The organism is Pseudomonas sp. ICMP 8385 (genome assembly GCF_002699915.1).
Lineage (GTDB): Bacteria > Pseudomonadota > Gammaproteobacteria > Pseudomonadales > Pseudomonadaceae > Aquipseudomonas > Aquipseudomonas gessardii.
In genome coordinates this window covers 1-112,726 of the sequence record NZ_LKBY01000024.1, presented here as the reverse complement: position 1 = coordinate 112,726, position 112,726 = coordinate 1, and the positions used below count along the sequence as shown (strand labels likewise).

106 protein-coding genes and 3 pseudogenes (1 of these 109 cut by a window edge) are annotated in these 112,726 nt (G+C 61.7%); 50 read left to right on the top strand and 59 right to left on the bottom strand.

Going from position 1 to position 112,726, the window contains the following annotated elements:
* On the bottom strand, positions 1-322 hold the 5' end (the start) of the coding sequence (locus tag AO268_RS05220) for an AI-2E family transporter (protein WP_076963012.1). 752 nt of this gene lie to the left of the window's left edge; 322 of the gene's 1,074 nt are visible here — the first part of the coding sequence; its start codon is at positions 320-322; its stop codon lies off the left edge, out of view.
* A gap of 43 nt (positions 323-365) precedes the next feature.
* The gene (locus tag AO268_RS05215; protein WP_099168067.1) at positions 366-1,424 is read right to left on the bottom strand and encodes a DUF2066 domain-containing protein; all 1,059 of its coding nucleotides are present in this window, start codon (positions 1,422-1,424) and stop codon (positions 366-368) included.
* 358 nt (positions 1,425-1,782) lie between these two features.
* Here AO268_RS05215 and purM point away from each other — a divergent pair, with 358 nt between their 5' ends.
* From purM to AO268_RS05195, 4 genes are all read left to right on the top strand, one after another.
* Positions 1,783-2,841 carry a phosphoribosylformylglycinamidine cyclo-ligase gene (gene purM, locus AO268_RS05210; RefSeq protein ID WP_032857036.1) on the top strand — a complete coding sequence of 353 codons (1,059 nt, stop codon included), beginning with the start codon at positions 1,783-1,785 and terminating at the stop codon, positions 2,839-2,841.
* A complete protein-coding gene (purN, locus tag AO268_RS05205) occupies positions 2,841-3,491 on the top strand; it encodes a phosphoribosylglycinamide formyltransferase (RefSeq protein WP_099168066.1) in 651 nt (216 codons plus the stop codon). The genes purM and purN overlap by 1 nt, the downstream gene beginning before the upstream one ends.
* Positions 3,492-3,499: 8 nt before the next feature.
* Positions 3,500-4,213, top strand: coding sequence for a DUF3108 domain-containing protein (locus tag AO268_RS05200; RefSeq protein ID WP_076963008.1), 714 nt, complete (start codon positions 3,500-3,502; stop codon positions 4,211-4,213).
* A 343-nt stretch (positions 4,214-4,556) separates the two neighbouring features.
* Positions 4,557-4,745, top strand: a complete 189-nt coding sequence (locus AO268_RS05195; protein ID WP_076963007.1) for a hypothetical protein — start codon at positions 4,557-4,559, stop codon at positions 4,743-4,745.
* A gap of 94 nt (positions 4,746-4,839) precedes the next feature.
* Here the strand turns inward: AO268_RS05195 and AO268_RS05190 are convergent, their stop codons facing one another.
* From AO268_RS05190 to AO268_RS05165, 6 genes are all read right to left on the bottom strand, one after another.
* Positions 4,840-5,385 (bottom strand): DUF2058 domain-containing protein, encoded by a 546-nt coding sequence (locus AO268_RS05190; RefSeq protein WP_076963006.1) that lies wholly within the window; start codon positions 5,383-5,385, stop codon positions 4,840-4,842.
* A gap of 25 nt (positions 5,386-5,410) precedes the next feature.
* Entirely contained in the window at positions 5,411-6,244 is an 834-nt protein-coding gene (gene mazG, locus AO268_RS05185) for a nucleoside triphosphate pyrophosphohydrolase (protein WP_076963005.1), read from the bottom strand.
* 166 nt (positions 6,245-6,410) lie between these two features.
* Positions 6,411-8,654 carry a GTP diphosphokinase gene (gene relA, locus AO268_RS05180; RefSeq protein ID WP_099168065.1) on the bottom strand — a complete coding sequence of 748 codons (2,244 nt, stop codon included), beginning with the start codon at positions 8,652-8,654 and terminating at the stop codon, positions 6,411-6,413.
* A gap of 120 nt (positions 8,655-8,774) precedes the next feature.
* Positions 8,775-10,127 carry a 23S rRNA (uracil(1939)-C(5))-methyltransferase RlmD gene (gene rlmD / locus AO268_RS05175; RefSeq protein WP_099168064.1) on the bottom strand — a complete coding sequence of 451 codons (1,353 nt, stop codon included), beginning with the start codon at positions 10,125-10,127 and terminating at the stop codon, positions 8,775-8,777.
* Positions 10,127-11,029, bottom strand: coding sequence for a cysteine synthase CysM (gene cysM / locus AO268_RS05170; protein ID WP_099168063.1), 903 nt, complete (start codon positions 11,027-11,029; stop codon positions 10,127-10,129). The genes rlmD and cysM overlap by 1 nt, the downstream gene beginning before the upstream one ends.
* Positions 11,030-11,184: 155 nt before the next feature.
* Positions 11,185-18,324 carry a retention module-containing protein gene (locus tag AO268_RS05165; RefSeq protein WP_099168062.1) on the bottom strand — a complete coding sequence of 2,380 codons (7,140 nt, stop codon included), beginning with the start codon at positions 18,322-18,324 and terminating at the stop codon, positions 11,185-11,187.
* Between the two features lie 477 nt (positions 18,325-18,801).
* On the opposite strand from AO268_RS05165, the gene AO268_RS05160 reads away from it, so the two are divergent.
* The 3 genes from AO268_RS05160 to AO268_RS05150 are packed head-to-tail and all read left to right on the top strand — an operon-like array spanning position 18,802 to position 23,708.
* Positions 18,802-20,160 carry a TolC family outer membrane protein gene (locus AO268_RS05160; RefSeq protein ID WP_099168061.1) on the top strand — a complete coding sequence of 453 codons (1,359 nt, stop codon included), beginning with the start codon at positions 18,802-18,804 and terminating at the stop codon, positions 20,158-20,160.
* Between the two features lie 22 nt (positions 20,161-20,182).
* Complete coding sequence (locus AO268_RS05155; RefSeq protein WP_099168060.1) at positions 20,183-22,342, top strand: type I secretion system permease/ATPase; 2,160 nt, start codon at positions 20,183-20,185, stop codon at positions 22,340-22,342.
* A gap of 10 nt (positions 22,343-22,352) precedes the next feature.
* On the top strand, positions 22,353-23,708 hold the full coding sequence (locus AO268_RS05150; protein WP_099168059.1) for an HlyD family type I secretion periplasmic adaptor subunit: 1,356 nt from the start codon (positions 22,353-22,355) through the stop codon (positions 23,706-23,708).
* A 102-nt stretch (positions 23,709-23,810) separates the two neighbouring features.
* Here AO268_RS05150 and AO268_RS05145 read toward each other — a convergent pair whose 3' ends face one another.
* Positions 23,811-24,407 (bottom strand): tRNA-uridine aminocarboxypropyltransferase, encoded by a 597-nt coding sequence (locus tag AO268_RS05145; protein WP_099168058.1) that lies wholly within the window; start codon positions 24,405-24,407, stop codon positions 23,811-23,813.
* 2 nt (positions 24,408-24,409) lie between these two features.
* On the bottom strand, positions 24,410-25,303 hold the full coding sequence (locus AO268_RS05140) for a LysR family transcriptional regulator (protein WP_076962997.1): 894 nt from the start codon (positions 25,301-25,303) through the stop codon (positions 24,410-24,412).
* Between the two features lie 161 nt (positions 25,304-25,464).
* Between AO268_RS05140 and speB the strand changes: the two genes are divergently transcribed.
* Positions 25,465-26,415 carry an agmatinase gene (gene speB / locus AO268_RS05135; protein WP_076962996.1) on the top strand — a complete coding sequence of 317 codons (951 nt, stop codon included), beginning with the start codon at positions 25,465-25,467 and terminating at the stop codon, positions 26,413-26,415.
* Positions 26,416-26,467: 52 nt separating this feature from the next.
* The gene (locus tag AO268_RS05130; protein ID WP_099168057.1) at positions 26,468-27,850 is read left to right on the top strand and encodes a sodium:solute symporter; all 1,383 of its coding nucleotides are present in this window, start codon (positions 26,468-26,470) and stop codon (positions 27,848-27,850) included.
* Between the two features lie 428 nt (positions 27,851-28,278).
* Here AO268_RS05130 and AO268_RS05120 read toward each other — a convergent pair whose 3' ends face one another.
* From AO268_RS05120 to AO268_RS05110, 4 genes and pseudogenes are all read right to left on the bottom strand, one after another.
* Positions 28,279-28,881, bottom strand: a complete 603-nt coding sequence (locus tag AO268_RS05120) for a peptidoglycan recognition protein family protein (RefSeq protein ID WP_099168055.1) — start codon at positions 28,879-28,881, stop codon at positions 28,279-28,281.
* Positions 28,882-29,135: 254 nt separating this feature from the next.
* A complete protein-coding gene (locus tag AO268_RS33055; RefSeq protein WP_003210728.1) occupies positions 29,136-29,258 on the bottom strand; it encodes a PA1414 family protein in 123 nt (40 codons plus the stop codon).
* A 139-nt stretch (positions 29,259-29,397) separates the two neighbouring features.
* A pseudogene (locus AO268_RS33510) lies at positions 29,398-29,505 on the bottom strand (LysR family transcriptional regulator); the annotation flags it as partial.
* Between the two features lie 60 nt (positions 29,506-29,565).
* Positions 29,566-30,402 (bottom strand): CvfB family protein, encoded by an 837-nt coding sequence (locus AO268_RS05110; RefSeq protein WP_076962992.1) that lies wholly within the window; start codon positions 30,400-30,402, stop codon positions 29,566-29,568.
* A 334-nt stretch (positions 30,403-30,736) separates the two neighbouring features.
* Here AO268_RS05110 and AO268_RS05105 point away from each other — a divergent pair, with 334 nt between their 5' ends.
* The 3 genes from AO268_RS05105 (at position 30,737) to AO268_RS05095 (ending at position 32,791) form a co-directional block, all read left to right on the top strand.
* Positions 30,737-30,916, top strand: a complete 180-nt coding sequence (locus AO268_RS05105) for a hypothetical protein (RefSeq protein ID WP_007946007.1) — start codon at positions 30,737-30,739, stop codon at positions 30,914-30,916.
* Positions 30,917-31,135: 219 nt separating this feature from the next.
* Positions 31,136-31,858, top strand: coding sequence for a TorF family putative porin (locus tag AO268_RS05100; RefSeq protein WP_076962991.1), 723 nt, complete (start codon positions 31,136-31,138; stop codon positions 31,856-31,858).
* Between the two features lie 66 nt (positions 31,859-31,924).
* Entirely contained in the window at positions 31,925-32,791 is an 867-nt protein-coding gene (locus tag AO268_RS05095; protein WP_099168054.1) for a DUF6279 family lipoprotein, read from the top strand.
* Here AO268_RS05095 and copD read toward each other — a convergent pair.
* The 5 genes and pseudogenes from copD to AO268_RS05070 form a co-directional block, all read right to left on the bottom strand.
* Entirely contained in the window at positions 32,788-33,714 is a 927-nt protein-coding gene (copD, locus tag AO268_RS05090) for a copper homeostasis membrane protein CopD (protein WP_099168053.1), read from the bottom strand. The genes AO268_RS05095 and copD overlap by 4 nt on opposite strands.
* Entirely contained in the window at positions 33,711-34,085 is a 375-nt protein-coding gene (copC, locus tag AO268_RS05085) for a copper homeostasis periplasmic binding protein CopC (protein ID WP_076962988.1), read from the bottom strand. Before copC ends, copD begins: the two co-directional genes overlap by 4 nt.
* Before the next feature lie 52 nt (positions 34,086-34,137).
* Positions 34,138-34,980, bottom strand: coding sequence for a copper resistance protein B (locus AO268_RS05080; RefSeq protein WP_099168052.1), 843 nt, complete (start codon positions 34,978-34,980; stop codon positions 34,138-34,140).
* A 10-nt stretch (positions 34,981-34,990) separates the two neighbouring features.
* Positions 34,991-36,807 (bottom strand): annotated as a pseudogene (locus tag AO268_RS05075) (copper resistance system multicopper oxidase).
* Positions 36,808-37,034: 227 nt separating this feature from the next.
* Positions 37,035-38,381, bottom strand: coding sequence for a DEAD/DEAH box helicase (locus AO268_RS05070; RefSeq protein ID WP_099168051.1), 1,347 nt, complete (start codon positions 38,379-38,381; stop codon positions 37,035-37,037).
* A 193-nt stretch (positions 38,382-38,574) separates the two neighbouring features.
* Here AO268_RS05070 and AO268_RS05060 point away from each other — a divergent pair, with 193 nt between their 5' ends.
* Positions 38,575-39,873 (top strand): mechanosensitive ion channel family protein, encoded by a 1,299-nt coding sequence (locus AO268_RS05060; RefSeq protein ID WP_099168050.1) that lies wholly within the window; start codon positions 38,575-38,577, stop codon positions 39,871-39,873.
* 148 nt (positions 39,874-40,021) lie between these two features.
* On the opposite strand, the gene AO268_RS05055 is transcribed toward AO268_RS05060, so the two are convergent.
* The 3 genes from AO268_RS05055 to AO268_RS05045 form a co-directional block, all read right to left on the bottom strand.
* On the bottom strand, positions 40,022-40,891 hold the full coding sequence (locus AO268_RS05055) for a carboxylate/amino acid/amine transporter (protein ID WP_076962983.1): 870 nt from the start codon (positions 40,889-40,891) through the stop codon (positions 40,022-40,024).
* 203 nt (positions 40,892-41,094) lie between these two features.
* Complete coding sequence (locus AO268_RS05050; protein ID WP_099168049.1) at positions 41,095-41,694, bottom strand: FMN-dependent NADH-azoreductase; 600 nt, start codon at positions 41,692-41,694, stop codon at positions 41,095-41,097.
* 147 nt (positions 41,695-41,841) lie between these two features.
* Complete coding sequence (locus AO268_RS05045; RefSeq protein ID WP_076962981.1) at positions 41,842-42,156, bottom strand: 3-phosphoglycerate kinase; 315 nt, start codon at positions 42,154-42,156, stop codon at positions 41,842-41,844.
* A 49-nt stretch (positions 42,157-42,205) separates the two neighbouring features.
* On the opposite strand from AO268_RS05045, the gene AO268_RS05040 reads away from it, so the two are divergent.
* The 5 genes from AO268_RS05040 (at position 42,206) to aqpZ (ending at position 47,293) form a co-directional block, all read left to right on the top strand.
* Positions 42,206-43,129 carry a LysR family transcriptional regulator gene (locus AO268_RS05040; RefSeq protein WP_099168048.1) on the top strand — a complete coding sequence of 308 codons (924 nt, stop codon included), beginning with the start codon at positions 42,206-42,208 and terminating at the stop codon, positions 43,127-43,129.
* Between the two features lie 14 nt (positions 43,130-43,143).
* Positions 43,144-43,947: an alpha/beta fold hydrolase gene (locus AO268_RS05035; protein ID WP_099168047.1), complete on the top strand. Its 804-nt coding sequence runs from the start codon at positions 43,144-43,146 to the stop codon at positions 43,945-43,947.
* Positions 43,948-43,950: 3 nt separating this feature from the next.
* A complete protein-coding gene (locus AO268_RS05030; RefSeq protein WP_099168046.1) occupies positions 43,951-44,511 on the top strand; it encodes a peptidylprolyl isomerase in 561 nt (186 codons plus the stop codon).
* 81 nt (positions 44,512-44,592) lie between these two features.
* Positions 44,593-46,425, top strand: a complete 1,833-nt coding sequence (locus tag AO268_RS05025; protein ID WP_076962977.1) for an ABC transporter ATP-binding protein — start codon at positions 44,593-44,595, stop codon at positions 46,423-46,425.
* Positions 46,426-46,591: 166 nt separating this feature from the next.
* Positions 46,592-47,293 (top strand): aquaporin Z, encoded by a 702-nt coding sequence (gene aqpZ / locus AO268_RS05020; RefSeq protein ID WP_076962976.1) that lies wholly within the window; start codon positions 46,592-46,594, stop codon positions 47,291-47,293.
* A 126-nt stretch (positions 47,294-47,419) separates the two neighbouring features.
* Here the strand turns inward: aqpZ and AO268_RS05015 are convergent, their stop codons facing one another.
* The 7 genes from AO268_RS05015 to aceK form a co-directional block, all read right to left on the bottom strand.
* Entirely contained in the window at positions 47,420-48,544 is a 1,125-nt protein-coding gene (locus AO268_RS05015; protein ID WP_099168045.1) for a GNAT family N-acetyltransferase, read from the bottom strand.
* Between the two features lie 163 nt (positions 48,545-48,707).
* Positions 48,708-50,042, bottom strand: a complete 1,335-nt coding sequence (locus tag AO268_RS05010) for an OprO/OprP family phosphate-selective porin (protein WP_076962437.1) — start codon at positions 50,040-50,042, stop codon at positions 48,708-48,710.
* 333 nt (positions 50,043-50,375) lie between these two features.
* Positions 50,376-50,609, bottom strand: coding sequence for an anti-sigma factor family protein (locus tag AO268_RS05005; protein WP_076962438.1), 234 nt, complete (start codon positions 50,607-50,609; stop codon positions 50,376-50,378).
* Positions 50,603-51,217 (bottom strand): RNA polymerase sigma factor, encoded by a 615-nt coding sequence (locus AO268_RS05000; RefSeq protein ID WP_076962439.1) that lies wholly within the window; start codon positions 51,215-51,217, stop codon positions 50,603-50,605. Before AO268_RS05000 ends, AO268_RS05005 begins: the two co-directional genes overlap by 7 nt.
* 40 nt (positions 51,218-51,257) lie before the next feature.
* A complete protein-coding gene (locus AO268_RS04995; RefSeq protein WP_076962440.1) occupies positions 51,258-52,379 on the bottom strand; it encodes a beta-ketoacyl-ACP synthase III in 1,122 nt (373 codons plus the stop codon).
* 228 nt (positions 52,380-52,607) lie between these two features.
* A complete protein-coding gene (gene hrpA, locus AO268_RS04990; protein WP_099168044.1) occupies positions 52,608-56,519 on the bottom strand; it encodes an ATP-dependent RNA helicase HrpA in 3,912 nt (1,303 codons plus the stop codon).
* A 218-nt stretch (positions 56,520-56,737) separates the two neighbouring features.
* Positions 56,738-58,471 (bottom strand): bifunctional isocitrate dehydrogenase kinase/phosphatase, encoded by a 1,734-nt coding sequence (gene aceK, locus AO268_RS04985; protein ID WP_099168104.1) that lies wholly within the window; start codon positions 58,469-58,471, stop codon positions 56,738-56,740.
* Positions 58,472-58,662: 191 nt separating this feature from the next.
* Between aceK and AO268_RS04980 the strand changes: the two genes are divergently transcribed.
* Positions 58,663-59,559, top strand: a complete 897-nt coding sequence (locus AO268_RS04980; RefSeq protein ID WP_076962442.1) for a DMT family transporter — start codon at positions 58,663-58,665, stop codon at positions 59,557-59,559.
* A 31-nt stretch (positions 59,560-59,590) separates the two neighbouring features.
* Here the strand turns inward: AO268_RS04980 and AO268_RS04975 are convergent, their stop codons facing one another.
* Positions 59,591-60,451 (bottom strand): DMT family transporter, encoded by an 861-nt coding sequence (locus tag AO268_RS04975; RefSeq protein ID WP_099168043.1) that lies wholly within the window; start codon positions 60,449-60,451, stop codon positions 59,591-59,593.
* Positions 60,452-60,896: 445 nt separating this feature from the next.
* Between AO268_RS04975 and AO268_RS04970 the strand changes: the two genes are divergently transcribed.
* Positions 60,897-61,445, top strand: coding sequence for a hypothetical protein (locus AO268_RS04970; protein ID WP_099168042.1), 549 nt, complete (start codon positions 60,897-60,899; stop codon positions 61,443-61,445).
* Positions 61,446-61,487: 42 nt separating this feature from the next.
* The gene (locus tag AO268_RS04965; RefSeq protein WP_242627624.1) at positions 61,488-61,652 is read left to right on the top strand and encodes a hypothetical protein; all 165 of its coding nucleotides are present in this window, start codon (positions 61,488-61,490) and stop codon (positions 61,650-61,652) included.
* A gap of 47 nt (positions 61,653-61,699) precedes the next feature.
* Here AO268_RS04965 and AO268_RS04960 read toward each other — a convergent pair whose 3' ends face one another.
* Both AO268_RS04960 and cysK read right to left on the bottom strand, forming a co-directional pair.
* Entirely contained in the window at positions 61,700-62,638 is a 939-nt protein-coding gene (locus AO268_RS04960) for an aspartyl/asparaginyl beta-hydroxylase domain-containing protein (RefSeq protein ID WP_099168041.1), read from the bottom strand.
* 200 nt (positions 62,639-62,838) lie between these two features.
* The gene (gene cysK, locus AO268_RS04955; protein WP_099168040.1) at positions 62,839-63,813 is read right to left on the bottom strand and encodes a cysteine synthase A; all 975 of its coding nucleotides are present in this window, start codon (positions 63,811-63,813) and stop codon (positions 62,839-62,841) included.
* A 125-nt stretch (positions 63,814-63,938) separates the two neighbouring features.
* On the opposite strand from cysK, the gene AO268_RS04950 reads away from it, so the two are divergent.
* The 3 genes from AO268_RS04950 (at position 63,939) to AO268_RS04940 (ending at position 67,168) form a co-directional block, all read left to right on the top strand.
* Complete coding sequence (locus tag AO268_RS04950) at positions 63,939-65,015, top strand: DUF748 domain-containing protein (protein WP_099168039.1); 1,077 nt, start codon at positions 63,939-63,941, stop codon at positions 65,013-65,015.
* 117 nt (positions 65,016-65,132) lie between these two features.
* Positions 65,133-65,978, top strand: coding sequence for an AAA family ATPase (locus AO268_RS04945; protein WP_029292347.1), 846 nt, complete (start codon positions 65,133-65,135; stop codon positions 65,976-65,978).
* Between the two features lie 11 nt (positions 65,979-65,989).
* On the top strand, positions 65,990-67,168 hold the full coding sequence (locus tag AO268_RS04940; protein WP_076962449.1) for a vWA domain-containing protein: 1,179 nt from the start codon (positions 65,990-65,992) through the stop codon (positions 67,166-67,168).
* 117 nt (positions 67,169-67,285) lie between these two features.
* On the opposite strand, the gene AO268_RS04935 is transcribed toward AO268_RS04940, so the two are convergent.
* Genes AO268_RS04935 through AO268_RS04925 form a run of 3 tightly spaced genes read right to left on the bottom strand, consistent with a single transcriptional unit; the run spans position 67,286 to position 69,641 of the window.
* The gene (locus AO268_RS04935) at positions 67,286-68,200 is read right to left on the bottom strand and encodes a biotin-dependent carboxyltransferase family protein (protein ID WP_099168038.1); all 915 of its coding nucleotides are present in this window, start codon (positions 68,198-68,200) and stop codon (positions 67,286-67,288) included.
* Positions 68,197-68,901 (bottom strand): 5-oxoprolinase subunit B family protein, encoded by a 705-nt coding sequence (locus AO268_RS04930; RefSeq protein ID WP_099168037.1) that lies wholly within the window; start codon positions 68,899-68,901, stop codon positions 68,197-68,199. Before AO268_RS04930 ends, AO268_RS04935 begins: the two co-directional genes overlap by 4 nt.
* Positions 68,898-69,641: a 5-oxoprolinase subunit PxpA gene (locus AO268_RS04925; protein ID WP_076962452.1), complete on the bottom strand. Its 744-nt coding sequence runs from the start codon at positions 69,639-69,641 to the stop codon at positions 68,898-68,900. Before AO268_RS04925 ends, AO268_RS04930 begins: the two co-directional genes overlap by 4 nt.
* A gap of 178 nt (positions 69,642-69,819) precedes the next feature.
* On the opposite strand from AO268_RS04925, the gene AO268_RS04920 reads away from it, so the two are divergent.
* On the top strand, positions 69,820-70,746 hold the full coding sequence (locus AO268_RS04920; RefSeq protein ID WP_099168036.1) for a LysR family transcriptional regulator: 927 nt from the start codon (positions 69,820-69,822) through the stop codon (positions 70,744-70,746).
* A gap of 141 nt (positions 70,747-70,887) precedes the next feature.
* Here AO268_RS04920 and AO268_RS04915 read toward each other — a convergent pair whose 3' ends face one another.
* The 3 genes from AO268_RS04915 to AO268_RS04905 are packed head-to-tail and all read right to left on the bottom strand — an operon-like array spanning position 70,888 to position 72,713.
* Complete coding sequence (locus AO268_RS04915) at positions 70,888-71,430, bottom strand: DUF2937 family protein (protein ID WP_099168035.1); 543 nt, start codon at positions 71,428-71,430, stop codon at positions 70,888-70,890.
* A gap of 11 nt (positions 71,431-71,441) precedes the next feature.
* Positions 71,442-72,218 carry a class II glutamine amidotransferase gene (locus AO268_RS04910; RefSeq protein WP_076962455.1) on the bottom strand — a complete coding sequence of 259 codons (777 nt, stop codon included), beginning with the start codon at positions 72,216-72,218 and terminating at the stop codon, positions 71,442-71,444.
* 30 nt (positions 72,219-72,248) lie between these two features.
* A complete protein-coding gene (locus AO268_RS04905) occupies positions 72,249-72,713 on the bottom strand; it encodes a hypothetical protein (protein WP_029292339.1) in 465 nt (154 codons plus the stop codon).
* Positions 72,714-72,803: 90 nt separating this feature from the next.
* Between AO268_RS04905 and AO268_RS04900 the strand changes: the two genes are divergently transcribed.
* Positions 72,804-74,858: a S9 family peptidase gene (locus AO268_RS04900; protein WP_099168034.1), complete on the top strand. Its 2,055-nt coding sequence runs from the start codon at positions 72,804-72,806 to the stop codon at positions 74,856-74,858.
* Here AO268_RS04900 and AO268_RS04895 read toward each other — a convergent pair.
* Positions 74,855-75,136, bottom strand: coding sequence for a hypothetical protein (locus tag AO268_RS04895; RefSeq protein ID WP_099168033.1), 282 nt, complete (start codon positions 75,134-75,136; stop codon positions 74,855-74,857). The genes AO268_RS04900 and AO268_RS04895 overlap by 4 nt on opposite strands.
* An 81-nt stretch (positions 75,137-75,217) precedes the next feature.
* On the opposite strand from AO268_RS04895, the gene AO268_RS04890 reads away from it, so the two are divergent.
* From AO268_RS04890 to AO268_RS04875, 4 genes are all read left to right on the top strand, one after another.
* A complete protein-coding gene (locus AO268_RS04890; protein WP_070995103.1) occupies positions 75,218-75,904 on the top strand; it encodes a spermidine synthase in 687 nt (228 codons plus the stop codon).
* 65 nt (positions 75,905-75,969) lie between these two features.
* Positions 75,970-76,344, top strand: coding sequence for a YajD family HNH nuclease (locus AO268_RS04885; protein WP_003210675.1), 375 nt, complete (start codon positions 75,970-75,972; stop codon positions 76,342-76,344).
* A gap of 126 nt (positions 76,345-76,470) precedes the next feature.
* The gene (locus AO268_RS04880; protein WP_032863501.1) at positions 76,471-76,938 is read left to right on the top strand and encodes an RNA methyltransferase; all 468 of its coding nucleotides are present in this window, start codon (positions 76,471-76,473) and stop codon (positions 76,936-76,938) included.
* A gap of 69 nt (positions 76,939-77,007) precedes the next feature.
* Positions 77,008-77,352 (top strand): YgaP family membrane protein, encoded by a 345-nt coding sequence (locus AO268_RS04875; RefSeq protein WP_099168032.1) that lies wholly within the window; start codon positions 77,008-77,010, stop codon positions 77,350-77,352.
* 93 nt (positions 77,353-77,445) lie between these two features.
* Here the strand turns inward: AO268_RS04875 and AO268_RS04870 are convergent, their stop codons facing one another.
* Together AO268_RS04870 and AO268_RS04865 are read right to left on the bottom strand one after the other, a co-directional pair.
* Positions 77,446-78,678, bottom strand: a complete 1,233-nt coding sequence (locus AO268_RS04870; protein WP_099168031.1) for a hypothetical protein — start codon at positions 78,676-78,678, stop codon at positions 77,446-77,448.
* A gap of 9 nt (positions 78,679-78,687) precedes the next feature.
* Positions 78,688-79,137, bottom strand: a complete 450-nt coding sequence (locus tag AO268_RS04865) for a YcgN family cysteine cluster protein (RefSeq protein WP_029292333.1) — start codon at positions 79,135-79,137, stop codon at positions 78,688-78,690.
* Between the two features lie 152 nt (positions 79,138-79,289).
* Between AO268_RS04865 and AO268_RS04860 the strand changes: the two genes are divergently transcribed.
* Positions 79,290-79,883, top strand: a complete 594-nt coding sequence (locus AO268_RS04860; protein ID WP_076962461.1) for a nitroreductase family protein — start codon at positions 79,290-79,292, stop codon at positions 79,881-79,883.
* 36 nt (positions 79,884-79,919) lie between these two features.
* Here AO268_RS04860 and AO268_RS04855 read toward each other — a convergent pair whose 3' ends face one another.
* The 6 genes from AO268_RS04855 to cynR form a co-directional block, all read right to left on the bottom strand.
* Positions 79,920-80,852 (bottom strand): D-2-hydroxyacid dehydrogenase, encoded by a 933-nt coding sequence (locus tag AO268_RS04855; protein ID WP_076962462.1) that lies wholly within the window; start codon positions 80,850-80,852, stop codon positions 79,920-79,922.
* 113 nt (positions 80,853-80,965) lie between these two features.
* Positions 80,966-81,259: a YcgL domain-containing protein gene (locus AO268_RS04850; RefSeq protein WP_032863507.1), complete on the bottom strand. Its 294-nt coding sequence runs from the start codon at positions 81,257-81,259 to the stop codon at positions 80,966-80,968.
* A complete protein-coding gene (gene rnd / locus AO268_RS04845; protein ID WP_099168030.1) occupies positions 81,256-82,389 on the bottom strand; it encodes a ribonuclease D in 1,134 nt (377 codons plus the stop codon). Before rnd ends, AO268_RS04850 begins: the two co-directional genes overlap by 4 nt.
* Before the next feature lie 122 nt (positions 82,390-82,511).
* On the bottom strand, positions 82,512-83,168 hold the full coding sequence (locus AO268_RS04840) for a class I SAM-dependent methyltransferase (RefSeq protein ID WP_099168029.1): 657 nt from the start codon (positions 83,166-83,168) through the stop codon (positions 82,512-82,514).
* 98 nt (positions 83,169-83,266) lie between these two features.
* Positions 83,267-84,640, bottom strand: a complete 1,374-nt coding sequence (locus tag AO268_RS04835) for a glutamine synthetase family protein (RefSeq protein ID WP_076962465.1) — start codon at positions 84,638-84,640, stop codon at positions 83,267-83,269.
* Between the two features lie 286 nt (positions 84,641-84,926).
* Positions 84,927-85,838, bottom strand: coding sequence for a transcriptional regulator CynR (cynR, locus tag AO268_RS04830; RefSeq protein ID WP_099168028.1), 912 nt, complete (start codon positions 85,836-85,838; stop codon positions 84,927-84,929).
* 113 nt (positions 85,839-85,951) lie between these two features.
* Here cynR and AO268_RS04825 point away from each other — a divergent pair, with 113 nt between their 5' ends.
* The 3 genes from AO268_RS04825 to AO268_RS04815 are packed head-to-tail and all read left to right on the top strand — an operon-like array spanning position 85,952 to position 87,990.
* Positions 85,952-86,593, top strand: a complete 642-nt coding sequence (locus tag AO268_RS04825) for a carbonic anhydrase (RefSeq protein ID WP_099168027.1) — start codon at positions 85,952-85,954, stop codon at positions 86,591-86,593.
* A gap of 28 nt (positions 86,594-86,621) precedes the next feature.
* A complete protein-coding gene (cynS, locus tag AO268_RS04820; RefSeq protein WP_099168026.1) occupies positions 86,622-87,092 on the top strand; it encodes a cyanase in 471 nt (156 codons plus the stop codon).
* Between the two features lie 55 nt (positions 87,093-87,147).
* On the top strand, positions 87,148-87,990 hold the full coding sequence (locus AO268_RS04815) for a cache domain-containing protein (protein ID WP_099168025.1): 843 nt from the start codon (positions 87,148-87,150) through the stop codon (positions 87,988-87,990).
* A 33-nt stretch (positions 87,991-88,023) separates the two neighbouring features.
* Here the strand turns inward: AO268_RS04815 and AO268_RS04810 are convergent, their stop codons facing one another.
* Positions 88,024-89,523 (bottom strand): MDR family MFS transporter, encoded by a 1,500-nt coding sequence (locus AO268_RS04810; protein WP_257154342.1) that lies wholly within the window; start codon positions 89,521-89,523, stop codon positions 88,024-88,026.
* Positions 89,524-89,595: 72 nt separating this feature from the next.
* The gene (gene pobA, locus AO268_RS04805) at positions 89,596-90,780 is read right to left on the bottom strand and encodes a 4-hydroxybenzoate 3-monooxygenase (RefSeq protein ID WP_169898398.1); all 1,185 of its coding nucleotides are present in this window, start codon (positions 90,778-90,780) and stop codon (positions 89,596-89,598) included.
* 189 nt (positions 90,781-90,969) lie between these two features.
* Between pobA and AO268_RS04800 the strand changes: the two genes are divergently transcribed.
* Positions 90,970-91,845, top strand: coding sequence for a helix-turn-helix domain-containing protein (locus tag AO268_RS04800; protein ID WP_076962472.1), 876 nt, complete (start codon positions 90,970-90,972; stop codon positions 91,843-91,845).
* A gap of 16 nt (positions 91,846-91,861) precedes the next feature.
* Here the strand turns inward: AO268_RS04800 and AO268_RS32650 are convergent, their stop codons facing one another.
* Positions 91,862-92,035, bottom strand: coding sequence for a hypothetical protein (locus AO268_RS32650; RefSeq protein WP_162843704.1), 174 nt, complete (start codon positions 92,033-92,035; stop codon positions 91,862-91,864).
* A 99-nt stretch (positions 92,036-92,134) separates the two neighbouring features.
* Positions 92,135-93,040 carry a LysR family transcriptional regulator gene (locus AO268_RS04795; RefSeq protein WP_099168022.1) on the bottom strand — a complete coding sequence of 302 codons (906 nt, stop codon included), beginning with the start codon at positions 93,038-93,040 and terminating at the stop codon, positions 92,135-92,137.
* 113 nt (positions 93,041-93,153) lie between these two features.
* Between AO268_RS04795 and AO268_RS04790 the strand changes: the two genes are divergently transcribed.
* The 4 genes from AO268_RS04790 (at position 93,154) to AO268_RS04775 (ending at position 97,050) form a co-directional block, all read left to right on the top strand.
* A complete protein-coding gene (locus AO268_RS04790) occupies positions 93,154-94,020 on the top strand; it encodes an MBL fold metallo-hydrolase (protein ID WP_099168021.1) in 867 nt (288 codons plus the stop codon).
* 33 nt (positions 94,021-94,053) lie between these two features.
* The gene (locus AO268_RS04785; RefSeq protein ID WP_099168020.1) at positions 94,054-94,668 is read left to right on the top strand and encodes an NAD(P)-dependent oxidoreductase; all 615 of its coding nucleotides are present in this window, start codon (positions 94,054-94,056) and stop codon (positions 94,666-94,668) included.
* A gap of 129 nt (positions 94,669-94,797) precedes the next feature.
* The gene (locus tag AO268_RS04780; protein WP_099168019.1) at positions 94,798-95,985 is read left to right on the top strand and encodes a cyanate transporter; all 1,188 of its coding nucleotides are present in this window, start codon (positions 94,798-94,800) and stop codon (positions 95,983-95,985) included.
* A 138-nt stretch (positions 95,986-96,123) separates the two neighbouring features.
* Entirely contained in the window at positions 96,124-97,050 is a 927-nt protein-coding gene (locus AO268_RS04775; RefSeq protein WP_076962477.1) for a LysR family transcriptional regulator, read from the top strand.
* A 20-nt stretch (positions 97,051-97,070) separates the two neighbouring features.
* Here the strand turns inward: AO268_RS04775 and AO268_RS04770 are convergent, their stop codons facing one another.
* Positions 97,071-97,985 (bottom strand): LysR substrate-binding domain-containing protein, encoded by a 915-nt coding sequence (locus tag AO268_RS04770; protein WP_076962478.1) that lies wholly within the window; start codon positions 97,983-97,985, stop codon positions 97,071-97,073.
* A gap of 130 nt (positions 97,986-98,115) precedes the next feature.
* Here AO268_RS04770 and AO268_RS04765 point away from each other — a divergent pair, with 130 nt between their 5' ends.
* Together AO268_RS04765 and AO268_RS04760 are read left to right on the top strand one after the other, a co-directional pair.
* Positions 98,116-98,301, top strand: coding sequence for a hypothetical protein (locus AO268_RS04765; RefSeq protein ID WP_032863543.1), 186 nt, complete (start codon positions 98,116-98,118; stop codon positions 98,299-98,301).
* Positions 98,302-98,357: 56 nt separating this feature from the next.
* Positions 98,358-98,750, top strand: coding sequence for a VOC family protein (locus tag AO268_RS04760; RefSeq protein WP_076962479.1), 393 nt, complete (start codon positions 98,358-98,360; stop codon positions 98,748-98,750).
* Positions 98,751-98,771: 21 nt separating this feature from the next.
* Here the strand turns inward: AO268_RS04760 and AO268_RS32645 are convergent, their stop codons facing one another.
* Positions 98,772-98,918 (bottom strand): hypothetical protein, encoded by a 147-nt coding sequence (locus tag AO268_RS32645; RefSeq protein WP_162843705.1) that lies wholly within the window; start codon positions 98,916-98,918, stop codon positions 98,772-98,774.
* 273 nt (positions 98,919-99,191) lie between these two features.
* Between AO268_RS32645 and AO268_RS04755 the strand changes: the two genes are divergently transcribed.
* Together AO268_RS04755 and AO268_RS04750 are read left to right on the top strand one after the other, a co-directional pair.
* Positions 99,192-99,431: a type II toxin-antitoxin system RelB/DinJ family antitoxin gene (locus tag AO268_RS04755; RefSeq protein ID WP_076962558.1), complete on the top strand. Its 240-nt coding sequence runs from the start codon at positions 99,192-99,194 to the stop codon at positions 99,429-99,431.
* Positions 99,421-99,708, top strand: coding sequence for a type II toxin-antitoxin system RelE family toxin (locus AO268_RS04750; RefSeq protein ID WP_076962480.1), 288 nt, complete (start codon positions 99,421-99,423; stop codon positions 99,706-99,708). The genes AO268_RS04755 and AO268_RS04750 overlap by 11 nt, the downstream gene beginning before the upstream one ends.
* 87 nt (positions 99,709-99,795) lie before the next feature.
* Here the strand turns inward: AO268_RS04750 and AO268_RS04745 are convergent, their stop codons facing one another.
* A complete protein-coding gene (locus tag AO268_RS04745) occupies positions 99,796-100,050 on the bottom strand; it encodes a hypothetical protein (RefSeq protein WP_076962481.1) in 255 nt (84 codons plus the stop codon).
* 312 nt (positions 100,051-100,362) lie between these two features.
* Here AO268_RS04745 and AO268_RS04740 point away from each other — a divergent pair, with 312 nt between their 5' ends.
* The gene (locus tag AO268_RS04740; RefSeq protein ID WP_076962482.1) at positions 100,363-101,322 is read left to right on the top strand and encodes an NAD(P)H-dependent flavin oxidoreductase; all 960 of its coding nucleotides are present in this window, start codon (positions 100,363-100,365) and stop codon (positions 101,320-101,322) included.
* A gap of 113 nt (positions 101,323-101,435) precedes the next feature.
* On the opposite strand, the gene AO268_RS04735 is transcribed toward AO268_RS04740, so the two are convergent.
* Both AO268_RS04735 and AO268_RS04730 read right to left on the bottom strand, forming a co-directional pair.
* The gene (locus AO268_RS04735) at positions 101,436-101,966 is read right to left on the bottom strand and encodes a PadR family transcriptional regulator (protein WP_076962483.1); all 531 of its coding nucleotides are present in this window, start codon (positions 101,964-101,966) and stop codon (positions 101,436-101,438) included.
* On the bottom strand, positions 101,942-102,871 hold the full coding sequence (locus AO268_RS04730) for a LysR family transcriptional regulator (protein ID WP_076962484.1): 930 nt from the start codon (positions 102,869-102,871) through the stop codon (positions 101,942-101,944). The genes AO268_RS04735 and AO268_RS04730 overlap by 25 nt, the downstream gene beginning before the upstream one ends.
* Before the next feature lie 118 nt (positions 102,872-102,989).
* Here AO268_RS04730 and AO268_RS04725 point away from each other — a divergent pair, with 118 nt between their 5' ends.
* The 3 genes from AO268_RS04725 to AO268_RS04715 all read left to right on the top strand — a co-directional run bounded on the left by AO268_RS04725 (position 102,990) and on the right by AO268_RS04715 (position 106,794).
* Entirely contained in the window at positions 102,990-103,790 is an 801-nt protein-coding gene (locus AO268_RS04725; RefSeq protein ID WP_099168018.1) for an oxepin-CoA hydrolase, alternative type, read from the top strand.
* 130 nt (positions 103,791-103,920) lie between these two features.
* A complete protein-coding gene (locus AO268_RS04720) occupies positions 103,921-105,606 on the top strand; it encodes a long-chain-fatty-acid--CoA ligase (RefSeq protein WP_099168017.1) in 1,686 nt (561 codons plus the stop codon).
* Positions 105,607-105,609: 3 nt separating this feature from the next.
* A complete protein-coding gene (locus AO268_RS04715; RefSeq protein WP_099168016.1) occupies positions 105,610-106,794 on the top strand; it encodes an acetyl-CoA C-acyltransferase in 1,185 nt (394 codons plus the stop codon).
* A 134-nt stretch (positions 106,795-106,928) separates the two neighbouring features.
* On the opposite strand, the gene AO268_RS04710 is transcribed toward AO268_RS04715, so the two are convergent.
* Positions 106,929-108,131: a 3-oxoadipyl-CoA thiolase gene (locus AO268_RS04710; protein WP_099168015.1), complete on the bottom strand. Its 1,203-nt coding sequence runs from the start codon at positions 108,129-108,131 to the stop codon at positions 106,929-106,931.
* Between the two features lie 2 nt (positions 108,132-108,133).
* Positions 108,134-109,666, bottom strand: coding sequence for a 3-hydroxyacyl-CoA dehydrogenase (locus tag AO268_RS04705; protein ID WP_099168014.1), 1,533 nt, complete (start codon positions 109,664-109,666; stop codon positions 108,134-108,136).
* Positions 109,667-109,839: 173 nt separating this feature from the next.
* On the opposite strand from AO268_RS04705, the gene AO268_RS04700 reads away from it, so the two are divergent.
* From AO268_RS04700 to AO268_RS04690, 3 genes are all read left to right on the top strand, one after another.
* Positions 109,840-110,271 (top strand): PaaI family thioesterase, encoded by a 432-nt coding sequence (locus AO268_RS04700; RefSeq protein WP_099168013.1) that lies wholly within the window; start codon positions 109,840-109,842, stop codon positions 110,269-110,271.
* Complete coding sequence (locus AO268_RS04695) at positions 110,268-111,599, top strand: hypothetical protein (RefSeq protein ID WP_257154341.1); 1,332 nt, start codon at positions 110,268-110,270, stop codon at positions 111,597-111,599. Before AO268_RS04700 ends, AO268_RS04695 begins: the two co-directional genes overlap by 4 nt.
* A 138-nt stretch (positions 111,600-111,737) precedes the next feature.
* A complete protein-coding gene (locus tag AO268_RS04690) occupies positions 111,738-112,526 on the top strand; it encodes an IclR family transcriptional regulator (protein ID WP_076962491.1) in 789 nt (262 codons plus the stop codon).
* 49 nt (positions 112,527-112,575) lie between these two features.
* On the opposite strand, the pseudogene AO268_RS04685 reads toward AO268_RS04690, so the two are convergent.
* Positions 112,576-112,726: pseudogene (locus tag AO268_RS04685) on the bottom strand (electron transfer flavoprotein subunit alpha/FixB family protein); the annotation flags it as partial.

Below are 112,726 nucleotides of genomic sequence, written 5' to 3'. Positions count from 1 at the left end.
ACTGTGCCCAGGGCATGGCCGTGTGTTGCAGCCAATCGAGCATCTGCGGCGCCAGTTCGTACAGGCGAAACATTTGCTTGGCCAGCATCGGCACCAGCACCAGCAACAGCGCCATGACGATCAGGGTAAACAGCGCAAACACCGCCACCACCCCCCAGGTGCGCGACAGCCCGGCCTTTTCCAGGCGATCGACCACCGGATCGAACAGATAGGCCAGCAGCAAGGCGACCAGGAACGGCGTCAGGATCGAATGCAGCAAGAACACAAAGACGCACAGCAGGACAATCCCGCCAAGCCACACCCAACGACGCGTATCCGCCATAAACCACTCCATCTGTTATTTGCTTCTATATAAGGAAGAACATTTACCAACGGAAACGCAGTTGCGGCTCGGGCTCAGCCGGCGGCACGGGCGCAGGTGATGCGCCTTCGGCCACGGGCGGCGGCACAGGTTGTGGCGCAAGCGCTTCACCGGCCGGCACTTCCTGCAACCTGGCCAGGCTCAACTGGCTGCGCAACTGCTCGCTGCTGCCGTTAACCCGATAGACGATCCGATCGCCATCCACCCGCTGCAACTGCGCGCCAAACGGCTCCAGCAAATGACCAAGGGCGGCGTAGCGCTCCAGGGTCATGCCCTGCACTTGCAGCAACTGCTCGCTGGACACCCCGGCTTTTACGGCAAAACGGGGCGCCAGACGCTCACTGACCGCCAGCAAGACGGCATCGGCCAACGCGGCGGGGTCGGCGCCCTGTGCGGTGCCCTGCTCGGCCTTGTCCCCCAGCCACAGGCGCCATTTGGCTTGCCATTGGCCCGCGTCTTCACGGGCATGCACCGCCAGCAGGGCATCGGCGCCATAACGCTCGGAGGCCGAACGCAGGGGCGCGGGATCTGCACTTTCAAGATTAGGGCCGGTGGCAACGATCTGTTCATCGAGGTCGCCCAGCGGCAGGCGCAACGGCAAGCCACGATGCTGGGCCGCACGGCGCAGCGGCTCGGCGGCGGCCTGGCCATCACCGATCAGGCTGCTGCCTTCGGTGGAATCGCTCAGCCACCAGCCAAGGATCGATGGCCGATTGCTGCCCCACAGCGCCAAGCCGGCATCGCGCAGGGCGCGGTCGGTGCTGACCGGGTCGAAATCCACTTGCAGGCTTTCCGGTGGGCCGGCGTCGTAGCCGTATTGGCTGATGATCTGTTGCGGATCCTTACGGATCGCCGCCAGGCCAGGGCCCTGGGCGGCCTTGGCATCGCCGGTGAGGCGGATCACCAGGGTTTCCAGGGCGCGCTGGGTGGCTTGCGCGCGCTCCTCCGGCGCCTGGTTGCTGACCGGCTCCAGCACTTGATAGAGACCATTGAGGGTTTCGGCATGACTCGCCAGGCTGATACACGACAAACAGCCGACCAAAAAGTATCTACTCAGACCCATGAAAAAAGATTCCCGAACGACAAAAAAGCGGCTGGAACAGACCGCGTGAAGAAGGTTAGGCAAGGCTGTGACCACAGCGACCGGCAAAACATTCACAAGGCCCCGGTAAGTTTTCGTACTGTCATAACGATAGCGGGTTAAAGGCTATACCTTAATACAGGCGATCGCGGCGCCGATTAAGGTTTTTTTAGCACCATATGCCCCTGCCCGTCGGCCCGAGGATGGCCGCTGCCCCTCAAGCCTGATAAAATCGCGCGCCTTCGCAGACCGTCAACGGCTGGGCGTCCTGAAGTATTCGACTTCCGTACCCCCACCGCATCGGTCGTTACCCCTGAATCCCCCCCTAAAGGCCTGGATCATGAGCAAGCAACCCTCCCTGAGCTACAAGGACGCCGGTGTAGACATCGACGCCGGTGAAGCATTGGTCGAACGCATCAAGAGCGTCGCCAAGCGCACTGCGCGCCCCGAAGTCATGGGCGGCCTGGGCGGTTTCGGCGCCCTCTGCGAGATCCCGGCCGGCTACAAGCAGCCTGTGCTGGTCTCCGGCACCGACGGTGTGGGCACCAAGCTGCGCCTGGCGCTGAACCTGAACAAGCACGACACCATCGGCATCGACCTGGTCGCCATGTGCGTCAACGACCTGGTGGTGTGCGGCGCCGAGCCGCTGTTCTTCCTCGACTACTACGCCACCGGCAAGCTCAACGTGGAGACCGCTGCACAAGTGGTCACCGGTATCGGCGCCGGCTGCGAGCTGTCGGGTTGCTCCCTGGTCGGCGGCGAAACCGCTGAAATGCCGGGCATGTACGAAGGCGAAGACTACGACCTGGCGGGCTTCTGCGTCGGCGTCGTGGAAAAAGCCGAGATCATCGACGGCTCCAAGGTAGCGGCCGGTGACGCCCTGCTGGCCCTGCCATCGTCCGGCCCGCATTCCAACGGCTACTCGCTGATCCGCAAGATTATCGAAGTGTCCGGTGCCGACATCGAGAACACCCAGCTCGACGGCAAGCCTTTGACCGACCTGCTGATGGCCCCGACCCGCATCTACGTCAAGCCGTTGCTCAAGCTGATCAAGGACACTGGCGCAGTCAAGGCCATGGCCCACATCACCGGTGGCGGCCTGCTGGACAATATCCCGCGCGTGCTGCCAAAAGGCGCCCAGGCCATCGTCGACGTGGCCAGCTGGCAGCGCCCGGCGGTCTTCGACTGGCTGCAAGAGAAAGGCAACGTCAACGAGACCGAAATGCACCGCGTGCTGAACTGCGGCGTGGGCATGGTCATCTGCGTGGCTCAAGAGCACGTGGAAACCGCGCTGAATGTACTGCGTGAAGCCGGCGAACAGCCCTGGGTGATCGGCCAGATCGCCACGGCTGCCGAAGGTGCGGCCCAGGTTGAACTGAAGAACCTCAAGGCTCACTGATGCCCGCAACCTGTGATGTGGTGGTGCTGCTCTCCGGCACCGGCAGTAACTTGCAGGCCCTGATCGACAGCACGCGCGCCGGCGACAGCCCGGTGCGCATCGCTGCGGTGATTTCCAACCGCAGCGACGCCTACGGCCTGCAACGTGCCCAGGACGCGGGTATCGATACCCGCGCCCTGGATCACCAGGCGTTCGACGGTCGCGAGGCCTTCGATGCCGCCTTGATCGAACTGATCGACGCCTTCAATCCCAAACTCGTGGTCCTCGCCGGTTTCATGCGCATTCTCAGCGCTGATTTCGTGCGCCATTACCAGGGGCGCCTGCTGAATATCCACCCTTCCCTACTGCCCAAATACAAAGGGTTACACACCCACCAGCGGGCCCTGGAGGCCGGCGATACGGAGCACGGCTGCAGCGTGCACTTTGTTACCGAGGAACTCGATGGCGGGCCTCTGGTCGTACAGGCAGTAGTTCCGGTAGAGTCTACGGACTCAGCGCAGAGCCTTGCGCAACGGGTTCACACCCAGGAACACAGGATTTACCCGCTGGCGGTTCGCTGGTTTGCCGAAGGACGCTTGGTTCTCGGTGACCAGGGTGCAGTGTTGGACGGCCAGTTACTTGCGGCCAGCGGCCACTTGATTCGTACCTAGGAGATTTTATGCGTCGCGCCCTGCTCTTCGCTTTTGCTCTGTTTGCCCTGCCTGCCGTGCACGCGGCAGACCTTCAGCCTTTCTCCGCCAGCTACACCGCCGACTGGAAGCAGTTGCCCATGAGCGGCACCGCGGAACGCAGTCTGGAAAAAAACGCCGACGGTACCTGGAAGCTCAGCTTCAAGGCCTCGATGATGATCGCCAGCCTGACCGAAACCAGCACCTTGACCCTGGACAAGGATACTTTGCTGCCACAGTCCTACCACTTTGAACGGGGTGGGCTGGGTAAAGCCAAGAAAGCCGACCTGGACTTCGATTGGACCGCCAAGATGGTCACCGGCACCGATCGCGGTGATGCGGTGAAGATCCCGCTGAACCGTGGCATGGTCGACAAATCCACCTACCAGTTGGCCCTGCAGCATGATGTGGCCGCCGGCAAGAAAACCATGAGCTACCAGGTGGTGGATGACGGTGAAGTCGACACCTATGACTTCCGCGTGCTGGGTGCCGAGAAAGTCGATACCAAGGCCGGCAAGATCGACGCGATCAAGGTTGAACGCGTGCGCGACCCGACACAAAGCAAACGTACCACCGTGATGTGGTTTGCCAAGGACTGGGACTACCTGCTGGTTCGCCTGCAGCAAGTCGAAACCGACGGCAAGGAATACAACATCATGCTGTTGGACGGCACGGTCAACGGCAAGGTTGTGAAAGGCAGCTGATCGTTAGCTGATTGAAAGAGCCTCGCTGAATGCGGGGCTTTTTTTCGCCTGAAGTTTGTGGTGAGACGACTGGCGCTATCGCAGGCAAGCCAGCTCCCACAAGTGAGCGCATTCCAAGGTGGGAGGCCCGGCACAAGGCCAAAGCCTTGCTCGAATATGAAACATTTTTCATAAAATCCCAGCCCCTGTGGCGCAATGTCGCGGCTTACGTGGCCTGGAGCATTGTTGCGTTTACTGCAATGAATTGTTGCACGCAAAGTCAGTTTACTTAGCAAGCTAACAAAATATATAACAAAGGCCTGCGACGCCTTGCCGCAGATCAACCAGAGACTGGAGCAAGCAGATGACTGTAAAAGTAACTGAACGCGACGATGCCCATATGTCCCACGAGGCCCTGGGCCATGGGATTCATATCTGGGATGTGCATCAGCAAGACCTACTGGTCGGCATGTTTCACAATGAATGCGACGCTCATAATTATAAAAACGAGCTCGAAACCCTTGAAACGAGACGCCAGGCATCAAGTTCCTGAACAGCTGAAATCCCATAGCCACCCGGCCCACGCAGCCGCAGTGTCTATAAACACAAACCCCGCCTTTTGAGCGGGGTTTGTTGTTTTTAACGCCTTACCACATCAGATCGTCAGGGATCTGATAAGCGGCGTACGGATCATCTTCATCCGGCACCTGGGCCTCGGTGAGGATGTTCATCTGCACGATACGCTCAGGCGCGCGCTCCTGGATTTTCAGCGCGGCCTCCCGTGGGATCACTTCGTAACCGCCGCCGTGATGGACAATCGCCAATGAGCCGTTGCTCAGCTTGTTGCGCATCAAGGTGTTGACCGACAGGCGCTTGACCTTCTTGTCGTCCACGAAGTTGTAGTAGTCCTCGGTGGTCAACTTGGGCAGGCGCGAGGTTTCGATCAATTGCTTGACCTGCGCGGCACGGGCCTTGGCCTCGACCTTTTCCTGCTGCTGGCGGTTGAGCTCCTGGTCGCGCTTGACCTTCTCGGCCTGTGCCTCCAGGGCCAGGCGCTGCTGGGTGTCATCGGCCTGGGCCTGGCCTTTGTGAACCAGGCGCTGCTGCTTCTGCTTGTCTTTGCCGACCTGCTTGGCCTGCTTCTGATTGACCAGGCCTGCTTTGAGCAACTGGTCGCGAAGGGAAATGCTCATGGTGCTTACTCACTTAGGCAACTGCTCAACCGCAGTTGGACACATTCTTTTCCTGGCGTTTGGCTTCGCCCCACAGGGCGTCCAACTCTTCGAGGGTGCAATCTTCCATGGGACGGTGGGTGTCGCGCAATGCCTGTTCGATAAATCGGAATCGCCTTTCGAATTTGGCATTGGCACCGCGCAGGGCGGTTTCCGGGTCCACCTTGAGGTGCCGGGCCAGGTTGACCGCTGCAAACAGCAGGTCACCGACCTCTTCAGCGATGGCCACCGAATCGTTATCGGCCATGGCTTCGAGCACCTCATCGAGCTCTTCACGCACGTTATCCACCACCGGCAACGCCGCTGGCCAGTCGAAACCGACCTGGCTCGCGCGTTTTTGCAACTTGGCGGCGCGGGACAGGGACGGCAAGGCGTTGGGTACATCATCGAGCAGGGACAGTTGCTGTGGGGCGTCGGATTTTTCTGCGCGCTCCTCTGCCTTGATGGCTTCCCAGCGTTCCTTGACCTGTTCTTCGCTCAGTTGCGGGATATCCAGCGGCGCATACAGGTCGCCAGTGGGAAACACATGGGGATGGCGGCGAATCAGCTTGCGGGTGATGCTGTCGACCACCCCGGCGAACTCGAAGCGCCCCTCTTCCCGGGCCAGTTGGCTGTAATACACCACTTGGAACAACAGGTCGCCCAACTCGCCTTGCAGATGGTCGAAATCCCCGCGCTCGATGGCGTCGGCGACTTCGTAGGCTTCTTCCAGGGTGTGGGGCACGATACTGGCGTAGGTTTGCTTGATGTCCCACGGGCAACCGTACTGCGGGTCACGCAGGCGGTTCATCAGGTGTAGCAGGTCTTCAAGTGAATACATCGGTCAATCTCTGTTCGCTGAAAGGGTCACGCTACAAATCAATGTGGGAGCCGGGCTTGCCCGCGATGCAGGCGCCTCGGTATGCCGGGTAGACCGAGTCGATGCAATCGCAGGCAAGCCAGCTCCCACACAAGCCCCACATTTCAGACTGCGCTCATCCAACGCTTCATGGCGTGCGGTTACGCCGGGTCTCGATGATGTTCGGCAACTGGGAGATACGCCCCAGCAACCGCCCCAATGCGTCCAGCCCCGGGATCTCGATGGTCAGGGACATCAGCGCCGTGTTGTCCTCCTTGTTCGAGCGGGTGTTGACCGCCAGGACGTTGATCCGCTCGTTGAGCAGCACCTGCGAGACATCCCGCAGCAACCCCGAGCGGTCGTAGGCGCGGATGATGATGTCCACCGGGTAGGTGAGCACCGGCACCGGGCCCCAACTGACCTGGATGATCCGCTCCGGCTCGCGCCCGCCCAGTTGCAACACCGAGGCACAATCCTGGCGGTGAATGCTCACCCCACGGCCCTGGGTGATGTAGCCGACAATGGCGTCGCCCGGCAACGGCTGGCAGCAGCCGGCCATCTGGGTCATCAGGTTGCCCACGCCCTGGATCTGGATATCGCCGCGCTTGCCCGGCTTGTAGCCGGTGGCCTTGCGCGGGATCAGCTCCAGTTGCTCGCTGCCGCGCTCCGGCTCCACCAACTGCTGGGCCAGGTTGACCAGTTGCGCCAGGCGCAGGTCGCCGGCACCGAGGGCGGCGAACATGTCTTCGGCAATCTTCATATTGGCTTTTTCGGCCAACTTGTCGAAGTCCACCTGGGGCAGGCCCAGGCGCCCCAGTTCGCGTTCGAGCAAGGTCTTGCCGGCGGCGACGTTCTGGTCCCGCGCCTGCAGCTTGAACCAGTGGACAATCTTCGCCCGCGCCCGCGACGTGGTGATATAGCCCAGGTTCGGGTTCAGCCAATCGCGGCTCGGCGTGCCGTGCTTGCTGGTGATGATCTCGACCTGTTCACCGGTCTGCAGGCTGTAGTTGAGCGGCACGATGCGCCCGTTGATCTTGGCGCCACGGCAGTTGTGGCCGATCTCGGTGTGCACGCGGTAGGCGAAGTCCAGCGGCGTCGCGCCCTTGGGCAAGTCGATGGCGTGGCCGTCGGGGGTGAAGATATAGACCCGGTCGGGCTCGATATCCACCCGCAACTGTTCGGCCAGGCCGCCGATATCGCCCAGTTCTTCGTGCCACTCCAATACCTGGCGCAGCCAGGAGATTTTCTCTTCGTACTGGTTGGAACCGGCCTTGACGTCGGTGCCCTTGTAGCGCCAGTGCGCGCAAACGCCCAGCTCGGCTTCCTCGTGCATGGCGTGGGTGCGGATCTGCACTTCCAGCACCTTGCCCTCGGGGCCGATCACCGCGGTGTGCAGCGAGCGGTAGCCGTTTTCCTTGGGGTTGGCGATGTAGTCGTCGAACTCCTTGGGAATATGCCGCCACAGGGTGTGGACGATGCCCAGCGCGGTGTAGCAATCGCGCATTTCCGGCACCAGCACACGCACGGCGCGCACGTCGTAGATCTGGCTAAAGGCCAGGCCCTTGCGCTGCATTTTGCGCCAGATCGAATAGATGTGCTTGGCCCGACCGCTGATATCGGCCTCGACACCGGTGGCCTGCAACTCCGAGCGCAACTGGCCCATCACATCGCTGATAAAGCGCTCACGGTCCAGCCGCCGCTCATGCAGCAGGGTGGCGATCTGTTTGTATTGATCGGGTTCCAGGTAGCGGAAGGACAGGTCCTCCAGCTCCCACTTGATATGGCCGATCCCCAGGCGATGGGCCAGGGGCGCGTAGATATCGAAGACCTCGCGGGCGACGCGGTTGCGCTTTTCGTCATCGGCGGTTTTCACCGCACGGATCGCACAGGTGCGTTCGGCCAGCTTGATCAACGCCACACGCACGTCGTCGACCATCGCCACCAGCATCTTGCGCAGGTTTTCCACCTGGCCCTGGGTGCCCAGCACCATCGACTGGCGCGGGCTGAGGCTGGCGCTGATGGCCGCCATGCGCAGCACGCCGTCGATCAGCTTGGCCACCACCGCGCCGAACCGCTGGCTGACCAGCGGCAACGCAATATGCCCTTCGCGCACGCCGCGATAGAGCACCGCGGCGATCAGCGAGTCCTGATCCAGCTTGAGGTCGGCGAGGATCTCGGCGATTTCAAGCCCGGTGCGAAAACTGGAGGTGCCTTCGGCCCACAGGTTCTTGGCCGCATTGTCTTGCTGTTCTGCCTCGCGAGCGAACTCGCAGGCGGTTTTCAAGGCTTCACGGTCCAGTGCCGGATCGACACTGACGGCATGATCCAGCCATGCCTCGAGATTGATACTGCCGTCGGTGTTGATCGGCTGGTGTGCTCTCACCTGTACCATCTTGCTTACCTTCCCTACGACGCGCCTGTAGCGCGTCAAAATCGCTGACCCTTGTAACGCGAACTCCCTGGCAGGTCACAGGCCCTGGAGAACGCAGGCCAGTCGGACTAAACGAGCATCCTAGCTCGCTTCAAATAACGCCATCGCCTCGACATGCGCGGTTTGCGGAAACATATCGAGGATCCCGGCACGTTTTAGCCGGTAGCCTTGCTTGACCAACTCGACAGTGTCCCGCGCCAGCGTGGCAGGGTTGCAGGACACATACACCAGGCGATCAGCCCCCAGAGTGGCCAGCTTGCGCACAACCTCCAGGGCACCGTCGCGGGGTGGGTCCAAGAGTACCGCACAAAAGCCTGCTTTGGCCCATGGCGCATCACTCAAAGGCTGGGACAAATCGGCCTGAAAAAACTGCACATTATGCAAATTATTGCTGTCAGCATTGAGAGCGGCGCGGTCCACCATAGCCTGCACGCCTTCTACCGCCACCACTTCACGCACCTGGCCCGCCAGGGGCAAGGCAAAGTTGCCCAGGCCGCAGAACAGGTCCAGCACCCGTTCGTCGGCGCGCGGTGCCAGCCAGTCCAGGGCCTGGGCCACCATCGCCTCGTTGACCCCGGCATTGACCTGCACAAAATCCCCTGGCCGGTAAGCCAGTTCCAGGTCCCACTGCTCAAGACGATAGCCCAAGGCCTGCCCGGCCGCGAACGGCTGCGGCTCGCCTTCGCCATGCAGCCACAGCTGGGCGTCATGGAATGCGCAGAATTCTTGCAGCACCACCAGGTCGGCGTCCGACAGCGGCGCCATATGCCGCAGCAACACGGCAATCGACGAGCCACTGAACAACTCGACATGCCCCAGGGCCTGAGGCTTGCTCAGGCGCCGCAGCATGTTGGGCAGGCGCTGCATGATCGGCTGCAAGGCCTGTACCAGCACCGGGCAATCGTCGATGGCCACGATGTCCTGGCTGGCCACGGCGCGAAAGCCCACGTCCAGGCGCTTGGCCTTGGCATCCCAGCGCACGGCGACCCGCGCCCGGCGGCGGTAGCCGAACTCGGGGCCGCTCAAAGGCGCCGCCCATTCCTGGGGCTCGACCCCGGCAACACGGGACAATTGCTCGGCGAGCATGCGCTGTTTCAGGGCAAGCTGTTCGGCATGGGGCAGGTGTTGCAGGCTGCAACCGCCACAACGGCCGGCATGGGCGCACGGCGCCAGGCGGCGCAGTTCGCTGGCCTGGAATACCCGTTCGGTGCGGGCCTCGACCACTTTGCCATGGGCCCCCAGCACCCGCGCCTCGACCTCTTCGCCGGCCAGGGCGCCCACCACAAACCAGGTGCGACCTTCAAAAAACACGATCCCCCGGCCATCGTTGGCCAGGCGCTCGATGGTCAGGCGTTGCTTCTTGCCGACCGGAACTTGGGGCGCCCGGCTGCCGCCCGTAGGCTGGAAACGCAGGCCTCGCTCTTGCTTGGCCATCAGTTGGGCGCGTCGAAAATGCCGGTCGACAGGTAGCGGTCGCCTCGGTCACAGATGATCGCGACGATCACCGCGTTTTCCAGTTCTGCAGACAGGCGCAACATGCCGGCCACGGCACCACCGGAGGACACGCCACAGAAGATGCCTTCTTCACGGGCCAGGCGGCGGGTGGTGTCTTCGGCTTCACGCTGGGCCATGTCAATGATGCGATCGACGCGGGCGGCGTTATAGATCTTGGGCAGGTACTCTTCGGGCCAGCGACGGATCCCCGGGATCGCCGCGCCTTCCACCGGTTGCAGGCCAACGATCTGGATCGCCGGGTTCTGCTCCTTGAGGTAGCGCGAGTTGCCCATGATGGTGCCGGTGGTGCCCATGGAGCTGACGAAATGGGTGATGGTGCCCTGGGTCTGGCGCCAGATCTCCGGGCCAGTGCTGGTGTAGTGCGACTCGGGGTTGTCCGCGTTGGCGAACTGGTCCAGGACCTGGCCACGGCCTTCGGCGGCCATGCGCTCGGCCAGATCGCGCGCGCCTTCCATGCCCTCTTGCTGGGTCACCAGCACCAGCTCGGCGCCATAGGCGGTCATCGCCGCCTTGCGCTCGGCGCTGCCGCTGTCGGGCATGATCAGGATCATTTTGTAGCCCTTGATCGCGGCAGCCATGGCCAGGGCAATCCCGGTATTGCCGGAAGTGGCTTCGATCAAGGTGTCACCCGGCTTGATCTGCCCACGCAGCTCGGCGCGGGCGATCATCGACAGCGCCGGGCGATCCTTGACCGAGCCTGCCGGGTTATTACCCTCAAGCTTGAGCAGCAAGGTATTGCTGGTGTTACCCGCCATGCGTTGCAAGCGGACCAGGGGGGTGTTGCCGACGCAATCGGCGATGGTGGGGTATTGCAAGGTCATGGCGTATTCGCAATCCAGGCTGCGGGGGCGCCTATCATACCGGCAAACGCTGGCGGGCCATATCACGCAATTCGCGGTGCTTATAGCTGCAAGTTATAAGATGCAAGCGGCAAGCTTGACGCTGACAACTTGCAGCTTGCAGCTTGCCGCTGTCATCAAACCGTATCCACCTTCAACGAATGGTCATTCAACATCCCATTGATGATCGTCGCCGTATCCGCCCCACCCGCAATCAACCCACCCACGCCCGGTGTCACACCGTAGTGGGTCGCCAGGTTGACCCCGGCCAGGTCGAGGGTCTGGGTCGGCGTGGCACCGGCCACGGCGCTGATGTCGATAGTGGTCATACCGCCCAGCACCTTGAAGTGCAGATAGTCATCCAGGGACGCCGATGTCGCGTTCTCCCCCAGCAGCAACTGCGAGAGGTCCAGCTTGTCGCTGCCCACCGTAAAGTCGGTAATGACGTCGTGCCCACTATTGCCGGCCAGGTACTGGAAGGTATCGGCGCCAGGGCCGCCAGTCAGGGTGTTGGTGCCCGGGCCTCCGACCAGGAGGTCATCGCCGCCCTCGCCCTTGAGGGTGTCATTGCCCAGCCCGCCGGAGATCAGGTTGTTATTGCCGTCGCCGGTGAGCACGTCATTGAAGTTGGAGCCGATCAGGTTTTCCAGGGCCTGCAAGGTATCGGTGCCGGCGCCGCCGGTGACTTGCGCGCCCCCCAGGCCAAGGTTGACGGTCACGCCTGCCGTGGCATGGGCATAGCTGAGGGTATCGATGCCCGCCCCGCCATCGAGCAGGTCGTTGCCGATCCCGCTGAACAGCAGGTCATTGCCATTGCCGCCGTGCATCTGGTTATTGCCGGTGCCGGCGCTCAGTACATCGTTGCCATCCCCGCCATTGAGGAGGTTGCTGCCCGGCCCGGCCATGAGGATGTCATCGCCATTGGTGCCGGTCAGGGTGCTGCCGGCCTGGTAGCGGATGTCCACGGCGGCGCTGTCACTGCCACCGTGGTTGTCGCTGACCGAATAATTGCCGTGGTATTGCGGCGTGTAGTCCTGGGCGCCGGCGTAGTTGAGGGTCATGGTCAACTGGTAGTTTTCGACGGCATTGGCATTCCCGGTGGGGTTGGGGACGTTGGTGAGATGGATCTGGTACTCGCCCGTCGCCCCTGCCGTAAAGGTGCCGTTATCGAGGATCGGGGTTTCGCTGCCACCATTGAAGGCGTACGCCATGACCATGCGCGTGTCCGTCAGGTTATGGTTCAGGTTCAGGGTTTCCCCCTGATGCAGAGTGACGATGATGCGGTCTTCATCGTTAGCATTGCTGCCACTGACCATGCCCAGATAGCCGGTGACCAGCAGCGTAGCGGTCATGCCCGTGGCGCCCATGAAGGCTGTGCGCACATCCGCCAGGTTCTGGTTGGCGAAATTATCCGGTTGGCCGTTGAACGTGCGGCTGCCCGTCCCGGTAAAGCTGCCCCCCTTGACCATCCAGCCTGTTGCAAAACTGGTGGGCACAGGCGTCAGGGTGTCATGGTTGGCATCGCTGTCATTGGCCAGCAACAACTCGGCAGGCACCACAATATTGCCCGCCAGGATATTGGTGATCACATGATCATCACCGGCCACCGGTGCCACGTTCGGGTTGACCTTGACCACCAGGCTGGAGGTGGCGAGATCGCCGTCGTTGTCGCTGACGGTCACGCCGAAGGTTTCGGTGATCAGCGACCCCGTCAGCGTCGGCGGGGTGTAGCGGAACTCGCCGTTGTCCATGTCCACCACCAGTGTGCCGCCCTGGTTGGTGGTGATGGTGACACTGTTGCTCAGCGTATCGAACGTACCGTGGCCGCCCGGCAGGTTGGCACTCATCGAGCCCCCCGCCGCCGGGTTGTAGGTGTAGACGATCCCATCCACCGCAAGGGATTTGACGAAGCCGCCATCGGCGCCAAACGTGCCGTCCGTCAGCAGGCTGCCGGTGACCGGCGCGCCCTGTACCGTGCCGGCCAGCACCGCGTCCAGGCCCGCCAGGTTGGCCACCACCACCGCGTTGGTGTTGGTGTGGGTGCTGCCGTCGTAGGCCACCGGGTCCAGGTAAATGCTGTTGACCCCCGCGCCCAGGCCAATGGCATAGGCCTTGATGCCGTTGGCGTCGAGGAAGGCCCGCCATACACCTTCTTCAGTGACGTCGATCCCGTCGCCGTATTCCGGGTTGACCACGTTGCCGGGGTTGTTTGGGTTATTGGTGTTGGACGTGGTGGGGTTACCGTCTGAGAAGAAATACGCCACGTTCTGCGCGCCCTCCAGCTTGCCGGCGGTGCCATAGGCGGTCTGCGCGGTGCCGAGGGCCGAATCGTAGTTGGTGCCGTTGAACGCGGTAAGGCCGTTGACCAGGGTCTTGGCCGTGGCGACGCTGACCCATTGGCTGCTCAATTGCTGGGAGCTGTCATTGAAGGTCACGATCTGCACCTTCACATCGCCCATGTCGTCATAACGGTTGAGCAACTCGGTGATGGAGGCTTTGGCCAGGTCGAGCCGCGTACCGCCGGCCCCTGACGCGTCGTTCATGCTGCCGGAGATATCGATGATCAGCAGCAGGTTGGAATCCACCTCCGTGGCCGTGACCTCACGCGCGCTGGACACTACGTTGGGCACGTCATCGACAATGCTCACCACGATGCTGCTGTTGGTGGTATTGCCCAACAGGTCCGTGACCTTGTAGGTGAAGGTCTCGGTCAGCACATTCGGCCCGTCGTTGCTATTGGGCAAGGTCTTGGGTGCCGAGGTCAGGGTGTAGGTGTAGGTGCCGTTGGGGTTGAGCAGGATCTGCCCGTAGGTGCCAGTAGCACTGCCCACCAGGCTGAAACTCAGCGGGCCACTGCCGCCGGTTACCGAATCGGCGAGGTTGCCGCTGGCGGTTTCCGTGGTGGCCGTCGGGTCGCTGCCGACCACCGTGCCAGGCGCCAGGTCCTGGCCGTCCAGGTTAAGGTCCAGGGCTTTTTCGTAGACCGTGACATCGCCATCGGTCAGCGCTTTCAGGCCACTGTCGGTCAGCGTAATGGTCAGGGTCGTGGTGCTGATATCTCCATCGGCATCGCGCACGGTATACACGAATGTATCCGTCGCGCCTGGTGGCGTCACCGAGTTGGGGTTGCTGTGGTACACGGCGTTGCCGTTCGCATCCAGGGTCAGGTAACCGAAGGCCCCGTTGATGTTGCTGCCCAGGCCACCACTGGCCGGGGTGCCGGTATTGCTCCCCGCCCGCACCCCGACCACCGCGCCGGCCAACGTGGGGCTATCGGCGCCGCCCACGTCATTGCCCAGCACATTGGCGCTGACCACACCGCCTTCTACCACCGAGCGCACGTCAGGGTTGGCGGTGGGCAGGTCATCGATGATGTTGATATCGATCGTGCCCGTGGCCGTATGGGTATCGTAATCGCTGGCCGTGACCGTAATGTGCTCGGACAGGCTGTTGTCGCCGTTGGCATTGGGGTGCGCTTCATTGTCGAGCAAGGTGTAGCGGTAACTGACCACCCCGGTGTTGGGGTCGTAGCCGGTAACAACAAAGTTATTGCCCAGCAGGGTGCCTTCCGACAACGGGAAGGTGGCAACCACGCCGTTGGTCACCACGTTCAAGCCGCCGACCGTGAGGTTTTTCAAACCGTCCAGGGCGGTGACCGTGAAGGTGCCGGTCTGGGTCAGTGCGGGGATATTCGGGTTGCTGCCGTCGAACAGGTTTTTTTCATAGACGGTCAACTCGCCGCCGGCGAGATCCAGGCCGGTCAGCACTACCGGGTCGTTGTTGTTGTGTACCTGTAGCACCAGCTTGGCGGTGCTGGTATCGCCGTCGCTGTCGTTCAACTGATAGGTGAAGGTCTCGGTACCGTTACCCCCGCCGTGAAGGGCGATAAATTGTGGATCAGTCTTGTCCAGGGTGTAGATGTAGCTGCCATCGGCAAACAGTTGCAGGGTGCCGTAGGTGCCGATGATGGTGTTCGGCGTGACCGGGCCTGTGGCGATGCGGTCGGCGCCTTGCACATCATTGCCCAGCACGCTGCCACTCAGGGTCAGCAAGCTTTCAGACGCCACTTGTCCATTGCTGTCATCGACTGCGGTCGGTACATCGTCGACCACATTCACGTCCAGCGAGCCATTGGCGCTGCTGTTGTCGTTGTCGGTAGCGACCACCGTGAACGACTCGCCGATGCTATTGGTGCCCGCGCCCGATGGATGGCTGTCAGTGCCATTGAGGGTATAGCTGTAGCTGATTACGCCGGTGCTGGCGTTGTAGCCGGTGATGGTCAGGGTGTTGCCCAAGCCAGTGGGTTCCGACTGCGGAAAAGTGGCGGCGACGCCGTTGCTGACGACGCTGATACCGCCCACAGTCAGGTTTTTCAGGCCGTCCAAGGCGGTCACAGTAAAGGTGCCGGATTGAGTTAATGCAGGCCCGTCGATAGCGCTGCCCAGCGGCAGGTTTTTCTCGTAGACCGTGACCTCACCGCCATTCACTTCAAGGCCCGTCAACACCACCTGATCGTCGTTGTTGTGCACCTGCAAGACGAGGTTGGCAGTGCTGGTATCGCCGTCGCTGTCGTTCAGTTGATAGGTGAAGGTTTCAGTCCCGCTGCCACCACCATTCAGGGCCATGAACTGCGGATCAGTCTTGTCCAGGGTGTAGATGTAGCTGCCATCGGCGAACAGTTGCAGGGTGCCGTAGGTGCCGACGAGGGTGTTCGGCGTGACCGGCCCGGATACCACCCGATCCGCGCCTTGCACATCATTGGCCAACACCGTGCCACTCAGGGTCAGCAAGCTTTCAGACGCCACTTGTCCATTGCTGTCATCGACTGCGGTCGGCACATCGTCGACCACATTCACGTCCAAAGAACCGCTGGCGGTGCTGTTGTCGTTGTCGGTGGCGACCACCGTGAACGACTCGCCGATGCTATTGGTGCCCGCGCCCGATGGATGGCTGTCGGTGCCATTGAGGGTATAGCTGTAGCTGATTACGCCGGTGCTGGCGTTGTAGCCGGTGATGGTCAGGGTGTTGCCCAAGCCAGTGGGTTCCGACTGCGGAAAAGTGACGGCGACGCCGTTGCTGACGACGCTGATACCGCCCACAGTCAGGTTTTTCAAGCCGTCCAAGGCCGTCACGGTGAAGGTGCCGGATTGGGTCAACGCAGGCCCGTCGATAGCACTGCCCAGCGGCAGGTTTTTCTCGTAGACCGTGACCTCGCCACCATTCACTTCAAGGCCCGTCAACACCACCGGGTCATCGTTGTTATGCACCTGCAAGACAAGGTTGGCGGTGCTGGTATCGCCGTCGCTGTCGTTCAGTTGATAGGTGAAGGTTTCAGTGCCGCTGCCACCGCCATTCAGGGCGACAAATTGTGGGTCGGTCTTGTCCAGGGTGTAGATGTAGCTACCATCGGCGAACAGTTGCAGGGTGCCGTAGGTGCCGACGAGGGTGTTCGGCGTGACCGACCCGGATACCACCCGATCCGCACCTTGCACATCATTGGCCAACACCGTGCCGCTCAGGGTCAGCAAGCTTTCAGACGCCACTTGCCCATTGCTGTCATCGGCGGCTGCCGGAACATCGTCCACCACGCTGATATGCAGCGTGCCAGTAGCCGTGCTGTTGTTGGTATCGCTGGCGATCACATTGAAGCTTTCGGTCAGCGCATTTACCCCGCCCGCCGCGGGATGCGCCTCGGTGCCGGTCAGAGTGTAGCTGTAGCTGACCACCCCGGTGGCCGGGTCAAAGCCGGTGATGGTCAGGGTATTGCCCAGGCCGGTGGCGATCGATTGCGGGAAGCCGACGACAACACCGCCGGACATCACGCTGATACCGCCCACGGACAGGTTCTGCAAACCGTCCACGGCCGACACGCTCAGGCTGCCGGTGCGAGTCAGTGCGCCAGCGTCGGGGCTGCTGCCGTCCACCAGGTTTTTTTCATAGAGGGTCAGGTCGGCACCATTCACGCTGATGCCACCGATCACCACCGGGTCGTCGTTGTTGTGCATGTGCAGCACCAGGTTGGCGGTGCTGCTGTCGCCATCGGCGTCGGTCAGGGTGTAGGTGAAGGTTTCGCTGCCATTGCCGCCGCCGTGCAGCGCGACAAAGTCAGGGTCGGCGGAATTCAGCGTGTAGGTGTAGCTGCCATCGGCCGCCAGCACCAGGGTGCCGTATTGGCCGGTGAACGTACCACCGGTGATCGGGCCACTGGCGACGCGGTCGGCGCCCTGGGTGTCGTTGTCCAGGACGTTGCCGACAAGGGTCAGCAGGTTTTCCGATGCGCTGCCTTCATGGCTGTCATCCACCGCCTTGGGGACATCGTCGATAACCGTGATATCCAGCGAACCCGTGGCGGTATCGTTGTCGCTATCGGTGGCAACCACCGCAAAGTTTTCGCCGAGGCTGTTGGTGCCGGCACCCGATGGATGGGCCTCATTGCCCGTCAATGTGTAGCTGTAGCTGATCACCCCGGTGGCCGCGTTATACCCGGTAATACTCAAGGTATTGCCCAACCCGGTGGTAATGCTTTGCGGGAAGCTGCTGGCCACCCCGCCGCTGACCACGTTGATGCCGCCCACCGTCAGGCTTTGCAGGCCATCGGGCGCCGAGACGTTGAAGGTGCCGCTTTGCAGCAGTGCCACCGGGTTGCTGGCCGAACCTTGGGCAAGATGGGCCTCGTTGAGCGTCAGTTCGCCGCCTTCGACCTCCAGCCCGCCCAGGCTCACCGGGTTGTCGGGGGGCACCACCACGGGCTGGTCGTTGCCGGTATCGGGCTGGCCGGCGACCTGGAACAACGGAAACTCAGGAATCGCGCCAAACCCTGCCGTGGGAAAGCCGATGACCGGCTCCACCCGCCCGGCGACTTCAGTCAGCAGCACAAAGGAGTGCCCACCGCCCAATTCACCCGCCGCCGTGCTGCCGGCCTGGCCGGCGGCCGTGGCTTCGGCGGTCTGGGTCGGGTCGGCCCCTGCGGCAATGGCTTTTTGCAGTTGCTGCACATCGGTCAACTGCGCCTGGCTCGCTGCGAGATCTTCCGAGGCATGAATCTGCGGCGCCTGGCCGGCCAGCAGTTGCGGGGAAAGACCCAGGCTGCTGTCGCGCCCCAAGGTCAGCTCCTGGCCGTTGGTCAATTGCACCGCCACCGCACCGGCTGCGCCGGTCTGCAGTTGCTCGCCGGCAAACAGTCGGTCGCCTTCGATCAGGCTACGGCGGCTGCCATCCCCGGCCACGGCAAAGACTTCCCCAACCACCTTGCTGACAACACCAACTAACTTGGCCATGTGCTTATCTCCCTGTCCGACCCCAGTAGTCGGCACCTCGGTTACGTGCACAAGTGCAGTGGATCAGATGCCCGGCCGGTCATTGAACGTGGCACAAAACCGATTCAAATCAGTTACCCATCCACGCCTCGACCCGGTTGCAGAGAGCCTCCCAAGGGGGCAAGCGACAAAAAACCGTCACCTGTAAATTCCCCTTTTTTCCGCTCCCCCTTCCTCCGCCTGCACTTGCGATTGAACTTTCCCCGAGCCGCAAAACGCGCCAAAGCGCACATAACTCAAGGCTTACGCTTTGAACAATGTATTGCTTCGCGCCGAACGCATAAGTTTTTTTGGACATAAATATTATGAGAAATCCTTCTTAGCTCCTCTCGCAAATGTTCTTAGCTCTGTTGTTACAAGCCTGAGACGGTTTGACCCCATAAATTCGTCAAATAAATGGCGACAGACCAGTAACACTGACTACAGGGAGAAGTACCCATGCGCGTCTTGACCCCCCTCTGCAGCGCGATTCTGATCGCCATGGCATGCGCCAATACCCAAGCGATGTCGTTGACCCAAGCGATCCAAAGCACGCTGGACACTCACCCGGAACTCAATGCCAGCCGTAACAGCCGGCTTTCGGCCGATGAAGAGGTGAAAGTCGCCAAGGGCGGCTTCTACCCCAGCCTCGATCTCAATGCCGCCTACGGCCGCGGCTACAGCGACAACAGCAGCACCCGCGCCCGGGGCGGCAACCACCACACCGAGACCGACAACTACACCCAGTCGGAACTGCGCCTGCGCCAGATGCTGTTCGACGGTTTCAACACCTCCAACGAAGTGCAGCGCACCGGGGCGGTGGTCAACTCCCGTGCCTACTACACCCGTGGCACCGCCGAAAGCCTGGCCCTGCGCACCGTCGAGGTGTACCTGGAAGTGCTCAAGCGCCGCGACCTGCTGACCCTGGCCAAGAACAACCTGCAGGCGCACCTGCGCGTCACCGACCAGATCGGCCTGCGCACCGAGCGCGGCATCGGCAGCACCGCCGACCGCGACCAGTCCACCGCCCGTCGGGCCCTGGCAGATAACAACTACCAGACCGCCATGGTCGACCTGCAAGACGCCGAATCGAACTTCTACAGCGTGGTCGGGCGCATGCCGGACGAACTGGAAAGCCCGGCCTCGATCAAGGGCGAGCTGCCCAGCGACCAACTCGGGGCCCGGCGCAGCATGCTGGAGAACAACCCCTATCTGAAGTCGGCCCAGTCCGATGTGATGGCCGCCGAGAGCCAATACGAAGTGGCCAAGTCGCCGTTCTATCCACGCTTCGATGCCGAGGCGGCGGTGGGTGCCAATAACAATGTGCAGGGCGACCTGGGCCACGACAACGAATGGCGGGTGGGTGTGGTAATGAACTACAACCTGTTCCGTGGCGGCAGCGACAAGGCCCGCCTGGCGTCGGACTCGCACAAGATCAACCAGGCCATGGACATCCGCAACAACGCCCTGCGCATGCTCAACGAGAACCTCAACCTGGCCTGGCACGCCATGGACAACGCGCGCATCCAGACCCCCACCGCCCGCGAATACGCCGAGACCACCCAACGCGTACGTGCGGCCTACCAGGACCAGTTCGGCCTGGGCCAACGCACCCTGCTGGACCTTTTGGACAGTGAAAACGAGCTGTACAACGCCAACCGCCGCTACACCGAAGTGCGCTACACCGAAGAGTTCTCCATGTACCGCGTGCTGGCCAACATGGGCGAGCTGCTGAACAAGGAGCGCGTGGTGGTGCCGGCCGAAGCCATTGCCCAGTCGGAAGTCAAAAGCGAAGCCCACCTGCCTGACCTGAAGTAGCCACGACCTGGAGCCGATCGCCGTGAGCCAGATGGAACCGCTGAACCCGGGTGTCGACCCGCGCCAGAGCTTTGATGACCCATTGCTCGACGGCCTGCTGATCCTGTGCAAGCTGCACGGCCGTACCGTCAGCCGTTCCAGCCTGAGCGCCGGCCTGCCCTTGGCAGAGCAACGCCTGGGCCTGGACTTACTGCCACGGGCGGCGGCCCGGGCCAGCTTGCAGGCGCGGGTGTTGCGCCGAGACTTAAAGGCCATCTCGGCGCTGAACCTGCCGGTACTGCTGCTGCTCAACGCCGGCCGCTGCGCGGTGCTGCGGCGCTGGGGCGAGGATGGCCAGGCGCTGATCCTGCCCAGCGAAGCCGAAGGCGGCGAACAGTGGGTCAGCCGCGAGGAGCTCGAAGCGGCCTACAGCGGCCAGGCCCTATTCGCCCGGCCCCGCCACGAGATCGAAGACCTGCGTGCGCCGCTGGTGCCGCGGGTCGAGGCGTGGTTTCGCGATACCCTGAAACTGTCGCGCTGGCTATACAGCGACGCGATTCTCGCCAGTTTGCTGATCAACCTGCTGGGCCTGATGGTGCCGCTGTTCGTCATGCAGACCTACGACCGCGTGGTGCCGAACCAGGCCACCTCGACCTTGTGGGTACTGGTGATCGGCCTGCTGATCGGCACGGGCTTCGAGCTGGTGCTGCGGGTGGTGCGCGCCCATCTGCTGGACACCGCCGGCAAGAAGACCGACGTGATCCTGTCAGCGACCCTGTTCGAGCGCATCACCGGTATGTCGATGAAGGCGCGCCCCGCGACCATCGGCGGTTTTGCCCAGAGCATCCATGACTTCCAGGGCCTGCGCGAATTCCTCACCGCCGTGACCCTCACCAGCCTGATCGACCTGCCCTTCGCCGTGCTGATGCTGGTGGTGATCGGCCTGCTCGGCGGCTGGCTGGTGATCATCCCTTTGTGTGCGTTCCCGCTGACCATCGGCTTTGCGATGCTGATCCAGGCGCGCCTGCGCGACACCGTGCAAAAAAGCCTGAGCCTGGGCGCCGAACGCCAGGCGCTATTGATCGAAACCCTCAGCGGCCTGGAAACCCTCAAGGCCTGCAGCGCCGAAAGCGAGCGCCAGCACCAGTGGGAAAGCACCCATGGCGCCCTCACCCGCCTCGACAGCCATGCGCGCAACCTCTCGGCGCTGGCCACCAATGGCACGCTGTTCATCCAGCAGTTTTCCGGGATGGCCACGATTGTCGCCGGGGTGTACAGCATCATCGCCGGCAGCCTCAGTGTCGGCGCGCTGGTGGCCACCTACATGCTCGGCAGCCGGGTGTTGGCGCCGCTGGGGCAGATCGCCGGGTTGATCACCCGCTACCAGCAGGCGCAATTGACCATGCGCAGCACCGATGCGCTGATGGCCCTGCCCCAGGAGCGCGACCCGCAGCAGCGCCCACTGGAACGCACACAACTGAGCGGCGCCCTGGAAGTCAGCCAGGTCACCTTCCGCTACGCCGGGCAAAACGCCCCAGCCCTGAGCCAGGTCAGTTTCCAGCTCAAGGCCGGCGAGCGCGTGGGGATTATCGGCCGCAGCGGCTCGGGCAAAAGCACCCTGGGCCGGCTGGTGATGGGCTTTTACGCGCCAGAAGAAGGCCAGCTGCTGCTCGATGGCCTCGACCTGCGCCAATTGGATGTGGCCGACCTGCGCCAGCAAGTGGGTTATGTGGCCCATGATCTGCCGCTGTTGGCCGGCAGCCTGCGCGATAACCTGACCCTGGGCGCGCGCTATATCAGCGATGCGCGGATGCTCGAAGTGGCCGAACTGACTGGCGTCAGCGAACTGGCCCGCCAGCACCCCCAAGGCTTCGACCGGCCGGTGGGCGAGCGCGGGCAGTTGCTGTCCGGCGGCCAGCGCCAGGCGGTGTTGCTGGCCCGCGCGCTGCTGCTCGACCCGACGATCCTGCTGCTGGACGAACCCACCAGCGCCATGGACAACAGCAGCGAAGAAACCCTGCGCCAGCGCCTGGAGCTATGGGTCAGGGGCAAGACATTACTGCTGGTCACGCACCGCACCTCGATGCTCAGCCTGGTCGACCGCCTGATCGTGCTGGACAACGGCCGCATCGTGGCCGACGGTCCCAAAGAAAGTGTGATCGATGCTCTGCGCAAGGGCCGTGTCGGCTCGGCCGCCGTCTAGGAGCCCCACCATGTCAGGCACTCCCGCGTCACCGGGCTATTTCAAGAGTTTTGGCAAAACCGCCGACAGCGAATTCATGCCCGAACTGGCGGGCGCTGCGCTGCAGGACTCGCCGCGCCGTTCACGGATTATCGTGTGGCTGACCGCCGGCCTGATCATCTGCGCCCTGCTGTGGGCCAACTTTGCCGTGCTCGATGAAGTGACCATGGGCGAAGGCAAGGCCATCCCGTCGAGCAAGGTGCAAGTGATCCAGAACCTGGAAGGCGGCATCGTCACCCAGATCTACGTGCGCGAAGGGCAGATGGTGGACAAGGGCGACAAACTGCTGCAACTGGACGACACACGGTTCCGCTCGAACAAGGGCGAAAGCGAAGTCGACCGGTATGCCCTCACCGCCCAGGTCGAACGCCTGTCGGCCGAGGCCGAGGGGCGGCCGTTCAAACTGTCCGATGAAGTGATCGCCAAGGCCCCGCAAGTGGCCGAGGACGAACGCTCGCTGTTTGAACAACGCCAGCGGCGCTTGAGCAGCGAGCAACGGACCTTGAGTGAACAATTGCGGCAGAAAACCCAGGAGCTGGCGGAGTTCCGTTCCAAGCAGGGCCAATTCAGCTCCAGCCTGGCGCTGCTGCAACAAGAGATGAACATGTCGGCGCCGCTGGTGGGCACCGGCGCGGTGTCGCCGGTGGAAATCCTGCGCCTCAAACGCAGCGCCGTGGAGATCCGTGGCTCGCTGAACGCCACCACCCTGGCGATCCCCCGGGCGGAATCGGCGATCAATGAGATCAAGAGCAAAATCGACGAGTCGGTGCAAAGCTTCCGCTCGGAAGCGGCCAAGGAACTCAACGAAAAACGCACCGACCTGTCAAAAATCACCGCCTCGAGCATCGCCATCGACGACCGCGTCAGCCGCACCACCGTGGTCTCGCCGGTGCACGGGGTGATCAAGCAATTGAAGGTCAACACCATCGGCGGCGTGGTCCAGCCGGGCAGCGACATGGTGGAAATCGTTCCGCTGGAAGACAACCTGCTGATCGAAGCCAAGGTGCGCCCCCAGGACGTGGCGTTCTTGCATCCGGGGCAAAAGGCGATGGTCAAGTTCAGTGCCTATGACTACACGATCTACGGCGGGCTGGCGGCGAAACTGGAGCTGATCGGCGCCGATACGATTACTGACGACAAGGGCAACAGCTTCTACCTGATCCAGGTGCGCACCGATAAGAACCATCTGGGCGGGGAGAAAAAACCGCTGCTGATCATCCCGGGGATGGTGGCGACGGTGGATATTATTACCGGGGAGAAAAGCGTGTTGGATTACTTGCTCAAACCGGTATTGAAGGCACGGACGGAGGCGATGCGTGAGCGTTAGCAGTGTTTGGGCGGGCGCCATCGCCGGCAAGCCGGCTCCCACATCGACCGCACATGTCTTGAGCGGCGCGGTCAATGGGGGAGCTGGACCTCGGTGAACCGGCTAATCACCCCCATGATTACGCTGAAAAACCGCCTCCCCCATCGCCGCAATCTGCCCCTCGATCAACGCCTCGAACGGCCGCAACAACGGCTCGAATGACTGCGGCGCCTCCAGCACCTGCAACGCCTGCACAATCGCCTCTACTGTCGATAAAGCCCCCGGCCCCGGCGCCTTGCGCAGCCGGTAGCGAGACACCGCGCCCGCCGCCAGCGTCACCCGGGGCAACGCCGCCAGCAGCGGGTTGAGGTGCAGCAGCTTGCGCGCCTTGCGCCAGGTGCCGTCGGGCACTACCAACAACAAGGGTTCGTCCGATGGGCTGTAGGCCTGCAGCGGTTGCGCATCTTCGGCGGGAAACAGCAGCCGCGCCTGATACCCCGGCGGGTTGAGCAAGGTGGGCAAGTCCTCGAAGACTTCACCTACCACCAGTTGCGCATTCATCAGGCCCAGCGCAGCCAGGCGCGCGGTATTGAGTGCATGGTTGACCTCGCTGGGATGCTGCAACAGCAACACCCGGGTGCGGCTGTCCAGGCGCGGGATCAGGGCACACAGGCAGTGGGTGGTTGGCCGCAGGCAGCGGGGGCATTGGGGTCTGGACATATTCAGGCCTGATTGAGCTGTGCTTTGAGTAAATCGCGGAAGGTCTGGATCAACGGCTCGCGGCTGCGCCCACGGCGCATGATCAGCGAAAACGGCGCCTGGTAGCCAAAGGTCGCCGGCAATAGCACCCGCAAGTCACCTTTGTCGACCCAGGCCTGGGCGTAGTGTTCGGGCAAGTAGCCGATGTAGGCGCCGGACAGCACCAGGATCAACTGCGCCTCCATGCTTTCCACGGTGGCGGCGCTGTGTTTGAAGCCGTGGCGCGCCAGTTCCGCCTGGCTCCAGTAACCGCGCCCGACCATGCGTTGCTGGGTAATCACCGGTTCCGGGATGCGCCGCTCGCTGAACAGCGGGTGGCGCGAGCTGCAATAGAGCCAGTGCTGTTCGCGGTACAGCGGCATGTAGAGCAAGCCGCTCATGCGGTTGGAGAAGGCACCGATGGCCAGGTCCAGGCGATTGTCCTGCACCCCCAGTTGCAGTTCGTAGGGGCTCATCACCGACAAGTGCAAATGCACCGCCGGGTGCTCAAGGCTATAGGCGCCGATGACTTCGGCGAATGGCAGGGCCTTGTCGCTGACAGTCGAATCAAGCACGCCCAGTTTGAGCGTGCCACGCAGTTCGCCCTTGAGCGCCGCCGCGTATTGCTCGAAGCCCTCCAGTTCGCCCAGCAGGCGCAAGGTTTCCTGGTGAAACAACTCACCCTTGCTGGTCAGGCTGAAGCCGCCACGCCCGCGATGGCACAGCACCAGGCCCAACGCGCCTTCCAATTGGCTCATATAAGTGCTGATGGCCGAGGTCGACAGGTTGAGCTCGTGCTGGGCACTGGCAAACCCTTGGTGGCGCACCACGCTTGCGAAGATGCGCAGCAGTTTCAGGTCGGGCAAGGCATTAGCCATGGGCGCTCCAGGCAAAAAATCAGCTGACAGGTCGTGTGGAGTCTACCCCAGGCATTAGTTCAGAAAAATCTGAACTAAGTATTTCCCCACAGCGATTCTTCCCTTGCCTGGCATTTCGCAGAATCGGCCTCTGATAACCACAACAACGATGAGGCACTGCCGTGGACAAGATTTTTCACCAACCACTGGGCGGCAACGAAATGCCGCGCTTTGCCGGCATCGCCACGATGATGCGCCTGCCCCACCTGCAAACCGCCGCCGGCCTGGATGCGGCCTTTGTCGGCGTGCCCCTGGATATCGGCACCTCGCTGCGCGCCGGCACCCGCTTCGGGCCGCGTGAAATCCGTGCCGAGTCGGTGATGATCCGCCCCTACAACATGGCCACCGGCGCCGCGCCGTTCGACTCGCTGTCGGTGGCCGATATCGGCGATGTGGCGATCAACACCTTCAACCTGCTGGACGCCGTGCGCATCATCGAAGAATCCTACGATGAAATCCTCAAGCACGATGTGATCCCGCTGACCCTGGGCGGCGACCACACCATCACCCTGCCGATCCTGCGGGCGATCCACAAGAAGCACGGTAAGGTCGGGCTGGTGCATATCGATGCCCATGCCGACGTCAACGACCATATGTTCGGCGAGAAAATCGCCCACGGCACCACCTTCCGCCGGGCCGTCGAAGAGGGCCTGCTCGATTGCGACCGCGTGGTGCAAATCGGCCTGCGCGCCCAGGGCTATACCGCCGAAGACTTCAACTGGAGCCGCAAACAGGGGTTCCGCGTGGTCCAGGCCGAAGAGTGCTGGCACCACTCCCTCGCGCCGTTGATGGCCGAAGTGCGGGAAAAGGTTGGCGGCGGCCCGGTGTACCTGAGTTTCGACATCGACGGCATCGACCCAGCCTGGGCGCCCGGCACCGGCACCCCGGAAATCGGCGGGCTGACCACCATCCAGGCGATCGAGATCATCCGTGGCTGCCAGGGCCTGGAGCTGATTGGTTGTGACCTGGTGGAAGTTTCGCCGCCCTACGACACCACCGGCAATACCTCGTTGCTGGGTGCCAACCTGCTGTACGAAATGCTCTGCGTGCTGCCTGGCGTCACGCACCGTTGATGTAGTGCGCCACCTGATCAGTCAATAAAAACAATAACTGGAGAGCGCCACCATGGCCCTGGATCTATTCATCGTATTTATCTACGCCGCCGGCATGCTCGTGCTCGGCTATTTCGGCATGCGCCGCGCCAAGACCCATGAAGACTATCTGGTCGCCGGGCGCAACCTGGGGCCGACCCTGTACATGGGCACCATGGCCGCGACGGTACTGGGCGGCGCGTCCACGGTGGGCAGCGTGCGCCTGGGTTATGTACATGGCATTTCCGGTTTCTGGCTCTGCGCAGCGCTGGGCACGGGGATCATTGCGCTGAACCTGTTTCTCGCCAAACCCTTGCTCAAGCTGAAAATTTTCACCGTGACCCAGGTCCTGGAGCAACGCTACAACCCCACGGCCCGCCAGGCCAGCGGGCTGATCATGCTGGCCTATGCGCTGATGCTGGCGGTGACCTCGATCCTGGGGATCGGCACCGTACTGCAAGTGATGTTCGACCTGCCGTTCTGGGCCGCCATCCTGCTGGGCGGTGGCGTGGTGCTGGTGTATTCGACCATCGGTGGCATGTGGTCGCTGACCTTGACCGATATCGTGCAGTTCGTGATCAAGACCGTCGGCCTGATGTTTATCCTGCTGCCGATCTGCCTGTACCGCGTGGGTGGCTGGGATGAACTGGTGGCCAAGCTGCCGGCAGCCAGTTTCAGCTTTACCAGCATCGGCTGGGACACCATCATCACCTACTTCATGATCTACTTTTTCGGCATCCTGATCGGCCAGGACATCTGGCAACGGGTGTTTACCGCCCGTGACGCAAAGGTCGCCCAGTATGCGGGGACCTTCGCCGGGTTCTACTGCATCCTCTACGGCCTGGCCTGTGCCCTGATCGGTATGGCCGCTCATGTGCTGATCCCGGACCTGGACAACGTCAACAACGCCTTCGCCGCCATCGTCAAACTGTCGTTGCCCGACGGCTTGCGTGGCCTGGTGATCGCGGCGGCGCTGGCGGCCATGATGTCCACCGCCAGCGCCGGCCTGCTCGCCGCCTCTACCGTGCTGACCGAAGACCTGCTGCCACGCCTGCGCGGCGGCAAGCAGTCGAGCCTGAACATCAACCGCCTGTTCACCCTGCTGACCGGCATCGCTGTACTGGGTATCGCCCTGGTGGTCACCGATGTGATCAGCGCCTTGACCCTGGCCTACAACCTGCTGGTCGGCGGCATGCTGATCCCATTGATCGGGGCGATCTACTGGAAACGCGCCACCACCTCGGGCGCGATCAGCGCCATGGCATTGGGGTTTGTCACGTCCCTGGTGTTTATGATCAAGGATGGTTTGGAGGCCAACACCCCGATCTACTACAGCCTGGGCGTGAGTGTGGTGAGTTTTGTGCTGGTGAGTGTGCTGTCGCGGCGGCCAGAGGCCACGGCGGCCGACGTGGCTTGAGTCAAGCTTGCTTGAGCGGGTGCGACGGGGGGCGTCGCATCCGTTTTTTGTTTAACTCCCAGGGCTTTCAAACAGGTCACCGCACTCGTCACAAGCAAAGTACTGCTCTGCCGCCGAACACCGGATGACCCCAGTGGCTCCCGCCCTCACCTGCCATGTACATATATGCCCGTTGTACTTCAGGTTGCCCTCCAGATAACAAGGCGCCCACTCGTAACGGTCATGCAGGGTGCGGCTATCAATCTTCGACGCCCGTTGGAAAAACGCCTGCACATGGCTTGGGTCGAGGGGCACGTCAGAAGACCGGCAACTCTCGGGCTCCTGGGATTGGAAGCTTGAGATAACAATATTTTCAAGGTTGGGGGCGTGCAGATCCGTACATCCCGCAAGAACCAGTAATGCACCTATCGGCCACGCTTTGATGGTTATCATTCCCACACCGCACTACTGGCTTCACCCGGGTTTTTATAGGATATCTGCGGGTGCCTGTAGACATCACCCGAGGACAGGTTGAAATGAACATATAACTCGTTGACGAGCCATTGAAGGGATTGGTTTTGCACGAGGGTAACGGTCTCATACCGAGAGGTATCCAAGTGTTTGCCCACCAATTCGATGCCAATAGAGTCGGAGTTCACAGGATAGCGTTCAGGGTAGCTTTTTGCTCGCTCATGTGCGTCCAACGCCTTGATCTGCGCAGTCCACGATAACGCTTGAATGCGGGCCATCTGAGCGCTGTCACATGATTTCTTATCAATTGCCAGACACTTCGAGCGAATGAGCTTTCCAACGTGGTAGCAGCGTTTCTTCAAGCTGGCCGTTTGGTAAATAAAGCCATTTTTATCAATCAGAAAGTGCGCACCGCTGCCTTTGGCGAGGTAGCCGTTGAACGTATGTTGCGCCGTAGGTGCATCCGTCTGGTGGACAACTAAAGCATGTACCGTCTGCAAATCCCCATGTTCAATCGCGTAAAACCGACGCAGTACCACTTTGTCGGAAACCAGCATTCCATCACTGTTAACAAACGACATAGCCCTGTCTTCCTTCCTTGAAGAGAGCAGGAATATAAAGCGTCCAAATACGAAAAAGGTCGGGGGAGCAGACAAAAGGAAACGTCCGACCAGAATACTTCCAGGGTCAGACAAAGCGAGCGCAACTTAATTTAGAAACCGGGTCTTCGACTGGTGCGCAGCCATCACATACAAGCGCGCCCACCTACCGTGTTCCCGGGACAGTATGACGAGCAATCGCGCCCAAACACCAATGCCTGAGCGCTTTTCCAGGCTTACCTGCGACGCGGGCGGCGCTGTTCGTCATCGGTGCGGATAGGCACCGGTTGCAGTGGTGGCTCGATCAAGCCGAGTGCGACGCCGAGGTCGTGCAGCCAGTTTTGCAGTTTCTCTTTCATGGTGCCCCCTTTGAGGGTAGTGCCGAGCAGCTGGAATTCTGTGGCTGCTTCCTACAGATAGTAGTACTAAGTCCCACGTAATGCTTGCCTGAAACCGCAACGAACCATTACTGAATTGATACAAATCCTGACGGGGCGGTCAGGCAAGCGCCCGGGCCTCTTGTACAGGCCGCGCCTTGCCCGCTTGCTGCCGCTCAATCCATGCATTGAGATTAGCCCCAAGCCTGCCTTTGCGCCACATCAGCCAGGGGGCATGGGCAACAATCGACATGCAGTCCGATAGTAGCGGGCTTACGGCAAGGGGCAATCAGCTCAGTTCAATGCGGTCGGCATGAATCACGATCTGACCCTGCTTGTACAGCGCACCAATAGCCTTCTTGAAGTTACCCTTGCTCACGCCAAACAAGTTGCTGATCACGCTCGGGTCGCTCTTGTCGCTGACCGGCAAGCTGCCGTTGTTTTCCCGCAACTTGGCGAGGATCTTCGAGTTCAGGCTGGACGCCGCTTGCTCGCCGACCGGTTGCAGGCTCAGGCTGATATTGCCGTCGGCGCGGATTTCCTTGATGAACCCCTTCTCTTCCTTGCCCGGACGCAGGAACTTGAACACTTCGTTCTTGTGGATCAGGCCCCAGTGCTTGTTATTGATGATTGCCTTGAACCCCATGTCGGTGGCTTCGGCAACCAGCAGGTCGACTTCCTGGCCCACGGTGTAGTTGGCTGGCGTCTTGTCCAGGTAACGGTCCAGGCGTGCCGTGGCGGTGATGCGTTTGGTGTGTTTGTCGAGGTAGACGTGCACCACACAGTACTCACCGGCGGTCAGTTGGCGCTTTTCCTCGGAGTAAGGCAGCAGCAGGTCCTTGGGCAGGCCCCAGTCGAGGAAGACCCCGATGCTGTTGACTTCAACCACTTTCAGGCTGGCAAACTCGCCCACCTGCACTTTTGGTTTTTCAGTGGTGGCGATAAGTTTGTCATCGCTGTCCAGATAAATAAAAACGTTAAGCCAGTCTTCATCTTCACTGGGAATATCTTTGGGAATATAACGATTGGGCAAAAGGATTTCGCCTTCTTGCTCACCGTCCAGATACAAACCAAAGTTAGTGTGTTTAACCACTTGCAAACTGTTGTAGCGCCCGACTAAAGCCATTTCCAATACCCTCATTGCGTGGGCGGCATTCTACCCGAGTTGAAGGCGGCGGTCCCGTGTCCGGGCGCGCAACCCTGAAAAAACGCGGGTTTGCCGGGCAGTGGTCGGCAATTGCTCCGCTCGTCAGGTCGAGCCCCTGCCGTGCCGCGATGGCCAGGGGCTATTTTTACCCATGGGTTTCTATTTAAAACAGCGAGTTAGGGGCTCGACCAAAGACCAACTTCGGGCGTTTATAATCGCGCCGCTTATTCCTGGGAGATATTTACCAAGCAATTGTCAAGCATTTCATGTACGATGCCTGGCCAAGTTAATTTTCTACAGGTTAGTGGCCGCCATGCGCGTAAAAGCATCCAACAGCAAAGCAAAGCCAGCTCCCGCCGTTGAAACCAGCGAATCGATCAACAACCAAATCGCCGCGTTCCTCAAGTCCGGCGGTGAAATCCAGCAGATCGCCAAGGGCGTGAGCGGCCAGACCTTCGGCCCGTCCAAGCAGATCACCCTGGGTAAGAAGTAAGCGCGCAAAGCCGCCTACGCACCCCACCTGGTCCCTAAGCGCCTTGCCTATCAAGGCGCTAGGACTAGAGCCAGCAACATCCCCCCGACACACATTCAACCACGCCAATCGACGAACGGGCCTCAATTCCTGGCTTTCGCCGGTATGCTTGCACACGTCTAGACCGGGCGTTTGCCCGATTCCTTCGGTTACTGCTCCTCGCTTTTCATGGAGTGATGCATGCTCAAAACCTGCATTTTCCTGGTCAGTGCCCTGCTCGCCAGCCCCCTCGCCCAAGCGCAGGTTTTCCAGCGTGAACTGGGCGATTTCGACTTGAAGCTGGGCACCACGCCCAGCCGCAGCATGGCCCAGGGCCTGGTCAAACCCACTGCCCCGGGCAGCAATGCATTCCACGGCGGGCTCGACCTCACCCACGCCAGCGGCCTGTATTTCGGCCAGTTTTCACCGAGCATGGGCCTGTCGCCTGCCAACAACCTGGAAGTCGACTCCTATATGGGGTTCAAGCGCCCGTTCGACCAGACCCTGGGCTATGAACTGGGGATGATCCACTACAGCTACCCCAAGCTGAGCCCCCTCGACAGCCAGGCGTTCTACGGCGGCTTGAACCTACTGGGCAATCGGTTTGGCGTGTCACTGGGCAACGACCCCGACCGCCGCGACAGCACCCTGTTTGCCGACCTGGGCGGCACCCAACCGTTTGGCATTGGCGTGAGCATGAAGTACACCACTCATCAGTTAGGCGCCCCGGCCTCGGTGGAGGGCGGCTCGATCCGTGGCTTCAGCGATTGGTCGGTGAAATTCTCCCGACCGTGGATGGGCATGGACCTGGACCTGATCTACAGCGACTCCAGCCTCAGCGGCAGCGACTGTTCGGCCTACTCTGGACACAATTCGCAATGCGATGGCCTGTTGACCCTGAAGGCCGAGCGGTCGTTTTATTGATGGGCTGAACTGTCACGCCCCCAACGGGTTCAGATAAACATCCCTGGTCTGCGCAAGGACTCGCCCATGCTGCGTCGGTTAAGAATCCTGGTGGCCTTGCTGGTCCTGAGCCTCCTGCTTGCCGGTTGCAACCGCGTGGGCCTGGCCTACCGCAACCTCGACGTGATCATCCCCTGGACCCTCAACGACTACCTGGACATGAATGCCGGGCAGAAAAGCTGGTTCAACGACACCCTCAAGGAACACCTCGCCTGGCACTGCACCACCCAGTTGCCCGGCTACCTGGACTGGCTCGACCGCCTGCAACAGATGGTCGTCCACCAGCAAGTCAGCGATGTCGCCCTGCAAACCCGCACCCTCGAAGCCAAGCAGGCAATCGCCGACGTCGCCCGGCAAATCACCCCATCGGCCATCGAACTGCTGCGCGGGCTGGATGAGCAGCAGGTGCGCGAGATGGAGGCAGCGCTGGCCAAGGACCTGCGCAAACGCCAGGACGAATACCTCAAGCCGCCCCTGGAGCAACAGATCAAGGACCGCAGCACGCGCATGAGCAAACGCCTGGATACCTGGTTGGGCCCGTTAAGCGCCAGCCAGCAAGCGCGGGTGCTGGCCTGGTCCACCGCCCTCGGCGCGCAGAACCAGCAATGGATCGGCAACCGCGCCCAGTGGCAGGCGCAGTTCATCGCGGCGGTCCAGCAACGGGCCAGCAACGATTTCCCACGCAAGATGGAGCAACTGCTGGTAGACCGTGAAAGCCTGTGGACCGCGGACTATCGCCAGGCCTATGCCCAGACCGAAGCCGCGGCCCGTAGCCTGCTGGTGGACGTGATGGCCCAAAGCACGGCGCAGCAACGCCAGAAGCTGGTGCAGAGAATCGATAAGGTGCGCAGCGATTTCCAGTCCCTCAAGTGCCTCAAGGGCCGCGCAGCCTAGTCGGACGACATCGGGCCCAATGTCCCCAGCCCTGCCACCAACCCCAGGATCAGCAGCACCGCGCCAAACTCCAGGCTCAAACTGCGGCGCAGGGCACGACAGGCCATTGCCTGCTCGCCGGTCTCCACCGCCCGCAGCAGAAGCGGGCTCAGATGGAAGCGGTTGAGTGCCGCCATGGCCAACATCACCCCAAACAACGCCAGTTTCAGGCTGAATAAAATGCCGTAGGTGCTCTGGGTAATCCCGTCCAGCGTCGCCCCGACCACCAACAGGTAATTCACCACGCCAGTGACTATCAACACCGCCACCAGCACCGCGCCGACCACCTCAAAACCGGTCAGCGCCCTGGCCAGGCTCCTCACTGGCGCAATGTCCTGCGTGTTCCCAGGCAGCAACAGCAACCCAAACGCCGCCAATGCCCCGAACCAGGCGCCGGCCGCCAACAGGTGTGCGCTGTCGGCCATCAAGTGCCAGACGCGCAGCGCCCCGTCACTCATCGCGCCGTGACCGGCCCAGGCCAGTGTCGCCAGGGCGACCCCGGCGGCCCAGGTCGCCAGCCATAGACTGCCGGTGGGCCATGCCGCACCGGTCATAACAGCCAGCACCGCGATCAACAACGCCCCGATACGCAGCATCCAGGTCAAGCCCAGCTCGGTCTGCCACAGCATCATCTGCACATGCGGCCCAAGGGCCTGCCACGCTTGCTCGCCGCTCATGGCCCGCGTCATCACCAGCAACGAAGCCATTGAAAGCAGCACACCCAGGATGGCCGTGCCGGCCAGCCAGCCCTTGATATTCAAGACCACACCGGACACTCGTTCCGACGCCTTCAAGCCATACAGAGCAAACAACCCCAAGCCAAACAGCAGCATCAGGTCCAGGTACAACGCAAACCGCAAGGCGATACCCAGTAAGTCACTCATGGCTGGACGCTGAACACCACATTACCGGTGATGGGATGGGTATCCGACGACACCGCACGCCAGTCCACCCTGTAGGTCCCGACCGGCAGCGGCGCCGTGGGCTTGATCAACATCACCTTGGGATCGCTGCCGCCCGACACGCTGGCCTTGACCGGCATGGGCGAATGGGCCATGCCGGGCATCGCGGTCATGATCAGTTTGGCCCCGGAGAACTGCGTTATCAGGTTCTCCGAAAAATGCAGCTCGATGGTTGCGGGGGCAGCGCCCTTGGCCCCGTCGGCTGGCGATGAAGACAACAACGTCGGATGTGCCAATACCGGCACGCTCATCAACAGTCCAGCACACAGCGCAACCGCTTTAAACACAGACATGCAAGGCTCCTGGCCGCTCATGACGGCAGGTTATTAGTAAAGTGGTGTTCCATCAGAACCACAGGCGTACACCCAGGACCCAGCGCACCTCGTTGCGGTCCTCGCCCTCATCCCTGGCGTATTCGGCCGTCTGGCCGTAGGCGCGATTCCAGGTCACGCCGACATAAGGCGCAAACTCGCGCCGGATTTCGTAGCGCAGCCGCACCCCGAGCTCGGTGTCTGCCAGGCCGGAACCGATCCCGCGCCCGGGGTCGTTTTTCCCATAGAAGTTGGCTTCGGCGGTGGGCTGCAAGACCAGCCGGTTGGTCAGCAAAATGTCGTAGTCACCTTCCAGGCGCGCGGCGCTCTGGCCGCCTTCACCGACAAACAGCGTGGCCTCGGCTTCAAAGTTGTACAGGGCCATGCCTTGCAGGCCGAAGGCCGCCCACGTCTGACTGTCGCCTGGCTTGAAGTCCTGGCGCATACCGGCCACCACATCCCACCAGGGGCTGATGGCATGCCCCCATAACGCCTGGACCTCGGCCTTTTCGGTCTTGCCCTTGGCGCGCTCGCCCTCGGTGCGCAACCACAGGCGATCAATATCGCCGCCCACCCAGCCGTTGACATCCCACCCCAGGGCATTGCCATCGTCGGAGCCCTGCCATTCCAACTGATTGATGACAAACAACGAGTTGAGACCGCTGTCATGCACCTTGTGCCCACCCGGTGCGTTGTAGACCGCTGCACGGTCTGCGTCGGTCAACACCGGGATCGGCGTGCGACTGTGGCTGATGGCCGCCGGCTTGGCGGGCGCCATGCCCTGCATCTGGCTGTGATCCATGGTTTGGGCAGTGGCCAGCGCCACCGGTGCACAGGTGGCGATCAGCAGTGCAACAGGTCGAAATAGATGGTTCATGGTCGGCTCCTCACTCTTGCACCCGGACTTCACGGAACATGCCCATTTCCATGTGGTACAGCAGATGGCAGTGGAAGGCCCATCGCCCCAGGGCATCGGCCGTCACCCGGTAGCTGCGACGCGAGCCCGGCGGCATGTCGATCGTGTGTTTGCGCACCATGAACTGGCCGTTTTCGTCTTCCAGGTCGCTCCACATGCCATGCAGGTGAATCGGGTGGGTCATCATGGTGTCGTTGACCAGCACCAGCCGCACCCGCTCGCCATACGTCAACCGCAGCGGCTCGGCATCGGAGAACTTCACCCCATCGAAGGACCAGGCGAACTTCTCCATATGGCCGGTCAGGTGCAACTCGATCGTACGGCCGGGCTCGCGGCCATCGGGGTCTTCAAAGGTGCTGCGCAAGTCGGCATAGGTCAGGACCTTGCGTCCGTTGTTTCGCAGGCCAATCCCCGGGTCGTCGAGCTTGGGCGAGGTGCTCATCGCCTGCATGTCCACCAGCGGGTTGTTGCTTTCGCTGGCCGGATGGCTTTGCATCGACATCCCCGCCATCGCGCTGTGGTCCATGCCGGGCATCGCACTGTGGTCCATGCCTGCCATGCTCTGGCCATCCATGCCGGACATGCCTTGCATCGCCCCGCCGTCCATCCCGGCCATCTGTCCATGGTCCATGCCCGGCATATCGCCCATGGCGCCGTGGTCCATGCCGCCCATCCCCATATCGTCCATGGTCAACCAGGGGCGCGGGTCCAGCGCTGGAACCGGCGCCAGCAATCCCGGCTGGCGGCTGAGGGTGCCGCGTGCATAGCCGGTACGGTCCATGGCTTGGGCAAACAGGGTGTAGGCCGCCTCGCTTGGCTCGACGATCACGTCATACGTCTCGGCCACGGCGATGCGTAACTCATCCACATTGACCGGTTTCACCGGCAGGCCATCAGCCGCCACCACCGTCATCTTCAAGCCTGGAATACGCACATCGAAGTAGCTCATGGCCGAGCCGTTGATAAAGCGCAGGCGGATTTTCTCACCGGCGCGAAACAGCCCGGTCCAGTTTTGCGCAGGGGCCTGGCCGTTCATCAAATAGGTGTAGGTGGTGCCGCTGACGTCCGCCAGATCCGTGGGGTTCATCTTCATTTGCGCCCACATCAGGCGGTCGGCAGCCGTGGCCGACCAGCCCTTGTCGGCCACATCCTTGATGAAGTCGCCCACGGTGGGTTTATGCAGGTTGTAGTAATCGGACTGTTTCTTCAGGGTTTTCATCAGGGCGGCGGGATCTTCGTCGGTCCAGTCGCTGAGCATCACCACGTAGTCACGCTGGTAAGTGAAGGGTTCGGGCTCCTTGGGGTCGATCACCAGCGGGCCGTAGACCCCTTGCTGCTCCTGGAGCCCGGAGTGGCTGTGATACCAGTAGGTGCCGTGCTGGTTGACCTTGAACTGGTAGACATACACCCCGCCCGGCTCGATCCCCTTGAAACTCAGCCCCGGCACACCGTCCATGTTCGCCGGCAGGATAATGCCGTGCCAGTGGATCGACGTCGGCTCCGCCAGGCGATTGCGTACGCGCAGGGTCACGGTATCGCCCTCACGCCAGCGCAGCAGCGGGCCTGGCAAACTGCCGTTGATCGTCAACGCGGTGCGCACGTTACCGGTGATATTGACCGGGGTCTGGCCGATAAACAGCTCAAACTCGCTGCCCGCCAGCACACCCGNCCCGGTGGCCCGGGGCTGGCCAGGGCCCAGCCCGGCGGCCGCCACAGGCCCGCGCCGCCCAGCAGGCTGGCCGCAGCCAGGCCTTTGACGAAGGTTCGTCGAGAAGTGTTGGAGTACATGCCGATTCCGTTCCCGTCAATTGAATGACCGCAGAGTAGGGATCGACGCCTGTCAGTTGGCTTAGTGCCAGATTACCGATTTGACAGTTTCAACGGGCCCGGAGGCGATTGAGCTGAACTCTCTGCTGGCCGGCACGGCTCAAGGAACTGAAGGAAACGGCGGCCAAGGCGAAAAACTGAGGGCATAAAAAAACCGGACATTGTCCGGTTTTTTATGGCGCCACTTTTTATTCAGCAGCCGGTGCTTCTGGCTTGCGGCGCTTGAGCGGCGCCATGCCGTCCTTGCTGACCAACGACAGGTTGTCGGTCTTCGGCCGGTTGGCGATCTTGCGCTTGGTCGGCGACTTGGCGCCGGTTTTCTTCTTGTCGCCCTTGGCGTCGACCTTTTTCTTCTTCACGCCCACAGCCTTGCCCGAGGCCTTGACCTTCTTCGGCCCGCTGTAGGTGCCTTTGACTTCCTTGATGGTGCGGCGCTCGAACGACTGCTTGAGGTAGCGCTCGATGCTCGACATCAGGTTCCAGTCGCCATGGCAGATCAGCGAGATGGCCAGGCCATCGTTGCCGGCACGCCCGGTACGGCCGATACGGTGCACATACTCGTCGCCGCTGCGCGGCATATCGAAGTTGATCACCATGTCCAGGCCTTCCACGTCCAGGCCGCGCGCGGCGACGTCGGTGGCCACCAGGATCTTCACGCCGCCCTGCTTGAGGCGGTCGATGGCCAGCTTGCGGTCCTTCTGGTCCTTCTCACCGTGCAACACAAACGCCTTGTACTCCTGAGCCACCAGGCGCCCGTAGATACGGTCGGCCATGGCCCGGGTGTTGGTGAACACAATGGCCTTCTGATAGGTCTCGTTGGCCAGCAGCCAGTTGAGGATCTGCTCTTTGTGCACATTGTGGTCAGCGGTGATGATCTGCTGGCGGGTGGTCGAGTTCAGGTCGCTGACATTATTGACCTGCAGGTGCTCAGGGTTGTTCAGGACCTTGGCGACCATCTCGCGCAGGGTCGAACCGCCGGTGGTAGCAGAGAACAGCATGGTCTGCTGGCGGTTGACGCACTCTTCGACCAGGCGCTGCACGTCGTCGGCAAAGCCCATGTCGAGCATGCGGTCGGCTTCGTCGAGCACCAGCACTTCGACTTCCTTGAGGTCCAGGTTGCCGGCGTTCAGTTGCTCGATCATCCGCCCCGGGGTGCCAATCAGGATATCCGGGACCTTGCGCAGCATGGCGGCCTGGACCTTGAAGTCTTCGCCACCGGTGATCAGGCCGGACTTGATGAAGGTGAACTGCGAGAAGCGCTCCACTTCCTTCAAGGTCTGCTGGGCCAGCTCACGGGTAGGCAGCAGGATCAGGGTCTTGATGCTGACGCGCACCTTGGCCGGGCCGATCAGACGGTTGAGGATCGGCAGGACGAAAGCGGCGGTCTTGCCACTCCCGGTTTGCGCCGTCACCCGCAGGTCACGCCCTTGGAGCGCGAGCGGGATGGCCGCAGCTTGCACAGGCGTAGGCTCGACAAATTTAAGCTCGGCCACGGCTTTGAGCAGGCGTTCGTGCAGGGCGAATTGGGAAAACACGGGTGCTACCTCGAAGAAATACAAAAAATCAGCTGCATAGGGTAACGGTTTCGGGCGCCCAGGCCGAGTTTCTTTACGCGAAGTGGGCCAAACAGATGGTTTTTTGTCAGGTGATTTGTCTGTCTGCACAACTTTGTAGCACTTAAATGCTCTAATCGCCCCGTCATGTCTTACAGAAGAATCGCGTTAAACCATGGATATCAAACAGCTCTGGCTCAACGTCCAAGACCTCTGGGGTGCCCTGGACCAACACCCGCTGCTGCATTCAAGCCTGGCTTTGCTGGTGCTGTTGGTGGTGGCCCTGCTGGTCGGACGGGTGGCACGCTACCTGATCCTGCATGCCGTCAAGTTGCTTGGCCGCCAACCCGCCCTGCATTGGCTCAATGATCTGCGCCACAACAAGGTCTTTCATCGCCTGGCACAGATGACGCCGTCGCTGGTGATCCAGTTCGGCCTGCACCTGGTGCCAGAGCTGAGCAAGACCAGTGCGCTGTTTATCGGCAACGTGGCGCTGGCGTTCACTATCCTGTTCCAGGTCTTGGCCATGAGCGCCCTGCTCAACGCCATGCTGGACATCTACGCGCGCACCGAACATGCCCGCACGCGCTCGATCAAGGGCTACGTGCAGTTGGCGAAAATGGTGTTGTTCGTGTTTGGCGCGATCATCATCGTCGCGACATTGATCGACCGCTCGCCGCTGTTGCTGCTGTCGGGCCTGGGTGCCATGTCGGCGGTGATCCTGTTGGTGTACAAGGACACGCTGCTGTCGTTTGTCGCCAGCGTGCAATTGACCAGCAACGACATGCTACGGGTCGGCGACTGGATCGAAATGCCCCAGGTCGGCGCCGATGGCGATGTGGTGGACATCACCCTGCACACGGTCAAGGTGCAGAATTTCGACAAGACCATCGTCTCGATCCCTACCTGGCGCCTGATGTCCGAATCGTTCAAGAACTGGCGCGGCATGCAGGCCTCGGGCGGGCGGCGGATCAAGCGCAGCCTGTTTATCGACGCGGCGGGCGTGCGCTTCCTGCGCGACGATGAAGAAGTGCGCATGACCCAGGTGCACCTGCTGACCGACTACATCAGCCGCAAGCAGGCGGAACTGAAGGCCTGGAACGAAGCCCAGGGCCACAGCGCGCAACTGTCGGCCAACCGCCGGCGCATGACCAACCTGGGTACCTTCCGCGCCTACGCCCTGGCGTACCTCAAAAGCCATCCGGATATCCAGCCGAACATGACCTGCATGGTGCGCCAGATGCAGACCACCTCCCAGGGCGTACCGCTGGAAATCTACTGTTTTACCCGCACCACGGCGTGGGCCGACTACGAGCGGATCCAGGGGGATATCTTTGATTACCTGCTGGCGGTGCTGCCGGAGTTTGGCTTGAGCCTGTACCAGCAACCCAGTGGCAATGACCTGCGGGCCGGGGTGCTGCCGGCGGTGTTGGGGGCCAGTCACCTGCCTGCCCCCGAAACAGCCGCACTGTAGATCGTTCCCACGCTCTGCGTGGGCACGCCTCCTGGGGCGCTCCGCGCCCCGCCATCTGGCCTGAGACGCGGAGCGTCACGGGCTGCATTCCCACGCAGAGCGTGGGAACGATCATCGCAGCAGCGCCCGCTCCCACCTTTGGGAACGATCATTGCCGGCAGAGTGGCGTAGGGCGAATCCCCAACCGGCTGATCCACACCGCCGCCACAATCACCGCCCCGCCCAGGAACAACCGTCCCAACGGCTCATGCTGGTTCCAGATCAGCAGGTTGAGCAACAGCCCCACCGGCACATGCAGGTTATTCATCACCGCCAGGGTGCCGCCGTTGACCAGGCAGGCGCCCTTGTTCCACCAGTACAAACCCAACGCGGTGCTGACCAGGCCCAGGAATACCAACACCCCCCATTGCAACGGCGCTTCAGGCAGGAAGTTGGCCTTGCCAAACAGCAGGAACGCCGGCAACACCACGGCCAATGCCCCCAGGTAGAAATAACCAAAACGCCGGTAGTGCGGCAGGTCGCTCGGGTGCCGCGCCACCAGGCGCCGGTACAGCACTTGCCCGGCGGCGTAGGTGAAGTTGGCCAGTTGCAGCAGCAGGAACCCCATGAAGAAGTCCGGGCTGATCTGGTCAAAGCGGATCACCGCCGCCCCCGCCACCGCCACCAGTGCGGCAATCAACGCCCAGGGGTTGAAACGCCGGTTCAGCGCATCTTCGATCAACGTCACATGCAACGGTGTGAGGATGGTGAACAGCAGCACCTCCGGCACCGTCAACACGCGGAAGCTCAAATACAGGCACACGTAGGTCACGCCGAACTGCAACGCGCCGATCAGCAGCATGCCGCGCATGAAAGCAGGCTCCACCGAGCGCCAGCGGGTCAGCGGGATAAACACCAGCCCGGCCAGCAGCACGCGCACCAGCACGGCGAAATAGCTGTCGACATGACCGGCCAGGTATTCGCCGATCAGGCTGAAGGAAAACGCCTGGATCAGCGTGACAATCAGTAAATAGCCCATGTGCGCCTCGTATTGGAATGGGCGCGACAGTAGCGTTTTTCGCGGCGGGACGAAACTCAAGGCAAAAAAAACCCGACTTCGCTAAAGCGGCAGTCGGGCAGGAGCACTCAGGAGCAACGAGCGCAAAGGGAGGTTCGATACGCGAACTTGAAGGGCTGCGTGGTGTTATAGAAACAGCACGCGATTATCTGGCGATTAACGCCTCAGGCCACCTGTGCCAGCAACGCCTTGGCGTGGTTCACGCCCTTTTCCTGGAAGTCGCCCCCCAGGTTCACCCCTTCGGCATGAATGAAGGTGACGTCATGGATGCCGACAAACCCCATGACCTGCCGCAGGTAAGGTTCCTGGTGATCACTGCTCGCGCCGGTGTGGAGGCCACCACGGGCGGTCAATACAAAGGCGCGCTTGCCGGTCAACAGGCCCTGGGAGCCGGTGGCGGTGTACTTGAAGGTCACGCCGGCCCGCAACACATGATCGAGCCAGGCCTTGAGGGTGCTGGGGATGGCAAAGTTGTACATCGGCGCAGCCATCACCAGCACGTCGGCAGCCAGCAGTTCGTCAGTCAGGTGGTTGGAGCGGTCCAGGGAAGCCTGCTCATCGGCGCTACGCCGTTCAACCGGCTTCATCCAGCCGCCCAACAGGTTGGCGTCCAGGTGCGGCACCGGGTTGACCGCCAAGTCCCGCACGCTGATCTGATCGGCCGGGTGGGCAGCCTGCCATTGGCTGATGAACTGCTGGGTCAGTTGACGGGAAACCGAATCCTGATGGCGGGCGCTGCTTTCGATGATCAGAACGTTGGACATGGCTTTGTAAGCTCCATCGGTAATTGCTGTAAGTCAATGAAGCGAAGATTAAACAGAGCCCGTTCGATAAAAAAGCGTAAAAAACTGCTATAAACCATCTATAAATTTGTTTATAAGCGGAGCACAGCCACAGGGCTGCGCAGCGCGTTACTTGGGTTCGCAGGTCAGCTTGATGCGCATCTTGATAATCGCGCGGCTGAACTTGACCGTGGTGTTGGTGCTTTTCCCGGCGGGCACGCTGACCTTGCGCACCCGCGCCGGCTCAGGGCCATTGGTAAACGCTACCGTACACGCGGCGTCGTTAGTCCCGTAGTTACTGAGCCGGATAGAGCTGATATCGCCGTCCACATCAGACGCGTTGTAATCGACGCTGACGCCTTTGATCGATTTCGACACATCGATCGGGTAGGCAAACGCGCTCAACGGCAACAGTGCCAGCAACACACAACAGAATTTTCTCATTCGCCAGTCTCCAGTAAGGACTGCCAGCTTAGGACAACAGGAGCTCATCTTGAAAGCGCCCCGCGTGACCCTTGATCAATGGCGCACATTGCAAGCCGTGGTCGACCATGGCGGCTTCGCCCAGGCGGCCGAAGTGCTGCACCGTTCGCAATCCTCGGTGAGCTACACCGTGGCCCGCATGCAAGACCAATTGGGCGTGCCCCTGTTGCGCATCGACGGGCGCAAGGCCGTGCTCACCGACGCCGGCGAAGTGCTGTTGCGCCGCTCCCGGCAACTGGTGAAAAACGCCAGCCAGCTGGAAGACCTGGCCCACCATATGGAACAAGGCTGGGAAGCCGAAGTGCGCCTGGTGGTCGATGCAGCCTACCCCAACGCCCGCCTGGTACGCGCCCTCACCGCCTTTATGCCGCAAAGCCGTGGCTGCCGTGTGCGCCTGCGCGAAGAAGTGCTGTCCGGGGTCGAAGAGCTGTTGATCGAAGGGGTGGCGGACCTGGCGATCTGCGGCTTCAATATTCCCGGCTACCTGGGCACGGAAATGAGCGACGTGGAATTTGTCGCCGTGGCCCATCCCGAACACCCACTGCACCGGCTTAACCGTGAGTTGAGCTTCCAGGACCTGGAAAGCCAGATGCAGGTGGTGATCCGCGATTCCGGTCGCCAGCAACCGCGGGACGTCGGCTGGCTCGGCGCCGAACAGCGCTGGACCGTGGGCAGCCTGGCCACCGCCGCCACCTTCGTCGGCAGCGGCCTGGGGTTTGCCTGGCTGCCCCGGCACCTGATCGAGCGCGAACTCAAGGAAGGCGTGCTCAAGCAACTGCCCCTGGAGCAAGGCGCCAGCCGCCACCCCACGTTCTACCTGTACTCGAACAAGGACAAGCCCCTGGGCCCGGCCACGCAGATTCTCGTCGAGCTGCTGCGCACCTTCGACACCGCACCGCTGGACGCCCCCTTTGCCGCACCCCGGCAAGCCTGACACGGAGTTCACCCATGGCCTATTTCGAGCATGAAGGTTGCACCCTGCATTACGAGGAATATGGCCACGGCGTACCGCTGATCCTGATCCACGGCCTGGGCTCCAGTTGCCAGGATTGGGAGTTGCAGATACCGGTGCTGGCCCGGCACTACCACCTGGTGCTGCTGGATGTGCGCGGTCACGGGCGCTCCGACAAGCCCCGGGAGCGCTACAGCATTGCCGGCTTTACCGCCGACCTGGTGGCGCTGATCGAACACCTGCAGCTGCCTGCCGCCCATGTGGTGGGCCTGTCGATGGGCGGGATGATCGCCTTTCAACTGGCGGTCGAGCAACCGCAGAGGCTCAAGAGCCTGTGTATCGTCAACAGCACGCCCGAGGTCAAGGTGCGCAGCGCCGATGACTATTGGCAATGGGCCAAGCGCTGGAGCCTGGCGCGTGTGCTCAGCCTGGATACCATCGGCAAGGCGCTCGGCGACCGGCTGTTCCCCAAGCCCGGGCAAGCCGACCTGCGACGTAAAATGCGCGAACGCTGGGCAAAAAACGACAAACGTGCTTACCTCGCCAGCTTCGATGCGATTGTGGGCTGGGGGGTGCAGGAACGACTTTCGAGGATCACCTGTCCAACCCTGGTCATCAGCGCCGACCATGACTACACCCCGGTGGCACAGAAACAAATCTATGTAAAACTGCTGCCCGATGCGCGCTTGGTGGTGATCGAAGATTCGCGCCACGCCACACCGCTGGACCAACCCGAAACCTTCAACACCACCCTGCTCGATTTTCTCATGACCGTTCAAACCACTACTCAGGATCACTGACCCATGCTGAAAAAAATCGCCCTCTTTGCCGGTTCTGTTCTGTTTGCTGCCAACCTGATGGCAGCTGACGCCAAGGCACCACATGTCTTGCTGGACACCAGCTTTGGCAAAATCGAAATCGAACTTGACCCGGTCAAGGCGCCGATTTCCAGCAAGAACTTCCTGGAGTACGTCAACAGTGGTTTCTATACCAACACCATCTTCCACCGTGTGATTCCAGGCTTCATGGTCCAGGGCGGTGGTTTCACCCCACAAATGGTCCAGAAAGACACCAAGGACCCGATCCGCAACGAAGCCAGCAACGGCCTGCATAACGTGCGCGGTACCTTGTCGATGGCACGCACCTCCAACCCCAACTCGGCGACCAGCCAGTTCTTCATCAACGTTGCCGACAATGCCTTCCTTGACCCGGGTCGCGATGCTGGCTACGCGGTCTTCGCCAAAGTTGTCAGTGGCATGGACGTGGTAGACCAGATCGTCAACTCGCAGACCACCACCACGAAAGGCATGCAAAACGTGCCCATCGACCCTGTGCTGATCAAGTCGGCCAAAGTCATCGACTGAACGACCGGGAGTCTCGCGCGCGGCCCACAAGGCTGCGCGCGCATTTAACAAGGAGAGCCCGCGCGGCGGGCGTCAGACCTAATGCTCTATCGTCGCTTTGAACAACTGATCGATATTTTCCGCGACGCTCCCAGCGCGGCCCCTCCCGATAAAGTCCTGCCCTTCTACCTTTATTACCTGCGCCAGGTGTGGCCGTGCTTCGCCGCGCTGCTGGTGGTGGGCCTGATCGGCGCGCTGATTGAAGTGGCGCTGTTCAGCTACCTGAGCCGCATCATCGACCTGGCCCAGGGCACGCCACCGGCCAATTTCTTCCAGCTCCACGCCACCGAGTTGATCTGGATGGCCGTGGTCGCCCTGCTGCTGCGCCCGATCTTCGGCGCCCTGCACGACCTGCTGGTGCACCAGACCATCAGCCCTGGCATGACCAGCCTGATCCGCTGGCAGAACCACAGCTATGTGCTCAAGCAGAGCCTGAATTTCTTCCAGAACGATTTTGCCGGGCGTATTGCCCAGCGCATCATGCAGACCGGCAACTCGCTGCGCGACTCGGCCGTCGCCGCCGTCGATGCCATCTGGCACGTGGCGATCTACGCCATCAGCTCCCTGGTGCTGTTCGCCGAAGCCGACTGGCGCCTGATGATCCCGCTGGTCACCTGGATCATCGCCTACAGCCTGGCCTTGCGTTACTTCGTGCCACGGGTCAAGGAACGCTCGGTGATCTCGTCCGAGGCGCGCTCCAAATTGATGGGGCGCATCGTCGATGGCTACACCAACATCACCACCTTGAAGCTGTTCGCCCACACCCAGTCCGAACAGGAGTACGCCAAGGAAGCGATCATCGAGCAGACCGAAAAAACCCAACTGGCCAGCCGCGTGGTCACCAGCATGGACGTGGTCATCACCAGCATGAACGGCCTGCTGATCGTCACCACCACCGGCCTGGCCCTGTGGCTGTGGACCCAGTCGCTGATCTCGGTCGGCGCCATTGCCCTGGCCACTGGCCTGGTGATCCGCATCGTCAACATGTCGGGCTGGATCATGTGGGTGGTCAACGGCATCTTCGAGAATATCGGCATGGTCCAGGACGGCCTGAAAACCATCGCCCAGCCGCTGGCGGTGATCGACCGCGAGAACGCCCCGCGCCTGAGCGTGCCCCAGGGCGAAGTGCGCTTTGAACAGGTGGATTTCCACTACGGCAAAAGCAGCGGCATCATCGGTGGCCTGAACCTGGTGATCGCGCCAGGGGAAAAGATCGGCCTGATCGGCCCATCCGGGGCTGGCAAGTCGACCCTGGTCAACCTGCTGCTGCGCCTCTACGACCTGCAAGGCGGGCGCATCCTGATCGACGGCCAGAACATCGCCGAAGTGGCCCAGGAAAGCCTGCGCGAACGCATCGGCATGATCACCCAGGACACCTCGTTGCTGCACCGCTCGATCCGCGACAACCTGCTGTATGGCAAGCCCGATGCCACCGACCAGGAACTCTGGGACGCGATCCGCAAGGCGCGCGCCGATGAGTTTATCCCGCTGCTGTCGGACGCCGAGGGCCGCACCGGCCTGGACGCCCACGTGGGTGAGCGCGGGGTGAAACTCTCCGGCGGGCAACGCCAGCGCATCGCCATCGCCCGGGTCCTGCTCAAGGACGCCCCTATCCTGATCATGGATGAAGCCACTTCGGCCCTGGACTCGGAAGTGGAAGCGGCGATTCAGGAGAGCCTGGAAACCCTGATGCAAGGCAAGACAGTGATTGCCATCGCCCACCGCCTGTCCACGATTGCGCGAATGGACAGGCTGGTGGTCCTGGAAAAAGGCCAGATCGCCGAAAGCGGCAGCCATGCCCAATTGCTGGCTCACGGCGGCCTCTACTCGCGACTGTGGCAACACCAGACGGGAGGGTTCGTGGGGATCGACTGATTCTGGACTACTAACGGCGTTATCAATTCCGAACAATTCTGACAGTTTTTTCTATCTCGCTGGCCGTCTATCACAATCCTGCTGTACTGCACTCAGGGTCCAGGAGGACCCTGATATCAGGCTGCAGGGAAGCATTACCGACCAGTTGATTTAGAAGGACGCATTCATGTCTCTGTTCAAACGTTCCGTTACAGAAGGGTTAGGTACGTTTTGGCTGGTGTTGGGTGGCTGCGGGAGTGCCGTTCTGGCCGCTGCGTTCCCCGATGTCGGAATCGGCCTGCTGGGGGTATCGCTGGCCTTCGGGCTTACCGTGTTGACCATGGCATTTGCCATTGGCCATATCAGCGGCTGTCACCTTAACCCGGCGGTCACCGTGGGGTTGGTGGTCGGCGGCAGGTTTCCAGCCAAGGAGATGCCTGCGTATATCGTCTCGCAAGTCATTGGCGGCGTGGTGGCAGCGGCCCTGCTGTACTTCATTGCCAGCGGCAAACCGGGTTTTGAACTGGCTTCGGGGCTGGCGTCCAATGGCTATGGTGAACACTCGCCAGGTGGCTATTCAATGGCGGCAGGGTTTGTCACTGAACTGGTGATGACCGCGATGTTCGTGCTGATCATCCTCGGCGCCACTGACCGTCGCGCACCGGCTGGCCTGGCGCCCATCGCCATTGGCCTGGGGCTGACGCTGATCCACCTGATCTCCATCCCGGTCACCAACACCTCGGTCAACCCGGCCCGCAGCACCGGACCTGCACTGATTGTCGGCGGTTGGGCGATCCAGCAACTGTGGCTATTCTGGCTGGCGCCGATCCTTGGCGCAGTGATCGGTGGCATCACCTACCGGTGGTTGGGCAAGGAAGAAAAGGCCTGATCCAACCGCATCAATCCACCCTGTAGGAGCGAGCTGGCTCGCGAAGAACTCACGTACACCGCGTTCATCCTGGATAAACGCGGCGCCCTCAGTTTTTTCGCGAGCAAGCTCGCTCCTACATGAGCGTTATTCCTGCCGATACGGCAACGCCGACCGCGCCTCTTCGGCATACGCCAGAATCCCCACCCGCTCGCGCTCCAGGAAATCCGCCACAGCGGTTTTCAAGCCCGGATGGCGCAAGTAGTGCCAGGAACGGGTAATCACCGGCTCAAACCCACGAATCAACTTGTGCTCGCCCTGGGCACCCGCGTCGAAACGTTGCAGGCCATTGGCGATCGCGTAATCCATGCCTTGATAGAAACAGGTTTCAAAATGCAGCCGGTCGAACTCGCCCAGGCAGCCCCAATAGCGGCCATATAGGCTGTCGCCACCGACCAGGCTGAACGCCATGGCCACCGGCCGCGTCCCTTGCTTGGCCAGCACCACCCGTATTGCCTGCGGCATGCGTTCGGCCAGCAGGCTGAAGAACTCGCGGGTCAGGTACGGCGACTGCCGGCGCACGGCGTAGGTGTTGGCGTAGCAGGCGTAGACAAAATCCCACTGGGCCTCGCTCAACTCATGGCCGTGCAGCCACTCGAACTCGATCCCCTGCCCCGCCACTTGCTCGCGCTCCTTGCGCATCTGCTTGCGTTTGCGCGAACTCAGGGCGTCGAGGAAGTCCTGGAAATCGCGATAACCACGATTCTGCCAATGAAACTGGCAACCCAGGCGCGCAAGCCAGCCGGGTTGCTGGCCCAGGGCGGCATCGGCCATGGCATCGGTGAAGTTGATATGGGCACTGGAAAGCCCTTCGATCTCCAGGTAACCGGGCAGGCTCTTGAGCAATTCAAGGCCGTCCGCGCCATTGGCCACCAGCAGGCGCGGCCCGCTGACCGGGCTGAAAGGCACCGCTGTCAGCAGCTTGGGGTAGTACTCGATGCCCGCACGCGCACACGCGTCAGCCCAGCCATGGTCGAACACATATTCGCCATAGGAGTGCCATTTGCGATAGCTGGGCAGCGCCGCCACCAGCTGCTCCCCCGCGTAATGCAGCAAGTGCTCCGGCTGCCAGCCAGCGTGCCGGACAAGGCTGGCACTGTCTTCCAGCGCACTGAGGAACGCATGGCGCAGAAACGGCTGATCCTCGGGGACCAACGTATTCCATTCATCAGGCGATATTTCGGACAGGCTATTCAAACGTTTCAACGGCATGCCATTCCCCGACGGTAAACGCTCGCTCACAATATTCGGGCCATTCTGACAGAACCCGCCGCCCGCGCGGGCAGCAAAAAAAAACCCCGCCAATGGCGGGGTGAAAAAGAGGATTGCGCTTTAACGGATGAAGAAAGAGCGCTTGGAGCGGTATTAACGTTGCTTAGAACACGTACTGCACACGGCCGACGATGGAATCACCGCTGTCATCGCCATTGGCGTTGGTGATCTTGTCAGTGCTGACCTTGCTGTAGTTCAGGGACAGCTTGACCGCTTCGTTGGCGTACCAGTTCACACCCAGGGTGTTGACGTTGGCCTTGGCGTCGCCGGTTTCGCGGGTAGCGCTGCTGACGACGATGTTTTTGTCGTCAACCTTGATGTTGTCGTAGCGGTAGAACACTTCCCAGGCGCCGTATTGCTTGTTCTCGGGCTTGATCGCGTCGAACTTGCCACCGTCGAGTTTGTAGGCACGGGACTCGCCGGTCAGGGTGTAGGCCAGTTGGCCGTAGAAACCGCTGGTTTTCACGTCCTGGTAGGCATTGCTGTCAGCTTTCATCTTGCGGCTCAGGGCTTCAGCCTGCACCGAGAATGGACCACTGGCGAAGGCAAATTCACCACCGAACACGGTGTCGGTGTCGTAGGCGCCGACTGCGGTCAGGTTGCTGGCGTTCAGGCCCACGCCACCACCGAAGGTTGCGCGGTTGCCGTTGGTGCCCGCATCGTTGCCACCGGTGGTCGCCACGCCACGAGCGCCGAGACGTGGACGGATTCGCGAGTCGAAAGCGGCATCGTTCAGGTCACGTACCGCCACGTTCAAGCCGAAGTGCAGGACGTCGCCGCCTTTGTTCATCGGAGCCAGTACGATACGGCCGTTGAATTGCTTCACGCCCTTGCCGTCTTCGTCGTTGATGTCCTTGGAAGCCAGGCTGGTCGAGCCGTAGAACATATCGGCGGCGGTGCCGCTGACCTGGATGCCCATGCCGTTTTCGTGAAGGTTGACCCAGTCTGCAACCTCGTAAGCCGAGTTACGCTCCATGGCCGTGATCCACTTGGAGCTGGTGGCTTTTTCCAGGCCGAAATCCGGGTCAAAACGACCGACGCGGATCGTGACCGGCTTGAAGCCCACATAAGACATGGACGCTTCGTCGAAGTAACCGTCGTCGGAGTTACCCGAGTTGTGGGAGAAGTCGTAGTTGAGCTGGTATTTGAAATCCTTGTAGACGGTGCCACCCAGTTCCAGGAAGGCGCGACGGAAGTAAGCGGCGTCGCCCGAATCACCGTTCTTGGTGTAGAAGCCGTCAAATGTGCCGTAATCGGCTTGCAGGCGACCACCCAGCTTGAAGCTGAAGTTCTGGTCGGTCGTAGCAACCTCAAGGCCGCCCTTGGTTTTGACAACGATATCGGCGCCATCAGTAGTGACAGTACCAGCGAAAGCCTGGGCGGTAACGGCCAGGGCCAGGGCGCTGGCCGCGAAACCGGCGAAGTGCTTACGGATCATCGAAGAATTCCCCTAATTGGTGGTCTTTTGCGTTGGAAAACACACGGGTCAGGCCCGCTGGTGTTGGGAGGGGATCTTGGCGAGGGGATATTTCAGACAAGTTGCCGCAAGATAAATATTTTATTACAGGGGAACTTTCTTACAACCACGGGGAATAAGCGCAAAGCTACAGACGGCGTGGGCTTGAGCGGAAAAAGTACGAGAAATGCCAAGTGAAAAAAAGGTGAAAAAAATTACAAATCTGCAATGTTTTCCAGCACATCGCTTTTCACCGACACCAAAAAGCCCACGACGGGGACGTCGCAGGCTTTGGCAACCGCAGGCAGCGCTGGGTCAGGAGTTGTGCTTGAGCTCCGAGGCCAGGCGCTCGGCCAACCCTTCGGCATCGGCCACTTCGGGTTCGGGCAGGATGCGCAAGGTGGCCTGCATCAGGCGCATCTGGCGCATGAAACGCCGGCAATGACCGCAAAACAGCAAGTGTTGGCGCATGAACAAACGCTCACGAAAGGTCAGTTGCCCATCGAGATAGTCGCTGGAGCGCGCCACTTGTTCCTTGCACGTCAACATTCACCGGTCTCCTCGAAATGCTCCACCGTGGCGAAGACTTTAAGCCGCGCCCGATGCAACAGCACACGAACATTGGAGAGCGATATCTCCAGAAGATTACAGATCTGCTCCAACTCCAGCCCCTGGCGCTCACGTAGCGTCAACACGCTGCTTTGCAATTCCGACAGGCTCAGCAACGTGTGCTCCAGGCACTCGCGCAGCTCGTTTTCGGTGAGCAGCGCTTCAGGGGTGTCTTCATGCCAGGCGAACGGTGCCACCAGCCAATGCCCGTCATCGGCGGCAAAGCGCTCATCGCCAATGGTCCCGTGGGGTGACGGCAGGTCATCAAGCAACACTTCGCGCCGGTTCAGCTTGTAGCGGCCCTTGGCCGAGTTGGCGGTGATGGTCAGCAGCCAGGTCTTGAGGCTGGAGCGCCCCTCGAACTTGGCAAGGTTGCGGACCACCGACAGCCAGGCATCCTGCACCACTTCGTCGGCATGGCGCTGGCCGACGATGGCGTAGGCCACGGCGCGCATTGCGCTCTGGTAAGTGGTGACCAACTCCTTGTAGGCACGCTGCTCCCCCTTGAGCAGGCGTTCAAGCAGATGCGCGTCGTCGGCGGCTGCCATTCAAAACCTCATTGTGTTGAAGCCAAGGAAGCCTGCTTACTCAGCGCTTGCGCAGGATCACACTACCAATCGAATACCCGGCGCCGAACGAGCTGAGTACCGCCAACGCGCCCTTGGGCAGGTCGTCCTGGTAGGTGTGGAACGCGATCACCGACCCCGCCGAACTGGTGTTGGCGTAGGTGTCGAGGATCACCGGTGCTTCTTCGATCTCGGCTTCACGGCCCAGCAGCTTCTTGACGATCAGGTGGTTCATGCTCAGGTTGGCCTGGTGCAGCCAGAAACGCTTCACGTCGGTAACGCTCAACTGGTTCTCAACCAGGTGCTGGCCGATCAACTCGGCAACCATCGGGCAGACATCACGGAAGACTTTGCGGCCTTCCTGCACGAAAAGCTTGTCCGGCGCGCCCACACCTTCTTCCGCCGCACGGTTGAGAAAACCGAAGTTGTTGCGGATGGTATTAGAGAACTTGGTCAGCAACTTGGTGCTGACCACCTCGAACTGGTGCTCGGAAGTGGCCAGGTCGGCACGCTCCAGAATCACTGCGGTCGCCGCATCACCGAAGATGAAGTGGCTGTCACGGTCACGGAAGTTCAGGTGGCCGGTGCAGATCTCCGGGTTGACCATCAGGATCGCCCGGGCCTGGCCCAGCTGGATGCTGTTGCAGGCGTTCTGGATACCGAAGGTCGCCGAGGAACACGCCACGTTCATGTCAAAACCAAACCCCTGGATGCCCAGGGCTTCCTGGACTTCGATGGCGATGGCCGGGTAGGCGCGCTGCAGGTTGGAGCAGGCGACGATCACCCCGTCGATATCGGCGGCGGTCTTGCCGGCGCGCTGCAGGGCCTGCTCGGCGGCGCCCACGGCCATCTGGCAGAGGATCGACCACTCGTCGTTGGAGCGCTCGGGCAGGCGCGGGGTCATGCGCTGGGGGTCGAGGATGCCGTCCTTGTCCATGACAAAGCGGCTCTTGATACCCGAGGCCTTTTCGATAAAGGCGGCGCTGGATTCGGTCAACGCCTGAACGTCGCCCTGCTCGATGGCCACGGCGTTGTCGGCATTGAACTGTTGAACGTAAGCATTGAAAGACTGCACCAGCTCTTCGTTGGAGATGCTGTTGGCCGGGGTGTACAGGCCTGTGCCGCTGATGACGACGTTATGCACGGTCGTTCCTCTAAATCTGTTCAGGCAGAAGGGATTGGTACCGTCGTACCAAACCGTAAGTCGCTCTAGTCCGCCGCGCGGACATCAAACGGGGAAACGCTTTGTCCCGGCGCGTCGAGGCTGATACAGCCAATCTAGACGATCCCGGCATTTATACCGGCGAAGTTTGCCATAAACCGGGGGGTTTGGCGCCTATTGCGCACGCCCTTCCCCCCAGGTTCTTGCAGGTCAAGGCTCGACCTGGCTCCACTGTTTGCTCAAGCGCTTGTCAGAAATCGGCACCTTGGTGCCCAACTGCTGGGCAAACAACGACACCCGGTATTCCTCCAGCCACCAGCGGTAAAGCGCCAGTTGCGGGTCGCGCTTGCCTTCCTGGGCGTGCTTGTTCAGGCGCGTCTGGTATTGGCTCCACAGGCCGCCCAGCTCGGCGCTCCAGACCCGGTCCTTCTGCACCTGGCTGGGCAGTTTCTCCAGGCGCAGTTCGATGGCCTTGAGATAGCGCGGCAGTTCCTTGAACCACTGCGCCGGGGTTTCGCGCACAAAGCCTGGGTACACCAGGTTGCTCAGTTGCTGCTTGATATCGTTGAGTGCCACGGCCTGGGCCAGGTCGATCTTGCCCTTGAAGCGTTTTTGCAGGCCATGCCACAGCTTCAATACCTCAAGGGTCAGGCGCGCCAGGCGTTCGGCGTGTTCGGTCCAACTGCTGCGCTTGCGCTCGGCCAAGGCTGCCAGGCCCGCGCCATCCCGTGGCAGGCTGGCCTCGCCTTCCAGCACGCAGCTGTCGAGGCTGGCCAGCAGTATGTCTTCGACCAGGGCGTCGATGCGCCCCAGCTCGCGGTACATCAGCCCCAGCTCTGTGAGGCCCGGCAATTTGCCGCGCAGGAATTTTGCCGGCTCGGCCAACTGCTGCATCAACAGGCGCTGCAAGGCACGGCGGTGCTGGAATTCGGCTTCGGCAGCCGTAGAGAAACGTCCTTCCTTGACCGTGCCGTTTTCTTCTACCAGCGCCGGATACACCGTCATCGACAGGCCAGCAATCTTCTGCTGGGTAGTCTCGGCAACCGCAGCGAAGACCTTGGCCTCCACCGGCTGCTGGCTTTTGGCAGTCTGCGGCACCGCCAGGGCGGCCTGGCTGGCTTCGACAAACCGTGCGGTCAGCGCTGCCAGGTCGCGGCCCTCACCGAGGAACTTGCCCTGGGCGTCGACCACTTCCAGGTTCATCTTCAGATGGTTTTCCACCTGCTGCGCGGCTTCGCTCCAGGCTTCGTCGCTGACCCGCGCGCCGGTCATGCGCAACAGTTCGCGCCCCAGCGCCTGGGGCAGCGAACCCTGGGCAAATTCGATACGTTGCAGCGCGGCCTTGACGAAGTCCGGCACCGGCACGAAGTTCTTGCGCAGGGCCTTAGGCAGGTTGCGCACCAGGGCAATGCACTTGGCTTCGATCAGCCCGGGCACCAGCCATTCCAGGCGCTCGGCGGGCAAGGCCGGCAACAGCGGTGCGGGCACGCGCAAGGTCACGCCGTCGCGCGGGTGGTTGGGTTCAAAGTGATAACTCAAGGCCAGGGCCAGGTCGCCCAGGTGCAAGGTGTCGGGGTAATGGGCGGCGGTGACTTCACTGGCCTCGCGAGCCAGCACGTCTTCTTCGCGCATGATCAGCAGTTGCGGGTCTTTCTGGCTGGTGATCTTGTACCAACTGTCGAAGGTCGCCGTCTGATGGATCTCTGCCGGCAGGCGCGCGTCGTAGAAGGCGTACAGGGTTTCTTCGTCGGCCAGGATATCGCGGCGCCGGGCCTTGGCTTCCAGTTCGTCCAATTGCTCCAGCAACTGTTGGTTGGCAGTCAGGCACTTGGCCCGGGACTGGATCTCGCCACGCACCAGGCCTTCGCGGATAAACAGCTCGCGGGACACTACCGGGTCCACCGGCCCGTAATGCACCGGCCGGCGCCCCACCACGATCAGGCCGAACAGGGTGATCTGCTCAAAGGCCACGACCTGGCCGCGCTTCTTCTCCCAATGGGGTTCAAAGTGGTTTTTCTTGATCAGGTGCCCGGCCAGGGGCTCGATCCAGTCGGCATCGATCTTGGCCACCATGCGCGCATACAGCTTGGTGGTTTCCACCAGTTCGGCGGTCATCAACCATTGCGGGCGCTTCTTGCCGATCCCCGAGGAGGGATGAATCCAGAAGCGCCGCTGACGGGCACCCAGGTAGTCACCGTCCTCGGTTTTCTGGCCGATCTGGCTCAACAGGCCGGACAGCACCGCCTTGTGCAGTTTCGGGAAATCCGCCGGCTCCTTGTTGACCGTCAACTGCATATCACGACAGATCAAGCTCAACTGTCGGTGGGAATCACGCCACTCGCGCAAGCGCAGGTAGTTGAGGAAATTCTTGCGACACCAGTTGCGCAAGGGGCTGGCGGTCAGTTCCTGGCGCTGCTCTTCAAAGCCGCGCCACAGGTTGACCAGCCCGGCGAAGTCCGAGTCCGGGTCCTTCCATTGCGCGTGGGCCTGGTCGGCCGCTTGCTGGCGCTCCGGTGGGCGCTCGCGCGGGTCCTGGATCGACATGGCGCTGGCGACGATCAGCACTTCCTGCAAACTGCCGAGCTTGGCCGCTTCCAGCAACATGCGGCCCATGCGCGGATCTACCGGCAAGCGCGCCAGTTGCCGGCCCAGGGGCGTCAGCTGGCTGTTGCGGTCCACCGCCGAAAGCTCCTGCAGCAGGTTGAAGCCATCGCTGATGGCCTTGCCATCCGGCGGTTCGATAAACGGGAAGTCGGTGATTTCGCCCAGGCGCAGGTGCAGCATCTGCAGGATCACGGCCGCCAGGTTGGTACGCAGGATCTCCGGGTCGGTAAATTCCGGGCGGCCGATAAAATCTTCTTCACTGAACAGGCGCACGCAGATGCCCGGCTCGACCCGGCCGCAGCGGCCTTTACGCTGGTTGGCACTGGCCTGGGAGATCGCCTCGATCGGCAGGCGCTGGACCTTGGCGCGGTAGCTGTAGCGGCTGATGCGTGCGGTGCCGCTGTCGATCACGTAGCGGATGCCCGGCACGGTCAGCGAGGTCTCCGCGACGTTGGTCGCCAGCACCACGCGCCGCCCCGGATGGGACTGGAAAATGCGCTGCTGTTCGGCCGGCGACAGGCGCGCGTACAACGGCAGGATTTCCGTGTGCTTGAGCTGGGCCTTGCGCAGCATATCGGCGGCATCGCGGATCTCGCGCTCACCGGGCAGGAACACCAGCACATCGCCCGGGCTCTTGCGCTCGCTGCGTTCAAAGGCGGCGATTTCATCGAGGGTGGCGAGGATCGCCTGGTCCACGGTCAAGTCGTCTTCGACGCGGTTGCCTTCCTCGTCCTGTTCCAGGGTCAGCGGGCGGTACCAGGTTTCCACCGGGAACGTCCGCCCCGAGACCTCGACAATCGGCGCATCGTCGAAGTGCTTGGAGAAGCGCTCCAGGTCGATGGTGGCCGAGGTGATGATGACTTTGAGGTCGGGGCGGCGTGGCAGCAGGGTCTTCAGGTAGCCGAGCAGGAAGTCGATATTCAGGCTGCGCTCGTGGGCTTCGTCGACGATGATCGTGTCGTAGCGTTCGAGGTAGCGGTCATTCTGGGTTTCGGCCAGCAGGATGCCGTCGGTCATCAGCTTGATCAGGGTATTGGCGTCGCTCTGGTCCTCGAAGCGCACCTGATAGCCCACCAGCGCGCCCAAAGGGGTCGCCAGTTCTTCGGCAACCCGGCTGGCCACACTGCGTGCCGCAATACGCCGGGGCTGGGTATGGCCGATCAAGCCGTACTGGCCGCGGCCGATTTCCAGGCAGATCTTCGGCAACTGCGTGGTTTTACCCGAGCCGGTCTCGCCGGCGATGATCAGCACCTGATGCTTGAGCAACGCCGCCTTGATCTCGTCGCGCTTGGCGGCGATGGGCAGGCTGTCGTCATAACGGACCTGCGGCACGCTGGCCGCCCGCGCCGTGACCTGGGCACACGACGCCTGCATACGCGCCACCCACTGCGCCAGCTTCTCCTCATCGGGCTTCTTGCGCAGCTCAAGCAACTGCCGACGCAAGCGGTGGCGGTCGGCGAGCATGGCGTGATCGAGGTTTTTCAGGAGTTGGTCGATAGCGGGCGCTTGGTCAGTCATCAGGTACTTTGAAGGTCGTCTATTTATGCACGGCCGGCAATTGTGGCAGAAAAGCGCACACAACGTTAAAGGCCGCGTAAATCACATGTGGGAGCTGTCGAGCCCCGGCGAGGCTGCGATGACGGCGGCACGGCCAACATCAATGCTGCCTGACCCACCGCTATCGCAGCCTCGCCGGGGCTCGACAGCTCCCACAGGGTCTGGCGGTGTTGATGCCCCTATTCGTTATCCAGGCCCTTGCGCCGATACGGGAACACATCAATCACCTTCCCCGCCCGAATCGCCTCCTGCAGGCCTTTCCAGTAGTCGGCGTTGTACAACTCGCCGTGCAACTCATCGAACAAGCGCCGTTGCCCGGCCTCGGCAAACAGGAACGGCGGGAATTCCTCAGGGAACACGTCCAGCGGGCCGATGGAGTACCAGGGCTCGGAGGCCATTTCATCCTCGGGGGTACGCGGTGCCGGGATATGGCGGAAGTTGGCTTCGGTGAGGAAGCAGATCTCGTCATAGTCATAGAACACCACGCGACCATGGCGGGTGACGCCAAAGTTTTTCAGCAGCATGTCGCCGGGAAAGATATTCGCCGCCGCCAGCTGTTTGATTGCCAGGCCGTAGTCTTCAAGGGCTTCGCGCACCTGGGCCTCGTTGGCGTTTTCCAGGTAGAGGTTGAGCGGGGTCATGCGCCGTTCGGTCCAGCAGTGGCGAATCAACACCGTGTCGCCTTCCACCTCGACCGTGCCCGCGGCCACTTCCAGCAATTCGGCCAGGCATTGCGGCTCGAACTTGCTCAAGGGGAAACGGAAGTCGGCAAACTCCTGGGTGTCGGCCATGCGCCCGACCCGGTCGACACTTTTGACCAGGCGGTACTTCTCGATCACCGTGGCGCGGTTGACGTTTTTCGACGGCGAGAAGCGGTCCTTGATGATTTTAAACACGGTGTTGAAACCCGGCAGGGTAAACACGCTCATGACCATCCCGCGCACGCCCGGGGCCATGATGAACTGGTCGTCGGTACTGGCCAGATGGTTGATCAGCGCCCGGTAGAACTCTGACTTGCCATGTTTGTAGAAGCCGATGGAGGTGTACAGCTCGGCGATGTGCTTGCCCGGCAGGATGCGCTTGAGAAAGCCGATGAACTCTGCCGGCACCGGCACATCCACCATGAAATAGGAGCGGGTGAACGAGAAGATGATCGACACATCGGCTTCGTCGGTGATCAGCGCGTCGATGCGGATGCCCTGCCCTTCGCGGTGCAGCAGCGGGATCACCAGCGGCCACTGTTCATCGCGGGTGTAGAGGCGGCCCACCAGGTACGCACCCTTGTTGCGGTAAAGCACCGAGGAAAACAGCTCGACATTGAGGTCCGGGTCCTTGCACACCCAGTCCGGCAGGTTCTCGCGCAGTTGTGCTTCGAGACGCTGCAGGTCGGCGGCCAGGTCGGCGTAGGGCTCGCTGAAGCGGTAGTCGCTGAAAATCTGTTCGAGCATGCCCGCCAGTTGGCCCTGGGGCTTGTAGGTGCGGGTCTGCGCGGCACGGGCACGGCGCAGGCTCGGGCGGGTGGTATGGATGAACATGCAGCCGTCGCTGATCAGGTCATGGCTGAACAACCCGCAAAAAATCGAGTTGTACCAGGTCTCGGACAGTTCATCGTCAAACCGCAGGTCGATCAGGCTGATATAGGCGCTCTTGACCAGGGGCCAGGCGTTGACATCCAGCAATGCCCCCGCGTCAAAAGCGGCCCGCAGGCGCGTGGTGACTTCGCCGACCTTCTCTTCATACAGGTTGATCCGCGCCGCCGAGGCGGTTTGCGCCTCTTGCCACAGGGCCTTCTCAAAACGCTCGCGGGCGCCGTCGGTGATCTGGCGAAAGTGCTCGCGGTAATCGTCGAAGCCATCGAGGATCATCTGGGCGATGGACTGCGCGGTGTCGATGGCAGGCGTTTGCTGCGGCATGTCGGAGACCTCTGCGGGCATTCGGAAGACCTGAGATTAGCCAGAGTCCGTAGGCAGGAGAAGTACAATTTTTGCCAGGCGCCGGGCCTCACTGGCAGGGGGATGCGCTTTCTGGTGTCGTTGACGCGTAAAAGATTGTGTCAGGCCGATCCCTGGGCAACACTCTCGCCCTTGTGAAAAAGGAGCTGTCCGTGAGACCTGTCGACACCCTGTACCTGCTGGTGCTGGCCGCCATCTGGGGCGCGAGCTTTCTGTTCATGCGGGTTATCGCGCCGGAAATCGGCACGATTCCCACGGCCTTCTTCCGAGTATCGATTGCCGCCGCCGGCTTGCTGGTGATCCTGGCCCTACTGCGGGTGCGCTGGGACTTCCAGGGCAAGTTCAAGACCGTGCTGTTGCTGGGGGTGATCAACTCGGGGATCCCCGCGACCATGTACTCGGTGGCGGCCCAGGTCTTGCCGGCGGGTTACTCGGCGATTTTCAACGCCACCACGCCGTTGATGGGGGTGCTGATTGGCGGGCTGTTTTTCCATGAACGGCTGACGCTGTCGAAGATTGTCGGGGTAGGCCTGGGCCTGTTTGGCGTAGGCATCCTGACCCGGGCCGGGCCGGTGGCGTTTGACCTGGAACTGCTGATGGGCGCCCTCGCCTGTCTGCTGGCCACTACCTGCTACGGCTTCGCCGGCTTCCTGGCGCGCCGCTGGCTGGACCAACAGGGTGGCCTGGATAGCCGCCTTTCAGCCTTGGGCAGCATGCTGGGCGCCACCTTGTTTCTCTTGCCCTGGTTTGGCTGGAGCGCCATCAGCCATCCGCCCGCCAGTTGGGGCGGCTGGCATGTGTGGTTGTCATTGCTGGGCCTGGGGCTGTTGTGTACGGCGTTCGCCTACATCTTGTACTTCCGTTTACTGACCTCCATCGGGCCGGTGAAGTCGATGACAGTCACCTTCATGATTCCGCCCTTCGGCGTGTTGTGGGGGGCATTGCTGCTGGATGAGCCATTGTCCATGGCGCACCTGTATGGCGGGATGTTGATCGCGGGGGCATTGTGGCTGGTGCTGCGACCAGGGAAATTGATCAAAGCTGTGTAGGAGCCGGCTTTTCGGCTCCTACACAGGGATATCAAGCCTTACGGAAGACAAACACCAACCCGATGATGATCAACCCCATCCCCAGCACACTCAGCAGCGCCAGGCGATTGCCGAAGATCAGGTAGTCCATCACCGCAGTGACTGCCGGCACCAGGTAGAACAGGCTGGTGACATTCACCAGGTTGCCCCGGGCAATCAGGCGGTACAGCAACAGCGTCGCCAACAGCGACACCACCAGCCCCATCCACAGCACTGGCAGGTAAAAGCCACGGGTGTGCTCGAACTCAAAGGGCTGGAACGGCACAAACACCGCGCACAGCAACAAGCCCGCCAGGTACTGCGCCGGCAAGGTGCCCAGTGGGTGCTCGGTGATGCGCTTTTGCATGATCGAGCCCAGGGTCATGCTCGCCAGCGCCAGCAAGCCGAACAGCATGCCGGCCAGGGACATCCCAGCCAGGCCGATGCCCTGGTACACCACCATGATCAGGCCCGCCAGCCCCAGTGCCAGGCCGAACAGCCGGCGCCAGGAGCGCTGGCGTTCCATCAGCACCACGGTGAGGATCGGTTGCACGCCCATGATGGTCGCCATCACGCCGGGGGTGACCTTCAGGTCCAGGGCCAGCAGATAAAAAATCTGATAGGCCCCCAGCAACACCAGCCCGGTGGCGACGGCATACCACAGCGGTTTACCCGGGCGCGGCAGCTTGAGCCTGAGAACCGGCACCAGCACCACCAGGCCCGCCAGGGCAATGGCAAAGCGGATCAACAGGAAGGCAAAGGGTGAGGCATGGGCCAGGCCCAGCTTGGAGAAAATCGCCCCGCTGCTCCACAGCAGGACAAACAGGCTCGTCGAGGCCGCCGCGGCCACGGATTGTTTTGAAAGCACAGACATGATGAACACCTGTAGTCAGGCAAAAAGCCAACTCAGCCAAGGCTGAAATTCAGTAGGTTCGGTACAGACGGGCAACGGGGAACAGCGGTCTGCTGATCAGCCCGAAATACCAACGCCCGGCGGTGATACGACTGCGTACACCGGCGTGCTACTGACAGGTGGGGGGTAATGACTGATCTGCACAGGCTGTTGATTCCCGCACGGCACGACCACAGCGTTGAGCGCTGAATCGACTACCGCTATGCGTGGGGAAGCAGGCATGGGCTGATCTTTTTGAAGGGATTGAAAAGTGCCGTGAAGCACCTAGGCTCGACTATAACCAGCCGGTGACACGCTTTGCAATGGCTTTGCCAAAAGGCCAGTAAGGACAAGTTGAAAAACCACCTCTAGCCTTGGGAAAAACCAACGTACTCCTCTTCAGGAGGCTTTCGACTCATGACCGCCAATGCCAAAAACCCGCGACTCCTTGCGATACCAGCTCTACCGCTCCAAAGCCTTGCGCCTTGCGAATGCATCGACTCAACAGGGGTACAAAAACCTGAAACACACCGACGCCCAGGGCACAGATATCGATTTAACCCATGTCCGTTTTGCATTGATCGACAGGCATGCATTGGCTGCCTATCAGGACTGGGCAGAAGACGCTCACTTCCCGTGGGACGAGGTTGCGACGTGGAAAGGCCGTGAACCGATGGCGTTCGATTTGTCTCTTTGGTACGACGAGGTGCTCTGTGGGCTGTGCTTTGCCAATCCCAATCAAAGCCGGTTGCGGATCAAGCTCATCCGCCTGGAGGGAAGACCTGGAAAGTCCCACCCTTTGAAAAGCCGCATAGCCTCACTGACGATGATTGCTATCGACCATTACGCGAGAATCATTGGCAGCCAATGGATAGAAATTCAGGAGCCCGCACCCGGGGCTATTCCCCTCTATCAGAACCTGGGCTTTGACTTCGATTCACGGGGCAGGCTTGTGATAGCGGTAGAGAACGAATAGCATCGCAAAAATGTTCAATTAATGATCAATCGTGGAGGCTGTATGGGAGAACTTATTAAAAAACCCGTCGCCCGAAAAGCGTCGTCCAAGGCAGGCCAGGAACCTAAAAGCACAGTGCTGACCGCCAATCAACGCCGTTTTCTAAATGCGGCTATGGCCGGCAACATTGACGAGCCAAGCCTATTGGCGGGTCGCCCGGAAAAGTAACAGACATAAAAAACCGCTCATAAGAGCGGTTTTCTGTTCTAAAACTATCAACCAAACAACCAATACACCAACGCCACCACCACCGCCGCCGCCAGCACTGGCCGCATGATGCGATAGGCTTTGGGGTGCTTGCGCTTCCACTGCTTGACCACGCCACTGAAACGGTCGCTGAAGCTCTTGCTCCAGGCATAGGCCTGGTTGATGCCGCCCACGCGCTCGTCATCCAGGTTCTGTGGCGCGGTCGCGCGGCCCAGTTGGGCACTGACCCAACGGTTGATGCGGGTCATCAGCCGGTTGCTCAGGGGCCGTTCGATGTCGCAGAACAGAATCACCCGGGTCTTCTCGGTTTCGTTCTTTACCCAGTGCACATAGGTTTCGTCAAACATCACGTCGTCGCCATCACGCCAGGCGTAGACCTGGCCATCGACAAAAATGCGGCAGTCGTCGGAGTTGGGCGTGGACAAGCCCAAGTGATAGCGCAGGGAGCCGGCAAACGGGTCGCGATGGGGGTTGAGGTGGCTACCGCCCGGCAGCAGCGCAAACATGGCGCCCTTGACGTTGGGGATGCTGCTGACCAGGGCCACGGTTTTCGGGCACAGCAACTCGGCCGACGGCAGCGGTTTGTCGTACCACTTGAGGTAGAAGCGCTTCCAGCCCTTCTTGAAGAACGAGCCAAAACCGGCATCGTTGTTCTTCTCCGCGGCGCGGATATAGCCTTCGTCGAACAAATGCATGGCCTCGTCGCGGATCACTTCCCAGTTGTCCTTGAGCACATCCAGTTCCGGGAACTTGCTACGGTCCAGGTAGGGCTTGGACGGTACACCCGAGAAGATGTACATCAAGGCGTTGTAGGGGGCGAACAGCGCCGAATGGTTGACGAACTGACGCAGCACCGGCAAACGCGCCTTGCCGCGCAAATGCACGTAAAGCGTACTGCCGATAAACAGCAACAGCACCGACAGCTTGGCGGCCAAAGAAAAGGTCATGCAGCAACTCCTGGAAAGAGCCTCCCGGCAGCGGGAAACCAGACATAGCAGCCGGCCATGATAAACACTCCGGGCCGGAGGAAAAACCCGCGTGATCCAACAATCCGTTTTAAGGAGCACGCGGCGGGCAATCAATTATGCATAAGAGGCATAAAACCGGGCTGATATGGATCAATCCGCTTTCGCTACACCGACAAGGGTCAGGCCTGGTTTTCCTGGTCGCTGAACAGATCGCTGAACAGCATGCTCGACAAGTAGCGCTCACCGGAGTCCGGCAGGATCACCACGATGGTCTTGCCCTGCATGTCCGGTTTCTCGGCCAGGCGCACCGCCACGGCCATCGCCGCGCCACAGGAAATCCCGCACAGGATGCCCTCTTCCCGCATCAACCGCAGGGCCATGGCCTTGGATTCGTCGTCACTGACCAACTCCACCCGATCCACCATCGACAGATCGAGGTTCTTTGGCACAAAACCCGCGCCAATCCCCTGGATCTTGTGGGGGCTGGGCTTGATCTCTTCGCCAGCCAACGCCTGGGTAATCACCGGCGAGTTGATGGGCTCCACGGCCACCGAGAGGATCGGCTTGCCCGCCGTGTTCTTGATATAACGCGATACGCCCGTGAGGGTTCCCCCGGTGCCGACCCCCGCCACCAACACATCCACCGCGCCATCGGTGTCGTTCCAGATTTCCGGGCCGGTGGTTTTTTCGTGGATGGCCGGGTTGGCCGGGTTATCGAACTGGGCCGGCATAAAGTAGGTGGCCGGGTCGCTGGCGAGGATTTCACCGGCCTTCTCGATGGCACCTTTCATGCCCTTGGCCGGCTCGGTCAGCACCAGCTCGGCGCCCAGGGCCTTGAGCACCTTGCGCCGCTCGATGCTCATGGACGCCGGCATGGTCAGCAGCAATTTGTAGCCGCGGGCGGCGGCAACAAAGGCCAGGCCGATCCCGGTATTGCCCGAGGTCGGCTCGACGATGGTCATGCCCGGCTTGAGTTTGCCGCTGCTTTCGGCATCCCAGATCATGCTCGCCCCAATCCGGCACTTCACCGAATACCCTGGGTTACGCCCTTCGGTCTTGGCCAGGATAGTCACACCACGGGGCGCGATACGGTTGATCTGCACCAGGGGCGTATTGCCGATGGAGTGCGCGTTGTCTGCAAAAATGCGGCTCATGGCGGAGTCCTTTAGGCGGTTTTCAAGAAGGCAACAAGGGTATGCCTCGTACTCCAAGGCGTCCAGTCGAGGAACGTTGCCGCTGCCCGCGTAGTCAACCGCCTATACACAGGGAGAAAAAACCTATGAAGCGTCGCTACAGTTGGCCGCTCTGGACGGTCGCCGGGCTGGTGATCGTACTGGTGGCACTGGATATCGCCCTGCCCTACCTGGTGCGTAACTACCTCAACGAAAAACTCGCCGACATGGGCGACTACCGTGGCCAGGTGACCGATGTCGACCTGGCCCTGTGGCGCGGCGCGTACCGGATCAATGGCCTGCAGATCGTCAAGGTGGATGGCAAGGTGCCCGTACCGTTCGTCAAGGCGCCGGTCATTGACCTGTCGGTCAGCTGGCACTCCTTATGGTACGACCGTGCGGTGGTGGCCCAAGTGCAATTCGTCAAGCCAGAGCTCAACTTCGTCGACGGCGGTGCCAACCAACAGGCGTCCCAGACCGGTCGCGGCACCGATTGGCGGGCGCAACTGGGCAAACTGCTGCCGATCACCCTCAACGAAGTGCGGATCGACGATGGCACGATTGCCTTTCACAACTTCAACTCCAAACCGCCGGTCAACCTCGGTGCCACCCAGGTCAACGCCAGTTTCTACAACCTGACCAATGTGGTGGACGTCGAAGGCAAGCGCGATGCGCGCTTTGATGGCAAGGCCCTGTTGCTGGGGCATGCGCCGCTGGAAGCCAGCGCAACCTTCGACCCGCTGAGCAATTTTGAAGACTTCGCGTTCCGCTTTCGCGCCCGCGACATCCAGCTCAAGCGCCTGAACGACTTCGCCTCGGCCTACGGCAAGTTCGACTTCAATGCCGGCACCGGCGACGTGGTGATCGAAGCCCAGGCCGAAAAAGCCCAACTGACCGGCTATATCAAGCCACTGTTGCGGGATGTGGAAGTGTTCAACTGGCAACAGGACGTGGAGAACAAAGACAAGGGGATTTTGCGCTCGATCTGGGAAGCCGTGGTGGGCGCCAGCGAAACCGTGCTGAAAAACCAGAGCAAAAACCAATTTGCCACCCGGGTCGAACTGAGCGGCAGCGTTCACCAGCAAGATATCAGCGCGTTCCAGGCGTTTTTGCAGATTTTGCGCAATGGTTTTGTCCATGCGTTCAATGCCCGCTATGAGCAACCCAAGCCCAGCGCGGATTGACTGTGGCGTGACCGGTCATTCAGAGACTGAATAACCCGTCTACGTTCACAGTCGCCAGGCCTGCGCGCTATAGTCGCAGGCATGCTGACTACCGGCGTCATGTTCGAGGATTGAGAAATGAAGTTTGAAGGCACCCAGGCCTATGTTGCCACCGATGACCTGAAACTGGCCGTCAACGCTGCCATCACGCTGGAGCGCCCGCTGCTGGTCAAGGGCGAGCCGGGCACCGGCAAGACCATGCTCGCCGAACAACTGGCCGAATCGTTCGGCGCACGGTTGATTACCTGGCACATCAAGTCCACCACCAAAGCGCACCAGGGCCTGTATGAATACGATGCGGTCAGCCGCCTGCGCGACTCACAGCTGGGCGTGGACAAGGTCCACGATGTGCGCAACTACCTGAAGAAAGGCAAGCTGTGGGAGGCTTTCGAGTCCGAAGAGCGGGTGATCCTGCTGATCGACGAGATCGACAAGGCCGATATCGAGTTCCCCAACGACCTGCTGCAAGAACTCGACAAGATGGAGTTCTACGTCTACGAGATCGACGAGACCATCAAGGCCAAGAAGCGCCCGATCATCATCATTACCTCCAACAACGAAAAAGAGCTGCCGGACGCGTTCCTGCGCCGTTGCTTCTTCCATTACATCGCCTTCCCCGACCGCACCACCCTGCAGAAAATCGTCGACGTGCACTACCCTGACATCAAGAAAGACCTGGTCAGCGAAGCCCTGGACGTGTTCTTCGACGTGCGCAAGGTGCCGGGTCTGAAGAAAAAACCCTCCACCTCCGAACTGGTGGACTGGCTCAAGCTGCTGATGGCCGACAATATTGGCGAGGCGGTGCTGCGCGAGCGTGATCCGACCAAGGCCATCCCGCCACTGGCCGGCGCCCTGGTGAAAAACGAGCAGGATGTGCAACTGCTTGAGCGCCTGGCGTTCATGAGCCGTCGCGGCACTCGATAAGGGCTTTTGCCATGCTGCTCAACCTGTTCAATGAAATGCGTGCAGCCAAGGTACCGGTCTCGGTGCGTGAACTGCTGGACCTGATCAACGCCCTGAAACAACGGGTGACCTTCGCCGACATGGATGAGTTTTACTACTTGTCCCGGGCGATTCTGGTGAAGGACGAGCGTCACTTCGACAAGTTCGACCGGGCTTTCGGCGCCTACTTCAATGGCCTGGAGAAACTCGACGACCACTTGCAGGCGCTGATTCCCGAAGACTGGCTGCGCAAGGAGTTCGAGCGCTCGCTGAGCGATGAAGAGCGCGCGCAGATCCAATCCCTGGGCGGCCTGGACAAGCTGATCGAGGAATTCAAGAAACGCCTGGAAGAACAGAAGGAGCGCCACGCCGGCGGCAATAAATGGATCGGCACCGGCGGCACCAGCCCGTTCGGTTCCGGCGGCTTCAACCCCGAGGGCATTCGCGTGGGCGATGCCGGCCAGCGCCAGGGCAAGGCGGTCAAGGTCTGGGACCAGCGCGAGTACAAGAACCTCGATGACTCGGTGGAACTGGGCACGCGCAATATCAAGGTGGCCCTGCGCCGCCTGCGCAAGTTTGCGCGCCAGGGTGCGGCCGAAGAGCTGGATATTGACGGCACCATCGACCACACCGCCCGCGATGCCGGCCTGCTGAATATCCAGATGCGCCCGGAGCGGCGCAACACGGTCAAGCTGCTGTTGCTGTTCGACATCGGCGGTTCGATGGATGCCCACGTCAAGACCTGCGAAGAGCTGTTCTCGGCCTGCAAGACCGAGTTCAAGCACCTGGAGTACTTCTACTTCCACAACTTCATTTATGAATCGGTGTGGAAGAACAATATGCGCCGCACCTCCGAGCGCACCTCGACCCAGGACCTGCTGCACAAGTACGGCGCCGACTACAAGGTGATCTTTATCGGTGACGCAGCCATGGCCCCGTATGAAATCACCCAGGCCGGCGGCAGCGTGGAGCACTGGAACGAAGAGCCGGGGTATGTGTGGATGCAGCGGTTCATGGAGAAGTACAAGAAGCTGATCTGGATTAATCCGTACCCGAAAGATACCTGGGGCTATACCTCGTCGACCAATATTGTGCGGGATTTGATTGAGGACCAGATGTATCCGTTGACCTTGCGCGGGCTGGAAGAGGGGATGCGGTTTCTCTCCAAGTAGGGGGTGGATTCACCGCCGCTATCGCAGGCAAGCCAGCTCCCACATTTGGAATGCATTCACATATTTTACTTTGTGAACGCAGTCACAAATGTGGGAGCTGGCTTGCCTGCGATGCTTTTAGCAATGAGCAAAACGCTGCAAATACTTGAGATGCTCGCGGTGCGCCGTCTCCTGCATCACTGGCGCCAGCCTTACCTTCTCCCCCGGCAGGCACTGCGCCAGGCGCGCCAACGACAATGGCGTCAACGCGCCCAGTCGTGGGTAGCCGCCAATGGTCTGGCGATCATTGAGCAATACAATCGGCTGCCCATCCGGTGGCACCTGGATCGCGCCCAAGGGGATGCCTTCGGAGATCAGCGACGGTCCCTGGTACTCCAGCGGCGTGCCCAGCAGGCGCATGCCCATGCGGTCGGCGCGGCTGTCCAGGGCCCATTCGCTATTGAACGCATCGAACAGGCTCTGGCCGCTGAACTGGCCGATCTGCGCGCCGAGGATCACGTCCAGGGGCGCCGTAGAGTGCAACCGCTCAGCCGGCAATTCACGCAAGTGGCTGCCCGAGCCGGAATACACCAGGGCTGCGCCTTCAGCCAGGGCCCGGCCAAAACCGTCCAGCCCGCCCAGGGCTTCGCGCCCGACACTGGCACAACTGCCCAGGACCTTGGGCGCGTCAAACCCGCCCGGCGCCGCCAGGTAAGCCCGCGCACCGCTGTGCGGCTGGGTGAAGCGCAAGCGCTGGCCTTTTTGCAGAATAAAACTGCGGCCCGGGCTGATGGCGCGCTCGTCGATGTACGCCCCCAGGTCCGCACCCGCCAGGGCCAGCACGCAAATCTCCTCGGCCTGTACGGTAAAACCGCCCAGGGTAATTTCCACCACCGGCGCATCCAGCGGGTTGTCCAGCAACCAGTTGGCCCAGGACATCGACACCCAATCCAGCGCGCCGCCCTGGGTTACGCCCAGGTGCCGCACACCAAAACGCCCGGCATCCTGCAACAGGCACAGTGGGGTGCTGGCCTCGATCGACAAACGGCTCATACCTGGGCCTCCAAGGGCGTGTCATCGCCACCCAGGTTGATAAATTCAGCACGCCCGATGGCTTCAAAACGCACACTGTCGCCCGGCTGCATCAGGCTGTAGCCGTCGCGCTCACGATCGAACAATTTGGCCGGGGTGCGGCCGATCAGGTTCCAGCCCCCCGGGGATTCCACCGGATAGGCGGCGGTCTGGCGCTCGGCGATGCCGACGCTACCCGGCGCCACCCGCTTGCGTGGGGTGCTCAGGCGGGGGGCGGCGAGTTGCTCTTCCACCAGGCCCATAAAGGCAAAACCGGGAGCAAAACCGAGGGCGAAGACCTGATATTGATGCTGGCTGTGGCGGCGAATCACCTCGTTGAGCGCAAGCCCACTGCGCTGGGCGAGCAAGGTCAGCTCAGGGCCGACGCTCAGGTCGTACCACACCGGCAATACATGACACTGCCCGCTGCCCTGGGCCTGGGGCTGCAAGCCCGTGAGGGCCTGATCGATCAGTTCCCGCGCCTGTGCCGGGCTCAGCGCCAGCAGGTCGTAATGCACCATCAGGGTCGTGTAGGAAGGCACCAAGTCCACCAGCGCCGCGCCAAACCCCTCGCGCAGCCGACGCGTGGCGGCGAGCATCCAGGGCATGTGGTCTTCGGCGATCACATCAAACAGGCGCACCATCAGGCAGTCGATGGCCACTACTTCGATCCGTGGCTTCATTGTGGCGTCAACGCTTGGCGAATACGCTGCACCGCCGCCACCGAGCTGGCGTTATCGCCATGCACACAGAGGGTGTTGGCCTGCAACAGCAAGGGGCTACCATCGCTGGCGACCAGGGTTTGGCCCCGGGCAATGGTCAGGGCCTGCTGGAGAATGACCTGCGCATCGTGATGCACCGCACCCGGCAACTGCCGCGAGACCAGGTGCCCGGCGTTGTCATAGGCGCGGTCGGCAAAGGCTTCAAACCACAGGGTCACGCCATATTCATCCCCCAGAGCCTGGGCGGCGCGGTTGTCACGGGTGGCCATCAGCATCAACGGCAGGCTGGCGTCATACGCCGCCACGGCCTGGATCACTGCGCGCAGTTGCGCAGGCTTGGCCATCATGTCGTTGTACATCGCACCATGGGGTTTGACGTAGCTGACCCGGCCACCCTGGGCCCGGCAAATACCGTCGAGGGCACCGATCTGGTAATGCAGCAGGTCCTGGAGTTCCTGGGGGGCGTACGCCATGGAGCGGCGGCCAAAGCCTGCCAGGTCCTGATACGCCGGGTGTGCACCGATTTGCACGCCATGCTGCAACGCCAGGGCGACGGTCTTGCGCATGATGCTCGGGTCGCCGGCATGGAAACCGCAGGCGATATTGGCGCAATCAATAAATGGCATGACCTCGGCATCCAGACCCATGGTCCAGGCGCCAAAACTTTCGCCGATGTCGCAGTTCAGTAGCAGGCGGCTCACGCTGAAGACTCCTGTAGGCTTTATTTTTTTATAGTGTGGGATCTTTTACCAAGATCTCGCAACGATGTTGTCCTGAGCCCCGACGACGCTTATCGTGAGACAGCTCGATTTTTGGCGCGCAGCCCCTGTTGCGTCCAACTAATAAAAACCGATCCATGCATAAGAAAAAGTTGATCCCATGAATTTGAAGTTCCTCGAAACCTTCGTCTGGGTAGCCCGGCTCAAGAGCTTCCGGCTCACGGCAGAGAAGCTGTTCACCACCCAGGCCTCGATCTCCAGCCGCATTGCAGTGCTGGAAAGCGAGCTGGGGGTGAAGCTATTCCTGCGTGACTCGCGTGGCGTGAGCCTGACCCCGGATGGGGTGAAGGTGCTCGATTATGCCGAGCAGATGATGATCACCATGCAGGGGCTCAAGCAGTCGCTGGAAACCACCAGCAGCAAGGTCGGACGCATCCGCATCGGCGCGATGGACACGGTGATCCACACCTGGCTCAGCCCCTTGGTGACCGAACTGATGGCGCATTTCCCCTTGGTGGAAATCGAATTGGTCGCCGATACCGCGCTGAACCTCTGCGATCAGCTGCAAAAAGGCTTTCTCGACCTGATCCTGCAAACCGACCTGCTGCGTCAGGAATCGGTGCGCAGCCTGGAGCTGGCCAGCCACCCCATGGACTGGATCGTCGCCAGCCATTCGATCTACAACCGCGACTACGCCTCCCTCGCCGAACTGGCCCAGGAACGGATCATCACCTACTCGAAAAACTCTCATCCGCACCAGGATGTGCTGAGCCTGATGCAAACCCACGGCGTGGCGGCGCCGCGCATGAACTGCGTGAACTCGGTGTCGGCCATCACCCGTTTACTGCGTGACGGCTTTGGCATTGGCGCGTTGCCGCCGGTGCTGGTCAGCGAGGAGCTGGCACGGGGTGAATTGGTGCTGCTGCCCATGGAACAGCGCTTGCCGAACCTGCAGGTGGTGGTGTCGTGGCGGGTGGGGGTGGAATTGGTAGAGGAAATCGTCGCGCTCTGCCAGAGCGTCGTGGCGCGGTATGCCGAGGAAGTGGGGGAAGAGCGCATGGTGCTCAACCAGAAGAAACCCGATTGAAACTAGCAGGCGCTGGCTTGTGTGGGAGCTGGCTTGCCTGCGATAGCATCACCGCGATGCAACTGATCTACCCAGGTGCATGCATCGCAGGCAAGCCAGCTCCCACACAAACCCGCTCCGACCTTGGGATTTATGGCGTATTTACAGGCCCTTGAGATCCCGCTCTTCAATCGGCCGGCTCTGGCGCAAACGCTTGCCGCCCAGCACCACCCAGTCGATCAGGCGGAACAAACACTCCAGGCCGAACGACAGCAGCATCGCCCCACCCAGGCCCCAGCCCATGGCTTCGGGGGTCAGGAGGATCTGGTAGCTGTAGCCATTCCAGGTTTCCCGGCGAATATCCGGGTCGGCCGCCACGGCCACCTGCAAGGCGCGGATGTACCACGGCCCCTGCATGGCCTGGAACTGCTTGTCCAACGCCACCTGGCGATCGAGCAAGGTGCCGAGGCTGTTGGCATCGCTGCGGAACACCGGGTCATCGCTGGCACGGTAATGCGCCACCAATGCTTGCAAATCGCCATTAAAGAACTGCTGCGCAGTGCGTTCAAAACCGCGCAAACCGGTCTGGGCCTCGATCAAATGGGCCTCGACGCGCTTGGCGTAGTCGTTGATAAACCCCGGGACTTGCACCCCGACCAACAAGCCGATGGCAAACAACACCAGGCGCAGATAGCTGAGCAACATAATCGACGTCCTTATGCGGTTGTGCCCTGGCGCACGCATTCGCCGCGCCGCCACAGGCTCCACTGGCCCGGTTCGTAGCGGGTCCAGGTCTCGTTTTCGGTCAAGGGTTCGGTGGCAATCACCGTCACCACATCATTAGGCGTGGTTTCGGCCTGAAAATCGACGATCACGTCGACATCTTTCAGGCGTGCAGGACCAAAAGGTGCGCGACGGGTAATCTGTGCCAGTTTGGTCGAGCAATAGCAAAACAGCCAATCACCATCACTGAGCAGGCAGTTGAACACGCCCTTGCTGCGGTATTCGGCGCAGGCGGCGATCAGGTCCGGCAGCACCTGCTCGATATCCACCGGCTCGGGAAACGCCTGGCGAATACGGTTGAGCAGGTCGCAGAAGGCCGCTTCGCTGTCGGTATCGCCCACCGGGCGGTAGAACGTGGCCTGGGGCGTGAAGTCCGCGAGTTGGCCGTTATGGGCGAAACACCAGTTACGCCCCCACAGCTCGCGCACGAACGGATGGGTATTGGACAGGCTCACCTTGCCGACATTGGCCTGGCGGATATGGCCAATCACCACTTCACTCTTGATCGGATAACGCTGCACCAGCAGCGCCACTTCCGACTCGCTGCTGGCCGCCGGGTCCTGGAACAGCCGCAGGCCACGGCCCTCGTAGAAGGCAATGCCCCAGCCATCGCGGTGCGGCCCGGTGCGCCCACCGCGCTGCATCAGCCCGGTGAAGCTGAACACGATATCGGTCGGTACGTTGGCACTCATGCCCAATAATTCACACATGCCAGGACTCTCGATGCAGGGCAAACAACGTTAAAGACGCGGTTCGACCCGCATGCCACTGACAGGGGCCGGCGGGCGGCCATAGGGTTCGTCGTCCTCAGGCTCGGCCGCGACCGCTGCCGCAGCGGCGGCCTTCTGCTCACGCCGGGCCTTGGCGGCACGTTCGATGGGCCAGCGGATCAGCACAAAGACCAGGTACAGGCCAAAGGCAATCATGGCGTACATCAGTAAGTCGGACACCGCCCGCCAGGCGTTATTGCCCACTTTGAGCAACAGATCCAGGGCGGTGATGGCCACGGCCGGGGCAAACTGCTCCTTGACCGGGTCGACAATGGTCGGGCTCAACAACAACACCGCCATCAGCAACCGCAGCGGTTCGCGCAGCCAGCGCCAGATCCAGCGGGTCAGGCGAAACCACACCAGCAGGCAGCCCAAAGCGGCGAAGGCGTAGAGGCCCCAAGCGGTCAGATAGTCGTTCTCGGTCATGGTGTCCATGGCAAGGTAGGCAAACAGGCCCGTATGATAACGGCTTTTGAGGGCCACGGCTGCAATGCCGTCGGCCCACCACCAGACAGAGAGTGATCCATGCCTCCATCGACCCACGCCGCTGCCGCCCCGATTGCCCGCCAGGACTCAGGCCAGGACCCGTATGCCTGGTTGCAAGAACGCGACAACAGCGAGGTGCTCGACTACCTCAAGGCCGAGAATGCCTGGCAAGAGGCGCAGCTTGAAGACCAGAAAGCGCTGCGCGAAACGCTGTTTCAAGAGATCAAGGGCCGTATCCTTGAGACCGACCTGTCACTGCCCTCGCCCTGGGGCCCGTACCTGTATTACACGCGCACCACCGCCGGTGACGAGTACGCACGCCACTACCGCTGCCCACGCCCGGCCGACGACAGCCAGCAGATCGACGAAAGCGCCGAAGAACTGCTGCTGGACCCAAATGTGCTGGCCAATGGCGGCTTTTTCTCCCTCGGTGCCTTCAGCATCAGCCCGGACCACAAGCGCCTGGCCTACAGCCTGGATACCAATGGCGAAGAGATCTACACCCTGTACGTAAAGGAATTGTCTTCGGGCAAGGTCAGCGAACTGGCGTTTGCCGACTGCGATGGCAGCATGACCTGGGCCAACGACAGCCTGACGCTGTTCTTCGGCGAACTGGACGACACCCACCGCCCGCACAAGCTGTATCGCTATCGCCTGGACGGCACCGCCGCCGAAGAGGTGTTCCACGAGCCCGACGGGCGCTTCTTCCTGCATTGCTACCGCTCCAGCTCCGAGCGTCAACTGCTGCTGTCCCTGGGTAGCAAGACCACCAGCGAAGTCTGGGCCCTGGATGCCGAGCAGCCGCAACAGGCGTTTGCCTGCCTGGCGCCACGGGTCGAAGGCCATGAGTACGATGTCGACCACGGCAAGCTGGACGACCAATGGACCTGGTTTATCCGCAGTAACCGCGACGGCATCAACTTTGCCCTGTTCCAGGCCGCCGACACCGGCAGCGTGCCCAGCGAAGACCAGTGGCACAACCTGATTGCCCACGATGACGCCGTAATGCTCGACGGCGTGACGCTCAATGCCCGGGCCATGACCCTAAGCCTGCGCATTGGCGGCCTGCCGGTGATCGACGTGCACCCACAGGGCCTGCCGACCTATCGCGTGGAGTTGCCAGACGCGGCCTACAGCCTATACGTGCAAAACAGCCTGGAGTTCCACAGCGACAAGATCCGCCTGCGCTATGAAGCCCTCAATCGCCCGGCCCAGGTCCGTCAACTGGAACTGGCCAGCGGCGCGCAACAAGTGCTCAAGCAAACCCCGGTACTGGGCGTGTTCAATGCCGACGACTACGTCAGCCAGCGGTTGTGGGCGACGTCTGCCGATGGCACCCAGGTGCCGATCAGCCTGGTGGTCAGGCGCGACCAGGTGGGCCAGCCGACGCCGCTGTACCTATACGGCTACGGCGCCTACGGCTCAAGCCTCGACCCCTGGTTTTCCCATGCGCGCCTGAGCCTGCTGGACCGCGGCGTGGCATTTGCCATTGCCCATGTACGCGGCGGTGGCGAACTGGGCGAGGCCTGGTACCGCGCCGGCAAGCAGGAGCACAAGCAAAACACCTTCAGCGACTTTATTGCCTGCGCCGAGCACTTGATCGCCGAGGGCCTGACCACCGCCAAGCAACTGGCTATCAGCGGTGGCAGCGCCGGCGGGCTGTTGATCGGTGCCGTGCTCAACCAGCGCCCGGAGCTGTTCCAGGCGGCGATTGCCGAGGTGCCCTTTGTCGACGTGCTCAACACCATGCTCGACCCGGACCTGCCCCTGACCGTCACCGAATATGACGAATGGGGCAACCCCCAGGAGCCCGAGGTGTATGAACGGATCAAGGCCTATGCGCCCTACGAAAATGTCAGCGCCCAGGCCTACCCGGCGATGCTGGTGATCGCCGGCTATAACGACAGCCGCGTGCAGTACTGGGAAGCCGCCAAGTGGGTGGCCAAGCTGCGCGCCACCAAGACCGACGACAACCTGTTGCTGCTCAAGACCGAACTGGGCGCCGGCCATGGCGGCATGAGCGGGCGCTACCAGGGCTTGCGTGACGTGGCCCTGGAATACGCCTTTGTGTTCAAGGCCCTGGGGCGGGCTTAAGAACCCGTCGCCTTCGGTTTGCTGTCGTTTTGCTGCAGGCCGGGCAAGGTCTGGTCCTTGGGCGGCTTGGGCATTTCAATCGGCGGCAACGGCGCCCCGGCCCCTTGTGGCTTGGGTGCCGTGGGCGGGGTAACTTGCGGATAGGGGGTCGGCGTTGCAGTGCCCGGTGCGCCCGTGGTGGTCGCCGGCGTGTTCGGCACGGCTTGCAACTGCTGGGCATGTGCGGCCCCCAATGTGAGCACACTCCCTACAATGACCGCTAGAATGCTGCACTTCATCGATGGCTCCATGGCCTGACTGTTAACCAGTCCCAAGGCTACTCCCAACCGCGCAAGAATGCCCTTCCCAATGAGATTTCCATGAAACGTTTCGTGCTGCTCGACACCACCCCCATCCCCGATAACGGCGGCGCCCTGTGCCTGTTCGAGTATGGCGAGGATTTTGTGATCAAGATCCAGGGCGGTGACGGCGGGCAATTGATGAACACGCGCATGCACGGTTCCGAAGATGCCCTGGCCGAGATCCCTTGCCGCAAGGTCGCCGGACGCCCCGGTTCACGGGTGTTGATTGGCGGCCTGGGCATGGGGTTCACCCTGGCCTCGGCGCTCAAGCACCTGGGCAAGACGGCACAAGTGGTGGTGGCTGAGCTGGTGCCGGGCGTCGTGGAATGGAATCGCGGCCCCCTGGGGGAAAAGTCCGGCAACCCGTTGCAGGACCCGCGCACCGTGATCCGCCTGGAAGACGTGGCCAAGGTGCTGCAAGCCGAGCCCCAGGGCTTTGATGCAATCATGCTCGATGTCGACAACGGCCCCGAAGGCCTGACGCAAAAAGCCAACAGCTGGCTGTACTCCGCCGGCGGCCTCAGCGCCTGCGCCAAGGCCCTGCGGCCCAAGGGCGTGCTGGCGGTGTGGTCGGCCAGCGCCGACAAGCAGTTCAGCGACAAACTGCGCAAGGCCGGCTTCAAGGCCGAGGAAGTGCAAGTGTTTGCCCATGGCAACAAGGGCACCCGGCATACCATCTGGATTGCCGAGAAGCTCAAGGGCTGAAGTAAATTGCCCCGCGAGCAGCTAGAATCAACGCTATCCGTGAGCCACTAAAAACAGGAGCCATGATGAGCTCGACCAACCCGCCCTCCCACACCGCCAAGCTGGACCGCATCCTCGCCGATGCCCAGCGCGACCGGGAAATGGGCTACCGCGACAAAGCCCTGAAAATGTACCCCCACGTGTGTGGTCGCTGTGCCCGTGAGTTCGCCGGCAAGCGCCTCAGCGAACTGACCGTGCACCACCGTAACCACAACCATGATGACAACCCCCAGGACGGCTCCAACTGGGAGTTGCTGTGCCTGTACTGCCACGACAACGAGCACTCGCGCTATACCGACCAACAGTACTTCGGCGAAGGCTCCACCAGCAGCCCGACCATTGCCAAGGCAACGCACAACCCGTTTGCGGCGTTGGCGGGGTTGATGAAGAAGGACGACTGACGGTCGTCGCTGAACGTTACGACGCCATCGCGGCGATGACAATCGCCCAGACACGCCATTTCTATACCGACCGCAGATCGAGCAATCCCCGTATAATCGCGGTTTTTCTCGAAGGCACCCTCTCCCGTGGGCAATAAACGCTACAGCTGCATCGGTCTGTATAACCCCAAATCCCCCGAAAACGTCGGTTCGGTCATGCGCGCCGCCGGCTGCTATGGCGTGGCTTCGGTGTTTTACACCGGTAAACGCTATGAGCGGGCCCGAGACTTTATTACCGACACCAAGAAGGTCCACCACGATATCCCGCTGATCGGTATCGACGACCTGAAAAAAATCCTGCCCCTGGGCTGTATCCCGGTCGCCGTGGAACTAGTGGATGGGGCCCGGCCGTTGCCGGAGTACACCCATCCTGATCGCGCGCTGTATATCTTCGGCCCCGAAGACGGCTCTCTCGACAAAGAGATCCGCGACTGGTGCGAAGACGTGATCTACATCCCGACCACCGGCTGCATGAACCTGGCGGCCACCGTCAATGTGGTGCTCTACGACCGCCTGGCCAAGGGCAATAACACCCGCTCGGGCCCCAAGTACTGATTTTTTGGGAACATCCACCGCCTGCCCGCAGTCAGCTGAATATCTATGGCCCTTTGTTGGAGACAGACCATGAGCGACAGCAAAACCCTCAACCCCGTGATTGAATCGACGCCGTTCCAGACCCAGCCAACCCAGAACGTCCAGGGCTGGGAGCGCATTGGCTCCCTGGCCGGTGGTGTGGTGATGATGGGCAAGGGCATTCGCCGGGGCGGTTTTTTCGGCCTGGTCCAGGTGGCGATTGGCGGCGTGGCGTTGGCGCGCGGGATCAGCGGGCATAGTTCGGCCAAGTCGCTGCTGGAAAAAAGCCGCCGGGATATGAACAGCGTGCGCACTAAAATCGAACGGGCCGGTGAGGAACTGAAAACCCTCAAGACCCGGGCGCAACAAGTGGCTGCCGAAAAAACCACCCACTGACACAACTTGTGTGGAAGCTGGGCCAGCTCCCACACAAATGCAGTTCCCACACAAGCCCAGTGCCTACACAAGCGGTGTTCCCACCGTTGAGGTTCAGCGCAGCAATTTGCTGTCGAGCACCACCGAGGATTCGCCGATCACACTGGCGGCCAACTGCACAAACGCCTGGGTGGTGATGCTGTCCAGGCGCATCAGCGCCTGGGTCAGGTCATCCAGGGAGCGTTTGTTGTGGGTTTTCAGGCGGATCTCGCGATCCAGCTCCTGCAACACCACCACCGCCCGCGCCACCGTGGCGCCGCTGACGTGCTCGCCGCGCAACGTCGTCACGCCCTTGCCGTCCTTGCTCAAGCGCGCCTGGATCGCCCCATAGCGCTCATCGCTGATACCGCCCGCGCGCCGCAGCAACTCGATGGCGTAATACTCCGCGAGGCCTTCGCTGATCCAGTCGCTGCCCTGCTGGTCGTTGAACCGGCCAATGGCCTGCACCACTTCGCGAATCAACGGGCTGCTGCCGTTTTCGCTGACCAACGGCGTACGGCTATTGAGGTACACCGAATCACGCCCGGCAAACGCGCCACGGCGCATCGGATCACTGGCGCCCACCACCAGCAGCTTGGCCGGATGCCGGGGAAACGCCGCTTGCACCTGGGGCCAGACAAACGTCAGCAAGGTCAGCACATCCATGCGGCGCATGGCCTGGCCCTTGGGCGAGGCCACGCTGATTTCGGTTTCGCCCAGGCGCACCCGGCGGCTGCCCAGGTTGCCGGCGAGCATCCAGCCGGTGGGCCGGTCGAACAGGCGGGAGACATTGTCGATGCGGAACTTATGCTTGCCGATGCGCGGCCAAGGGGTCTCGACGCTTTTCCACCCCGGCGGCAGCTCGAAGGTCAGCCGCGACACCAGCTCCACGCCGTCCTGCTGGTCCAGGCGTGCCGCTGGCACCAGCTCCTCCCCGCGAAACAGCGCCCAACTGGGGGTCATGCGCGATTCGTAGAGGCCGGCCTTGCGCGCATGGCTCAGGCGCACGCGGTAGGTCAGGCTGGCCTTGTCGGCGCCCGGCTGCCACAGGCCGCGACTGGCCCCCGCTGCTGGCGTGACCTGCCACTGGCCGTCGGCCTTGAAGTCGCTGTAGTCACCGTCGCGGCCCAGGTCGAAGTCCAGGCTGCGCACCGCCGAGCCCTGGGACAGGCTCAGGCGCACCTCGGCCTGATCGCTTTGGGGTAACAGCTTGACGTAATAATCGAGGTCGACCTTTTTCGCCGACCACGCCGACGCGCTCAACCCCAGCAACAGCAGGCTCGCCATCAGCCTGGCTTGGACCGTCATACGCTCTCCTCAGCCTGCGCGGAAAATCAGGTAATCCTCCCAATCGTCCTCGGGCACGCTGCCTTCGCTGAGCATGCGCCCGGATTGGGAAATGCGTTCGTGGTGCACCGCATCGCGGTCACCGCAGACCAGGTGGTGCCAGAGTGGCAAGTCCTTGCGCTCACTGACCAGGCGATAGCCACAGGTCGGTGGCAACCATTTGAACTGATCGGCCTGGCCCGGGGTGAGCTGGATGCAATCGGGCACCGAGTCCCGACGATTAGGATAGTCGGTGCACTGGCAGGTCTTCAGGTCCAGCAGTTTGCAGGCGATACGTGTGTAATAGACGCTGTTGTCGTCTTCATCTTCAAGCTTTTGCAGGCAGCACAGGCCACAGCCGTCGCACAGCGACTCCCATTCCTCCTGGTCGAGGTGCTCAAGGGTTTTGCGTATCCAGAAAGGTTCGACTTTGGCGGCCATGGCTCTGCATCAGTATCAATAGGTGAAAAGGCCGCCAGTCTAGTGCCCAAGCCCCCCGGGGCCAAGCGCTTACGACTGCCGGTAGGGCCAGGCTTGTCAGGTGCGCGGTGACGCAGTAGTTTTGAACACCGTTTTTTCATCAGGATGCGCTTATGAGTACTCAAGCCCGCGTTGCCGATTATCCGATCCACCCGCAATTCACCGAGCGCTGGTCGCCGCGTGCGTTTACCGGGGAAAGTATCCCCGAAGAAACCCTGCTGAGCTTCTTTGAGGCGGCGCGCTGGGCACCTTCGGCCTACAACTCGCAGCCTTGGCGGTTTCTCTACGCCCGTCGCGATACGCCGGATTGGCAGCGGTTCCTGGGCTTGCTGAACGAATTCAACCGGGGCTGGGCGCAACATGCGTCAGCGTTGGTGATCGTGGTCTCGAAAACCGACTTCACCGTGCCGGGCGCCACTGAAGAAACCCCGGCGCTGTGGCACACCTTTGACACCGGCTCAGCCTGGGGCCACCTGGCGCTGCAAGCCAGCATCAGCGGCTGGCACACCCATGGCATGGCTGGCTTCGATCAGGAACTGACCCGCCGGGAACTGAAAATCCCCGAGGGCTATGCCCTGCACGCGGCAGTCGCCGTGGGCAAGCTGGGCGACAAGTCGACCCTGGCCGACTACCTGCAAGCCCGGGAAGCCCCAAGCCCGCGCCGGCCGTTGAGCGAGTTGGTAGCGGCAGGTGATTTCAGCCTGTAACACATGGCAGGCGCTGGTTTGCCAGCGCCTGCCGGGTCAATAACCGCGCTCGAAGCTCACCTCGCCCCGCAGCGAATCCTTGGCCTGGTACGCCCGCAGGTTCTCGACAAACAGCGCCACCATGCGCCGCGGGCACGTCGGCGCCGAGCTATGGCCGGTCAACAGCAAGCCCCAGGCCGTCCAGAACGGATGACGCTGGGGCAGTGGCTCCTGGCGGCAAACGTCGATGACCGCACCGGCCAGGTGCCCTTCCTTCAGGGCCTCGACCAGATCGGCATCCACCACCGCCACGCCCCGACCGACGTTGATAAACAGGCCGGTGGGCTTGAACTGCTTGAACAGCGCCGCATCGTACAGATCGTGGGTGTTCGGCGTGTTGGGCAGCAGGTTGACCACATAGTCCACCTCGCCCACCAGGCGGCCCAGTTGATCCGGCCCGGCCACCTCGATAAACGGGGCCTGCTCCCGGGCCTCGCTGGCAATGCCGTACAACTCCACGCCAAAGGGCAGCAGGAACTGCGCCACGCTCTGGCCGATATCGCCGGTGCCGACGATCAGCACCTTGCGCCCCGCCAGGCTCTGGCCCATGCGGTTGTCCCACTTGCGCTCGACCTGGCTGACCAGGCGCGCCAGCACCTCACGCTCGTGACCAAGCAGGTAGGTGAGCACGTACTCGGCCATCACCTGGCCGAAAATGCCGACGGCACGGGTCAATCGATAATCCCGTGGCAAGCCATCGGCCAACAGCGGCGTGATGCCGGCCCAGGTCGATTGCAGCCATTGCGGGTGATGGCCCTGGCGCAGCAGGGTTGCCAGCAGGTCCGGCTGGCCCAGCCACACCGGGCAATCGGCGGCCAGGCGCGACAATTGGGCCGAGTCGCCACTGGTCAGGACTTCAAGATCCGGCGCTGCTTCGCGTAGCAGCCGGGCATACAGCGGGTGGTCCTGTTCTGCAATCAGAACGCGCATGGTTCAAACCTTTCAAAAACAGTGCAGGCAGCCACCGCCAGCACACTGACTGCAGGGCTCGGGGCTCGCCAGGTCATTCGATTCAAACGTGCCCCGAACGGGACACGGGTCGATCACATCGGGTCGTTACGGCGCAGCAGCTCTTCGGGCAAGTGTTCGATGTACTCGTCGTCCGGCGGTGGCATTTGCAGGTGGTAGCCCTGCTTTTGCAGGTTGGCCAGGACCGCCACGATATCTTCCTGCTGCAGCTTGCGCTCCGGCGTCAGCACCAGGTTGAACGCGTGCACTGGCTTGCCGAATACCGTCAGCAGGCCTTCGGGCACGCGCTCCAGGGCATCGCTCTTGAGCACGTAGAGGTACATGCCGGCGCGTTTCGGGCTGCGGTAGATGGAACAAATATGTTTCAAGGCTGTTCTCCGGCAGTGGCCAGGCTGTCCAGCAGCGCCTGGCCCATCAGCTCGCGGCGCCAGCCACGCAGCGAGTCAGGCAATTGGTAAGGCCCATCGGGGTAGCCACTCTTGACCAGCGCCTCGAGGGTTTTCTTGCGCAGCATCAGCTCCGGGGCCATGTCCAGGCGTTCGGCGAAGGTCTGGCCCAGGGCGCGCAGTTGCTTGATCAGCACCGCGGCATCCACCGGCAACGGCTCAGGCACGGCCGGTGGCCATTGGTCCATCGGCACGCTGGCGGCACGCTTGATCAGGCCCAGCAGGAACTCGCCATCCTGGCGCACGGTGCGTGGGTGCATGTCTTCGATCTTGCCCAGGGCCGCGAGGGTATCCGGCTGGGACTTGGCCAGGGGCCATAACGAGTGTTCACGCAGGATACGGTTGCGCGGCAGGTCGCGGGCGCGGGCCTGCTGTTCGCGCCAGGCGCACAGTTCACGCAACACGGCGAGCTGGGCACGGGACAGTTTCCAGGCCAGCTTGGCGTCGCGGTAGACCTCATAGGGGTCGATCTCGCGGCGCAGGTTGGCCACCAGTTCGGCGCCATCTTCCAGGACCCAGGCGTATTTTTCGTCGGACAGTCGCGGGCGCAGCCGTGTGTAGACCTGCGCCAGGTGCACCGCGTCTTCGGCGGCATAACTGACCTGGGTCTCGGACAATGGCCGCTGCAGCCAGTCCGAACGGGTCTCGCCCTTGGGCAGCTCGATGTCGAGCACCGCTTGCACCAGGCGCGAGTAGCCCATGGAGAAGCCGAGGTTCAGGTAGGCGGCCGCCAGTTGGGTGTCGAACAACGGCACCGGCAGGCTGCCGGTCAGGCGCAGCAACACTTCCAGGTCTTCGCTGCAGGCATGCACCACCTTGATCACCGCCGGGTTTTCCAGCAGGGCGGCCAGGGGTTGCCAGTTATCGATGGTCAGGGGATCGATCAGATAAGCGCGTACACCATCCCCGATCTGGATCAACCCGGCGATGGGATAGAAGGTATCGACCCGCATGAATTCGGTGTCGAGGGCGACGAATGGCAACTGCTGCCATTCGGCGCAATGCTGGCCGAGGCTATCGTTGTCGCAGATCCAGTGAATATCGATGGCCACACGGCTCTCCCTTGAAGAATGGCGCGCAGTATATATCGCCAGAGGGGCTTTCGAGCACCCGCAGTGTGCCAGCCATCATGAAAACTCTGACAGGAGACGAAGAAAAGCCCGACCGTTGAAGGTTATCCTCGTTTACGCAACACATAAACCCGCCACAAGGCCGAGCCGGGCATGAACTCTTGCTGGTTAAGCACCGTGAAGCCCGCCTGGCGGAACTCCGCTTCCACCTCGATGCGATGGGAGCGCAAGGGTTGCCCCGTGCCTGGCGGTTGGCATTCACGGTGGCGGCTGTCGTTGTTCACCGAGACAATCACGGTGTCGCGGCTGACCCGGTGAAACTCACGCAGCAGCGCCAACCGCGCGTCGGCCGTAGGCACGTGGCGATACAGCTCCAGGCAAAAAATGCAGTCCACCGCGTTGGCCGACAGGCCGATGGAAAAGGCCGAGCCCTGGAACGTCTTGATCCGCCGCAAAAATGCCGCACCATGGTGGCTCTGGGCATGGTCAAGCATGGCCTGGGACGGGTCCGAGGCCAGGATCACCCGGTTACTGTGCTCGGCCAGCACCGGCCAGAAACGCCCGGCCCCACAGGCCAGGTCCAGCACCAACCCAGGCTCCCCCGCCACTTTCAGGGCGTGGCGCACCAGACGCTCATCGCGCCATAACCATAAGCGGCGCAGCAACGTTGGCGGACGCGGATCGCCGCAGACCCGAGCGTGGTCACGATCACAGCACGCGGCGAATTCAGCCTCGATGGACGATGGGGGTTGTGACGACATCACGGGACTCATGTAGATGAACCGGTCTCTACGGACACTGGATCTTCAGCTTAACCACCCTCGCGTGAAAAAAAGGTTGAAAGCACCACGGCCCGTCATCACGCCTGGTGCAGGTACCAGCGCCAGTCCTGCTCGCCCACTTCGCCCATGAACTGCCGGTACTCGGCCCGCTTGACCGCCAGGTACACATCAAGGAACGCCTGGCCGAACGCCTCCCGCGCCCAGGCCGAAGCTTCCAATGCGCGCAAGGTGGTCAGCCAGTCGGTGGGCAGCAGTTCCTTGGCCTGGGCGTAACCGTTGCCCGTGACCGGCGCGCCGGGATCGCGCTGCTCGCGAATGCCGCGGTGAATCCCCGCCAGAATGGCTGCCGCCGCCAGGTAGGGGTTGGCATCGGCGCCGCAGATGCGGTGTTCGATGTGCCGCGAAAACGCCGGGCCGCCCGGCACACGCAGGCTCACCGTGCGGTTGTCGACCCCCCAGGTGGCCGCCAGCGGCGCATAGCTGTTGCTCTGGAAGCGGCGGTAGGAGTTGGCATTGGGACAGAACAGCAGCAAGGAGTCGAGCAAGGTGCTGAGCATGCCGCCGACCGCCTGGCGCAGCAGCGGCGTACCGTCGGCCGCCTCACTGGCAAACAGGTTGTTGCCGTCTGCGTCCGCCAGGCTGACGTGCATATGCATGCCGGTGCCAGCCAGGTCATCGAACGGCTTGGCCATGAAACAGGCCGTCATCCCGTGTTTATGGGCCACGCCCTTGACCAGGCGCTTGTAGCGCACCGCCTCGTCCATCGCCTGCAAGGCATCGCTGCGATGCTCCAGGGTGATCTCGACCTGGCCCGGGGCGTATTCGGAAATCGCCGTGCGGGCGGGGATGCCTTGCAGTTTGCAGGCGCTGTACAGGTCGGCCAAAAACGGTTCGATCTGCTCCAACTCCCGCAGGCCATAGACCTGGGTCGAGCGCGGGCGACCGCCATCTATATCCCGCGCCGGTTGTGGGCGGCCATTGCTGTCGGGTTTCTGGTCCAGCAGGTAGAACTCCAGTTCCGCCGCCATCACCGGGTAATAACCGTCGGCCTTGAGCCCGTCGATGACCTTGGCCAGCAAGTGCCGGGGGTCGGCCACCGTCGCCGGCAGGCCTTCCTCGGGGTGCATGCTGACCTGCACCGCCGCCGTCGGGATCAACCGCCACGGCATGCGCTGCAAACTGCCGCTGATCGGGTAGGCGCGGCAGTCGATATCCCCCACCTCCCACACCAGGCCGGAGTTTTCCACATCGTCGCCATTGAGGGTCAGGCCCAGGATGGTACTGGGCAGCGGCCGGCCGCTTTCGTAGACCGCCAGCAGTTCATCACGGTGCAGCAGCTTGCCGCGGGGCACGCCGTTGCTGTCGAGGATAAACAGCTCGAACATCTCGATATCGGGGTTGTGCTCAAGAAAGGACTGGGCTTCGTGCAGGCTGGCAAATACATGACTCATGGCAACTCTCTTACGTTTGCGTCAGGCAGGCGCGCGCGACGGCGCACCCGTAATGGGGGCAATCAGCGTAAGGGAGAGGTATCCGGCGGGCGCGCATGGCGGCAGTGCCACAGCGCCCAAAAGGCTAGTTCCGAAGGCAGCGCATCAACACCCAGCCGACACACCGGGCGGCTGGGCACGATGGCGCCAGGCAAGGCCTCGGGGTGAGTGTCGGGGGAACCGTCCATGCAGGGATCACAGTCAAGAGATGCGCGCCAGCGTCACACGGCGGGTCAAGCCATTAAATTCAGTCTTGATGGAGTGCAGTTTCAGGATGACTAAACATTCGCCACCCATTCGCCAGCTCGACAAACGCCCGGCATGCCGCGCTGCGATAAGCCCCCTTGCGACTGAGCAAAGCCACCGTGCGCTGCGGCAATGGCGGACGCAATTGCACCGCGTGCAAGCCCTGCTGGGCCATGGCCACTTCACGGGGCAGGATCGTCGCCAGTTGGGTATGGCGAATAATCTCGATTACCGCACTGATCGAATTGGCCTCCATGGCAATCTGCGGCTTCATCTCCACCATGCGGCAATAGTCATCGATGTAACGACGTGTCACAAATCCGCTGTTCAACAGCACCAGGGGTTGCTGCTTGAAGTCCGCCAGCGTGAGCCACTGTTTGCGGTGCAAGGTGGCATGACTGGCGCTGGCCACCAGGCTCAACTCCTCGACAAACACCTCTTGGCATTCGATATCTGGCACGTGTTCGCCGCTAAAGCCAATACCGATATCCACCAGGTCCTCGGTCAGCGCGCACTCAAGACGATCCTGGGTCATCTCCTCGACGCTGACGCTAATCCCCGGATACAGGCCATAGAACTGTGCCAGCAGCGGCCCGATCAGGTACGCGGTGAAGGTCGGGGTCATGGCCAGGCGCAAATTGCCGCGGCTCAGGTCTTGTACGTCATGCATGGCCCGGGTGCCCGCCTGCAAATCCTGCAAGGCCAGGCGCGCGAAGCGCACATAGGCCTGGCCCGCGTCGGTCAGGTTGACGCTACGCCCGGAACGATCCAGCAACGGTGCCCCCAGGCGCTCTTCCAGTTGCTTGATCTGTTGCGACAATGTCGGCTGCGATACATGCAACGCCTCGGCGGCCCGCGTGAAGTTACGGTGCTCGGCAACGGCCAGCAGGTAACGGATATGACGTAGCAGCATGTAAAACGCTCCAGCTATAGGCACTACTTATAGAAACCATAATAAGCCGGTCTTGGACGCTATAGCCAAACACTTCCATCCTTGCCCCCATCAGCGACGCAAGGAGAAACACCATGCAGCATCTCATCGACGGCTTTCGCAAGTTCCAGGGCGAAGCCTTCAGCCAGCGCAGTGACCTGTTCAAGCAACTGGCGACCACGCAAAACCCCGGCACGCTGTTTGTTTCCTGTTCCGACAGCCGTGTAGTCCCGGAACTGTTGACCCAGCAGGAACCTGGCGATCTGTTTGTGATCCGCAACGCCGGCAATATCGTGCCCTCCTACGGCCCGGAGCCGGGTGGGGTCTCGGCCACGGTCGAATATGCCGTAGCGGTACTGGGTGTACGCGATATTGTGATTTGCGGCCACTCCGACTGCGGCGCCATGACCGCTATCGCCACCTGCAAATGCCTGGATCACTTGCCCGCCGTGGCCAACTGGCTGCGTCATGCCGAGTCGGCCAAGGTGATCAACGCCGCCCGCACCCATGTCTCGGATGCGAAGCGCCTGGACGACCTGGTACGGGAAAACGTGGTCGCACAATTGGCCAACCTCAAGACCCACCCCAGCGTCGCCCTGGCGCTGGAACAGGGCCGGCTGAACCTGCATGGCTGGGTCTACGATATCGAAAGTGGTTGTATCAACGCCCTGGATGGTCGCACCGCTCGCTTTATATCCCTGCTGGACAACCCACAGACCCGCGCGCACGCCGCCTGAAGCTTATTTAACCGAAGAGGAAATCATCATGCTGCAATCCCAATTGAGCCAAACCCCACGCCTGGCCCTGGCCGACACCGTGATTGATCTCAAGGCCCGCAAGGACCTGTCCTGGCAGGATCTTGCCGACGGCACCGGCCTGAGCCTGGCGTTCGTCACTGCCGCCCTGCTTGGGCAACACCCGCTGCCCAAGGAGGCCGCCGATGTGGTGTGCAACAAACTGGGCCTGGACGCGGACGCCAGCCGCCTGCTGCAAAGCGTGCCTCTGCGTGGCAGCATCCCCGGTGGCATTCCGACGGACCCGACCGTGTACCGGTTCTATGAAATGCTGCAGGTCTATGGTTCAACCCTCAAAGCCCTGGTCCATGAGCAGTTCGGCGATGGCATCATCAGTGCCATCAACTTCAAGCTGGACATCAAGAAGGTCGAAGACCCGGACGGCGGTTCCCGTGCAGTGATTACCCTGGACGGTAAATACCTGCCAACCAAGCCGTTCTAACCCGCCGACAACCGTCTACGCTCTTGGGACTTGCACAAGAACGAGGAACGGGTCAATGAAGGCAATGCTCCAAGCCACCTGGCTGCTGCTGATATTGGGTTTCAGCCAGGTGCACGCTGCACCCTCCCAGGAACAGGACGCCAAAGCGGCCGTGGCCTTGCTGGAAAAGGCCCTGGCTTATTACCACGACAACGGTGACAAAGCCTTCGCCGCCTTCAGCCGCCAGGGCGAGTTTGTCGACAAGGACCGCTATGTGTTCGTGGTCGATACCAAGGGCGTGCTGCTGGCCAGTGGCGGTCCTTCATCAGCGCTGATCGGGCGCGATGTGTCCGAAGTGCTCGGGCCGGACCTGCGCCAGTCCTTCAAGGATGCGCTGAAGATCCCGGAGGGCAATGGCATCCAGCAGGCCGAATACCACTGGCAGAACTGGAACGACGGCAAGGTGGAACGCAAGCATGTGTTCTACCAGCGTATCGGCCAGCGCATCCTGGCCGTGGGCTATTACCTGCCCCGGGCCACGCCCGAACAGGCCAAGGCCCTGCGCGACAAAGCGGTCAAGGCACTGGAGAAAAACGCAGCCGCCACCTTGAAGGCAATCAATGCGTTGCAAGGCGGATTTTTGCAGGACGACCTGTATGTGTTTGTGGTCGACCTGGAGACCGGGCGCTATGTGGCCCACGGCACCAACCTGCGCCTGGTCAACACCGATTTCGCCAAGGTCAAGGACCCGGACGGCAAGCCTGTGGGTGAGCCGATCCTGGCACTGATGAAGGAGCAGGGTCAGGGGGAATATGAATACCGCTGGAAAAACCCGGTGACCGACAAGGTGGAAAACAAGCATGCCTATCTGCGTAAGAGCGGGCATTTTCTGGTGGCGGTGGGTTACTACAGCCCTTGAGCCACTTGGCTGATGCCGGGCACTATCGCCCGGCTATCGCGCCCGGTCCTCACGCCCCCGCAACAGCTGATTGGGCATGACAATCGCCGCCGCCAGCCCCAGCAACGACACTGCCGCGCTGACCATCAATAAATGCTGGAAGGTGCTCAGCAACGCTGCGCGCAAGGCATCCTGCGCCGGGCCCGGGGCGGCGTTGAGGCCATCGAGCAGGACGTTGCCGGAGCTGCCTTCAGCCATCATCGAGCCGCTGGCCAGATGGGCAACGCTCGAATCCTGCAACAACGCCAGCAGCAAGGCCGACATACAGGCCACGCCAACCGCGCCCCCCAGTGAACGGAACAGGTTGGTGGTGCTGGTGGCGACGCCGATATCGTGTTGCGCCACCGAGTTTTGCGTGCCCACCAGGGATGTCGGGAACTGCATGCCAGACGCAATGCCACTGAGCACCATGAACAGGCTGCTGAGGATCAGCGACTGGGGTGCACTGAAGGCCATGCCGAGGATCGCTATCGGCATAAGCAGCGCCCCGGTCAGGATCATCGGTTTATAGCGGCCGGTGACTGAGGTCATGCGTCCGGCAAAGAACGCACCCATGGGCAAGCCTATCGCCAGCGGCAGCAGGTGCAGGGCGGCGCTGTCGGCACCGGCGCCGGTGACGCTCTGGTAACGCAGGGGCATCAGCACGACCAGCGAGATGGCCTGGAAACTGGTAAAGAAAATCGTGCACCAGCACAGCACCGCATTGCGGTTGGCGAACAGGTGCATGGGCAACAACGGCTCCCGCGCCCGACGCTCGTGCCAGACAAACACCGTCAATGCCAGCAGGGCACATGCCAACAGGCCCAGGACTGGCTTATCGCGCCAATGATGGCCCTGGCCGATTTCAGTGATGCCCAGCAATAGCGCGGTCAGGCCAATGATCATCAGCACTGTGCCCAAGTAATCGATGATCGGCTTGCGCTGCGGCACCGGCAGCCCCACCAGCGTGCGATGGGCCACCCACCAGGCGCCCGCGCCCAAGGGCAGGTTGATCAGAAAGACCCAGCGCCACGACAGGTATTGGGTCATATAGCCGCCCAACACCGGCCCGGCCACACTGGCGACCGCGTACATGCTGCTGAAGTAACCCTGGTAACGCCCACGCTCGCGGGGCGGGATAATGTCGCCGATGATCGCCTGGCTCACGGAAATCATCCCGCCTGCGCCGATGCCCTGGAGGATGCGCGCCAGCACCAGGTGTTCCATGCTTTGCGCCAGGCCACAAAACAGCGAGGCGACGGTGAACAGGCCCATGCCGATCAACATCATGGGCCGGCGCCCATACAGGTCGCCAAGCTTGCCGTAGATCGGCACCGCCACGGTCATCGCCACCATGTAGCCGGAGATAACCCAGGCCAGTAGGTTGACGTCGTTGAACTGCGCGGAAATGGCCGGCATCGACACGGCCACAATGGTCTGGTCCAGCGCGCCGAGGAAAATCGCCAGCATCAGCGCGGCCAGGATACTGCGTACGGCAGGAGTGGTCTGGGTCACAACAGAACCTGTAGGCAAGGCCCACGGGAAAAGAGCCCCGTGGCAATGCCCGACAGCTTACTCGATAGCCCGCTATTGGATAGCCTCGTAAGGAAGTCCGACGTAATTTTCTGCAATAGTTTTGCGCCCCGCCTCAGACTCGACAAAATACTCCAGCTCGCTCTGGGCAATGCGCTGGCTGAAGCCATCGGCCTCGGGAAACGGGTGCAACATCGAGGTCATCCACCAGGAAAACCGCTCGGCCTTCCAGACCCTCCGCAGGCAGATCTGTGAGTATTGCTCCAGCAACTCCACGCGCCCTTCCCGGTACACCTTGCGCAAGATAGTGAACAAGGTGCTGACATCGCTGGCCGCCAGGTTCAGGCCCTTGGCACCGGTAGGTGGCACGATATGGGCGGCGTCCCCCAGCAGGAACAGGCGCCCGTACTGCATCGGCTCCACCACAAAACTGCGCAGCGGGGCGATGCTCTTTTCAATCGACGGCCCGGTCACCAATTGCGCCGCCAACTCATCGGGCAGGCGCGCCTTGAGTTCATCCCAGAAGCGCTGGTCGGACCACGCATCAAGCGACTCCTCGGCCGGCACCTGCAGGTAATAACGGCTGCGGCTGGGCGAACGCATGCTGCACAGGGCGAAGCCGCGCGGGTGCTTGGCGTATACCAGCTCCCCGTGGACCGGCGGGGTGTCGGCGAGGAGGCCCAGCCAGCCGAACGGGTAGACCCGCTCGAAGGTCTGGAGCACCCCGGCGGGAATCGACTGGCGCGCCACGCCATGGAAACCGTCGCACCCGGCGATATAGTCGCAGTCCAGGCGCACCGGCTGCCCCTGGTGCTCGAAGGTCAGCCAGGGCCGCTCGCCCTTGAGGTCGTGGGGCTGAACATTGCGCGCTTCATACAGGGTGATCGCGCCGGCCTGCGCGCGGGCGGCCATCAGGTCGCGGGTGACTTCGGTCTGGCCGTAGATCATCACGGTCTGGCCGCCGGTCAGGGCTTTCAGGTCGATATGTTGCAAGCGTCCATTCAGGGCCAGCTCGAAGCCTTCATGCACCAGGCCCTCGGCGTCCATGCGCTGGCTGACGCCCGCCTGGCGCAACAGGTCGACCATGCCCTGCTCCAGCACCCCGGCACGAATGCGCCCAAGGACATAGTCCGGGGCCTGGCGCTCAAGGATCAGGGTTTCAATCCCCGCGTTGTGCAGCAATTGACCGAGCAACAGCCCCGCAGGACCGGCGCCGATGATGGCGACTTGGGTTTTCAGGGTTTTCATTATTTTTATGGCCCGCCTGCTTCCCCCGAACGTTATCGGTGAAAGCGTTGTCATTGGATTTGGTGCTGGCATTTTTCCCTTGAGCGGCCATTACCAGAAGGTGAAAACTGAGCCAAAACCTGCGCTTTTCGCCAATTGGGGCGATTACCGAACCACTGTCCTGAGTATCGGATTGAAACCATGACCAAAAATGCCAGTCCCGCGATTCCAGTGTTCAAACTCTACGGAGAAAGCCAACAGTGGCCGACCCCGGATTTGTTGCATTGCGAGACCATCTCCCGGCGCAGCCGCGAGTACCAGTGGGAAATCCAACCCCACCGGCATGCCGACCTGTGCCAATTGCTCTATGTGTACAAGGGCCAGGCGCAACTGGAGATCGAAGGCCAGCGCACGACGCTGACCGAATCGACCCTGCAAGTGCTGCCGCCGTTATGCGTGCATGGGTTTCGGTTTGCCGAGGATGTGCAAGGGTTTGTGGTGACACTGGCCGCGCCGCTGGTGGCACATCTACAAGGTCAACTGGGCTCGGCGGTAGACGGCTTGAGCACCCTGGGCAGTTACCCGGCGGGCGAGGACAGTGACTACCTCAACAGCCTGTTCGCACGGCTGCAGGACGAATACAACGACGACCTCCCGGCCCGGGACATGATGCTGCACGCCCTGGTCAGCGTGCTGCTGGTGTGGATCAGCCGCCAGGCCATCCAGCGCCGCCATCCACGGGCGCCACGCAGCCTTGAGTATTTTCGGCGCTTCACCCAGTTGGTGGAGCAGCACTACCGTGAACACCCAAAGATCGAAGACCTGGCGCACACGCTGGGGATCTCGGTGTCGCACCTCAACGGCACCTGCCGCGAACTGGGCGGGCAGCCGGCCTTGCAGATCATGCACGACCGCCAATTGCTGGAGGCCAAGCGCCTTTTGACCTACACCAGCATGACCATCAATGAGATGTCGGACGTGTTGGGGTTCTCTGATCCGACGAACTTTTCGCGGCTGTTTCGCCGGCGCGTGGGGTTTTCACCCAAGGCGTTTCGCGAACAGCTGAATGCGGGGTGACCCCACACCCGCCTAGTCAGCGCAAGTCGCTCAGGGTCGCCGAGTAGGTGCATTGCCCATGGTTGCAGGCAGCGGCCATGCCGGGTTGCAGGCGGGCCTGTTCGGCGCGGTAGACGGCGGTGCCGTAGAGGGCCGTGGCCAAGGCACAGAGGGTGAAAATCTTCAGGTACTTTCTGGTTTTGATCGTCATGGCGGTGACCTCCGGACAGATCAAGAAGGTGCTGTCTTAAGCATAGGCCAGCCAGGAAGAGTTGCCAGTTTTGACAGGTATTCAGGCACCTTATCGGGCCTATAACCCTGCATCCCATTGTGGCTCTGGCGGGAACCACACGACCAAAAAATCCAAGAGGCTGCGCAACGCCTGGGGCATGTGCTTGCGCGAGGCATACACCGCGTACATGTTCATCTGCCGGGGCTCGGCCTGGGGCAGCAGGCGGATCAACTGGCCGCTGCGGATGTAGTCGCCGGCCTGATAGGTGGGCAACATCGCCACCCCGGCCCCGGCCAGGGTCACGCGCAGCAAGGTGCTGGCCTCATTGGCGCTGATATTGCCGTGCACCGGCACCGACACGGGTTCGCCGTTCTCCTCGAAATGCCACAGGCTTTTGCCAAAGTAGGAATGGGTCAGGCAGTTGTGCCCCGCCAGCTCTTCTACCCGCCGGGGTTGCGGGTGTTGCAGCAGATAGCCGGGCGATGCGCAGATCACCGAGCGGCATACGGTCAGGTGCCGCGCTATCAGGTTGGGGTCCAGGTCGTTGCTGGTGCGGATCGCCAGGTCAATGCGCTCATCCACCAGGTTCACCGTGCGGTCGAGCATTTGCAGGTCAATGGACACCAGCGGGTAGCGCTTGACGTACTCGGCCATCGCTTCGGCCAGTTGCGCCTGGCCAAACGAAGTGCTGACGCTCAGGCGCACCAGGCCCCGGGGCGCGTCGTCCGGTTCGCTGACGGCGGCCTGCATGTCGCAGGACAATTCCAGCATCTGCCGGCAGCGCGGCAGGGTTTCGCTGCCGGCGGCGGTCAGGCTGAGCTTGCGCGTGGTGCGGTGCATCAGGCGTGCGCCGACCCAGTCCTCCAGCTCCGCCAGATAGCGCGACACCACCGGGCGCGACAGGTCCAGATGATCGGCGGCCGCCGACTGGCTGCCCAGGTCGACCACCGTGACAAACACCCGCATTGCTTGAAGACGATCCATGATTTGCCCGGTTTTAGAAACAAACTATGTTCCAGCATCGCATTTTTTGCTGCGTTCAGTGCAACTAAGCTCTGTTCATCGCCTGCCAAGGCCCCTCTGACCTGGACCTGCACATGCTCACCACCCTCAAGCGTTTTGTATTGGCCACCACCGTACTCGGCTTTGCCGCTCACGCCGCCGCCGCCGACCTCACCCTCGACGTGTACAACCCGGGTGAAGCGGCGATCTTCCCCGTCAGCTCGGTGCTGGTCAGCGGCGAAAAAGACGCGATCCTGGTGGACGCGCAGTTCGGCAAGGGCCAGGCCGAGCAACTGGTGCAGAAGATCCGCGCCAGCGGCAAACAGCTGACCACCATCTATATCAGCCATGGCGACCCGGATTACTACTTCGGCCTCGACACCCTGGCCCGCGCCTTCCCACAGGCCAAGATCCTCGCACCGCAGCCAGTGGTCGAGCATATCAAGGCCACCGTTGCCGGAAAAATCGCCTATTGGGGCCCGAAAATGGGCGCCGATAAACCCGCCAACACCCTTATTCCCCAAGTGCTCGAAGGCCATCGCCTGACGCTTGAAGGGCAATCGCTGGAAGTCATCGGCCTGGACGGCCCGCAGCCCGATCGCAGCTTCGTCTGGATCCCATCGATCAAGGCCGTGGTCGGCGGTGTGGTGGTCTCGCAAAACATCCACCTGTGGATGGCCGACACCCAGGGCGCGCAATCCCATGCCGATTGGCTGGACACCCTGCAACGTATCGAAAAACTCAAGCCGGTCACCGTGGTCCCCGGCCACTACCTGGGCACGCCTTCGGTCAAATCCGTCGCCTTCACGGCCGACTACATCAAGGCGTTCGACCTAGAAACCGCCAAGGCCAAGGATTCCGCCGCCCTGATCGCAGCCATGCAAAAACGCTACCCGAACCTGGCCGATGAAAGCTCCCTGGAACTGAGCGCCAAAGTCGCCAAGGGCGAAATGCAGTGGTGAATTGATCCAACCCTTACCGCACTGGAGAACGTCATGAGCAAAATCGCAATTATTGGTGCCACCGGCCGTGCCGGCAGCCAACTGCTGGAAGAAGCCCTGCGTCGCGGCCACACGGTCACGGCCATCGCACGCAACACCGCAGCTCTCGCCGCGCGCCCCGGCCTGACCGTCAAACAGGCCGACGCCCTGGACGCCAATGCCCTGCAACAGGCCATCAGCGGCAGCGATGTGGTGATCAGCGCCGCGCATTTTTCCACCCTGCCCGCTGCCGCCGTGATCGGGCCGGTCAAACAGGCTGGTGTGCCGCGTCTGCTGGTGGTGGGCGGTGCGGGTTCGCTGCTGTTGCCGGGCGGTGGGCGGGTCATCGACAGCGAAGGTTTCCCTGCCGAATACAAGGCCGAAGCCAGTGCTGGCGCGGTGTTCCTCGAGACCTTGCGCCAGGAAAAGGCGCTGGACTGGACCTTCCTTTCGCCCTCGGCAGAGTTTGTCGAGACCGAGCGCACCGGCGCATTCCGCCTGGGCCAGGATGACCTATTGGTAAGCAGCGAGGGCCGCAGCTGGATCAGCTTTGCCGACTTCGCCATTGCGTTGATCGATGAAGTGGACACCCCGAAGCATTCGCGCCAGCGCTTTACCGTAGGCTACTGACACCCCCCTGCAGGAGCCGGCTTGCCGGCGCCTGCAGGGGCAGTTTTTCAATACCCCCTGCGACTTTTTCATTTGCTCCCTGCCCTGCTCAGCCGCCTAATAGCAGCCTTGTCCGCTCAAGGCCCGCCCATGGAAAACGTCCACGCCAAACCCACCACCGCCCTCTGGCTGATGATCAGCGTCGTGCTGGTGGCCCTCAACCTGCGGCCGTCCATGGCGGCGGTGGGGCCTTTGTTGTCGTCGATCCGCGGCGAGGTGCCGCTGAGTTTCAGCGCCGCGTCGTTGCTGACCATGTTGCCGGTGATGGCCATGGGCTTGGCGATGTTCTTCGGCATCGGCCTGGGCAAACGCTTTGGCGAGCATCGCAGCATCGTGCTGGCGCTGGTGCTGATTGGCTTCGCCACCCTGTCGCGGCTGTTTCTCGACTCCGCCGCCGAGTTGATCCTCAGCGCCATCGCCGCCGGCGTGGGCATTGCGCTGATCCAGGCGTTGCTGCCCGCGTTGATCAAGTCGCGCTTTAGTGACAACGTTTCGCTGTTCATGGGCCTGTACGTCACCGCGATCATGGGCGGCGCGGCATTGGCGGCGTCGTTCTCGCCGTTCATCCAGGTGCAGACCGGCAGTTGGCGCATCGGCCTGGCGATCTGGGCGGTGCTCGCCGTAGTGGCGCTGCTGTTCTGGTCCGCCCAGCGCGCGGCGTTCCCTCCCCTGCCCCAAACCGGTGCCGACGCGCAGGCGTCCTTTTTTGGCAATCGCCGCGCGTGGTTGCTGGCGATTTTTTTCGGCCTTGGTACCGCGTCCTACACCTGCGTACTGGCGTGGCTGGCGCCGTACTACGTCGAGCAAGGCTGGAGCGCACAGAATGCCGGCCTGCTGCTGGGCTTCCTGACCGCCATGGAGGTGGTCTCCGGGCTGCTCACCCCGGCCATTGCCAATCGGCGCCAGGACAAACGCAGCGTGGTTGCCGTGCTGCTGGTGCTGATCATCGCCGGCTTCTGCGGCCTGATCCTCTCCCCACAGCACCTCACCTTACTGTGGCCATGCCTGCTGGGCCTGGGCATTGGCGGGCTGTTCCCGATGAGCCTGATCCTGTGCCTCGACCATCTGGACAACCCGCGCCGCGCCGGTGGCCTGACGGCGTTCGTGCAGGGCATCGGCTACCTGATTGCCGGCATATCGCCGCTGATTGCCGGAGTGATCCGCGACCAACTGGGCAGTTTCGAGTGGGCCTGGTGGTCGCTCACCGCGGTGGTGGTGGTGATGCTGCTGATGGTCCTGCGCTTCGACCCGCGCCACTATGCACGGCATATCCGCTAGGGGCGTCGTATTCCAAACAGTATCTGTCCCACAGTAGACATAGAAAGGTCCGACAGACCTTTCTATTGGCACGAGCGTTCCGTTAACATTTTGCCTTGTTTGCGCTGCGGTCGCGCAACAGGCCCATGGACGGAACGAATGCTAAACAGCAACTTGCTTAGAAAGCTCGATATGCAGGACCTGATGGTGTTTGTCGCTGTGTATGAGCAAAGCAGCGTCACCGATGTGTCCGAAACCCTGTTTGTCAGCCAGTCCACGGTCAGTTACAGCCTCAAGAAACTGCGCACTAGCTTTGAAGATGATCTGTTTATCAATACCCGCGCCGGCATGCGCCCGACCTACAAAGCCAGCACCATGTACGGGCATGTGCAGAAAATCCTCGAAAGCATCAACCTTTGCCACGCGGGCGCCCAGGCCTTCGACCCCACGCAAAAAGCCGTCACCTTCAACCTCTGCGCGCCCGAATATTTCGAGCAACTGATCCTGCCCAGGCTGTTGAGAAACTTCGATCACGCCGACCTGCCGGTGATCGTCAACGTCCAGAAGCTGGAAACCGAGATTCCCGTCGAGGCCCTGCGCGACGGGCGCCTGGACCTGGTGATCTGCTTCGGCCCGCACTTTCATCGTGAGCACAAGGACCTCAGGACCCAGATGCTGCTCGAAGACGACCTGGTCTGCGTCTTCGACAAACACGCCGCCCCACGGGAGCCGGCGTTCAGCCTGCAATCCTTCGTCGCCCGGCGCCATGTGTTCCCCACGCCCTGGACCTCGGACACCAACATGATCGACGGCTGGCTGGCCCGCCAGGCCCACAAGCGCCAGGTCATCGCCCGGGCCAACAGCTACAGCGCGGCACTGAAGATGATTGCCGGCACCGACTTTATCGTCACCCTGCCCCGGCGCGTGCAACAGCTACTGGCCGTGGAACCGCAGTTCGGCCACTGCGAAGCGCCCAACGGCCTGCCGGGGTTTACCCTGGATATGCAGTGGAACGAGGCCAGCGAGCAGGAAAGCGCCAATGCGTGGTTTCGGGAGCAGGTGGTGGCGGCGGTGGGTGGGAGTTAAGCGGCAAGAGAGGTGTCGCACTAGCTTGCCACTTCACCCCCCATAAACGCCTCCAGCCGCGCACGCATCCAACGTTCGGCCGGGTCGCTGTCCACATGGCTGAGCCAGACCATGGACAGGTCCAGGGTCGGCGTATCGAACGGGAGCGGCTCACAAAACAGGCTGCCTGCCGCAGCCATGGCCTGGGCCGTGTAATCCGGCAGGCTGGCGATCATATCGGTGCCGGCCAGCAGTGCCGGCAAGGCGCTGTATTGCGGCACGGATAACACCACGTGCCGCTGGCGACCGATCTGCGCCAGCCACTCATCGGCAAAACCCGTGATGTTGGCGGTGTGGGACACCAGTACATGGGGCCGCGCGCAGTATTCGTCGAGGCTCAACGGCTGGTCCGAGGCATCGGCGCGCAACACGCTGGGGCGGATATGGCGCAACAACTTGCGCTTGGCATTGGCCGGCAGGCCGCGCGTCTGGGTGATGCCGACCGTGATATCGCCAGAGGCCAGCAAATCGGGAATCCGCCAGTAATCAACGTGCTGCACCACAAACACCACCTGCGGCGCTTCGCTGCGCAGGGCCCGCAGCAGCGGCGGCAACAGGCCGAACTCGACGTCATCGGACAGGCCGATGCGAAAGGTCATGGTGCTGACAGACGGGTCGAAATCATGGGTCAGGCTCAACGCCGCCGACAGCGAGTCCAGGGCCGGCGACAGATGCAGGATAAGTTCCTCGGCCCGCGCCGTGGGTTCCATGCGGTGGCCGACGCGGATAAACAGCGGGTCGTTGAACAACGTGCGCAGGCGGTTGAGGGCCGAACTGATCGTCGGCTGGCCGAGAAACAGCTTCTCCGCCGCCCGTGTCACGTTGCGCTCAAGCATCAGCGTTTCAAAGACCACCATCAGGTTGATGTCGGCCTTGCGTAATTCATTGCGATTCATGACAAACGCCCTACAGCCCAAGACTGCCGGCAGTTTAGGAACACAGCGGGGCCTGCGTCTATGCGCCGACTATCCAACCGACGGGTTTGGGACTATAAATCAGCTTCCATGGCAACCGAGAACACCCCTTGTGCTGGTCATTCTTGCCCTGGCCATCCTGATGGCCGGGCTGTGTATCTGGAGTATCAGGTTCATCGCCCACCCAACCGCCAGGACACTGCTGCGGGTATTTGTCGGGCTGTGCCTGGCCGCCATTGTGGCGTACCTGGTCTTGGCGTCGGGGTTTCCCACGGCGCTGCTGGTATCGGCAGGTTGACGAGCCCGTTGTCCCCCCTCTAAATAGCCACTTTTTCAAGCACGGAGCGCTGAGCCATGAAATTCGCCTACACCATCGTCTACGTCCCGGACGTTGCCGCGTCGCTGCAGTTTTTTGAACAGGCCTTTGGCTTCAGCCGACGCTTTCTGCATGAATCAGGGACCTATGGCGAGTTGGAAACCGGGGGCACTACCCTGGCCTTCGCCGCCCATGAGTTGGGGGAAATGAATTTCAAGGGCGGGCACGTTGCCGCTCATACCTCGAAGCAACCGCTGGGCATGGAGTTGGGATTGGTGACCGCTGACGTGCCGGCCGCCCACGCCAAGGCGCTGGCCGCAGGCGCCAGCGAACTCTCGGCACCGAGCAGCAAGCCCTGGGGCCAGGTGGTGTCTTATGTGCGCTGCCCGGATGGCACGCTGGTGGAGTTGTGTACGCCGATAGCCGGGTGAACGCTGGGCCCATCGTTGACGTCAGGGCTTAAGTGGGCGCTCCTGGTCGCGCTCGGACAGTTCCGTCCCATCATCCGGGTGCTTCCAGGTCTGCGGTTTCTCTTCTTCGCGAAGCTGCCGCGCGCGCTCCTGCGCCGAGTCATCGCGTGGCTTGGGTTCGTTATTCATACCCATCTCCCGTCCGTAAGAATTGGACACATAAACTCAGCATAGAACAGCCCTGCCAGGCGGGCCAACAAAACCCCAGCAACCAAACGCCCTCGACGTATCACACATCTTAAAAATCAGTTACAGCTGATGGAATGCTGACCAAGCCGAGCCGCAGTAAGATTGCCCATTCATGGTAAGCGCCATACTCGGTCAAACGTCGAGGAATACTTGTCAAAAAGCTCATCCCAGCCCATTGTAATGACCAACGTCATTACATCGGGAACCAACAGCATGGCCTCTATCAATATCCGTATCGACGACGACCTTAAGGCACGCGCTTATCGTGAACTGGAAAAACTCGGTGTCACGCCTTCCGAACTGATGCGCCAGGCTCTGCAGTATGTGGCAGAGCGTGGTCAGTTGCCCTTCAAACCAGTCTTGATGACTGAGGATGACGAGGCACTGATGGCAACCGTACGAGAGAGGTTGGCGGCGCCTCAACGCGTGAAGGTTTCATTGGATGACCTATAGCCTTGAGTTCGATGCACGAGCGCTGAAGGAGTGGCAAAAACTAGGGGATACCGTACGCCAGCAGCTCAAGAAAAAGCTGGGAGAAATCCTGACCAATCCGCGCATTGAAACCAACCGCCTGCACGGTTTGCCCGACTGCTACAAAATCAAACTGCGCAGCAGCGGTTATCGCTTGGTCTATCAGGTGATTGATCAGGAAGTTACCGTGGTTGTAGTCGCTGTTGATAAACGTGAACGGGACCAGGTTTATCGTAAAGCGGCTGAGCGCTTGAGCTGACAGCCGCGACGGGGCTCACCCCATTCGGAGACCATGGCCTGCACGCTGCCCCTCAACAGCTTCTGGGAGCGACAGCCTGGTCGCCACTCAGCTTCCCCGCTCTTTATTGGATTGGGAGAGCACGGAGGCAGCAAGGGCTTTTGTCTGCTCGCTGTACTTATCGCTCTGAAGCGTCTTTCCAGCTTTTTCCTCCATCTGTGCACTGGTCTGCTTATCCGTACCACGTTGAGCCAACGCCGAGGCAGCCAGGCTTTTGGCGATGGCTGAGGCGTTTGGATTATTCAGGGTTTCGGCGGCCAATGTGGCCATCTTGCCGGAGGTCTTTTTCGTGTTTTTGCTCATAAGGCATTCCTTTGCAGTGTTGGGATCAGAGGCTTATCTCACACACGGCAAACGATATTGACTTACAGAGAGAGGCGCAACGCAGGAGCTGTGCGTAACGTTTTGGAAACCTGCATGAAAAGGTGTGTTTGTTATGTAGTACGGGGTGTGACGGGCAAATGTCGGGTTTATGGAGCGTTTACCATAGAACAGCAAATACATTGCTTGCGGGTAGCGGCCAGGGCAGCAACTATGCAACCAGTTGCATATTAAAATTCACCCTGCTAATTTCTCCTCGCCGGGTATCCGACACCCGATCCGATTGGAGCCGCTATGTCTCTCCCTGCTGTTTTGCAAGGCCGTCTTTCGATTCCAGTGGTGTGTTCGCCGCTGTTTATCATTTCCAGCCCTCAGTTGGTGATCGCCCAATGCAAGGCCGGCGTAGTGGGTTCATTCCCCGCGCTGAATGCACGACCGGCGCCGGTATTGGAGGATTGGCTGAAACAAATCACGACCGAGTTGGCCGCGTACGATGCCCTGCATCCGGATAAGCCCTCTGCGCCGTTTGCGGTCAACCAGATCGTGCACAAGTCCAATGATCGGCTCGAACATGACCTGGCACTGTGCGCCAAATATAAAGTCCCAATCATCATCACCTCGCTGGGTGCGAGGGTGGATGTGAATGAGGCGGTACACGCCTACGGCGGCATCGTGCTGCACGACGTGATCAACAATACCTTCGCCAGAAAAGCCATTGAGAAAGGCGCCGACGGCCTGATTGCCGTGGCTGCGGGGGCTGGAGGGCATGCGGGGAAAATTTCGCCTTTTGCGCTTATCCAGGAAATTCGTGAATGGTTCGACGGCCCGCTGCTGCTTTCGGGGGCCATTTCACACGGTAATGGGATTCTCGCCGCCCAGGCGGCAGGCGCTGACCTGGCCTATATCGGCTCGGCGTTCATCGCCACTGAAGAAGCCCATGCCCAATCTGCCTACAAGCAAATGATTGTCGAGAGTTCGGCCGACGACATCATCTACTCCAACCTGTTCACCGGTGTGCATGGCAATTACCTGCGCCAAAGCATCGCCAACAGCGGTCTGGACCCAGATGAACTGCCAGTGTCCGACCCTTCAAAAATGAATTTCGGCACCGGTGAAGGGGCCAAGGCCTGGAAAGATATCTGGGGGGCAGGCCAGGGCGTGGGCGCCGTCAAGTCGGTACTGCCGGCCGGCAAGCTGATCGAGCGGCTCAAGGGTGAGTATCAAGCCTCACGCAAACGCTTGGACCTCAGATAACGGCGGGGCAGGTGACCTCTTCAGTGCCTGTGCCGCCGCCATCGCCGCCTCGCCGGGGCTCGACAGCTCCCACAAGGGGATTGGCGGTGGATGAAGTCGAACCCTGCCTGGCCTCACACCTCAATCAACGGCAATACCTCATCCGCCCAGGCCAGCCAGCTTTCTTCGAGCATGATTCCACGTCGCAGCACTATGTATTGCAGGCGCTGTGTGGTGCTCAACGAGGCAGATGAAAAGTCGCGCTGTTCAATCTGCCGATACGTCTCAAGCAGGGCCTGATGCTGCTTGATCAGGCGCTGGACCTCAGCCCCCAGGCCCAGCGGGCCAATCACCGCCTCGGCACGCAGCTTGATCAGCAATGCCTGGCTCTGGTCCCCCGCTTCTTGCGGCTCGCCCGCCCAGCGCATCAACTCGGCGCGCCCCGCAGGCAGCACCTGGTAGATTTTTTTGCGCCGCTTGTCATCCTCAGGGCCATCTTGCGCCACGAGCCAGCCGGCGCTGACCATACGGCCCAGCTCACGATAGATTTGCTGATGGGTGGCTTGCCAGAAATAGCCGATGGAGCGGTCGAACCGATTGGCCAACTCATACCCCGTGGAGGGCTTTTCCAGGAGTGAGGTCAGGAGTGCGTGCTGGATGGACATGGGGCGCAGTCTACCTCCGTGGTTCTGGCCCGGGCGAGCATGAAGTCGATGAAGGTCGAGGTCGCACGGGTGTGATGGTGATCAGGCATATAGAGCATATACATGTTGGTGCCGAAGATGCTCAGCCGCCAGGCATCCAGGGCGGTCACCAGCGTGCCCTGGCGCACGTCATCCTGCACCAGGTAGTCCGGCACCAGCCCGACGCCCAACCCGGCCAAGACGGCTTGGCGCAAGAACAGAAAGTTCTCCGAAATCAGGGTGGGCTCCAGCAGGACCTCATGACGCTCCTCGTCCAGGTAAGCGGCGACCCGCAATTGCCGGCCAACCACCGCCGCCGTAATCAGCGGCGCGGTGCGCAAGTCGCTGAGTTGCTCGGGCACACCATGCTCCTGGGCGTAGGCCGCAGAAGCGCAGGCCACGTAGCGCAACACGCCCATGTCCCGCGCCACCAGGTTTTGCGGCGGCTCGGACATGACCCGTACCGCGATATCCACTTCATCGCGCATCAGGTCTTCGACACGGTTTTCAAACATCACGTCCAGCACGATCCCGGGGTAAAGCCGCTTGAAATCGAGTAGCCAGTCGGCCATGACCCATTGCCCATACCCGCTCGGGACGCTCACACGCACCCGGCCCTGCAGGCTCTGCCCCAGTGAAGAGACCGACTCTTGCGCCGCCAGCAGCTCATTGCGGATGGCTCGCCCATGCTCATACAGGCGCAGACCGATCTCGGTCGGCTCGATGCGGCGCGTAGTACGCCGTACCAGTTGCAAACCGATTGACTGTTCCAGGCGGCTGAGGTGGTAGCTGATGTTGGCCCGGCTGACCTTGAGGCGCCGTGCGGCCTCACTGAGGTTGCCTGCATCGATGATTTCGACCAGCAAGGTAAGCGACTTGAGGTCCATAGGCGGCCACTGTCAAAGAATTTTGAACAGCCTGTCAATCAGGGCTGTGATTGTCAATGAAGCTTTGCCTTCCGATAATCCTTCGGATAATCAGCCGCCGAGCACAACAGGTGAAACCATGCGTGAACCGATTCTTGTGCACCGCGAAGGTGCCGTTCTAGTGCTGTCCAATAACAACCCCGGCGCACGTAACGCCCTCACGCCCGAGTTCTATGGCGCATTACCCCAGGCCCTGACCCGGGCCGAGGCGGATCCGGCGATTGGCGCCGTGGTGTTGACCGGTGTTGACGGCCATTTCTGCGCCGGCGGCGATCTGCATCGGCTGGCATTACGCCGGACCATGACGCCGGCGGCGCGACGGGTCAACCTTGAAGGCCTGCATGACCTGATCCGCTCGATCCACACCTGCAGCAAACCGGTGATCGCCGCCGTCGAAGGTGCAGCAGCCGGGGCCGGCCTGTCGATTGCACTGGCGTGCGACCTGCTGGTAGTGGCCCGCAATGCTTCGTTTTCGGTGGCCTACGTCAAGGTTGGCCTCACCCCGGATGGCGGCGCCACGGCGTTTCTCGCCGAATTTGTCTCGCGCCAGGTACTGACGCAACTGTGCCTGACAGGTGAGCGGATCAGCGGTGAACGCCTGCATGCCATGGGTGCGGTGAATACCCTGGTCGAGCCCGGTGAAGCGCTCGCGGCGGCCATCACGCTGGCAACCCGGATTGGCGCAGGCCCACAGCGGGCAATGGCGCGGATCAAGGCCCTGTGCCGTCAGGCCAGCAGCGCAACCCTGGAGCAGCAGTTGGAACTGGAGGCCACCCATATGGTGGAGTCCATGGGGGACGATGAGGCTGGCGAGGGAATTGCGGCATTCTTCGACAAGCGACCCGCAGACTTCCTGGCCTTACGAAAAGCCAATCAATAATTCCGCACAGCGAAATATAATTCCATATATTTGACATTTCGCAGCATTGCATGCAAATCTCCAGCGAGATGGCACCCGCCATACCGTCCGCATATCGATTAACCCAGACTCATAACAACAGGGTTTTAGAATGTTCAATCGTCACCTGCCCCATTGGCCGGAGGGTGCGCCCCACCACCTGACACTGCCGGACACCAGTCTTTTCTGTAACCTGGAGATCGCTGCCCGGCGTTATCCGCAAAAGACCGCGATCATTTACTACGACACCCTCATCACCTACGCCCAGTTGCTCGATGAGGTCGAGCGACTGGCCGGGTATTTCCAGTCCCAAGGGATCAAGCGTGGCGACCGGGTGCTGCTGTTCATGCAGAACTCGCCTCAATTCATCATCACTTACTACGCCGCCTTGCGCGCCGACGCCATGGTGGTACCGCTCAACCCCATGAGCCGCGCCAGCGAACTGGAACACTACCTGCAAGATACTGACGGCGAGATCGTTGTCTGCGCTCAGGATCTGGCGCCTTTTGTCACGCCGCTGCTCGGCCGCTTCAAGCTGCGCCAGGTGCTGACCACCGCTTATTGCCAATACCTGCGCCAGCCCACCGACCTGCCCCTGCCGCCCGAGTTGCTCGTTGCGGTGGAAACCGCGACGTTGCCTGGCGTGGTGCGCTGGCAGGCCGCACTCGATTGTGGCCAACAGCCTGGCCCGCACCTCAGTGGCGCTGACGATCACTGCGTAATGCCTTACAGCTCCGGCACCACCGGCGTGCCCAAGGGCTGCCTGCACACCCATGCCTCAGTGATGGCGACGACCGTGCATCGCCAGGCCTGGACTAACCGCACTTGTGAAGATGTGGTCCTGACCACCCTGCCGCTGTTCCATGTCGCCGGCATGCAGTCGTCGATGAACGGGCCGATTTTCAGTGGTGCCTGTGTGGTGGTCATGACCCGTTGGAACCGCGAAGTTGCCGCGCAGTTGATGCAGCGTTATCGCGTCAGCAACTGGTCCAATATCGTCACCATGGCCGTGGACTTCCTGACCCAGGAAGGGCTCGATCGCTATGACTTGTCCAGCCTCGATTACATTGGCGGTGGCGGTGCGGCGATGCCCGGGCCGGTCAAGAACAAGCTCAAACAACTATTGGGCCTGGACTACATCGAAGGTTACGGCATGACCGAAACCATGGCAGCGACCCATATGAACCCCAAGGCACGCAGCAAATCCCAATGCCTGGGTATTCCGGCGTTCGACGTGGACTCGCGCGTTATCGACAGTACGACTGGCCTGGAACTGGCGCCCCATGAGGTAGGGGAAATTGTCTGCCACGGCCCGCAAATTTTCAAAGGCTACTGGCGGCTCCCGCACGACACCGAAAAAGCCTTTATCGAACTGCAAGGTAAACGTTTCCTGCGCACCGGCGACCTCGGTTACTACGACGAAGACGGCTACTTCTTCATGGTCGACCGGATCAAGCGAATGATTAACGCCTCCGGCTACAAGGTCTGGCCTTCGGAAGTCGAAAGCCTGATGTACCGCCATCCGGCGATCAAGCAGTGCTGCGTCATTTCCTCCCCCGACGCACGCCGCGGGGAGGCCGTCAAAGCCCTGGTGACCCTGCACCCCGAGCGACAGGGCACCAAGGCCGACGACATCATCGAGTGGTGCAAGGCCAATATGTCGGCCTATAAAGTCCCCGCCACTATTGAGTTTCGCGAGCATCTGCCGCAATCAGGCGCCGGCAAACTGCTATGGCGCCAGTTGCAGGATGAAGAATGGGCCGCCCACGCCCCCACCAGTACTGGCACAGGAAACTGATTGATGTCTGACGCCGTTATTGTCTCCACCGCGCGTACCGCCCTCGGCAAATCCTACCGGGGCGCCCTGAACAACACCCACAGCATCGACCTGGCCGGGCATGTGATCCAGCACGCCGTGGCCCGGGCCGGGATTGATCCGGGGTTGATTGAAGATGTGATCCTCGGTGCGACGTTTCATGAAGGCGCCCAGGGCAAGAACATGGCGCGCCTGGCCGCCATTCGTGGCGGGCTGTCCAGCGCCACGGCGGGGTTGTCGATCAACCGCTTTTGCAGCTCGGGCCTGCAAGCCATTGCCCTCGCGGCCCAACGTATCGTGTCGGAGAAAGTCCCGGCGATGATTGCCGGCGGCGTGGAATCCATCAGCCTGCTGCAAAACGACAAGCTCAATACCGATCGCAGGCAGAACCCGTGGCTGCGGGAACACAAACCCGAGCTTTACCTGTCGATGATTGAAACCGCCGACATCGTTGCCCGGCGCTACCACATCAGCCGCGAGGCCCAGGACGAATACGCCCTGCTCAGCCAACAGCGCACCGCCGCCGCCCAGGCCGCAGGTTTGTTTGATGAGGAGATTGTGCCCTTCAGCACCCACATGCTGGTCAAGGACAAACACAGCGGCGAGGTCAGTGAACAGGCGGTAACCCTGACGCAGGACGAGTGCAACCGCCCCTCCACCACCCTGGCCAACCTGGCCTTGCTGGAGCCGGTGCGCGGTGCCGGGCAATTCATTACGGCGGGCAATGCCAGCCAGCTGTCTGACGGGGCGTCGGTGTGCCTGGTCATGGACAGTCTGTATGCCGAACGCAACAACCTCGAGCCACTGGGCATTTTTCGCGGTTTTGCCGTGGCCGGTTGCGAGCCGGACGAGATGGGCATCGGCCCGGTCTACGCCATCCCCCGCCTGCTCAAGCGCAACGGCCTGAACGTCGACGATATCGACTTGTGGGAACTCAATGAAGCCTTCGCCTCGCAGGTGATCTACTGCCGCGAGAAGCTGGGCATCCCTCTAGACAAGATGAACGTCAACGGCGGCTCCATCTCCATCGGCCATCCTTATGGCGTCACCGGCTCACGCCTGACCGGCCATGCCCTGATCGAAGGCAAACGGCGCGGCGCCAGATATGTGGTGGTGACCATGTGCATCGGCGGCGGGCAAGGGGCTGCGGGGTTGTTCGAGGTCGTTTAAAAGCAGAACCAGAGCGCGAAGCTGCGTTCCCCTGTGGGAGCTGGCTTGCCTGCGATGGCGGTGGATCAGTCACTGAATATGTCGGCTGAACCACCGCTATCGCGAGCCCGCTCCCACACTTGTATGGGGTGGCTTCAGTCAAGCCGTTCGATCACACAGGCAATGCCCTGGCCAATCCCAATGCACAGGCTCACCAGCGCGTAGCGCCCTTGCTGGCGCTCCAGGCTCCGCAAGGCCGTCAGGGCCAAGCGGGCACCCGAGGCGCCCAACGGATGGCCAATGGCAATCGCACCGCCCTGGGCATTCAAACGCGGATCGTCAAAGGCCAGGCCCAACTCTTTAGCGCACCCCAGCACCTGGGTGGCGAAGGCTTCATTGATTTCAATCACATCCATATCCGCCAGGCTGAGCCCGGCACGCGCCAAGGCCTTGCCAATGGCCGGAACCGGCCCCAGGCCCATCACCCTGGGCGCAACCCCCGCGACCGCACCGGCCACGATCCGTGCCCGAGGCCTGACCCCGTACCGCTCACCGATCGCACGGTTGCCAACGATCAGCGCCGCCGCCCCATCGTTGATCCCCGAGGCATTCCCCGCCGTGACCACTCCGTCGTCGAACAGCGCCCCCAGCCGGGCAAGCGCCGGCTCATCGGTGGACGGCCGTGGGTGCTCATCAGCCAGTACCTCCTTGGGCGGCAACTTGCGTCCTTGTGGCACCAACACCGACATCAGTTCCCCGTCATAAAAACCCTCGGCCAGCGCCTTGGCATACAGCGCCTGGCTACGCGCGGCGAACGCATCACTGTCGGCCCGGCTGATACCCAGGTCGCGCGCAATGTTATCGGCGGTTTGCGGCATGCTGTCGGCGCCGAATTCGGCCTCGATCAGCGGGTTGGGAAAACGCGCACCGATGCTGCTGTCGAAGACCTGGAAGGCCCGGGAGAATGCCGCCTCGCTCTTGCCGACGACAAACGGCGCACGGCTCATGCTCTCGGTGCCGCCAGCGATAAACAACTGGCCCTCATCGCAACGGATCATCCGGTTCACATCCAGCAACGCCGCCAGCCCCGAGCCGCACAAGCGGTTGACAGTCAAGCCCCCCGTGGTCAATGGCAAGCCCGCGAGCAATGCCGCATTGCGGGCAACGTTGCGCGCATCTTCACCGGCCTGGCAGGCACACCCCGCCACGACGTCTTCATAGTCGGCGCCTGCAAACGAGCTGCGCGCCACCAGGGCACGAATGACTTCGCCCAGCAAGTCATCGGGGCGCACGCTGGCCAAGGCGCCGGCGCTGCGGCCAAAAGGTGTACGCAGGCCATCATAGATATAAGCGGACATGGTTATTGCTCCTGCACGGCAGAGGGATGATCAGGGGATTGCAGGCCCAGGCCCAGTTGGACCCGGCGACGCAGCCAAGGGCTGGGGCGGTAGCGCGGTTCTTCATAACAACCTTGAATACCGCGCAATACCGCAAGGATCTTGTCGGCGCCATAGAATTGGGCGAAGGCCAGCGGGCCGCGCGGATAACCCAGCGCCAGCATCACCGCACGGTCGAGGGTGGCCGGGGTGGCGATGCCCCGCTGGACGATTTCCGCCCCCAGGTTGGCCACGCAGGCCACCACGCGCTGGATGATGAAACCGGGCGAGTCATTGATCACTTCCACCGGCACGCCACTGCTGCCGAGGGCCTGTACCGCCTGGGCTTCCAACGCAGGCTCAAGCGCCGGTTGGCGCATCAACACCAGGCGCTTGGAAAAATCGCAGAAGGTGTCCAGAGCCAGGGTGCGCTCAGCCGGTAAACCCAGGCGCGCAATCATGCTGCTGGCATCTTCCCCCAACGGGGTAATCAGGCAGATCGCGTTGGCCGGTGGTTGAGCGGCCTCTTCAAGCCTCGCCCCGCCAGCGGCGAGCAAGGTTGCCACTGCATCGCGCACGTGCAGCTCCTGGCTGTCGAGCCAGAAGGCCCGCTCGACCGCTACCACCGCGCGCTTGAGCGGGGGCGAACGCAGCTGTTGGCCGTCGACATACCGGTAGAAACCCTGCCCGTCACTCTTGCGCCCCAGCAAACCGGCGGCCACGCGCTGGGCTGCCAGGTAGGAAGGCGTATAGCGGGGGTCACCATAAAACTGCGCGTAGATCGACTCCATCACCCCGTGGGAAATATCCAGCCCGGTGAGGTCAAACAACTCGAACGGCCCCATGCGAAAGCCCGGGCCATCGCGCAGGATGCGGTCGATCTGCTCGACATCGGCGATGTTCTCGCCAAGGATGCGCAAGGCTTCAGTGCCATAGGCGCGACCGGCATGGTTGACCAGAAAACCCGGCGTGTCCGGGGTTTGCGCCGCAAAGTGGCCCGCGGTCTCGGCCAACGCGCACAAGCGCTCGACCACCTGCGCCTGGGTACGCTCACCGCGCACCACCTCGACGATCTTCATCAGCGGCACCGGGTTGAAGAAGTGAAACCCGGCAACCCGTTCAGGGTGCTGGCAACCGCTGGCGATCTGCGTAACGGACAACGAAGACGTGTTAGTCGCCAGCACGGCGCTCTGCGCAACGATGGCCTCCAACTGGCGAAACAGCCCTTGCTTGGCCTCCAGGTTCTCGACGATGGCTTCGATCAACAGATCGCAACCGGCCAAGGCTTCCAGGCTGGCGGCAGGCTGCATACGCGCCAGGGTCTGCTCCAACTGCTCGGGGCTGAGCTTGCCCTTGGCCACCTGGCGCGCCAACAGGTCCTTGTTAAAGCTCAGCGCCTGCTCGACTGCCTCGGGACGCACGTCATACAGCAGCACCTCGCAGCCTGACGTCGCAAACACCTGAACAATGCCACGCCCCATGGCGCCACTGCCTATCACACCGATACGTGAAAACATGTCTTCTCCGAATTAATGTTTCGCTGTGCAGAACCAGATTCCATATTGACTATGATATTAAATATTGTCAGGCTCAACTTCAATCAATAAACCGACTTTGCGGAACTTGGAAGTACAGGCCAAAAGGTCACTGCCCGCAAACGCGCCACGCCATAACAAGAAGAGAACACCCCATGACCCCCACATCGCCTGCAACCGACCTGATCGGGCTGTTCAGTGGTTTTGCCGCTTACCTGGGCCTTGATCTGCTTGAATATGGCCAGGCTCGTACGGTCATCGCCCTGCAGATTCGTCCCGACCATCTCAACCAGGCCGGCAACCTGCACGGCGGCGTGATCGCGGCCATGGCCGACTCGGCCCTGGGCATGTGCGGCACCTGGCACGTCGATCCGGCCCAATGGCGCTTGTCCCTGACCTTGTCGCTGAACATCAACTACATGGCCCCCGCCCCGGCGGGCAGTCGGGTACGGGTCATCGCCCGGGTACGGGGCGGCGGGCCGAAAATCTACATGGCCGCTTGTGATGTGCTCGATGCCGAGGACAACCTGCTGGCCAGCGCCGAAGGGGTGTTCAAACGTAGCCGCCTGCGGCGTCTGCCCGCGTGAAGCTGACACGCCTGCTGCCACTGGCCCTGCTCTGCGAACTGATTGCCCTGGGCACACGTACCACTGCGTTCAGCCTGATCGCAGCGCTGCTGTTCGGTTTGTTTTTTATCCGGCACTGGCAGTCGCTCATGCCCTATCCTCGGCGCCTGGGCCTGGCGACGCTGGCGCTGCTCGCGCTATGGCTGGTCAAGGCCCCACTGGACCTGCCCACCGTCCAGCGCATCAGCAGCGCGGCCGCCTATTACGCGGCGTTCATTGGCGGCCTGGGGCTGATGGGTTGCCTGGTCAAGCGCCTGCCGGCACTGCGTGAGGTGCATCGTGTGTTGTTGCGTGGACCACGGGCCCTGCTCTATCCGCGCTACTTGTTGGCGGCGCTCGGGTTGGGCTCAATCCTCAGTTTCGGCATGCTCAACCTGATGTGTTCAACCCTGCACAGTTACCTGCAACACTTTGCCCCCGATCACCCGGCCCAACGCGATGGCCAGAGAGGCGTGCTGACCGCCGCCATTCGCGGCTTTGCCCTGGTGCCGTTAATCGCGCCAACCAGCATTGTCGTGGCGATCATTACCCGTGAAGTCCCCAGCCTGACCTGGACCGACCTGCTGCCCTACGGCGTGATCGCCACGGCGCTGCTGATGCTTATTGGCGCACGCACGGAAAACCGCCATTTGCAGACGCTGGTGGATGAGTCGCCAGAAATTCCCGCCGCCTCGCTCACACCGCTCGCCCTGGGCACGGCCCTGGGCATCGGCACGATTGTCGCGCTGGCCAGCTTCAGTTGGCTGAACATCACCCAAGCGTCGTTGGTGGTGGTGCCGCTGCTGGTCAGTGGCTGGCTGTTCCTTGAGAGCCCTGGCAAAGCCTACGACGAATTGGCCGAGCATCTGGCGGGCATGCGCAATGAGGTCTTTATCTTTGGTTGTTCCGCGCTGTTCGGCGCGCTGTTCAATCAGCTGGTTTCCCTGGATCAACTGGTGCCGCTGCTGGGCGGCGCCTCCCAGGTATTTGTGCTGCAATGCATGGCCCTGCTGGGTATCGTCGGGCTCGCGCTGGTTGGCATTGCGCCGATTATTACCCTGAGCATTTGTGCCGGCTTGCTGGCCCAATTGCAGGCGGCTGGTGTCAACCCCCTGGGGCCCGCCGTCAGCCTGGTCTGTGCCTTCTCCCTGGCGATGCTGCTCTCGCCCTTTGGGCCCGCCGTGCTGATCCTCGCGCGTACCGCAGGCACCTTGCCGTGGACGATTGTCCTCACCTGGAATGGCCGCTTTGCGCTGATCGCCATCCCGGTATTACTTGCCCTGTCCTGGGTCGTGCAATGGAATCACTAGCGGAACAGGATTCCGCTATGCTGCCTTTTTGCGCAACTATTAAGTCATTGCATTGAAATCACGCCGATTACTGCCCACACTGCCCGGTATTATCGGCTAACCTCTTCCACTGCCTGCCCGCTGCCCACATGAGCCTCCATGACTGAAGAAATCGAAACGCCCGAGAACGAACCCAAGGACCGGAAATTCGTCGAAGCCCTGAGTCGGGGTCTCGAAGTGTTGCGCGCGTTCACCCACGGCAACGTCACCCGGGGCAACCAGGACATTGCGCGGATTACCGGGCTGCCCAAGCCCACGGTTTCGCGCCTGACCTATACCCTGACGCAGCTTGGCTACCTGAGCTACAACCAGGACGTGGAAAAATACCAACTCGACTCCGGGGTGCTGGCCCTGGGGTATGCCTATGTCAACAACCTGCGGGTTCGCCAGTTGGGCAAACCGCTGATGGACGAGTTCGCCCGGCGCACCAACACCACCGTTGGCCTCACCTGCCGCGACCGGCTCTCGATGATTTATGTGGAAAGCTGCCGCCCACCCGACGTGGCCAGCCTGCGCATGGAAGCCGGCGTGCGCCTGCCCTTGAGCACCACTGCGGCAGGCCGCGCCTACCTGGCCGCCACCCCGGAAAACGAGCGGGCCCACCTGATCGGCGAAATTGCCAAGAAGGCCGGTGACGAATGGCCGGCCCTGGAGGTCTCGTTGAACGAATCGTTCCGCGAGTATGAAGAGTTCGGTTTTTGCCTGTCCCTCGGCGAGTGGGACCGCAACGTCAACGCCGCAGGCGTTCCGCTGCGCCTGGCCGACGGCAGCATCATGGCCCTGACCTGCGGCGCGCCGAAATTCCAACTGCCGACCGACACCCTGCAAAGCTCCCTGGCCCATCAACTGGTGATGTTGGCCAGGGACATCGAAAGCCTGGGCGCCTGATCGCCATGGGGCATGCAGGCGCGAAACTGTTCGCGCCTGCATGCCCCATTTACAGGCTACCGCTCAGCTCGGGAACCGCTTCAAACAAGTCCGCCACCAGGCCGTAATCGGCCACCTGGAAGATCGGCGCTTCTTCGTCCTTGTTGATCGCAACGATCACCTTGGAGTCTTTCATACCGGCCAAGTGCTGGATCGCGCCG

Excerpts from the sequence above, each read along its gene's own strand:
- AO268_RS05215 (WP_099168067.1), bottom strand. The coding sequence starts at position 1,424 with ATGGGTCTGAGTAGATACTTTTTGGTCGGCTGTTTGTCGTGTATCAGC.
- purM (WP_032857036.1), top strand. The coding sequence starts at position 1,783 with ATGAGCAAGCAACCCTCCCTGAGCTACAAGGACGCCGGTGTAGACATC.
- purN (WP_099168066.1), top strand. The coding sequence starts at position 2,841 with ATGCCCGCAACCTGTGATGTGGTGGTGCTGCTCTCCGGCACCGGCAGT.
- AO268_RS05200 (WP_076963008.1), top strand. The coding sequence starts at position 3,500 with ATGCGTCGCGCCCTGCTCTTCGCTTTTGCTCTGTTTGCCCTGCCTGCC.
- AO268_RS05195 (WP_076963007.1), top strand. The coding sequence starts at position 4,557 with ATGACTGTAAAAGTAACTGAACGCGACGATGCCCATATGTCCCACGAG.
- AO268_RS05190 (WP_076963006.1), bottom strand. The coding sequence starts at position 5,385 with ATGAGCATTTCCCTTCGCGACCAGTTGCTCAAAGCAGGCCTGGTCAAT.
- mazG (WP_076963005.1), bottom strand. The coding sequence starts at position 6,244 with ATGTATTCACTTGAAGACCTGCTACACCTGATGAACCGCCTGCGTGAC.
- relA (WP_099168065.1), bottom strand. The coding sequence starts at position 8,654 with ATGGTACAGGTGAGAGCACACCAGCCGATCAACACCGACGGCAGTATC.
- rlmD (WP_099168064.1), bottom strand. The coding sequence starts at position 10,127 with ATGGCCAAGCAAGAGCGAGGCCTGCGTTTCCAGCCTACGGGCGGCAGC.
- cysM (WP_099168063.1), bottom strand. The coding sequence starts at position 11,029 with ATGACCTTGCAATACCCCACCATCGCCGATTGCGTCGGCAACACCCCC.
- AO268_RS05165 (WP_099168062.1), bottom strand. The coding sequence starts at position 18,324 with ATGGCCAAGTTAGTTGGTGTTGTCAGCAAGGTGGTTGGGGAAGTCTTT.
- AO268_RS05160 (WP_099168061.1), top strand. The coding sequence starts at position 18,802 with ATGCGCGTCTTGACCCCCCTCTGCAGCGCGATTCTGATCGCCATGGCA.
- AO268_RS05150 (WP_099168059.1), top strand. The coding sequence starts at position 22,353 with ATGTCAGGCACTCCCGCGTCACCGGGCTATTTCAAGAGTTTTGGCAAA.
- AO268_RS05145 (WP_099168058.1), bottom strand. The coding sequence starts at position 24,407 with ATGTCCAGACCCCAATGCCCCCGCTGCCTGCGGCCAACCACCCACTGC.
- AO268_RS05140 (WP_076962997.1), bottom strand. The coding sequence starts at position 25,303 with ATGGCTAATGCCTTGCCCGACCTGAAACTGCTGCGCATCTTCGCAAGC.
- AO268_RS05130 (WP_099168057.1), top strand. The coding sequence starts at position 26,468 with ATGGCCCTGGATCTATTCATCGTATTTATCTACGCCGCCGGCATGCTC.
- AO268_RS05120 (WP_099168055.1), bottom strand. The coding sequence starts at position 28,881 with ATGTCGTTTGTTAACAGTGATGGAATGCTGGTTTCCGACAAAGTGGTA.
- AO268_RS33055 (WP_003210728.1), bottom strand. The coding sequence starts at position 29,258 with ATGAAAGAGAAACTGCAAAACTGGCTGCACGACCTCGGCGTCGCACTC.
- AO268_RS05110 (WP_076962992.1), bottom strand. The coding sequence starts at position 30,402 with ATGGCTTTAGTCGGGCGCTACAACAGTTTGCAAGTGGTTAAACACACT.
- AO268_RS05105 (WP_007946007.1), top strand. The coding sequence starts at position 30,737 with ATGCGCGTAAAAGCATCCAACAGCAAAGCAAAGCCAGCTCCCGCCGTT.
- AO268_RS05100 (WP_076962991.1), top strand. The coding sequence starts at position 31,136 with ATGCTCAAAACCTGCATTTTCCTGGTCAGTGCCCTGCTCGCCAGCCCC.
- AO268_RS05095 (WP_099168054.1), top strand. The coding sequence starts at position 31,925 with ATGCTGCGTCGGTTAAGAATCCTGGTGGCCTTGCTGGTCCTGAGCCTC.
- copD (WP_099168053.1), bottom strand. The coding sequence starts at position 33,714 with ATGAGTGACTTACTGGGTATCGCCTTGCGGTTTGCGTTGTACCTGGAC.
- copC (WP_076962988.1), bottom strand. The coding sequence starts at position 34,085 with ATGTCTGTGTTTAAAGCGGTTGCGCTGTGTGCTGGACTGTTGATGAGC.
- AO268_RS05080 (WP_099168052.1), bottom strand. The coding sequence starts at position 34,980 with ATGAACCATCTATTTCGACCTGTTGCACTGCTGATCGCCACCTGTGCA.
- AO268_RS05060 (WP_099168050.1), top strand. The coding sequence starts at position 38,575 with ATGGATATCAAACAGCTCTGGCTCAACGTCCAAGACCTCTGGGGTGCC.
- AO268_RS05055 (WP_076962983.1), bottom strand. The coding sequence starts at position 40,891 with ATGGGCTATTTACTGATTGTCACGCTGATCCAGGCGTTTTCCTTCAGC.
- AO268_RS05050 (WP_099168049.1), bottom strand. The coding sequence starts at position 41,694 with ATGTCCAACGTTCTGATCATCGAAAGCAGCGCCCGCCATCAGGATTCG.
- AO268_RS05045 (WP_076962981.1), bottom strand. The coding sequence starts at position 42,156 with ATGAGAAAATTCTGTTGTGTGTTGCTGGCACTGTTGCCGTTGAGCGCG.
- AO268_RS05035 (WP_099168047.1), top strand. The coding sequence starts at position 43,144 with ATGGCCTATTTCGAGCATGAAGGTTGCACCCTGCATTACGAGGAATAT.
- AO268_RS05030 (WP_099168046.1), top strand. The coding sequence starts at position 43,951 with ATGCTGAAAAAAATCGCCCTCTTTGCCGGTTCTGTTCTGTTTGCTGCC.
- AO268_RS05025 (WP_076962977.1), top strand. The coding sequence starts at position 44,593 with ATGCTCTATCGTCGCTTTGAACAACTGATCGATATTTTCCGCGACGCT.
- aqpZ (WP_076962976.1), top strand. The coding sequence starts at position 46,592 with ATGTCTCTGTTCAAACGTTCCGTTACAGAAGGGTTAGGTACGTTTTGG.
- AO268_RS05015 (WP_099168045.1), bottom strand. The coding sequence starts at position 48,544 with ATGCCGTTGAAACGTTTGAATAGCCTGTCCGAAATATCGCCTGATGAA.
- AO268_RS05010 (WP_076962437.1), bottom strand. The coding sequence starts at position 50,042 with ATGATCCGTAAGCACTTCGCCGGTTTCGCGGCCAGCGCCCTGGCCCTG.
- AO268_RS05005 (WP_076962438.1), bottom strand. The coding sequence starts at position 50,609 with ATGTTGACGTGCAAGGAACAAGTGGCGCGCTCCAGCGACTATCTCGAT.
- AO268_RS05000 (WP_076962439.1), bottom strand. The coding sequence starts at position 51,217 with ATGGCAGCCGCCGACGACGCGCATCTGCTTGAACGCCTGCTCAAGGGG.
- hrpA (WP_099168044.1), bottom strand. The coding sequence starts at position 56,519 with ATGACTGACCAAGCGCCCGCTATCGACCAACTCCTGAAAAACCTCGAT.
- aceK (WP_099168104.1), bottom strand. The coding sequence starts at position 58,471 with ATGCCGCAGCAAACGCCTGCCATCGACACCGCGCAGTCCATCGCCCAG.
- AO268_RS04975 (WP_099168043.1), bottom strand. The coding sequence starts at position 60,451 with ATGTCTGTGCTTTCAAAACAATCCGTGGCCGCGGCGGCCTCGACGAGC.
- AO268_RS04970 (WP_099168042.1), top strand. The coding sequence starts at position 60,897 with ATGCCAAAAACCCGCGACTCCTTGCGATACCAGCTCTACCGCTCCAAA.
- AO268_RS04965 (WP_242627624.1), top strand. The coding sequence starts at position 61,488 with ATGGGAGAACTTATTAAAAAACCCGTCGCCCGAAAAGCGTCGTCCAAG.
- AO268_RS04960 (WP_099168041.1), bottom strand. The coding sequence starts at position 62,638 with ATGACCTTTTCTTTGGCCGCCAAGCTGTCGGTGCTGTTGCTGTTTATC.
- cysK (WP_099168040.1), bottom strand. The coding sequence starts at position 63,813 with ATGAGCCGCATTTTTGCAGACAACGCGCACTCCATCGGCAATACGCCC.
- AO268_RS04950 (WP_099168039.1), top strand. The coding sequence starts at position 63,939 with ATGAAGCGTCGCTACAGTTGGCCGCTCTGGACGGTCGCCGGGCTGGTG.
- AO268_RS04945 (WP_029292347.1), top strand. The coding sequence starts at position 65,133 with ATGAAGTTTGAAGGCACCCAGGCCTATGTTGCCACCGATGACCTGAAA.
- AO268_RS04940 (WP_076962449.1), top strand. The coding sequence starts at position 65,990 with ATGCTGCTCAACCTGTTCAATGAAATGCGTGCAGCCAAGGTACCGGTC.
- AO268_RS04935 (WP_099168038.1), bottom strand. The coding sequence starts at position 68,200 with ATGAGCCGTTTGTCGATCGAGGCCAGCACCCCACTGTGCCTGTTGCAG.
- AO268_RS04930 (WP_099168037.1), bottom strand. The coding sequence starts at position 68,901 with ATGAAGCCACGGATCGAAGTAGTGGCCATCGACTGCCTGATGGTGCGC.
- AO268_RS04920 (WP_099168036.1), top strand. The coding sequence starts at position 69,820 with ATGAATTTGAAGTTCCTCGAAACCTTCGTCTGGGTAGCCCGGCTCAAG.
- AO268_RS04915 (WP_099168035.1), bottom strand. The coding sequence starts at position 71,430 with ATGTTGCTCAGCTATCTGCGCCTGGTGTTGTTTGCCATCGGCTTGTTG.
- AO268_RS04910 (WP_076962455.1), bottom strand. The coding sequence starts at position 72,218 with ATGTGTGAATTATTGGGCATGAGTGCCAACGTACCGACCGATATCGTG.
- AO268_RS04905 (WP_029292339.1), bottom strand. The coding sequence starts at position 72,713 with ATGGACACCATGACCGAGAACGACTATCTGACCGCTTGGGGCCTCTAC.
- AO268_RS04900 (WP_099168034.1), top strand. The coding sequence starts at position 72,804 with ATGCCTCCATCGACCCACGCCGCTGCCGCCCCGATTGCCCGCCAGGAC.
- AO268_RS04895 (WP_099168033.1), bottom strand. The coding sequence starts at position 75,136 with ATGAAGTGCAGCATTCTAGCGGTCATTGTAGGGAGTGTGCTCACATTG.
- AO268_RS04890 (WP_070995103.1), top strand. The coding sequence starts at position 75,218 with ATGAAACGTTTCGTGCTGCTCGACACCACCCCCATCCCCGATAACGGC.
- AO268_RS04885 (WP_003210675.1), top strand. The coding sequence starts at position 75,970 with ATGAGCTCGACCAACCCGCCCTCCCACACCGCCAAGCTGGACCGCATC.
- AO268_RS04875 (WP_099168032.1), top strand. The coding sequence starts at position 77,008 with ATGAGCGACAGCAAAACCCTCAACCCCGTGATTGAATCGACGCCGTTC.
- AO268_RS04870 (WP_099168031.1), bottom strand. The coding sequence starts at position 78,678 with ATGACGGTCCAAGCCAGGCTGATGGCGAGCCTGCTGTTGCTGGGGTTG.
- AO268_RS04865 (WP_029292333.1), bottom strand. The coding sequence starts at position 79,137 with ATGGCCGCCAAAGTCGAACCTTTCTGGATACGCAAAACCCTTGAGCAC.
- AO268_RS04860 (WP_076962461.1), top strand. The coding sequence starts at position 79,290 with ATGAGTACTCAAGCCCGCGTTGCCGATTATCCGATCCACCCGCAATTC.
- AO268_RS04855 (WP_076962462.1), bottom strand. The coding sequence starts at position 80,852 with ATGCGCGTTCTGATTGCAGAACAGGACCACCCGCTGTATGCCCGGCTG.
- AO268_RS04840 (WP_099168029.1), bottom strand. The coding sequence starts at position 83,168 with ATGTCGTCACAACCCCCATCGTCCATCGAGGCTGAATTCGCCGCGTGC.
- AO268_RS04835 (WP_076962465.1), bottom strand. The coding sequence starts at position 84,640 with ATGAGTCATGTATTTGCCAGCCTGCACGAAGCCCAGTCCTTTCTTGAG.
- cynR (WP_099168028.1), bottom strand. The coding sequence starts at position 85,838 with ATGCTGCTACGTCATATCCGTTACCTGCTGGCCGTTGCCGAGCACCGT.
- AO268_RS04825 (WP_099168027.1), top strand. The coding sequence starts at position 85,952 with ATGCAGCATCTCATCGACGGCTTTCGCAAGTTCCAGGGCGAAGCCTTC.
- cynS (WP_099168026.1), top strand. The coding sequence starts at position 86,622 with ATGCTGCAATCCCAATTGAGCCAAACCCCACGCCTGGCCCTGGCCGAC.
- AO268_RS04815 (WP_099168025.1), top strand. The coding sequence starts at position 87,148 with ATGAAGGCAATGCTCCAAGCCACCTGGCTGCTGCTGATATTGGGTTTC.
- AO268_RS04800 (WP_076962472.1), top strand. The coding sequence starts at position 90,970 with ATGACCAAAAATGCCAGTCCCGCGATTCCAGTGTTCAAACTCTACGGA.
- AO268_RS32650 (WP_162843704.1), bottom strand. The coding sequence starts at position 92,035 with ATGACGATCAAAACCAGAAAGTACCTGAAGATTTTCACCCTCTGTGCC.
- AO268_RS04795 (WP_099168022.1), bottom strand. The coding sequence starts at position 93,040 with ATGGATCGTCTTCAAGCAATGCGGGTGTTTGTCACGGTGGTCGACCTG.
- AO268_RS04790 (WP_099168021.1), top strand. The coding sequence starts at position 93,154 with ATGCTCACCACCCTCAAGCGTTTTGTATTGGCCACCACCGTACTCGGC.
- AO268_RS04785 (WP_099168020.1), top strand. The coding sequence starts at position 94,054 with ATGAGCAAAATCGCAATTATTGGTGCCACCGGCCGTGCCGGCAGCCAA.
- AO268_RS04780 (WP_099168019.1), top strand. The coding sequence starts at position 94,798 with ATGGAAAACGTCCACGCCAAACCCACCACCGCCCTCTGGCTGATGATC.
- AO268_RS04775 (WP_076962477.1), top strand. The coding sequence starts at position 96,124 with ATGCTAAACAGCAACTTGCTTAGAAAGCTCGATATGCAGGACCTGATG.
- AO268_RS04770 (WP_076962478.1), bottom strand. The coding sequence starts at position 97,985 with ATGAATCGCAATGAATTACGCAAGGCCGACATCAACCTGATGGTGGTC.
- AO268_RS04760 (WP_076962479.1), top strand. The coding sequence starts at position 98,358 with ATGAAATTCGCCTACACCATCGTCTACGTCCCGGACGTTGCCGCGTCG.
- AO268_RS32645 (WP_162843705.1), bottom strand. The coding sequence starts at position 98,918 with ATGAATAACGAACCCAAGCCACGCGATGACTCGGCGCAGGAGCGCGCG.
- AO268_RS04755 (WP_076962558.1), top strand. The coding sequence starts at position 99,192 with ATGGCCTCTATCAATATCCGTATCGACGACGACCTTAAGGCACGCGCT.
- AO268_RS04750 (WP_076962480.1), top strand. The coding sequence starts at position 99,421 with ATGACCTATAGCCTTGAGTTCGATGCACGAGCGCTGAAGGAGTGGCAA.
- AO268_RS04745 (WP_076962481.1), bottom strand. The coding sequence starts at position 100,050 with ATGAGCAAAAACACGAAAAAGACCTCCGGCAAGATGGCCACATTGGCC.
- AO268_RS04740 (WP_076962482.1), top strand. The coding sequence starts at position 100,363 with ATGTCTCTCCCTGCTGTTTTGCAAGGCCGTCTTTCGATTCCAGTGGTG.
- AO268_RS04735 (WP_076962483.1), bottom strand. The coding sequence starts at position 101,966 with ATGTCCATCCAGCACGCACTCCTGACCTCACTCCTGGAAAAGCCCTCC.
- AO268_RS04730 (WP_076962484.1), bottom strand. The coding sequence starts at position 102,871 with ATGGACCTCAAGTCGCTTACCTTGCTGGTCGAAATCATCGATGCAGGC.
- AO268_RS04725 (WP_099168018.1), top strand. The coding sequence starts at position 102,990 with ATGCGTGAACCGATTCTTGTGCACCGCGAAGGTGCCGTTCTAGTGCTG.
- AO268_RS04720 (WP_099168017.1), top strand. The coding sequence starts at position 103,921 with ATGTTCAATCGTCACCTGCCCCATTGGCCGGAGGGTGCGCCCCACCAC.
- AO268_RS04715 (WP_099168016.1), top strand. The coding sequence starts at position 105,610 with ATGTCTGACGCCGTTATTGTCTCCACCGCGCGTACCGCCCTCGGCAAA.
- AO268_RS04710 (WP_099168015.1), bottom strand. The coding sequence starts at position 108,131 with ATGTCCGCTTATATCTATGATGGCCTGCGTACACCTTTTGGCCGCAGC.
- AO268_RS04705 (WP_099168014.1), bottom strand. The coding sequence starts at position 109,666 with ATGTTTTCACGTATCGGTGTGATAGGCAGTGGCGCCATGGGGCGTGGC.
- AO268_RS04700 (WP_099168013.1), top strand. The coding sequence starts at position 109,840 with ATGACCCCCACATCGCCTGCAACCGACCTGATCGGGCTGTTCAGTGGT.
- AO268_RS04690 (WP_076962491.1), top strand. The coding sequence starts at position 111,738 with ATGACTGAAGAAATCGAAACGCCCGAGAACGAACCCAAGGACCGGAAA.